Below are 99782 nucleotides of genomic sequence, written 5' to 3'. Positions count from 1 at the left end.
AAACAACCCATCAAGCCCTGCCAGGCTCATCCCCCACAGCCAACCACATTCCAATGTGGGAGCGAGCCTGCTCGCGATGAGGCCAGCAAGATCACCCCATCAACCCCTGCCAAGCACACGCGCCAAAAACTGCGCAGTCTTGCTCTTCTTGCTTTTAGCCACGGTCTGCGGCGCACCGGCCACGACGATTTTCCCGCCCTGACCCCCCGCCCCCGGTCCGATGTCGATCACCCAGTCACTCTGCGCCACCACGCGCATTTCATGCTCGACCACGATCACCGTGTGCCCCGCCACCACCAGCGTATTCAACTGCTCCAGCAACCGATCCACATCTCGTGGATGCAAACCGGTCGTGGGCTCATCAAGCACATACAACGTCGCCCCACGCTGATTGCGTTGCAGCTCCGTCGCCAATTTGATCCGCTGCGCTTCACCACCCGACAACTCCGTCGCCGGCTGCCCCAGGCGCAAATAACCCAACCCGATATCCCGCAACACCTCCAGTGAACGACGAATTCCCGGCTGCTCGGCGAACACCTCGACCGCTTCATCCACCGTCAGCTGCAACACCTGCGCGATGTTCAATCCTTGCCAGGTGATCGCCAGTGTCTCGGGGTTGTAGCGGGCGCCGTGACACGTCGGGCATGGCGCATAGACGCTGGGCATGAACAACAATTCGACGCTGACGAAGCCTTCACCTTCACAGGTCGCGCAGCGGCCCTTGGCGACGTTAAAGGAAAACTGCCCGGCGTCGTAGCCTTCGGCCTGCGCCTGCGGCGTGGCGGCGTACAACTTGCGCACGTTGTCGAACAGCCCGGTGTAGGTCGCCAGATTGGAACGCGGTGTGCGGCCGATGGGTTTCTGGTCGACTTGCACCAAACGCTTGATCGACTCCAGCCCCGCCGTGACCTGGCCCCCACTGACCTGCGGCGCATCGTCCTCAAGGCTCAACGCCTCAGCTTCGTTTTCGCTGGCAGACCGTCCTAAATGCGCGCCAACCAGTTCCAGCAAAGCCTGACTGACCAGGCTCGACTTACCGGAACCGGACACGCCCGTCACGGCGGTAAAACAGCCCAGCGGAAACTCGACGCTGAGGTTGTTCAGGTTGTTGCGGGTGATGCCCTCCAGTCTTAGCCAATCCGTAGCCTTGCGGCTGGCACGGGTTTCGGCGACCTGTTCGGCAAACAGGTAGGCGCGGGTCTGTGAGTTCGTCACTGCGGCCAACCCTGGCGGTGGGCCGCTGTAGAGGATCTGGCCACCGTTTTCGCCCGCCGCCGGGCCGACATCGATCAACCAGTCGGCGCGACGCATGGTTTCCAGATCATGCTCAACCACAAACAGCGTATTGCCGGCGGCCTTCAGGCGTTGCAGCGCTTCAAACAACGCCTCGCCATCTGCTGGATGCAGGCCGGCCGAAGGCTCATCCAGCACGTAGATCACACCGAACAGTTGCGAACCCAATTGCGTCGCCAGCCGCAGGCGCTGCAACTCGCCGGAGGACAGCGTCGGCGTGCTGCGTTCCAGTGCCAGGTAACCGAGGCCCAGGTCCGTCAGGGTGCTGACCCGTTCCAGCAGATCCTGGGCGATGCGTTGCGCGGCCAGGCGTTTCTCTACCGACAGATTTGGCGTGTGACGCACGTCCGGTGCGTTGGCATGCCCGCTGGCACCGTGGGCAACTCGCGCTTCCCGGGCCTCGCGGGTTTGCCGGTGGGTCAACACCTCGCCCGCCTCATCGGCCTGTTCCAGGTAACTGTGCGCTGCCACCGGTTTCAGCACGGCGGCCACTTGCAGCAACGGCATCTGCGATAGCTCACCTATGTCGTACCCCGCGAACGTCACCGACAACGCCTCGCGCTTGAGCCGTTTGCCGTCACACAGTGGGCACGGGCTGCCGAGCATGAATTGCGAAACGCGCTTCTTCATCAGCGCACTTTGCGAGTGGGTGAAGGTGTGCAGGATGTAGCGGCGGGCGCCAGTGAACGTGCCCTGATAACTCGGTTCCATTTTGCGCTTGAGCGCGACGCGGGTTTCTTCCGGGGTAAGCCCGGCATACACCGGCACCGTCGGTGTTTCTTCGGTGAAGAGGATCCAGTCGCGCTGTTTTTTCGGCAGCTCACGCCACGGGACATCGACGTCGTAGCCCATGGTCACGAGGATGTCGCGCAGGTTCTGCCCTTGCCAGGCCGTGGGCCAGGAAGCGACCGCGCGTTGGCGGATGGTCAGGCTCGGGTCGGGGACCATCAGTGCTTCGGTGACGTCATAAACCCGGCCCAGCCCATGACACTCAGGGCATGCGCCCTGTGGGGTGTTGGGCGAGAAGTCTTCGGCGTACAGCATCGCCTGTCCCGGCGGATAACTGCCGGCCCGCGAATAGAGCATGCGGATCAGGCTCGACAGCGTCGTCACACTGCCCACCGAAGACCGCGTGCTCGGCGTGCCCCGCTGTTGTTGCAAGGCCACGGCCGGCGGCAGGCCTTCGATGGAATCGACATCCGGTACGCCGACCTGGTCGATCAGCCGCCGCGCATAAGGCGCCACGGATTCGAAATAGCGGCGCTGTGCTTCGGCGTAGAGGGTCGAGAACGCCAACGAAGACTTGCCCGAACCGGAGACACCGGTAAACACCACCAGCGCATCGCGGGGAATGTCGACGTCGATGTTCTTGAGGTTGTGTTCCCGGGCGCCGCGCACCCTGACCATGCCGGAGGGAGGGTTGGAGGTGCGCTTGGATGTCATCGGAAGCCCTTAATGAAATAACTGAAAACACACATCCCCTTGTGGGAGCGTGGTGTGTCAACCATTGAGCACCGTACGCACCATGCGGGTCAGTGACTCAGGCCCGTAAGGCTTGCTCAGCAAATGCGTGTCAGGGCTGAGTTGGTGGTTGCGCGAGATAATGTCACGGGTATGCCCCGAGGTGAACAACACCGCCACCGGCGGATTCTGCACTTTGGCCCATGCGGCCAGGTCCGCACTCTTGATCAGGCCGGGCATGACCACGTCGGTGAAAATCAGCTCCACCGCCGCGCCCTCCAGCAGCATCTGCATCGCCTGGTCGCCGTTGGCCGCCGTCAGCACCTGATAGCCTTCTTCGCGCAGCAACTCCACCGCCGAAGCGCGGACCGCATCGTTGTCTTCGACCACCAAAATCGATTCATGACCACCGCGCTGCTGCGGATCATGCTGCGTGATTTCACTGGCCGCTGCTCGCAGGCTACGCGGAAAGTACAACTTCACCCGAGTGCCCTGCCCCTCGGTACTGGAAATCTCGATGTGCCCGCCGCTCTGTTTGACGAAACCGAACACCATGCTCAACCCCAGCCCCGTGCCCTGGCCGTCGGCCTTGGTGGTGAAAAACGGTTCGAAGGCTTGCGCGAGCACCTGTGGCGGCATGCCGATACCGGTGTCAGCCACCGCGACACACACGTAGTCGCCGGCCACGATGCCCTTGCCTGCGCAAAACTTCTGGTCGAGGGCGATGTGTTCGGCACTCAGGCCGATGGTCCCCTCGCCTTTCATCGCATCACGGGCATTGATCGCCAGGTTGAGAATGGCGTTTTCCAGCTGATTGCGATCGACGAAGATGTGCCAGGGTTCTACCGGCGCACGCACCTTGATCTGCAGGGTTTCGCCCAGCGCTCGTTGCAACAATTCCGCCAGGCCGTCGAACACCTGCCGCGGATTGCACACCGCTGGCGACAGTGGCTGGCGGCGGGCAAACGCGAGCAATTGCGAAGACAATTTGGCGCCACGCTCAACCGCGGCAATCGAGGCTTTGACCCGGCGCTGCACGTTGGCGTTGTCCGGCTCATGCCGCGCCAGCAAATGCAGGTTGCCGGCGATCACTTGCAACAGGTTATTGAAGTCGTGTGCCACGCCACCGGTGAGGCCGCCAATGGCTTCGAGCTTCTGCGATTGGCGCAGTTGTTCTTCAGCGGCCAGCCGCGCTTCCACTTCATCGGCGACGCGCTGTTCCAGATTGCGGGTGAACCTGAGCAAGGATTCTTCGGCGGACTTGCGTTCATGGATGTCAATCAATACGCCGGGAAAGCGGAACGGCTCGCCCTGTTCATTGAACTCGCAGCAACCGCTCGCCTGCACCCACAGGTAAGTGCCGTCCGGGCGCAAAACGCGGTATTCGGCATTGAAAGACTCGCCGGTTTCGACCGACTGATTGACCTGCTCCTGCACCCAACTGAGGTCGTCGGGGTGGATCTTGGCTTCAGCGACATCTGTCGGCAAATCGGCCAGGTCCTGATTGGCGGGATAGGAGAAGGTGCGGGCGAAACGCTCGTCACCGGAGAGCCGGTTGGCCTTGATGTCCCAGACGAACGAGCCGAGCAAGGCGCCGGCATTGAGTGCCAGGCGCACCCGTTCATTGTCGGCGCGGTAGGCGTCTTCGGCAGCCTGGCGGCGGCGTTCGGAAATCACGTGTTCGGTGGTCTCGACCACCATCGCCATGACGCCGGCGGGCTTGCCTTCGTCATTGGCGACCGGGCTGTAATAGAGGTCGAGCCAGACGTCTTCGGGGATGCCGTCGCGCAGCAACACCAGCTCTTTATTGCGGTAGGACAAGGTGCCGCCCGCCAGGCAGGTGTCGACCACATTGCGATTGAATTCGGCGACTTCCGGCCAGCCCAGTTCCACCGGCGAGCCCAATAGGTAAGGATGGCGGCCACCGGCGAATTCGGAGTAGGCATCGTTGTAGATCATGTACCCGGCGTGGCCCCAGAGCATCACCATCGGCAGTGGCGAGGCCAGCATCAATTGCACCGCGCTGCACAGGCTTGCAGGCCAGGTGTCGAGGCTGCCCAGTTCGGTCTGGCCCCAGTCGAACGCACGTATACGCCCGGCCATTTCGCCGTTCCAGCCGGCACACCCGTGGCTTTCGTCTAAAAACTGCATTGACTGGCTCTTAGTCCCTGTAGATGAACTGCCTCAAGGGATCGCGACGGTGTGAAGACGACGCGGCCCGTTTGTTTCGAGCATCGCCGAGGTCAAATGGTTTCATAGAGGTTAGCTGATTCAAACCATCCGGGCTTTTGTGGCGAGTGTCAAACGCTAGCCATCACCCAAAAGGTGGGAGCGAGCCTGCTCGCGAAAGCGGTCCTCCAGTCGACATCAATGTCAGATGACAGGGCCTCTTCGCGAGCAGGCTCGCTCCCACAGGGGGATCTGTGGGAGCCACACATTTCGCATTCAACGGAAATCCCGGCTGCGCACGCTGATGCCGTCGAGCAATGAGCTCAGGTCGCTCAGGCGCCCGGCAATCAGGTGGCGAACCTCGCCTACCTTTTCCCAGCGACCATCGACCTTGAGCAATTGCGAGCCGACCAGCACCTGGCGTTGCCGCTCGGCCAGGTCGCGCCAGACCACCACGTTGACGTTGCCAAACTCGTCTTCCAGGGTCACGAAGGTCACGCCACTGGCGGTGCCCGGCCGTTGCCGCCCCGTCACCAGCCCCGCGACACTGACCGGTCGCCCGTGTTCGACCGTCATCAGTTCTTGCGAACTGCGGCAGCGCCGGGCTTTCAGTTCACCGCGCAGCAACGCCAGCGGATGCGGGCCGAGGGTGGTGCCGACACTGGCGTAATCGGCTTGCAGGTCTTCGCCGACGCTGGGTTTGGGCAACGACACGACGTCCTCTTCCTGACGCGGCAGGCCGGCAAACAAACCGAGTTGCTTTTGTACCCCCGCAACCTCCCAGCGCGCCCAATGCCGGTCACCGGCCAGGCCCCGCAACGCACCGGCATCAGCCAGTTGTTCCTGGGCGCGGGCATCCAGTCGCGCACGCTCGCCGAGGTCGGCGATGTCGACAAACACCCCCCGCGCGCGCGACGCTTCGATGCGCCGGGCATCGTCTTCGCGAAAGCCCTTGATCATCCGCAACCCCATGCGGATCGCCGGTTGCCCGACGGTGACCGGTTCGAGGCTGCAATCCCAGTCACTGGCGCGCACATCCACCGGGCGGATCTGCAAATGATGCCGGCGCGCGTCCTGGAGAATCTGGTCCGGGCTGTAGAAACCCATCGGCCAGCTGTTGATCAGCGCACAGGCAAAAGCCGCCGGCTCGTGGCATTTCAGCCAGCAACTGGCGTACGTCAGCAAGGCGAAACTGGCGGCGTGGGACTCGGGGAAACCGTAGCTGCCGAAGCCTTTGATCTGCTCGAAGATCTGCGCGGCGAACTCGGCCGTGTAGCCGTTTTTCTTCATCCCTGCGGCCAATCGATCCTTGTGCGGCTCCAGCCCGCCATGACGCTTCCAGGCCGCCATGGAGCGCCGCAACTGGTCGGCCTCGCCGGGGCTGTAGTCGGCGGCGACGATGGCGATCTGCATGACCTGTTCCTGAAACAGCGGCACGCCCAGGGTGCGCTTGAGCACCGCTTCAAGTTCCGGCGAGGGATAGGTTTCCGGCTCTTCCTTGTTTCGACGGCGCAGGTACGGATGGACCATCCCCCCCTGAATCGGGCCCGGACGGACGATGGCCACCTCGATCACCAGGTCATAGAACTTGCGCGGCTTGAGCCTGGGCAGCATCGACATCTGTGCCCGGGACTCGATCTGGAACACGCCGATGGTGTCGGCATGGCCAATCATGTCGTAGGTGGCCGAATCTTCGGGCGGGATCGTCGCCAGGCTCAGGTCAAGGTTGCGGTGGCGGCGCAGCAGATCGAAACAGCGGCGGATGGCGCTGAGCATGCCCAAGGCCAGAATATCGACTTTGAGCAAGCCGACCGCATCGAGGTCGTCCTTGTCCCACTGAATGATCGTGCGCTCGGCCATGGCGGCGTTTTCCACCGGCACCAGGCTGTCCAGCGGCTGCTCGGAAATCACGAAACCACCGGGGTGCTGCGACAAGTGTCGAGGGAAGCCGATCAACTGTTGGGTCAGGCTCAAGACCCGGCGCAATACCGGACTTTCGGGGTCGAAGCCGCCTTCCAGCAGGCGTTCCACGGGCGGCGCGGTATCACTCCAGTGGCCGCAGCAATCGGCCAGCGCATTGATCTGGTCCGGCGGCAAACCCAACGCCTTGGCCACGTCACGCACCGCGCCCGCCGCGTGATACGTGCTGACCACCGCCGTCAACGCCGCGCGCGTGCGGCCATAACGCTGGAACACGTACTGCAAGACTTCTTCGCGACGCTCGTGTTCGAAATCGACGTCGATGTCCGGCGGCTCGTTGCGCTCCTTGGAGAGAAACCGTTCGAACAGCAACGTGGTGCGGTCCGGGTCGATTTCCGTGATGCCCAAGGCAAAACACACCGCCGAGTTGGCCGCCGACCCCCGGCCCTGACACAGAATATGCTGGCCACGGGCAAACCGCACAATGTCGTGCACCGTCAGGAAATAGCTCTCGTAGCCCAGTTCGGCGATCAGCTGCAGTTCCTTGTCGATCTGCCTCAGCACCGCCGTTTTCGGGCCTTTTGGCCAGCGCCATGCAATGCCCTCATCCGTCAAATGACGTAGCCAGGACGTGGCTGTCTGGCCTTGCGGCACCAACTCCCGTGGGTACTGATAACGCAGCTGCCCAAGGTCGAAGGTGCAGCGCCGGGCAATGGCCAGCGTTTCATCGAGCAAGGCTTGTGGGTAGATGGTTTGCAAAACCTCCAGGCTGCGCACATGCCGCTCGCCATTGGGGTGAAGGCGCAGCCCGGCTTCGGCCACCGGCAGGTGATGACGGATCGCGGTCATGGTGTCCTGCAAGGCGCGCCGGCCACGGGTGTGCATGTGCACATCGCCGCTGGCCACCGCGGGAATTCGCAGTTCCCGGGCCAGGGTCAGCAGCGCCTCCAGGCGCCGGGTATCGTCCTGGCCGCAATGCAACTGGACGCTCAGCCACAGGCGTTCGGCGAAGGTCTGTTGCAGCCAGTGGCCCTGTTCGAAGTCATCGACAGCGTCCGGCACCCACAACACCAACAGCCCCGGCGTCGGTTCGCTGAAGTCTTCACGCAGCACCTGATACTGGCCTTTTTGCGTGCGGCGCCGCGCCCGGGTAATCAGCCGGCACAGGGTCTGGTAGCCCTCAAGGTTCTCCACCAGCAGCACCAGTTTCGGGCCGTTCTCGATGCGAATTTCGCTGCCGATGATCAGTGGCAGCTCCACCGATTTGGCCGCTTGCCAGGCGCGGACGATGCCGGCCAAGGTGCATTCATCGGTGATCGCCAGCGCCTGATAGCCGTGTTTTTTTGCCCGTTGAAAGAGTTCGAGGGCGCTGGAGGCCCCGCGCTGGAAGCTGAAGTTCGACAGGCAGTGCAACTCGGCGTAGTCGATGCTCATGCGAACCAGCCTTGCAGCCACAACGGCCCGCCCTCACCCACCGCCCGATACGCCCAACCCTGCTGGCCGGAGCGGGTTTCGACCAGGTAGTAATCACGGCGTACGTCGGCGCCGTCCCACCAGCCGGATTCGATGCGCTCCGGGCCCATGAGGATGCGCGTCGAGCTTTCGTGGATCGCCTGCGGTTCCGTCAGCAACCAGCCTGGACGTTGCACACCCGGCAACCCCGCGCACAGTTGACTGTCGACCCGCGCCTGCCACGCGCACTCCGGGCGGTGATCGGCCTGGAAGCGCAAGCCGTGCACGGCGTCATCGCCGAGCCGCGCGCGCAAGCGTTCGCGCAGTTGCTCCCACGGCAAGGATTGCTGCGGGCGATCGTCGAATAGCTCCTGATACTGCGGGACGAAGCTCGGCAAGTCTTCGGCACGCAGCCGAAAACCGCGCACCGGGGCTTCGACCTGAACCTGTTCCAGTCGTCCCCGGGCCAGTTCGAAGAGCATCGCCGGATCGCGCTCGGCGCTGAGCAAGCCGACCTTGATCACCGAGTCCGGCAGACCGGCGTGTTCCAGGTGCAGGTCGAAACGCTGCACGCCGCTGTCCCGACCGCAGAGAAAGGCCGACAGGTCGCCAGTCAACCGGCGCAACGGAAACAGCAACGCCTGATGCGACTGCACGTCGAAATTGAGCTCGATGCGTACGTCGAAACGGTCTGGTGGCAGGTAGAACGCCAGGGCCAGTCGGCGCGCCCCCGTCAACGCGTCCAGGTGCTTGAGCACCTGGGCTTCGAAACGCCGGGCCAGGCTCTGTCGTGGCAGCGCCTGCACCTGACTCAAGGTGCGCAAACCCATGCGCGATAACGCCGTGGCCACCACGGGCTCCAACGCGATGCGGTCGACGGGCAATTGCCCGAGATGGTGCTGCAAGGCATCGTTGTCCGGCACCACCAGCCCGTCATACACGTTGGCCAGCACCCGCGCGGCCACCGGGTTGGGCGCCGCGACGATCCGATGGCGAAAGCCCAGCTCGCCGAGTTCAGCGCGCAACCGTGCCTCGAAGGTTGGCCACGGCCCGAACAAGCCCAGGCTGGACTCGATTTCAAACACCACGGCACGCGGGTAATGCACGCTGACCTGAGAGCTGAAGCGATAGGCCCAGGCGGCCAGAAACTGCTGCCAGTGTTCGATCTCGGCGGCGTCGTATTCGGCCGTGGCAAAGCCTTTGCTCAAGGCCTGCGCGGCGGTCATCGACTGCCCCGGACGCAAGCCCAGTGCGCGCGCCGATGCATTGACCGCTTGCAACACCCGGCGCTGCGCCGGGCCGGTCAGCAGCGCCAGCGGCTCATCGGGATCGGGGCGCTGACGCAGCACCGCGTCCAGCGCCAATTGCGGGAAAAGAATACAGACCCAGCGCATGGCAACCTCAATGCCCCACGGGGAAGGCAATCGGCGCCGAACGCGCGAGCCCGCCCCGGCACTTGAGCACACGCAATTGCGCAGGTCTGGCATCGATGGCAATGCGCAGCGCGGCGGGCGAAGGGTTGACGGCTTCATGGATCGAGCGGTAGGCGAACGCCAGGGTCGAGCCGGTTTCCGCCGCCACCTGCAAGCGGCGCAACGCCCGGTCATCGACCTTGTGCGGCCAGCACAGCACGGCGCCGCAACTGCCCGAGCGCAGGCATTGTTCCGCGGCCCACAAGGCATCGCGCTCGCTGGCCTGGATGATCGACAATTGGCGCAGATCGACCCCGGCGTTCTGCCACGCCTGGGGGTACGGCACGTAAGGCGGCGCCACCAACACGATGCGCTCGCCCGCCGCCGACAACCGCGCCAGTGCCGGCCACACCAGTTGCAACTCGCCGACGCCCTGCCCGGCCAGGAGGATTTCGGTCAGCGCCGCTTCCGGCCAGCCCCCGATGGGCAATGCCGCATCCAGCGCGGCATGCCCGGTGGGTTGTGGGCTGACGGCCGGTGGCGCAGGCCGGCCCTTCCAGACCTGGCCGCCATTGAACAGCGTATCCAGCGCAACGACGGCGCCCATCACCCTTGCCTCACCAGGCCGCAGAACACCCCTTCGATGGCGAGGTCCTGCCCGGGCTGCACGATGATTGGCTGATACGCCGGGTTGCGCGGCAGCAGGCGAACCGTGTCACCGGCCCGCTCGAAACGCTTGATGGTGACTTCGCCGTCCAGCCGCGCCACCACGATCTGGCCATTGACCGCTTCCGGGTTGCGCCGCACGCCCACCAGGTCGCCGTCGAGAATGCCGTCCCCGATCATCGAGTCGCCCTGAACCCGCAGCATGTAATCCGGCACCCGCGAGAAGATCGACGGGTCCAGCAGCAAACGGCTGTGCACTTCGGCATCGGCCCCGATCGGCGCACCCGCCGCGACCCGGCCGAGTACCGGGATGTCCAGCAACTCGGGCCGCGCCGGTTGCCCGAGCAGACGAATGCCACGGGCCTGATGCGGGTTGACCTCGATGAAACCGGCTTCGGTCAGCGCCAGCACGTGCTTGCGCGCCACGCTGCGGGAGGCAAAACCAAAGGCCTCGCTGATTTCAGCGAGGCTCGGAGACTGGCCGTGCTCCGCGATTCGGTCGCGGATAAAGGTCAGGATGGCGGTACGGCGGGGAGTTAAAGTCGTCATGGAGTACATTTGTACTCTTTTGGCATTTTCCTGGCAAGGACCGTCAATCAGCTCAAACCACGGGACGCCAGAAACCCTGCGATGTAATCAATAAACGCCAACACCTTCGCCGTCGCCCGTCGATGGCTCGGGTACACCGCCAGAATGTGCGGGCCAAAGCTGTCCGGGTCGATGTCGTAGTCGGCCATCAGCTGCACCAACCGGCCATCGGCGATGTACGGCGCGGCGCTCCACAACGGGGTGTGCAACAAGCCGCGCCCGGCCAGGGCGTTGGCCAGCAGCAGGTCGTAATTGTCGCTGCGCAACCGCGGATTGGGCGGCTGCGGCAGGCTCAGGCGTTGCCCGTCGCGCTCGACCCACCAGAATTCGCGGCTGAGCAACGGATGGCGATACAGCAGCCATTCGTGGTCATCGAGGGTCTGCGGCGTTACCGGCAAAGTCTTGCGCGCCAGATAGGCCGGGCTGCCGCACAGCGCCAGGCGATTACTGCCGACCACGCGGGCGATCAACCCCGGCAAATCGTCATGGCCTTCGCGCAGGGCCAGGTCGTAACCGCTTTCCAGCAGGTTGACGAATTCATCGCACAGGTCCACCTGCAGATTGATCTGCGGGTATTGCTCGAGAAAACCGCCACACACCTGATCGAGAAACGCCTGCCCATAAGCCAGTGGCGCGGTGATTTTCAGATTGCCACGCAAGCCATGCTGCAGCTGTTCAATTTCCTCACCGGCCTCCTCCAGCCGCTGCAACACCTGGCGCGCGGTTTCCAGATAGAGCCGCCCGGATTCGGTCAGCAGAATCCGTCGGGTGCTGCGCTCGAACAAGCGCGCACCCAGCTCGGCTTCCAAGTGGTTAACCGCTTTGGTCAGGGCCGACGGGGTCTTGCCCAGTTGCTCGGCGGCGCGGCTGAAGCTGCCCAGTTGCGCCGTGACCACGAACATTTTCAACGCACCCAACTTGTCCATACTTTTTCCATTCCGGCAAAAACGTTTTTCGTGAGGAAGGCGTTCTGCTGCGCACCAGCAGCCACTAATCTGGCCATCAGACGCAATAACAAGGAAACATTCAATGAAAAGATTCATCCCGAATCTATTGATGGCCGCAGTGAGTTTTGCCTCGATGGAAGCCATGGCAGGCACCGATCTGGTGCTGATCAATGGCAAGATTTTCACCGCCGACCGTGCCCAACCGAAGGCACAGGCGCTGGCGGTACAGGATGGCAAGGTGCTGCAAGTGGGCAGCGATGCGCAGATCAAAGCCTTGATCACGCCCGACACTAAAGTGGTCGACCTCGGCGGCAAAACCTTGATGCCGGGCCTGATCGACACCCATTCCCACGCGATTTTCGGCGGTCTGGAAATGGTCTCGGCCAACATGGAAGACGAGGTGGTCGAGCTCGACGAATTGGAAAAACGCCTGCGCGGCTGGCGTGACGACGGCAAGGCCAAACACGGCGATGTGTTGACCATCGCCGGCATGAGTTCGGTGTATTGGGCCAAGGCCGACGCACTGGGCAAGAAATTCAACCACGGTGAATGGGCCAACGTGCCCGTGGTATTCACCGGCAGCGACCACCACACGGCCTGGGCCAACGACTTCATGCTCAAGCGCGCCGGGATTGATGCCGCGTTGCTCAAGACCTTGCCCGCCGCCGAAGCGGACACCATCGGCAAACGCGCCGATGGCACCCCCAACGGTTTCCTGGTGGACGCCGGTTGGGACCGGGTGTCCTCGAAAATCCCCGTGCCGAGCACCGCCGACATGCTCAAGGCCGCCCAATCGGCCGTGCGCTACAACAACAGCTTCGGTATCACGGCATGGATGGACCCCGCCGCCAACGCCGCACCCGGCGAACCACTGTTCGCGCTCAAGCCCACTGAAAAAACCGTCGGCGTGCTGCCGGCCTATAAGGCCCTGGCCGAAACCGGCGGCATGAGTGTCCACGTAGCCGCCTTGCTGGTGGCCAACCCGAAAAGCGTACCGGCCGATCTCGATACGCTGGACAAGGTTCGCCAGCAGTTCCAGGGCATCCCCAACCTGACCCTGCCCGGCGTCAAGATCTTCGCTGACGGCGTGATCGAATTCCCGGCCCAGAGCGCGGCGATGATCGACCCTTACAACAACTCACACAAACAGGGCGAATTGCTGATCGATCCGAAGCATTTCGGCGAACTGGTCAGCGCCATCGACCAGCGCGGCTGGCTGGTGCATATCCATGCCATCGGCGATCGCGCGGTGCGTGAGTCGCTGAACGGCATCGAACAGGCGCGCAAGGATCGCCAGAGCGGCGTGACGCACTCGATCACCCACCTGCAGATCGTCAACCCGAAAGAGTTTGCGCGGTTCAAACCGCTGAACGTCATCGCCTCGATGCAACTGCTGTGGGCTTCGGCCGACGACTACACCACGGACATGATCAAGCCTTACGTCAGCGCCCTCGCCTTCCGCTATCAATACCCGGCGCACTCGCTGCTCAAGCAAGGCGCGACCATCGCGGGCGCCAGTGACTGGCCGGTGTCATCGCCCAATCCATGGAACGCCATGGCCCAGGCCATCACCCGCGTCGGCCCGCTGGGCGTGCTGAACATCAAGGAAGCCGTGGATCGCGAAACGATGTTCTACGCCTACACGCTGAACGCCGCGCGCACCATTGGGCTGGAAAAGCAGATCGGTTCGCTGACCCCAGGCAAGCAAGCTGACTTCATCGTGCTGGACCGCGACGTCTTCACCGTCGACAACAAGGCCCTGAGCGACACTCAAGTGCTGCAAACCTGGTTCGCCGGGCGCGAAGTCTACGCACCTACTCTCTAATAAAAACCCGCTGTAACCCGCTGCCCGTCCCCGCGTTCAACGCCGGGGTCGGCGCAGCCTTGCCACAAAAAAACTGCCCATAACAATCACAATATCGGGACTGCATTCATGAAAGCTTTCACCCTGTTCGCCCTTGGTTCCTTGAGTCTGCTGCCGTTGAGCAGCCAGGCCATCGTCTTGAATGACGACTTCTCCGTACTGGTGGACCTGACCCTGGCGAGCGATTACCGCACCCGTGGCATTTCGCAGACACTCAATGACCCCGCCGTGCAGGCCAGTGCCACCCTGAACCACAGCTCGGGTTTGTACGTGGGTGCCTGGACCTCGAACGTCGATTTCGGTGGCGGCTTGAACACCCGACAGGAACTCGATTACTACGCCGGTTGGTTCTGGGAAGCCACCGACGCGGTCAATCTGGACATCGGTTACCTCAGGTACACGTACCCGAAAGATAGCGAGTTCAACCAGAGTGAGGTCTACGGCATTCTCAGCGTCTACGGGGTGAAGTTCGGCGCCTATTACTCCGACGATGCGCCGGGCATCGACAGCAAGCAGAACTCGCTGTACAGCTATGTCGGGTACGAAACCCAATTGCCTTATGACACCGGCCTGAAACTGCGCTACGGCAACATGGACTTCAAGGACCCGCGCATGTTCACAAGCTCCGGTCATGGCGAAGAGTCGTACCGCGAATGGGAAGTCAAACTGACCCACGAACTGGCCGGGGTGATGCTGGGCCTGAGCTACATCGACACCGACCTGTCGAAAAGCCAATGCACCAGCAACTGGGGCTACGACGACCTGTGCAGCGCCACCGTGGTGGCGAGCGTCAGCAAATCCTTCTGACCACCACAATTCAAATGTGGGAGCGGGCTTGCTCGCGAACTCGGTTTAACATTCAACTTCAATGTTGACTGACCCACCGCTTTCGCGAGCAAGCCCGCTCCCACATTGATTTTCGGGGTGTCAGAAATCTCTCTGAACCACACCGCCCCCCTGTGGGAGCGAGCCTGCTCGCGATGGCGGGCTGACATTCAACATCGATGTCGACTGACCCGCCGCTTTCGCGAGCAGGCTCGCTCCTACATTAGATATGTGTAGATTCAGAAGTGAGCTGTGCCAGGTAGGGCCACGGGTAGATGCCGCGTTCGTGGCCGTCGCTGAAGATCAGTTGCAGGCCATAACCCTGGGAATTCAACTCCACCACGCGGATGCGCGGGTCAACCTTCACCGTCAGCCCTTGCAGGCGAAACGCCCGGCATTGCGAGCACGGGCACTGACGCCGCAGTTCAGCATGATCCAGCCGCTGCTCACGCCCATCCGGCCAGTTCAATCGCAGCTGCTGTTTACCCTGGGAATTACCCACGGCCACCGGGTTCATTGCAGCTGACTCAAGGCAATGCGTACGGCTTTGCGCACTTCCGGGTCGCCGTCGTCTTGCGCGGCCTGCAAGGGGGCAATCGCGCCTTTGTCGTTCAATTCGCCGAGGGCCAGCGCAGCTTCCTTGCGCAGGTTGCTGATGCGGTGGCCGAGGGTTTCGATCAACGCGTTGAGGGCCGGCACGTAACGCAAGCGACCGAGGCTGCGGGTAGCGCGCAGGCGCACCTGCCAGTAATCGTCGCTCAAGGCTTCGATCAGTGCGCTGCCGGCATCACTGTGGCCGACTTTGCCCAACGTGGTCGCGGCTTCTTCGCGCACCTGCCAGGCGTTATCTTGCAGCGCCTGGCGCAGCGCCGGCAGCACGTGAGCATCGGAGGCCAGACCGAGGGCGCCAGTGGCGGCACGGCGGACTTCCGTGTCGGGATCGGCGCTGGCCAATCTCGCCAACGCCGGCAACGCATCGAGCTGTTTGAGCCAGCCGAGTACGCCCACCGCCTCGCGACGGACGCTGGCGTCGGCATCCTTCAACGCGGCTAAAGCGGCAGCAGCGGCATCGGGGTAACGCAACTCACGCAACGCCCTGAACGCGGCAATGCGCACGCTGGCTTCGGCATGCCCGGTCCACGGCAGAATCACTCGCCCCGCGGCTTCGCTTTTGAGCAAACTGAGACTTTGTGCGGCAGCCGATTGCACGGCCGACGAGGGATCGGTCAGCGCCTGGCACAGCGCTTCGACCACGGGTTCGTCCTCCCAGGCTTCGAGCAAGCGGGCAGCTTCGGCGCGGACTTCTTCGGTGGGGTCTTCGACCAGTCGATTGACCAGCCACAACAAGCCGTCCGGTTCCTCAAGGTCGGCCAGTTCAATCAGCGCGATGCGGCGCACACCGGGATCGTCATCGATCAGGCGTGGTTGCAGGGCAAGAATGTCGTCGTTATCGGTTACATCAAATAGAGAGGTCATAGGGCAAATCGCGGCAGTTTGTTTTCAGGGGGCAGTCCGAGAGGGTTCAGGCGCGGTAGCTGCCGACCGTCTTCGTGACGCAGTAATTCGAGGCAATGGCGCTTCAGGCGGGAAAACTCATGGCTCGTCACCAGCTCGGTGGTGCGTGGCCTCGGGAAGTCGAGACGCAGGTCTTCGATGATCCGGCCGGGGCGCGAACTCATCACCAGCAGGCGATCCGCGAGGAACAACGCTTCGTCGATGTCATGGGTGACAAACACCACGGTGGTGCGAATCCGTGTCCAGATGTCCAGCAACAGTTCCTGCATGTTCAACCGGGTCAGCGCGTCGAGGGCGCCGAAGGGTTCGTCCATCAGCAACAGGCGTGGACGGTTGATCAGCACCCGGGCGATTTCCACCCGTTGTTGCATGCCGCCGGAGAGCTGGTCCGGCCAACGCTCGGCAAAACCTTCTAGGCCCACCAAGGCAAGGATTTCATCGGCGGCTTTGTGGCGTTCAGCCTTGCCGATGCCGCGCATCTTCAGGCCAAAGGCAACGTTGTCGCGCACGGTTCGCCACGGAAACAGCGTGTGATGCTGGAACACCATGCCGCGCTGCGGCGACGGCCCCGAGACATTCGCACCATCGACTTTCAGGCTGCCGGAACGCGGTTGCAGGTGCCCCGCCAGCGCACCGAGCAAGGTCGATTTACCGCAACCGGATGGCCCGAGAATGCACACGAACTGGCCCGCTTCAATCTGACAATCCAGACCTTGCACGGCTTCGAAGGCTTGCGGGCCTTCACCGAGGACGATGGACAATTGGCGAATATCGATCCGCCCTTCCGGGGTTTGCATCACGCTCATCAGGCTTTTCCTCGTGGTCGGTGCCACGGCGTGAACAGCCCGCCGAGACGTTTGATCAGCAGGCTGCTGCCCATCCCGAGCACACCGATCAGCAACATGCCGACCACGATGTCGGCGTAGTTCTGGATGGTGTAGGACTCCCAGGTGTAATAGCCGATGCCGTACTGGCCGGAGATCATTTCCGCCGTCACCAGGCAGAACCACGAGGTGCCCATGCCGATGGCAAGGCCAGTGATGATGCTCGGCGCGGCGCCCGGCAGGATCACCTCCAGCAAAATCGCCAGGCGCCTTGCCCCGAGGCTTTTGGCCGAGGCGATCAGGCGTGGGTCGACACCTTCGACACCGTGCACGGTGTTCAACAGAATCGGGAACAGCGCGCCGGTGAAGGTGATGAAGACCATCGACAATTCCGAGGACGGGAACATCAGGATCGCCAGCGGAATCCAGGCCACGGCGGGAATTGGACGCAGGACTTCCAAGGGCGGCAACAGCAAGTCTTCGGCCCATTTTGAACGGCCGATGGCCAGACCGAGGGCGATGCCAATGATCAGCGCGGCGAGGTAACCGGCGAAGACCCGGCTGAGGCTGCTGCTCAGGTGCTGGGCGAGTTTGCCGGAATCGCCGAGGCCCAATGCGGCGTGGATGACGGCCACTGGCGTCGGGACGTTGGCGAAGGTGACCAGGCCGAGGTTCCAGTGACCACTGGCGGCGAGTTGCCAGAACAGCAGGCAGAGCAGCAGTGAAGCGGCCCTTGGAATCCAGCGTGCGTAGGATCGGTACACAATTCTTCCTCTCAACTCAAAATCCTGTGGGAGCGAGCCTGCTCGCGAAAGCGGTGGGTCAGTCGACAACTGTGTTGAATGTCAGATCGCATTCGCGAGCAGGCTCGCTCCCACAGGGGAAACGCGGTGTGTTTGGGGTTAGCGGATAGCGACGGCCTGGGTGGTGGCTTCGCTGAAGTCGAAGACTTTTCCGCCCTGGGCCGTGGCGAATTGTTGGGCCTGGCCTTTGAGCAGGAACGCGCTGAGCTGTCCTTTTGCATCACTGGCAAACCACGCCTGATCCGCCAGCAGCTTGATCCCGCTGTCGCTAGCCTGGGCATACACCGCGCGGATGTTTTTGCCTTCCGACTTCAAACCGGCCAACGCGGTGAACGCTGCTTGTGCCGAGGCGTACTGGCGAACTTTCGGTTCGCCACGCACCCAGATTTCCGCGACATGGCTGAAGTCGGTGATGGCCTGGCCACTCGACGCATCCACCGCTTTCAACGGCGTTTGCCCGTAGTTGGCCAGTTGCGCCGTGTAGTCCAGATTCGATGCCTTGAACGCGGCGCGGATGTACTGATCGTCGATAAAGGTATTGAGATCGAGACCACGATCCGCCTTCTTCAACAGCTTGAGCGTATCGATGGCGGTGCCGACCGCCTGACGGTATTCCGGTTTCCAGCTCAGGTCGCGGGTTTGCACGCCCAGCGGGCCGTGGAACAGGTAATTGACCTCGGCATCGACCCCGGTGACTTTGGCGATCAGCTCGCTGTACTTCTCTGGTTCAGCCGCGAGCAACTGATTGGCCTCGATGCTCGCTCGAAGATAAGCGACGACGATTTCCGGGTACTTCTTCGCGTACGCCTGATCCACCAATGCCCCGTGGAAGGTCGGCGCGCCGGCCTGGGCGCCGTCGTAAATCTTGCGCGCGAAACCACGGCTCGGGAACAGTTCGGCGAACGGCACGAAGTCGGCGTGCGCGTCGATTTTCCCGGCCTGCAACGCCGAGCCTGCGACTTCTGGCGGCTGGGCGATGATGTTGACGTCTTTGAGCGGGTCCCAACCCTGGGCCGCCACGGCGCGCAGCAACATGCCATGGGCGGTCGAGGCGAACGGTACGGAAATGGTCTTGCCCTTCAACTCCGACAACGACTGCACACCCGAAGCACTCGGTACCACAATGCCGTTGCCGCTGCCCTTGATGCTGCCCGAGAGCACGCTGATGAACAGGCTGTGCTTGCCGGCGGTTTCGAAAGCCACGCCGTTGAACGCGCCGGGGAAATCGGCCATGGCGCCAAAGTCGAGTTTGCCGGCGACCATTTCGTTGGTCAGCGGTGCGCCGCTGGTGAAGTTTTTCCACTCCACGTCATATTTGGCGTCTTTGTATTGGCCGTCGTGGGGCAGGTATTTGTCGAGCAGGCCGAGTTCACGAATCAGCAATCCGCCGGCAGCGCAATTGATGGTGGTGTCCTGGGTGCCGATGGCAATGCGGATGGTTTCGGCGGAGGCCGACAGGGTGAATGAGGCCAGTACCAGACCGGCGAATGCTGCACGCAACATGGGTGTATCCCCTCGAATCGTTTATTGGATGTTCGTCTCCGCCACGATCAGGGCGTGGTGGGAAACGAGGGGTGGTTTGAAGCTTGCGTCCGGTGTTGCCGGATAGCTTTTGTGTTGTCTGGGCTGGCCTCTTCGCGAGCAGGCTCGCTCCCACATTTAGATTTCATTTCCCTGTTGGAATGCATTTCCCTGTGGGAGCGAGCCTGCTCGCGAAGGCGTCCTGTCAGTCAGCGCAACAGGTAAGGGATTTCTACTTTCACCGCCCCGGTCGGGCAGTCCTTTTCACAGGGCATGCAGTACCAGCATTCGTCGAACGCCATGTAGGCTTTTTGCGTGGCCGGGTTGATCGCCAGCAAGTCCATCGGGCAGACGTCGACGCACACGGTGCAGCCTTTATGGGCGATGCAAAGATCCTCGTCGACCGTGACCGGCGCGTTGGAGCGGAAGAAGATTTCCTGGGGTTGATAAGCCATCGGGCAGTCTCTCTGTTAGTGATGCTCAGGCGGCAAAGGCACCGACCCGCAACCGGTCGTAGGCCTGCATTTCTTCGGCATCGAGCGGGATGATGTAAGGCTCGACGGCTTTCTTGAAACTGGTCATCTGCCCGTCGTCCCCCTTCTTCAGGTGGCAATGGCAGAACCAGTCGCTGTCGTTGCGTTGCGGGTGATCGACCCGATAGTGGTAAAGCCCCCAGCGGCTTTCGGCGCGGAACAGTGAGGCGCGGGCGGCCATTTCGGCGCAGTCGCGGATCATGCTGACTTCCATGGCGCGCATCAGTTCGTGGGCGTTGTGGGCCTTGATCTGATCGAGATCACGCTGGATGTCGCTGAAGCGCTGCAGGCCGATTTGCATCTTCTTGGTCACTTTCGGCGGTTGCAGGTAGTCGTTCACAAAACGCCGCAGCTTGTACTCGACTTGCGCAGGTGGCAGGCCGTGTTCGCGGTCCAGCGGTGCGTAAACCCGGGCCTTTTCCGTTTCGATCTGTTTGGTATCGACCGCCGAGAACTCGCGCCCGGCGACGAAATCCGCCGCGTTGGTGCCGGCAAACCAGCCATAAGTAAACGCGCCGAGCATGTAGTTGTGCGGCACCGCCGCCATGTCACCGGCCGAATACAAGCCCTTGATCGAGGTTTCCGCCCGCTCGTTGACCCACACCCCCGACGCCGAATGCCCGCTGCAAAAGCCGATCTCGGAAATGTGCATCTCGACCATTTGCGTGCGGTAGTCGGTGCCGCGATTGGCGTGAAACTGGCCGCGACTGGGGCGTTCGTTGCTGTGCAGGATCTCTTCGATGTTCTGGATGGTTTCCTCGGCCAGGTGATCGAGCTTGAGGAACACCGGGCCGTTGCCGCTTTCGAGTTCCTGGTGGAACTCCCACATCATCTGGCCGCTCCAGTAGTCGCACTCGATGAAGCGTTCGCCCTTGTTGTTGGCGGTGTAGCCGCCCAAGGGTCCGGTGACGTAGGCGCAGGCCGGGCCGTTGTAATCCTTGATCAACGGGTTGATCTGGAAGCATTCCAGATTCGCCAGTTCGGCCCCGGCGTGATACGCCATGGCGTAACCGTCGCCGGCATTGGTCGGGTTTTCGTAGGTGCCCATCAGGTAACCCGAAGACGGCAATCCCAGGCGCCCGGCGGCGCCGCAGCACAGGATGACCGCTTTGGCCTTGATCACATGGAAGTCGGCGGTGCGGCAATCGAAACCCATCACACCGTTGACCGCGCCCTCTTCGTCCGTCAGCAATCGAGTGCACACCAGCCGATTGGTGATGCTCACCCGCGCCCGTTTCAACTGGCGATACAGGACTTTTTTGATGTCGTGCCCTTCCGGCATCGGCAGCACGTAGGCGCCCATGTGGTGGACCTTTTTCACCGCGTAGTCGCCGGTTTCGTCCTTCTCGAACTTCACGCCCCAGCGGTCCAGTTGCTCGATGGTTTCGAAGCTATGAGTGGCGTAGGCGTACACCGCGGCCTGATTGACGATGCCGTCGTTGGCGATGGTGATTTCCTTGGTGTACTGCTCCGGCGTCGAGTGGCCGGGGATGATCGCGTTGTTCAGGCCATCCATGCCCATGCTGATCGCGCCGCTGCGCTTGACGTTGGCCTTGTCGATCAACAACACGCGCAGATCGCGATTGCGCTCCTTGGCCTTGATCGCCGCCATCGGTCCTGCGGTGCCGCCGCCGATCACGACGATGTCGTATTCCTGCTCAATAGTGTTTCGGCTCATGCCTGCGCCCCTTTTTGCCGGTCGATCCGCAGGCGGTACTGGAAGGCATCGCCACGGTAGTAAAGGTGTTCGAAGTCCACCGGTTGGCCGCTGGCGTCGTGGGTCAGGCGCTCGATGCGCATGATCGGCGAACCCGGTTCGACATTGAGTGCCTGGGTCAGGTCGCTGTCAGCCAGCACCGCGTCGATGGCCAGGTCGGCGTGACCGAGGGCGATGCCGCAGTCGTTTTCGAGGATCAGGAAGATGTCGCGAGTGACCAGATCAGCCTTCTCCAGCCGTTCGCCGATGGCTTTGGGCAGGTAGGTGATTTCCAGCGAAATCGGCTCGCGATTGATCAGCCGCACCCGTTTGATCTGGGCCACGGTTTCACCTTCAGCAACCTGCAAGCGTTCGGCGACGAGCTTGTCGGCGGCTATGAATTTGAAGCTGCGCAGGCGGTTGATCACCTCGTAGCCGCGACCGGTCATGGACTCGGCCAAGCCTTGCAGGGTGCTGACGTTCTGGAAGGTTTTCGGCTTGGCAACGAAGGTGCCCTTGCCGTGAATCTTGAAGATCAGCCCTTCTTTCTGCAGATCGCCCAGGGCTTGGCGCACGGTGATGCGGCTGACTTTGAACAGCGCGCCGAGTTCGCTTTCGGAAGGCATCTGGCTGTCTTGCGGGTATTCACCGTCGAGGATGCGGGCGCGTAGTACGTCGCGCAATTGGGTGTGCAGCGGGATACTGCTGTTGGAAAGCGGGCTGAGGGATAGAACGTTATCAGTCATTGGAGATCACTTGTTATAACGAGTTATGACGTGATCTTAGAGAGACAGTGTGATGATTGAGAAATACTGTTTGAGCATAAGGTTAGAGCTGAGTGAGGATGCACACATTGCTGAGAGGCTGCGACAGCTTTTGTGGCGAGGGAGCTGTGAACTCAGGTGCGCTTGAGGATCTGGTCCATCACCCAGTCGGTTTTCAGCGCCTCCCCGGCCACCGCCGGATGCTGCGCTTGACCGCGAATGTGCGCGTTCATGCCCAGCACGTGATGCCACTGGATGTGCTCGTGATGGTCGATGTCCAGGCTGAGCTGTTCATCCGCTTGAAGCTGCACCGGGTGTTCATCGAACACCGAAAAGCTGATTCGTCCTTGGCTGCCAATCACCTCGACCCGATCCTCGCGGCGATCCGCCACGAAGTTCCAGCAGCCCATGCCCGTCGCCCCCGAAGCAAAGCGCCAGGTGGCACTGACCGCATCTTCGGCGGCATACAGCCCGGCCTGTCGCGCGGTAAAACCGGCGACTTCAGTGATGTCGCCGAGCAGGTACTGGAACAGGTCAAACCCGTGGCTGGCAAGGTCGGCGAAGTAGCCGCCACCGGCAATGCCAGGGTCCGTGCGCCAGTTGTGCGCGCCGCCCAGATCGACGGGCGATGGGGCTTTGGTGAGGGTCCAGGTCAGGTGCCGAACCTCGCCGATCCGCCCCGCTTCCAGCCACTGTCGCACTTGCTGGAAGCGCGGCAGCGAGCGTCGATAGTAGGAAACGAACAGGTGCAATCCGGCGTCGGCAAAGACCTGTTGCATCTCGCGGCTTTGCCCGGCATTCAGCGACATCGGTTTTTCGACGCAGCAATGTTTGCCGGCGGCGGCCACCATCAGGCTGTAGGCGTGGTGACTGTCGGGCGGCGTGGCGATGTACACCGCGTCCACTTCTGGGTCATTGATCAGGGATTGCGCGTCGGTGTAGACCCGGGCGATGCCATGGCGCGTGGCGTAATCCGTCACCGCCTCCAGACGCCGTCCCATCACCGCCACCAATGCCGAACCGGGCGCCTTGTAAAAGGCTGGCCCGCTCTTGCGCTCGGCGACGCTGCCACAACCGATCATGCCCCACCGCACTACGTCCATGTTCATCTCCTGCTGGTTAGCCGATGTGCAAGGCGCGCAGGTCCAGATGACCGTCCTTGAGCGGCGGGCACCAGTAGTAGCCACCGGTGATCGGACGGCTGATGCGGTACAAACCGTCGGTGATGCCGTCTTCCAGACCGCTCATGCGCCGCAGTTGCGCTTCGTAAGCGTCGAGGGAAAAACCGAACGCGAGGAACATCAGGCCGGCGCGATCACCTTCGATCCACGGCATCGAACGACGGACCACGAACGCCTCGGGCGCGAAGCTTTCCTGAGCGGTGCGCTTGACGTGGGCCGAAACCGGCGCGTCGTCGAGTTCTTCGTTGTCGCTCAAACGACGGCCCATGATGTTGTCCTTCTCATGGGGCGGCATCGCGTGGAAGCCCTTGAGGTCGTGCTGCCACTGCTGGATCGCAGCAAAGCTGCCACCGACCAGGCCGTCCGCGCCTTCGCTCAACAGTGCGGCGGCGACAGCAGCGTCGTCGTGCGGGTTTTCGGTGCCGTCTTCGTAGCCGGTCAGGTCGTGGCCGGTCATGTGGCGGAAGGTTTCGTTCATCTGTACCAGGCGCAGGGCCGGTGCCAGTGCGGCTTCGATGGCCTGGCTGCGATTGAGCAATTCACCGCGGTCGACGCCGTGCAACCAACACCAGAGTGCGTGTTGCGTCGACGGGTTGTCGACGCCCACACCGGTCAGTGCCGGAAAGGCACGCAGGCCATCGATCTGGGCGTGCAACGCCTTGACCAGCGACTCCCCGAAACCGACGACAGCCGACTTCCCGTCCACCAGCTGCATCAAGTTATCGAGCGCAACCGGCAAGGCTTCGGCGGATTCGAGGGCGAAGAACATATGGCGGGCTTGAGGCGGAACAGGGGTGGCGAGAATGCCCGGCTGGTAATAACTCATATGAACTCCTTGAAAAAGAGCACCGAGTTTAACCGGAGGATGATGTTTTGTGTGGCTTCAAAGGCCTGCTCACCATAAGCAACCAGGTCAGGCCGGGGTTTCATTGCGGAATGCGCTCGGGCTCATGCCGGTCCAGCGTTTGAAGGCGCGGCGGAAGCTGCGTACGTCGCTGTAGCCGACTTCTTCGGTGATGCGCTCGATAGACATGTCCGGGTTGGCCAGCAGGCTCATGGTGCGGGCCTGGCGCACTTGTTCCAGCAGGGTTTCGAAGGTCAGCGCATGTTCGGTGAGGCGGCGGCGCAAGGTGCGGCTGCTCATGTTCAGGTCGCCGGCAATTTTCTCGATGTGGCTGCCCTCGGTCAGGTCCCGGGCAATCGCCCGTTCCACCGCCTGGATCAAGTCCATTTTCTGGTGCACTTGCGCGGCTTCCAGCTCCAGCAGTTTCACTGCCTGACGCAAGGCCAGGGAATGGTGATTGGGCAAATGAACATCCAGCCAATGCGCCGCGATCACCATGCGATTCTGCAAGCATCCAAAGCGTACGTCCGGCCCCAGCACCCGCGAATATTCGCCGAGATAATCCGGCGCCGCGTGCATGAACTCCACCGCCATCGGCTTGAAGTCCGCCCCGACCAACGCCCGGCCATACACCAGCAGACTGGCGAAAAACTCCTCGACCGCAAACAGTTGCACATCGGCGAACGGCAAGCGGCATTCGACGTCGACGAACACCCGATCCCCCACCTCCTCCACGCTCGACACCACGATCCCGCCGGAGGTGTGCTGATGCCGAATGCCCAGCTCGAAAGCATCACGCAGGGTCTTGCACAGCGACAACACATGACCCAGCAACCCCAGCGTGCCGAGCACATTCTGCGCCCCGACCCACAAACCCAGGCCCTGATTGGGCAAGGCTTTGAGCGCGCGCTGAATCATCGCCACGGCCTGCCGATAGGAAATACGCTGCGCCGGGTCCTGAAGATCTTCAAAGGTGAAGCCCAGCCCTCGGCACAGGCTGTCAGGGTTGACGCCTTTTTGCTCGGCGACTTCGGCGAGGGTTTGCAGGAGAAACGGCGACACCAGCGCCAGTTCAAAGGTGGGATCAATCACTTTCATTTGCATGGGGCTATACATTCCGGGGCGAACTGCATTCTTATTTTTGTTACCGGTTATGTCGAAAGAAGTTAGCACAGGGTTCAAAGGCTGTCCGCAGAAGTCCCCCTAAATGGCCGCCAATACCCTGCCTTGCACGGCGCAGACAGCTTATTTCTATGTGGCGGCCCTCGTATGGACGCTGGAAAGCCCGCTAACAATAATAATGAGTACACCCATGATCCCGACCCGCACGAGATTCCCCCTACTGGTCATCAGCCTGGCCGGCGTCTGCGCCACTCATTCGGCGCTGGCCACCGAGGCTGGCGTGGACAACATCGGCACCGGCACCGACGGCTTTTTCATGTTGCCGCTGTCACCCGACAGCCTTCCGGACAACATGGTTGCGTTCAACCTCTACTACAACCACTACAAGGCCACGGAGCTGAACATCAGCTCACTCGGCGGCAAGGTGCCGAATGTCGAGATCGAATCCACGGCCGTGATTCCACGCCTGGATTACCTCAGCCCCCTGCGGGTTTTCGGTGGCCGGTTGGCGGGCTACATCGCGCAGCCGTGGCTCAAGCAGGAAGTCTCGGTGTTCGGCCTGCCACAGGACACCCGCGAAGGCATGGGTGACACAACGTTCGCGCCGATCATTCTCTGGGACATGGGCCCCAACCTGACCCTCGGTGCCGCCATTGAAGTCACCGTTCCCACCGGCGAATACAGCGTTGATCGCCTGGCCAACACCAGCAACAACTTCTACACCTACAAACCGCTGTTCTCCTTCACCTGGCTGCCAACGGATAAAACCGAGGTGTCGATGAAGACCACGTACAGCTTCAACGAGAAGAACAAAGACACCGATTACAAGTCGGGGCAGATTTTCCACTTCGACTATTCGGCCAGTTACAAAATCACCGACAACCTGATGCTCGGGTTGAACGGCTACTACCTCAAGCAAACCACCGACGACAAACAGTTCGGCCATACCGTGCAGTTCAATGGTCAGGACGTGAACGACGGGGTGCGCGGCCAGGTGTTTGCGATTGGTCCGGCGTTGCACCTGACCTTTTTGCAGTACGCCACGGCGGAGATTCGCTGGGCCAAGGAGTTTGACGTGGAGAATAGGCCTGAAGGGGAAATGCTGTGGGCCAAGGTCAGTATCCCGTATGCATTTTGACTGAACAGACGCCTTCGTCGGAACGCCGCCCGGAGCAAGCCCGCTCCCACATTTGGAATGCATTCCCCTGTGGGAGCGAGCCCGCTCGCGAAGGCGATATACCAGACACCAGAAACCTTCAGGAATACACCGGCCAGGTCTCAACAATCCTCCCACCCCGCACCGCCAGCAAATCCCCAAACTGCAACAACACCGACTCCGTCTGGGTCGGCCGCAAAAACACCTGATCCTCAACCCCCAGCCCCACCGCCGCCGAACCATTGACCATTTCCTGATTCGAGCTGCGGCCATACACCCCGTTACTCTGCAACCCCGATGGCGATTCAAACTCCGCCATCCAGTTACCGCCATAGATGAAAAACGTCTCGCGCTGATTGGTGTCCCACCACGAAAACAACCGGGACTTGTCATCCAGCGCCGGAATGTTCACCGCCCCGGTACTTTTCAACACCGGTGTAGCGATGTAAGCCGCCGGCACATGGTCCACCAACGACGGCAAATCATAGTGCGTCGGCTTGAGCATCGCGGTCCCCACCGAGACTTCACTGCTGAGCTGTTCATGCTCATGCATGCGATAACTCGGGCTGCCAGCGGTGTTGAGGGTCAGCCCTTCATGCCACAGGCCGGGGAATTGCTGGCGGGTGAAATCGACGCAACGGTTGTAAATCACCATCACCTTGGCGAACAGTTCTTCGGGTGAACCCAGTATCCCCGGCACGCCCATGCCCACGAACGGGTCGTAGCCCATGAACCCGGCGAACTCCAGGTGCTGAGGGTTTTTGCTGATCAGCGCCAGCATCGGCCCGAGCGCAGCTGCATCGCTGACACCACCACGATGCAACCCGACATCCAGTTCGATATTCACCCGCAATCGCGTGCCCAATCCCTGCGCCAGCGCGAGGTATTGTTGAAGTCGCTCAGGCGTATCCAGCAGCCATTGCAATTGCTTCGAAGGGTCAAAAGGCCCTTTATGCGACTGATAAAACAACTCGGCCGAACGCACCGGCAGCGGCTTGCCCAACAGGATGTCGGATTCGGGAAACTGCACGGCATCATGATTGAGAAACGGCTGATGAAACGACATCAAGCGCTGCGTGCCCGCGCGCTTGGCGATGTAGGTCAACAGCCCCGGAGCCGGCAGTGATTTCTCCACCAGGCGCAGATGCTTGCCGCCGCGCTTTACCGACAGCATGACCACATCGATGTTGTGATCCAGTCGATCAAGATCAATCAGCATCACCGGCCGCATCGGCCCGTGTTCCTTGAGTTCGCGGTTCAGCGCCTGGAAATAATCGCTGTACGGCGCACCTCGATCACCCGGCCGCAACCACGCCCCGACACCCGCCATCAACACGCCGACGCCGGCGGCGCCCATCAGGAAATTACGTCGATTGACCGCCATCAGCTCACCCCCAGAATCGATGACAAATGCGCATTGAGGAACTTGCCGCTGGGGTCCAGCGCCTGCCGCACCTCAATGAACTCCTGCCAGCGCGGGTACAGCGGCTGCAGGTTTTTCGCGTTGAGTGTGTGCAACTTGCCCCAGTGCGGCCGGCCGTTGTACTTCCAGAAAATCGGCTCGACGGCGGCGAAGAAGTTGTGATGGTCCATCTGATAATGCTGGTGGACCGAGATCGAGCAACTGTCGCGGCCTTCGAACATGCTCAGGGGGATGTCGTCGGCTTTGACGTAGCGGTATTCAATCGGAAACCAGGTACGCAGGTCTTTGTCCTGAATCAGCTTGAGGATTTCGCGCAGGCACGCCGGGCCGTGCTCGGCCGGCACTGAATATTCCATTTCGTTGAAACGCACCGTGCGCACGTTGGCATAGATGTCGAACGAGTCACCCACCCGGTCATCGAAACTGGCGAGGTGGCGCAGACTGTTGAGCATGGTGCGGCGCAGGTCCGGGAAGTCGCTGCCGTACTTGTCGATCTTCTCGATCAAGGTGACGAATTCGTTGCCGCCCTCCTCATCCGCCGGAATCGGCGGTGTCGCCGGGTCGCTGGTTTCGTTGAGGGCGATCGACAGGGCGTAGTCGGAATGGGTCACCACGAGCATTTCCCAGTGCTGGTTTTCCCGGGTGTTCTTGTCGAGGTCTTCCAGCAATTCTTCGGTCTTGGCGATCCACTGCCGTTCCCTCAAGCGATACGCCGGGCGGTTTTGCAGACGGATTTTCGTCGCCACCCCAAGCGCGCCGAGGGACACTCGCGCCGCGCTGAACACTTCAGGATGACGTGTGCTGTCGCAGTCCAGCACCTCGCCCGTGGCGGTCACTAATTGCAGGCCGCAGACGTGGGCCGAATAGGACTGGAAGTTCTTGCCGGTGCCGTGGGTCGAGGTGGAGATAGCGCCAGCGAGGGTCTGGTAATCGATGTCGGCCATGTTTTGCAGGGCCTGGCCGACGTCCTTGAGCGGTGTGCCCATGCGCGACATCGGCGTGCCGGCGGCGAACTCGGCTTGCAGGGTTTTCCCGTCGTGATCGAGCAATCCGGTGAAATAGCTCAGCGACAGCAACGTGCCGTCGGTGGGCACCAGCGCGCTGAAGGAATGCGCCGAACCCACCGGGCGAATCTTGCCCGGGGCCTGGCGCACAACCTGGGTCAATTCATCCAGATTCTTCGGTGCCAGCCGCGCCGCCGGCAGGCAACTCTGGCCCCCCGACCAGTTACGCCATGGTATCAACCGTGGCGCGCGCAGCAGTTCGGCCAGCGCCGGTGTGGAGCCGAGCGCGGTAAAGGCGCCAATGACACTCACCCGTTGCAACAACTGACGCCGTGTTAAGTCCATCGTCATGAATCGCACCCTGTCGTTCTTATTGTGGGATGTGCTGGCCGGACATGAAGCTGATCAGCGCCAGGAACTGCTCCTCTGAACACTGCACGCACTGGCCCATCGGCGGCATGCCGTTGTAGCCGTTGATCGCGTGATCGAGCAGCGTGTCGGCGCCCTGCATCACCCGAGGTTCCCAGGCTTTGCTGTCACCGGTCAGCGGCGCCCCGGCCGCCGGATTGGCGTGGCAGAGCTTGCAACTGTTGTCGTAGACCTGCGCCAGCTCGGTGTCGGCGGGCCTGGCGGTGGCCGCATCAATGTGCGTCGCCGGGCTTTTCGGCTCTTCGCCACACCCTGCGAGTAACACCGCTAATCCCACCAGGGCAAAACAAAGGCTAGGCTTTTCACTGAATCGGCGTGCCCGCATGGCGTTCCTCTCATGGGGTGCCCGGTCAGCCGGGTGCACCGTTTATTGTTGTGATCAAGGAGAACTCCACACTAAGGCACGCGCCGTGGGCGGGTTGAGGGCATTGGGGGCCAACAAGGGGGGCTTCTGAGGCCATGACCGATGCGCCGTGAAATCCGCGCGCCATCACCCACCGGCACAAAACGCTGAGATGAGTCATGACAAGCGAGGCCGAGGTCTGCTAAAACGATTCATCAGTGCATGACCCAATCCAGAGGGGGTAGCGACATGACCACAGCCAACATTCTCGACAACCTGTTTCCGAGCCTCGCCGACATTCCGGAAAAATACCGCCTCGACGGCCAGACCGAGCAGCGTGAGTACCTGGTCGATGGCGAACTGAAAACCTGGTCCGGGCCGCTCGCCCAAGTCCGCAGCCCGGTGTACCTGACCGGCGCCAATGGCGACGAGCAAGTGATCCTCGGCAGCACACCGCTGCTCGATGCCGAGACGGCTTTGACCGCGCTGGACGCCGCCGTCCGCGCTTACGACCGTGGCCAAGGCTTGTGGCCGACCATGCGCGTGGCCGAACGCATCCAGCACGTCGAAGCCTTTCTGGGGCGCATGCGTCAACAGCGTGAGGCCGTGGTCAAGCTGCTGATGTGGGAGATCGGCAAGAACCTCAAGGACTCGGAAAAAGAGTTCGACCGCACCTGCGATTACATCGTCGACACCATCAATGCCTTGAAGGAACTCGACCGCCGCTCCAGCCGCTTCGAGCTGGAACAGGACACTCTCGGCCAGATCCGCCGCGTTCCGCTTGGTGTTGCCCTGTGCATGGGTCCCTACAACTACCCGTTGAACGAAACCTTCACCACGCTGATTCCGGCGCTGATCATGGGCAACACCGTGGTGTTCAAACCGGCCAAGCTCGGCGTGCTGTTGATTCGCCCGCTGCTGGAAGCGTTCCGCGACAGCTTCCCGGCCGGGGTGATCAACGTGATCTACGGCAGCGGCCGCGAGACCGTCAGCGCGTTGATGGCCAGCGGCAAGATCGACATCTTTGCGTTTATCGGCACCAACAAAGCCGCCAGCGACCTGAAAAAACTGCACCCAAAACCTCACCGCTTGCGTGCGGCGCTGGGTCTTGATGCGAAGAACCCCGGCATCGTCTTGCCGGAGGTTGATCTGGACAATGCGGTGAGCGAAGCGGTGACCGGCTCGCTGTCGTTCAACGGCCAGCGCTGCACCGCGCTGAAGATCCTCTTCGTGCATGAAGACGTGGTCGAAGCGTTCATCGAGAAATTCAACGCCAAACTCGCCACCCTCAAACCCGGCATGCCGTGGGACAGCGGCGTGGCACTGACGCCGCTGCCGGAGTCGGGCAAGGTCGATTACCTGCATTCGCTGGTGGCCGATGCCGAAAGCAAAGGCGCCAAGGTGGTCAACCCCAACGGCGGCGTGGCCCGCGCCTCGTTCTTCTACCCGGCGGTGCTGTACCCGGTGACCACGCAAATGCGTGTCTATCAGGAAGAACAGTTCGGCCCGGTCATCCCGATCGTGCCGTACCGCCATCTGGACACGGTGATCGATTACGTCCTGGAATCGGACTTCGGCCAGCAATTGAGTATTTTCGGCACCAACCCGGTGGCGGTCGGCCGGCTGGTGGATACGTTCGCCAATCAGGTCGGGCGCATCAACCTCAACGCCCAATGCCAGCGCGGCCCGGACACCTTCCCGTTCAACGGGCGCAAGAACTCGGCCGAGGGCACGTTGTCGGTGCATGATGCGTTGCGGGTGTTTTCGATCCGCACGTTGGTCGCCACCAAGTTCCAGGAAACCAACAAGGACCTTATCAGCGAGATCATCAGTGGGCGCAGTTCGAGCTTCCTGACCACCGATTACATTTTCTGAGGACACCGAGCCTGAGTACCTTCAGCCATCGACTGCCACCCTTGCTGCGCCGGCTACTGCGTCCGTTGCTGGACCCGTACCGGCGCTATCGCCACGCCAAGCTGATCCACGCGGTGCGGGTCTCGCTTGGGTTGCTGGCGACGATCCTGCTGACTACCGGCATCCATTTGCCGCACGGTGAATGGGCCTCGGTGACGATGCTGGTGGTGATTGGTGGCTTGCAGCACCACGGCAACATCGGCAAAAAGGCTGCCGAGCGGGCCATTGGCACGTTGATCGGGGCCGGCGTCGGTCTGCTGCTGGTCGCGCAACAGGCCTGGCTGGGGATGCCTTGGCTGACCTATTTCGCCATGTCGGTGGTGTGCGGGTTTTTCTCGTATCACGCCATTGGCAAGGGTGGCTACACGGCACTGCTCGCGGCAATCACCGTGTTTATTGTCGCGGGGCACGGTGACAATCCGGTCACGGACGGCTTGTGGCGCGGGGTCGACATTCTGATCGGCATCGCCCTGGCGCTGGCGTTTTCCTTCGCACTGCCGCTGTACGCGGTGTTTTCCTGGCGCTACAACCTGGCCGATGCGCTGCGCGATTGCGCGACGATCTACGGGCGCATCATCAATGGCCAGCCGGTCAGCGATGACGAACACCTCAAGCTCATGGGGCGCCTGAACACCGTGATGGTGCAATTGCGTTCACTGATGCCGTCGGTGTCCAAGGAAGTGAAAATCTCCATGACCGAACTGGATGCCATTCAGCGCAATTTGCGCATGTGTGTCAGCACCCTGGAAATCCTCGCCAACACTCGCCCGGATGCCAGCGATCCGAAGGCCATGGCGCAACTTCAGTCCGCAATGACCGCAGAGCATCGGCTGATCCGCGTGCAACTGATCGGGATGGCGCGGGCGCTGAAAACCGGTGCGTCGCAACGGCTGAGCCGACCTGTCGACCTGCCGCCCGCCTCAAGTCTTGAAACGCCGGTCTACAGCCCGCTGGATGGTTATCGGCTGTTGACCCGTCAATTCGCCGCCAACATCGGTGAGATGCGCCAGCGACTGGCCAAGACGGCTCCGCGCTGGAACATCTGACGTTACTGAGCCGCCAGCTTGCGCGATTTGAAACCCCAGCCCTGTTGCATACCGGCGGCAGCCAGCAGAATCGCCGCGACGCCAAGCCATTGCAGCGGCTCCAGGCGATGGCCGAAGGCAAACCAGTCGACAAAAATCGCCGCAATCGGGTAGATGAACGACAACGCCCCGGTCAGCGCCGTCGGCAGTTTTTGAATTGCGCCGTACAACAACACATACATCACGCCGGTGTGGACAATGCCGAGCGTCACCAGGCTGGCCCACGCACTCGGCGCTTGCGGCAGCGCCGAAAAGTGCGCGAACGGCGCGAGCAACAGCACACCCGTGCAGACCTGGATCAAGGCGATCAGATGCGGTGGTGTACCGGTCAGGCGCTTGATGATCAGCGCGGCAATCGCGTATAGAAAGGCCGCACCCAGCGCCAGACCGATCCCCATCAAGTAATCATTGCCGCTCTCGCCCTGCCCGCCATGGGCACTGACAATGGCGAGCATCCCGAGAAAGGAAATGCCCAGCCAGAACAGTTTCTGCAGGGTGATCTTTTCATTGAGGAACAACGCGGCCAGGCCCACCAGCATGAACGGCTGCACGTTATAGACCGCCGTGCCAATGGCAATCGAGGCGCGCGAATAGGACGCAAACAACAGCACCCAGTTGCCGACAATCGCCATGCCGCTGAGCACCGCCAGCAGGAAGGTGGTACGGGTCAGAATGCCGGGACGGAGGAAGCCGAACGCCGCGCAAATCAGCAGCAAGGTGCCAGCCCCGAACAAGCAGCGCCAGAACACCACGTCCAGCACCGGTTGCCCGGACACCAGCACAAACCAGCCGATGGTCCCGGAGATCAGCATGGCGGCGCTCATCTCGAATGAGCCGCGACGTATTGATGTGTCCATCTTCAGACTCCTGTGTTTGAGCGCAAAGTATGCCAATCCACCCGGGGGCTTCTCCAGCGCAAAAAGCAGGCTAAACTCGGTTTCTGCCTTTTTTATCAAGGCAATTTCGATTTATTGCCTTACAGGGGTTTCGCCATGACCGACGACATCGACCAAGTGCTGATCAGCGCGTTGATGGAAGACTCACGACGCTCGCTCAAGGCGCTGGCGCACCTCAGCGGCCTGTCCTCGCCCAGTGTTGCCGAGCGCCTGCGTCGCCTTGAAGAACGCGGTGTGCTCAAGGGCTACACGGTGGAAATCGACCCGAAGTGCTTTGGCTATCAACTCCAGGCCATCGTGCGGATTCGTCCGTTGCCGGGTCAGTTGCAGGAAGTGGAGCGGCAGATTCAGGCGATCCCCGAATTCACCGAGTGCGACAAAGTCACGGGCGACGACTGCTTCATCGCGCGTCTGCACGTGCGCTCCATGGAACAACTGGACACCCTGCTCGACCGCCTCAATACCCACGCCGAAACCAACACGGCAATCGTCAAGAAGACCCCGGTCAAACGCCGCTTGCCACCCATGGCGTGAGTGATGTTTGCAACCGACTGGCGTAGATTTAGGTTTTCCGGCGAAGGATTGGCGGTATGAAAACTCAGGCAATGCTACTGGCGACGCTGATGCTGGCGGGCTGCGGCACGATACAAACGGCCGTGCGCGGTGACGAAGTAGCGTCCAAAAGTCTCAAGGATCAGAAATCCTATTGCGGCGCCATTCCGCGCATCTACAGCGGGGTGACCTATGATATTTGCAGTTTGAATGCACCGCTGCAAAATGGACTGGATGCACAAACCCACACCGATGCACCAGCCATTGTGCTGATTGACGTGATGATGTCCGGCGCGCTCGACACCTTGCTGCTGCCCTACACCCTTTACCGCCAGCAGGCCGACGGCAACATCGTCATCTCTGAGTAACCCTGAATTTCAGGCAATAAAAAACCCGCCTAAGCGGGTTTTTTACTCAAGGCCTTCGATCAATCATCGCGGCTCATTATGCCAAACAGCTGCAACAAGCTGATGAACAGGTTGTAGATCGATACATACAGGCTGATGGTCGCCATGATGTAGTTGCGCTCGCCGCCGTGAATAATGGCGCTGGTCTGGAACAGAATGCAGACCGAGGAAAACAGCACGAAACCTGCGCTGATCGCCAGTTGCAGGCCGCTGATCTGGAAGAAGAAGCTCGCCAGCGTCGCACCCAGCAGCACGAAGAAGCCTGCAGTGATGAAGCCGCCGAGGAAGCTCATGTCCTTGCGGGTAATCAGCACGTAGGCCGACAGACCACCAAACACCAGCGCCGTCATCGCGAACGCCGAACTGACCACTTCAGCACCGCCCTGCATTCCCAGGTAACGGTTGAGGATCGGGCCGAGCAGGAAACCCATGAAACCGGTCAGGGCAAAAGCAGACACCAGGCCCCAGGCCGAATCACGAAGTTTGTTGGTGAGGAAGAAAAGGCCATAGAAGCCGATCAGCACCACGAACACGTTCGGGTACCCGACACGCATCTGCTGAGCGACAAACGCCATCACGCCGCTGAATGCGAGGGTGAGAGCGAGTAAGCCGTAAGTGTTGCGCAGGACGCGGCTAACCTCTAGCTGCTCAGCCTGCACGCTGTTATTAACTGCGTAATCCTGTTCGCGCATGGCGACACTCCTGTTGGTTTGAAACGTTCAGTCGCAAAGATCATAACAGACGCTCTGTAACAAGCTATGCAGAGAGTTTGACAGTGTGTTTCATTCAGGTATTATGGCGCCCGCAACGCAAACGGAGGTGTGGCCGAGTGGTTTAAGGCAACGGTCTTGAAAACCGTCGACTGTAACAGGTCCATGAGTTCGAATCCCATCGCCTCCGCCATCTTTATACGACAAAGCCCTGATTTTTCAGGGCTTTGTCGTTTCTGGCTTTTGACAAAACGTCGCAGCCCATACTTCAGCCCATTCCTTGGAAAAAGTAGCTACGCGAGCGAGCGCGTTGGTGTACACAAAAATCCAGGAATAAAGTCTGCATATTTGGCTTCGAACTGAACGATCCGATTCAGGCAACCATCTGATACTGACGAACAGCTTGTTTTTCGTGAGCAAAACCAGTGTCAGGAGGTTTTATGAGCGCTCAGCAGATTGAGTACTATTTCGAAGTCTACAAAGAGTCTTTCACGAATGCCCCCGTTTGGAGCATTGAAGCAATCACGCCCTTCCCGGCTGTGTCGATAGGTGACCGTTTCAATCATCAAGGCCTTGACGCTGCATGGGGAGAAACGGCCTCCGAAGAAGAGGAATATCGAGTCGTAGACATCGACCACGTTTTTTCGGATACCGAGGGCAAGATTGCTTACAAAACCAGAGTGAAACTGATGCTGACGCACCGCAACCAGGTTTATTGAATAACCTGATCAAACGGGTGGCAGGATGATCGCGCTGACCAGTCGGGATTTTGGTCAAAGCCTCATGGTGGGATTTGCCACTAGTCGACATGCGCTTCAAACGAGGTGCTGCTCGTTGCACGTTCTATCAGCTGGATGGGTCGACGACCTTGATCTGCGTCAGCCCTACCCGCTCAGCCTGCTCTAAAATCTTCTCTGGCGTCGCATCCGCAGGGGGCATGATCAAGCCGTTCTCTGCGTCCCCAAAATGAAGCTGTAGCAAATGCATCGCCGCTTCATGCTATTTACTCGAGCCTTCCCGCTAAAGACATCGCGAACATCAAAATAATTTGAACCGCTTTTGGGCGCGCTCGCCTAATGATCAGCTTGTGAATAATCGCGCAGGCAGTGCCAATACCGGCATACCCGAGAGGTGATCAACGTGGCTAAAGACGAGAAAAAAAGCAAAGGTGAAGCTTCTAACGCCAGCAAGGAATTGAAAGGCAAAAAGTCATCACCGGCGAAGAAATCAGCGACGGCCTCGGCTCTTTCGAAACCTTCCGAAAAGAAAGGCAAGAAAAAGGACGCCGAGCCAAAGAAATCTGCAAAAAAAGCTGATAGCAAGCCAGTAACGGCCAAGAAATCAGAGAAGTCAGACAAGCCAGCGAAAAAGAAAAAGTGACATCTGCGATTTGCTAGGGCTTTACGCCCTAGCTGTCTCAGGGCGTTTAACCTTACATTCCATGCAATTTGCCACGCTTGGTTTGGCTCACTGCCCCCGGCTATGTTCTAGCGGCGCTCTTCATGACGTTGGGCCTGGCTACTTCCGGAGACGCGCTAATGGTCAAGTCAGAAACTGTGCATTCTCCAATACAACCCCTCCTGCTCGAACGCAACGGTTGGGTGCCGAACAACGCTCGCCTGCCAGTGCTCATTTACATCAAAGCAATAGCAATTAAAGGCAGCGATCCTGCAGTTTTATTCGAGCAAACCTTCAGCGCCAATGGTTGGCCGCCTCAATGGCGGTATGGGGTTTATGACTTTCACCACTACCATACCGAAGGCCATGAGGTGCTTGGCGTTGCCAGCGGCTTTGCTCGTTTGATGCTTGGCGGCCCGGACAGTCGGGTGCTGGAAGTTAGCGCTGGCGACGTCTTGCTCTTACCCGCCGGCACCGGCCACTGCAATATAGGCTCCAGTGACGACTTTATGGTTGTAGGTGCTTACCCTCCAGGGCAGAACGGCAACATTTGTCGCGAAGCGCCGAGTCCGCAGCAGCTGGTGAGCATTGCGACTTTGCCGTTTCCCAATCTAGACCCAGTACTTGGCGTTAATGGCGCTCTACATCGGTATTGGAGCTATCAGGTCTAAGCCCCTGATTGGGAATGTAGCCACTCATAAAACTGTCCTTGTTCGCCGACAGGGCCGCGCGCTTAAAACAACTGCTTACACAATAGAAATACATAAAGTCCGATCTTGTACTACCGAGTGTTAGCTTGTGCGCCTTTCGGGCCATGAGATGCCAACGCCTTCATCATGCACATAAAGCTCCCCAGCATTCCTGCCTTAGGTGTTTACCTCGCCCTCACTGTTCTCTTTACGGGCGCATGGCTCACCCACCCTACCCCCACGCATTCTCCCTTTGCCCGCACAAGTCCGGCTTTACCTGTGGCGGACGACGTGGCCAAGCCCGTTTATACCAGCCGTTTCGCCTCCTCCGGGCTGGTGGACTTCGTGCATTCTTCGGCAGTAACAGCCCTGCCTGACGGTAGCTTGATGGCGGTCTGGTTCGCCGGCACCCGCGAAGGCGCCGCCGATGTGCAGGTGCGCTCCGCTCGTTTCAACGTGAGCACTGGCGAGTGGGGTGAAGAACAGGTCATGGCGACCCGGGAATCGACCCAGCAAAGCACTCGAAAATACATTCGAAAACTGGGCAACCCGGTCATTGCACTGGCGCCGGACAATCGCCTGTGGCTGTTCTTCGTCTCCGTGTCCATGGGCGGCTGGGCCGGCAGCGCGGTCAATGTGATGGTTTCAGACGACTTGGGTATGAATTGGTCGGCACCGCGCCAATTGATCACTTCCCCCTTTCTGAACATCAGCACCCTGGTCCGCTCGGCACCGGTGTTCCATGCCGACGGCTCCATCGGCTTGCCGGTCTACCACGAATTCCTGGGCAAGTTTGCCGAGTACCTGTACTTGAGCGCAGACGGTGAAGTGATCGATAAATACCGCATCAGCCACGGCAATAACTCATTGCAACCCGCGGTCGTTCCGCTGGACGGTCAGCGTGGCATCGCCTTGTTGCGCTATGCCGGCGACACGCACCACCGGGTCCTGGCTAGCCGCACCGAGGATGCCGGCCAAACCTGGAGCGAACCTTATCCGCTCGATCCATCGAACCCCAATTCCTCGTTGGCGGCCGTTGCGACGCCCGAGCACGGATTGCTGGTAGCGCTCAATGACCTGCAAGAGGGGCGCTTCAAGCTGAGCCTTTATCTCACCGATGCGAAAATGGACGACTGGCGCCTGGTGCGCGATCTGGATAAATCGCCGGATCCCGAGGGCGATCCGTATTCGCCCCTCGCCTACAAGGCAATCATCGGGAAAGAGTTTCGAGATTCCAGTGGCAAGCTCCGCCAACCGCTGGAGGCGCAATTCCTCGACAACCTCGACAAACGCGTCTGTAAAAGCGAAGGGTGTGAGTTTGAATACGAATACCCGTACTTCATCCGCAGCCCCGACGGGACGTATCACTTGGTTTATACCTGGAACAACACCTTCATCAAACACGTGTCTTTCAACGATGCCTGGCTGTCCGAGCGTCTCAAATGATTAGCCTGTGGCAAGCCCATCTCAGCTTCGCGATGATCATCTTCCTGGTAATGCCGTCTTTTGGCCTGAACAGGGTCTGGCGCATCGCGCTGTTGTTTGCATTGCTGGCCGGCAGCTTCATACCACTGGACGGGATTTCGCTGGCCGCTTACCTGCGCAGCCACATGGATGACCTCGCGATCACCTCATTGGTGTTCATGGGCTGGGGCTGTCTGCGTCGACTGGGTGTGTTGCCGCCCGCGCAGCGTGATCAAACCGGCGTACTGATCCTCTTCGCCGTAATGGCCCTGGTGTTATACCCGGCCACTTTGGGCTTGAGTGATCTGGATCCTTACCGTCGGGGTTTCAGCCCACGCCCCCTGTTGTTTGTCGTTGCACTGCTGACGCTAGGCCTGTTTTACCTGCGCAATTACCTGGCCGTCGTGCTCTTGACCAGCGCGACCCTGGCCTTTATCGCCGGGATCAAACCTTCCCATAACTATTGGGACTACCTGATTGATCCGCTGTTGGGACTGTATTGCTGCCTGACGCTGCTGGTGCTGGGGACGCGCTGGACGTATCGCCGGTTCATCACGCTGCGCGGCCCAATACGAAACAGATCCGTTTGAAATTCAACGAAATTTTTAATAGGGAAACATCGATGGGCTGGCTGAAATCGAGACGTTTGCATTACTGGCTGGGCGCAACAGCGATCGCGTTTGTGCTGTTTGCACTGCTGCGGGTGGTGTTCTTTTTCGGCTTTTCCGGTTTCGACGCCAAAGCCCTGAGCGACGACAATGCCGTCCTGGAAACCCTGGGCATCGGCTTTCGTTTCGACTTGCGCCTGGCCATTCTGGTCATGCTGCCGTTGGCGTTATTGGCCTGGATTCCTCGCTGGAACCTGATCAGTAGCCGTCTCGTTCGCCGCATCGCCCGCGTGTATCTGGTCCTTATCCTCAGCGCCATTCTGCTGATCTACATCATCGATTTTGGCCATTACGCGTACCTTGGCGTGAGGATCAACGCCACGGTGTTGCGCTTCATCGAGGATGCGCAAATATCCCGGGATATGGTCTGGCAAACCTACCCGGTTATCTGGATTTCATTGGGTTGGCTGGCAACCGTCGCGTTCGTGACATTGGCGTTGGTGCGCCTGGAGCGCGTCACGCTGGACCGCCCCCGCAACGTCATTCATCGGCTCTCCGCAACATGGGGCAGCGCGTTGATGGTCGTGCTGGTGCTGCTGGGTATTTTGGGTCGTGTCGAACACTTGAACCTTGAAAACCCGGTGCCGTTGCGCTGGAGTGATGCGTTCTTCTCGGGCAATAACCAGATCGCTGCCTTGGGCCTGAACCCGGTGATTTTCCTCTACGACACACTCAAGGTCGGCCAGTCGCGTTATGACGAAGCGAAAGTGCGCGAACTTTACGCGGTCATGGCCAACTATCTGGGCGTCGACCAACCCGACCCGCAGGCCCTTGATTTCGTCCGCCACCAATCGCCACAACCCTACAAAGTGCCGGGCTCGCGGCCACCGAACGTGGTGTTCGTGATGCTTGAGTCGCTGGGCACCAGCGCCGTCGGGGCCTATGGCAACCCGATTAATCCAACACCCAATATCGATCGCCTGGCCACGCAGAGCTGGTTCTTCAAGCACTTCTATGTGCCGGTGACGGGGACCGCAAAAACCGTCTGGGCCAGCATCAGCGGGGTACCTGACGTTACTCGCCAGGATACCGCGACGCGTAATCCACTGATCACCAACCAAAACACGCTGGTCAATGCCTTCACCGGCTACGAGAAGTTCTACACCATTGGTGGCAACTCTGGTTGGGCCAATATGAACGCCTTGATCAAGCAAAGTATCGACGGCGTTCGCCTGTTCGACGAGCGCGACTGGAAATCCCCGGTGGTGGATGTCTGGGGCATTTCGGATCTGGACCTGTTCAAAGAGACCGACCAAATCCTGCAAACGCTGCCCAAGGACAAACCGTTCTTCGCCTATATACAAACGGCCGGCAACCATCGCCCCTTCACAATTCCAAAGAGCAACGACGGTTTCGAGGTCAAGCACCCTACCCTGGAGCAAGTCCAGGCCGCAGGTTCGCGCAGTGTCGAACAATACAACGCCGTGCGTTTGCTGGACTACAACATCGGCCGCTTGATGGAAATTGCCAAGGCCGGCGGCTGGTACGAAAACACTATTTTCGTGCTGTTTGGCGACCACAACACCCGTATCGCCCAGATCCCTTTCCTGGCACCGGCCTATGAGCAACTGGGTCTGGAAAGCAACGCGGTACCGATGATCATCCACGCGCCAGCCCTGATCGGCACGCGCAAGGTCGAGGAAGCCGTCGGTCTGGTGGACTTGCTGCCGACCGTGGTGGGCATGGCCGGCCTTGAGTTTCGTAACAGCGGCATGGGCCGTGATATCCAGCAGCCCGCGCCCGAAGGCGAACGCGTGGTGCCATTGGTGTTGCGTGAAGGCACGTTCCCGCTGATTGCCGGCGTGACTCAGCATTACTTGTTACAGATGGAACACGACGGCAGCTCGCCAAGTCTCCATGACCTCGCCTCACCGACACCGCTGGACAACGTCGCCGAGCAACACCCCGAAGAGTTCAAGCGACTGTCAGAGTTGACCCGCGCCATGCATGAAACCTCACGGTTGATGCTGTACCAGAACGTGCGGAAATAACGCCGGGATTTTTGCCAACCATGGGAAGGAAAAGAGCTAGATTGTTAGCTCTTTGTTGAGGTTGCCCATCACAAATGTATAAGCGTCTGGTGATGTGAAAAAAGAGTGCCACGCATAGGGTGCTCTGAAGTAAGTGCGATCCTCCGAGCGCCAGATAACGACGACATGCCCCGCGAGACCTGCGCCGGCAGCCGCTAAATGAAACGTCCTCATAAGTGCTTCTTGCGCATGGTTTGACCGACCGCCGAATGAAGCGTCCAGCGGGAAAATGATCATGTTTTGCCCACCCTGACGCACATGAGCAATGAGGTACTTCGCCATCTCCTTCTCCTTGAATTGCTACCGCTACTGTTAGTTGACCCTGGGCGCGCAGAAAAATGATTGAACTTGCAATCCGAGACCGAGAGGCAGGCCATGGCCCTATTATTAAAACCGCACGTTGTATTTATTGCTGGCGACATTCAGTGTTGCCATAACCCTTACAGGGTTATCACCGAAAAACTTCTGAATAACGCCGTCATAGACACAGAGTACAGCCCCTTCACCCGACACATATGAACTACCGTTACTCACCAGCTCCAAGTTGTGCACGCCGTAACTTCGGGTGATATCTGGCTTTAGCCCATTGCAAATGACAAGGTGATCAGGTTCGCCAGCGCTCGCCATAACGGGTGCAAACAGGGCTAGCAGGATGAATGACTTTTTCACTTTGGCTCGCCTTTAACGCACATTTAGTTTCAGCCTGATATGTTCGAATTCAGTAATACTGCAAACACAAAACACACATAAATATATGCTTCCATACTGTCGATGCAAACTCTGAGCACCGGTAATCGAACACCTTAAAGACCAATGGCGCCGGATGGTAATTTGGGCTTGATTACCTGTCAATATGCGATATCTGCTAGCTTTTTTTGCCGCACTAGATCTCATAAAATACAAAAATTGATTACTTAACCATTGGACAATCAATAGTAAGTCCGACAAACCAGCTAGGTTAATACAGCGTTTCAATCGTCAGAATCAGTGGAGTCTCTAAACAACGCGAGGGAATAAATGGCAGTCCCTCATATAATTAAGCCCAACAGGTCCAAGAGTTAGAAACCCCATCGTCTCCGCCATCTTATGTACGACAAAGCCCTGATTAGTCAGGGCTTTGTCGTTTCTGGGGTTTGGCGGATTCTTCGCCGTTTGGCATCAACCAGTCATTTCAACGGGCCACCTATGACCAACGTCTTCGGCTCCAGAAACGCGCTCATTCCCCACTTGCCCATTTCGCGCCCAAGGCCTGAATGCTTGAACCCACCAAAGGGCGCACGCGGTTCGTGGGCCAGGGTGTTGATGAGCACGCGTCCCGAATCGATCTGACGAGCGATGTTCATACAGCGTTCGGCACTCTTTCCCAGCACCAGGGCGCTTAGCCCATAGTCCGTATCGTTGGCAATGCTGATCGCATCGGCATCATCCTCGTAGGGGATAATCGTCAGCACGGGGCCGAAGATTTCCTCACGCGCGATGCGCATCCGGTTGTTGGCATCCGTGAAGAGCGTGGGCCTCACGAACCATCCGGCGTGCAAGCCTTCCGGCCGACCTTCGCCACCCGCCAGCAACCTCGCGCCTTCTTCCTGGCCGATACGGATATAGCGCTGCACCCGTTCCCATTGTTTCTGGCTCACCATCGGGCCGATGTCGGTGTTGGCGTTGCGTGGATCGCCCGATTGAATCTGTGAGACGCCCTCCTTCGCAATCTGCTCGAACTCTGCCAACCGACTGCGCGGCACAAGGATGCGAGTGCCCGCGATGCAAGCCTGGCCGCTGTTGAGAAATCCGGCTTGCAGCACCAACGGCATGACCGCCTGGAAATCCGCATCGTCAAGCACCACGGTGGGCGACTTGCCGCCGAGTTCGAGCGTTACGCGCTTCATGGTGTCGGCACCGGTTCTTACCAGATGTTGGCCGACAGCGGATGAACCCGTGAACGAGATCTTGGCAACGTCGGGATGACGGACGATTTCCTCGCCCACCACATCGCCCCGTCCGTTGACGATATTGAATACACCCGGTGGCAGCCCCGCTTCGTGCAACGCACTGACCACGACCTGCGTCTGCAACGCGCTCATCTCGCTGGGCTTGATGACGGCGGTGCAGCCTGCCGCCAGCGCGGTGGCCAGTTTGTTGCAGATGAAGCCCGCATTGCTGTTCCAGGGTGTGATCAGACCGGTAACGCCCACGGGCGTCAGAATCACCTTGGCCACGCCGACCTGCTCCTCGAAATCGAACGCCTCCAGTGCATCGATTGCTTGCGCAATTACGTCAGCCGGATAAGTCGCCATCCAGCGCCCACGGACCGCAGGGGCGCCGTATTCCACGAGGATCGCTTCCAGCAACTCGTCCTCCCGGGCCGCCACGGCCCGGTGCATGCGTTGCAGTGCTGCAATACGTTCCTCCCGGCTGGTACGAGACCAGGCCGGGAACGCAGCCTTGGCGGCGGCGATGGCACGTTGTGCGTCCAGCGCATCGCCCAGCCGAACCTGACCGATGACTTCCTCGGTGCTCGGGTTATGGAGGTCGAACCATTCCTGACCATGCGGAACGACGAACTCGCCGTTGATATAGATGTGTTCAATGCGGTGCATGGCGTCTCCTCGCTCAAAATGACTCGCCTGAATCGAGCCTCTGTGAAGCGAAGTCTAAGAGGGGTTCATTGTTCCGATAAGCTATGCTTTGGCTTATGAAGCATCCGCATTTTCAGGACAATCCATGCACAGAACAGGAATGACCGAACTGGAAGTGGTTCTGGCCGTTGCGCGCCGCTGCAGTTTTCGAGGCGCTGCACGGGAGTTGGGCATGTCCACCACCGCCGTGAGCAGCGCGGTGGCAGGCCTGGAAGCGCGTCTGAAAGTTCGCCTGTTCAATCGCTCCACGCGCAGCGTTGCCCTTACCGACATCGGGCAACGCTATGTGGAACGCATCGCCCCGGCGTTGGCACAAATCAAAAGTGCCGATGAAGAGGTCAGCGTCGGCCCCGATGAACCCAGCGGCACACTGCGCATCAATGCCCCACACGGCGCGGCTTACCTGCTGCTGGATCCGCTGCTCAAGCAGTACGCTGAGCGCTATCCCGAAGTGCGCATCGACATCCTCAGCGAATCCAGCATGGTCGACATCGTCGCGGGGGGCTTTGACGCCGGGATTCGCCTGGCAGAGTCCGTGCCGCAAGACATGATTGCCGTGGCACTGTCAGGTGATATCCGGATGCTCGTGGTGGCAACGCCCGAGTACCTCGAGCGCCACGGCGTGCCCGAGCACCCGCGAGACCTGCTCACCCACCAGAGCATCGGCATGCGCATGGCCCATGGTGGCCTCTATCATTGGGAACTGGAGCGCGACGGCCAGAAACTACAGATGGACCTGCCGGTGCGCTTCGCCTCCAACGAGTTGCTGGCCATCAAACAGGCCGTGTTGTCGGGCCTTGGCATCGGTTTCATTTCCGAGTGGTTCATCCAGGAAGAACTGGCCAGCGGCGCCCTGGTGCCGGTGCTGATCCCGTGGTGTCCGTCGTTTGGCGGGTTGAGGCTTTATTACTCGGGCCATCGCTTCGTGCCAGCGCGATTGCGCGCGCTGATTGAACTGGTGCAGGAGTTGCGGCCCGGTTAATTCTCCCCGCTCAGTCCCCGCTAAGTTTCCTCCCGTACCTTCTCCCCTGCGAACTTTCAGCCCCGTTCAGGAGAGACCCCACACATGAATTCCCCCATAGCCGGTTGGCTCAACAAAGTGCCCGAGGTGACGCTGTCGTTCTGGGTGATCAAGATTCTGTCCACCACCGTCGGTGAAACCGGCGCGGACTTCCTGGCCGTGGACGCCGGTTTCGGCGCCGGCTGGACCAGTGTCGGCATGGCGACGTTGTTGGCGATTGCGCTGTTCTGCCAGATGCGCACTAAAACCTACACACCCTGGATCTACTGGCTCACCGTCGTACTGGTGAGCATCGTCGGCACGCAGATCACCGACATCCTGACCGACATCCTCGACGTCAGCCTCTACACCAGCACGGCGGTTTTTTCCGTACTGCTCGCGGTCAATTTCCTGGTCTGGTACCGGATGGAGCACAGCCTGTCGATTCGTGAAATCGTCACGCCACGGCGGGAGTTGTTCTATTGGGCGACGGTGCTCTGCACGTTTGCCCTGGGAACGGCGGCCGGCGACCTCGCCACCGAAGCGTTGGGTCTGGGCTTCACCCTCGGCATTGTAATCTTTGGTGCCTTGATCATCGCCACACTGGCGGCCTGGCGTATGGGCGGCAACGTGGTGTTGACCTTCTGGATCGCCTACATCCTGACCCGGCCTTTCGGTGCATCACTGGGCGATTTGTTGACTCAAGCCAAAACCTACGGCGGCCTCGGCATGGGCGCCGCGTGGACCAGTGCGATTTTCCTCAGCGTCATTCTCCTGTTGGTAGTCGTCGCGCAAATCAGCGTCGGCACCCGTAAATCCGTGACTCAGTAACCGTTAAAACGCCCATCAAGGAATTTACATGCGCCACTTTCACAGCCTTATTCGTCACGCGGCCATAGTCTCGTCCATTTGCCTGCTGGGCATGGTCGGCGGCTGCTCCAAGCCTGCCGACAAACCCGCGACAGGCGCCACCTCCAGTTCGGTGAGCGTCCCAAGTCAGTCGGGCACCAAACTGGGTGACCTGTCCGAGTTCCGCAACATCGCCGCCGACGTAGCCGCCCTTGTCGACAAGAATGACCTGCCCAGCGCCAAAACCCGGATCAAGGACCTGGAAACCTCGTGGGACTCCGCCGAAGCCGGCATCAAGCCACGGGCCGCCAGCGACTGGCATGTCGTGGATAAAGCCATCGACCGTGCGCTCGATGCCTTGCGTGCCGGCAGTCCGAAACAGGCTGAATGCAAAGCCGCGATGGATGACTTGCTCAAAGCCTTCGACTCGATGAAAGGCAAGTCCTGAGCCGACGGCGGACAAACCCCGGCACAGGTGCTTCAATACAGGCGCGACGGTCATGACCGCCGCGCCTTTTTTTGCGGAGCGGGACATGCGGATATTGCTGGTCGAAGACGACCCGATGATTGGTGATGCCATTGAGGGCGCCCTGAACGATGCGAGCTACGCCGTCGACTGGGTGAAGAACGGCCTCACCGCCCTCTCGGCGCTGGACACTCAACACTATGACCTCGTACTGCTCGACCTCGGTTTGCCGGGCAAGGATGGGCTCGATGTCCTCGACAACATCCGCGCACGCAACAACCCGGTGCCCTTGCTGATCATCACCGCACGCGACAACCTCGATGACCGCCTGCGTGGCCTCGACGGCGGTGCTGACGATTACCTGGTCAAACCCTTCGAACTGGCCGAATTACTGGCCCGGATACGCGCGGTGTTACGCCGCAAAGGGGGCAGCGCCCTGTCCGTGCTGGACAACGGCGTGGTGGCGCTGGACCTTGTTTCGAAACTGGCCAGCACGGCGGACAGCCGCGATGTACAGCTCTCCAGCCGCGAGTTCGCCCTGCTGCAGGCGCTGTTGATTCGGCCCGGCGCGATTCTTTCGCGCAGCGAACTCGAAGACCGCCTCTACGGCTGGGGCAATGAAGTGGAAAGCAATGCGGTGGAATTTCTGATTCACGGGTTGCGGCGCAAGCTCGGCAGCCATGTCATCAAGAACGTCAGGGGAATGGGATGGATGGTTTCAAAAAGCGCTTGAGTGACTCGGTACAACTGCGGCTGTCCGTCACGCTGTCGCTGGCCATCCTGATCGTTGCCGTGGTGGCGGGGATTTTTGCCTTCGTCTCAGCGTTCGACGAAGCCCACGAAATGCAGGACGACACCTTGCGCCAGGTGGCGGTGTTGTTTGATCGCCAGCACATGAGCCTGCGCTATCCCGTGGGCAATGAAGTCGCCGACGACAACGAAGAATCCAGAGTGATCGTGCAATACCTGGCCGATGGCAGCACCGCACTCGGCAACGACGACGCGCTGTTGCCGCTGCCCTTCCCCCCGACATTGGCCGATGGCTTGTCGACGTTAAACGTCGCCGGCGAAGATTTTCGCGTGCTGGTCAGGACCAGCAGCCGTGGCGAACGGATTGTCGTCGCCCAGGAAACCGGGATTCGCGACAAGGAGGCTCGCGAGAGTGCCTGGCGCAGCCTGCTGCCATTTCTGATTCTGTTTCCGGTGCTGTTGCTGGTGGTCAGCGATCTGGTGCGCAAACTGTTCCGCCCGATTGCGACCCTTTCGGCTGACATCGACCGGCGCGACGAACAGGCACTGCACCCCATCGACGAGCACCACGTGCCGACCGAAGTGCGTCCGTTCGTGATGGCGATCAATCGCTTGCTTGAGCGCGTCGCGCAGTCCATGGACGCCCAGCGCCGCTTCGTCGCCGACGCTGCCCACGAACTGCGCTCGCCCATGACCGCCCTGTCCTTGCAAGCCGAGCGCCTGGCCGCCACAGACATGCCGGCGCCTGCCCGTGAGCGTTTGCAGCCCTTGACGCTGGGTATCGAGCGCAGCCGAAAACTGATCGATCAACTGCTGGCCCTGGCCACCGCGCAATCGGGCTCGAATCGACCGCAGGCAGCCGTTTCAGTCCATGAAGTCTTTCGGCGGGTGCTGGAGGATCTGTTGCCGCTGGCCGAGCGCAAGCACCTCGATATCGGCGTCGAGAGCACCGAGGACGTGCACGTCTTCATCAACGAAATGGATCTGGTCGTGCTGGTGAAGAATCTGCTGGATAACGCCATCCGATATACACCCGACGGCGGGCGCATCGACCTTTGCGTTAAGCAGACGCAGGAGGGGGTGATGTTGCAGATCAAGGATTCGGGGCCGGGTATTACTCTGGAGGAACAACCGCGCGTGTTCGATCCTTTTTACCGCAGCCTGGGAACCGAAGTGGCCGGCTCAGGATTGGGGTTATCGATCGTCAAGGCGATAGCGGACCGTACGGGCGCGAAGATTCGGCTCGGCTTTACCGATGAAAAAAACAACAGTGGTTTGTGTGTATCGGTGTGGTTGAACACTGCGAAGGATTGAAACCAACACAACTTCTTTTTGACGTTTTTTTCCCAAACGGCCTCGTAAGGTGCGTTATCCGGCCAAACAGGTAGCAGTCAATGAATCAACCCAGTTCTTGCGACATGGACGAAGCAATCCTCAGCCAAGCCGCTCATTGGTGTATGCGTCTACAGGAAAACACCTGCACTCAGGCGGAAAAGCTGGCCTTCAAGGAGTGGATTCAAATGGATCCTCGCCACGCCTTTGAATACGCAAAAATGCTGGAAATCTGGGACATCAGCGACCAGTTGCCAAACCATAAAAACACTTCGAAAAAGCTGCTGACTGACCTGTCGACGCGGCAACACGCCGAGCAAAAAATATGATGCGCTGAAACTGGCGCACCATTGCAGTGCAATCCGTTGGCGAAAACCGAATTCCTCAACTAGGGTCTCTACGCAATCAAATGCCCTCGCTCTTGGGTGGGGGGCGCCTGATCAAGGAGAGATAAATGCCGTCCGTTCGCACTGTCGAAAAAACCTATCGCGCCTGGTCGAGCCCGATCCTGCTGGAGCTCAAGGAGCGAGAACACCAACTGGACCCCGTCGCGCGCCAGGCGCTCGAAAACATCCTGGTAGAAAGACGTCTGATCAATCTGGGCAATCCTTCAGGCAGTGAGCGGCGCAACGCCGGGCAAGACAAACATCGGTAACCCGCATGCCGATGACCGGGGTAAAGATCTGCCTTTTGCTCATGCATACAGAAGTCCGAAATCCAAAGGAACTGGCACTACGCCATTAATGTCGTAGCGGTAGCACCTGGAGAATCGGATGACTCGCACTCGCTATTTTCAAATCACCTATCGTTTTAATGACCAGCGACACGTTTTTGTACAGCCAGACACGCACATGAATCACGCGGACGCATGGTATTACGCCTGCCTGCATTCAGGGTTGGGCCTTTCATATGGACACGATCACGATCAACAAAACGACGAGGCACTTCGAAGTCACGCGCAAGCTGGCGGCCTGAACGACGTCAGCTGGGAAGAATTACCCAGTTGAAATGGCCGGCCCGCTTCTTTACAGACAATCCTTCACGGCTTTGCGCATGGCGCCGGACTTGGCCCACGGCGGCCCCTGATACAACGAAACCCGGCTGCCGTCCTTGTATTTGACGATATCGAGAATTTCATCCGCCGTGATGATGCTCGGCGCATTCAGCCGGTAGCCGTTGGAAATGCCGACCTGAGTGGTTTTCGGAATCTCTTTCTGCCATGCCGGCAAAATGCACGCAGCCAGCTCTTTGGGTGGCTTGTTGCTGTATTTACTGACGTTGGGTTCACCCGGCACCACAGACGCCGGCAACGAACATCCCGCCAGCATCGCCAGCGTTACTCCCCCAATCCACATCCGCATGATGCATCCTTATCCCGTAAAAACGCGAAATGTAACGCTTCGCCGGCCGGACATCCATCTATTGAATACAACTCAATGTGGAGCATTGTTTCCAGGAGGCTCTGGATAAGTTCTTTCGTTGAGATAAGCCATCCACCGTTCATAGGCTTCATGCTGCCATTGCGTGACCCGCTCCCACTCCGGGCCGCTCAGTTGATGCGCTGAAATCAGCTTCATCATCTCTGTGGTGGCGGCATCCAGGTCAACAATCAACTCATGGGCATGAAATCTGAAGTCATCGGTATTGCTCATGGGGGTGGCCTCGCCCTGACGAAATTGATTGACCTTCGTACGACATCCACGAAGGCCACTCACCCTCAACTTCCCGACCAACGGAAGCACCTTCTATCCCCCAGGGATCTGACGAACAAACGTTCCGCCGTTCTAAATGGAACTACTCTTTCTAATCGAGACATTGCCGGAGGTCGACATGTGGCTTAACGAAGATGAAAACGAACTTCGCCGTGACCTGCAAAGCGTTGCGTCAGATTTGAGATGGTCGGCGGTCGAGTTGCTGCGCATTGAGCAACAGCTACGTCAGGCGGGTAATGAGGCGGATGCACAGGCCGTGCGCAGGTTGTGCGAGTTGTTCCAAGGCGATGAAGCGAGACTGGCGGGTTATTCAGAGGAAGTGAAAGCCAAGGTGATCACTCGGACGAAAGCTCACTAACGGGAGCACTGTCATGAACAAGTCGCTGTTCACGCTGGCTATCGTGCTGGCGGTGGGTGGCTGCAGCACCGAGGAACACATTTACGGTACCCAGCCCCTGGTCGCCAAAGTCCAGACCGGGATGAACAAGGATCAAGTGCAGCAGATCGGCGGTCAACCGGTGTCGATCACCGACCGTACGGTGCAGCCTGGCAGTTGTTTTGACTACAAATTGACGCAGGCGGACCAGCATCAGTCGTACAACATCAGCTTCGATGGCAACGGCAAGGTCGACCATAAAAGCTTCATGACCTGCGCCGAATGGAGCCATGTACAAGAGAAAGCCCGGGAACCCTCACGTACAAGCGGTGGTGGAGGCTACTGAGCGGGCTAGCCGGAAACAGGCGTATTGCAGGTATCCCGCCATTTATCGGCGAACGTATTGATCGCCTGGCTTTTCTGCTCCTGGGAATCGCGTACGGGCTGGTTGTACGCTTCGTTGATCAGCATTGCCCCCAACTTGTCGTGGTCGGGATTGCCCGACTTTATGGCTAGCAAACTGGCTTTCGATTCACCATTTTGACGAGACTGCATGATCGACCCGGCCAGTACACGGAACGCTTCGCAGACCTGCGGGTTGGTTTGAATTTCGCCCAACACCTGAGCTTGAGCCGGGCTTGCGCAAGCCCAGCTTATTGCAGACACCACGGCCAGTGACATCCAGCGCCCTTTCAACATGGGTTCTTCCTTGAATTAAAAACGGCCACCCTATCACTCCAATGTCACGTTTAAAATCCTCCGCCCCCCGCTTCTGCAACAAAAAAACCCCGGCATACCGGGGCTTCAAGCGTACTGTCATTCTGACTTCTGCGCGGACGGGCGAACCGTCCTCGCTCTATAGGCAGGAAGCGATGCGGCATAGGCCAGTGCTTCCTCTCTGCTGCTGAAAGACCCCAACCGGTCACCTTGGGTGCAAACCCGCCAGGGGCCGTTGTTTACGCTCAGTACGTCATAACCGTTCATGTGCATTTTATTCAGCATCGGAACACTCATGGTCACCTCCTGCTCGGTAGTGGGACCGACGATTGACTTCAATACCTTACACCCGACCTTTGCCCAGGTGCCGACCAGACGTCGCGTCAGTAATCCAGCGTTCAATTGCACTTTTCGCTGAGCGCATCGCTCTAACCCCTGAAATAGAGGTCACGGCCCGAATGTTGCATTTTTATTTCGTTTTTGTAACAAGCGATTGTCAGGTAACCAATGAAAGTACGTGCAACGGTCATTTGTGAACTGGACCGACATGTTCTCCTGGTGCGCAAGCCCAGGTGTCGCTGGAGCTTGCCCGGCGGAAAAGTCGAGCCCGGTGAAACCACGGCGGGCGCTGCGTTGCGTGAGCTTCAAGAAGAAACCGGTCTGGGCGCCGACAGCCTGCTGTACCTCATGGAGCTGGAATCGGGCGGCACCCGCCACCATGTGTACGAAGCGTCGGTGCCGAACCTTGAGCAGGCCCGGCCACAAAACGAAATCATCGACTGCATCTGGCATCCACTGGAGACGGTCGACAACCTGAGTACCAGCGACGCCACGCGCCAGATCGTCAAGGCGTTTCGGCGGCGCCTGTAAGCGTCAGCCCTGGTCGCCGCCGCCCACCGGCATGATCATGCCGGTGATGTAAGACGCTTCGTCGCTGGCCAGAAATAGAATAGCGCCTGCCTGCTCATCCAGCGTGCCGTAGCGCTTCATCAAACTGCTGTCGAGTGTCTGGTCGACGATCTGCTGATACCAGACTTTTTCCTCAGGACTTTGCTCGGCACTGTTGCGCGCAATGACCCGGGGCGGTGCTTCGGTGCCACCGGGCGCGGTGGCATTGACCCGCACCCCGCGGCCGGCAGTTTCGAAGGCCAGGCAGGCGGTCAGTGCGTTCACCCCGCCCTTCGCCGCGCCATACGGCACCCGATTGATACTGCGTGTGGCGATGGACGAGACATTGACGATGGCGCCACTGCCCTGCTCCAGCATAAACGGCAGCGCCGCATGACAGCACCACAACGTCGGGAACAGCGAGCGGCGGACTTCAGCTTCGATCTGCTCCTCGGCATAGTGCTCGAACGGCTTGGTCCAGATCGTGCCGCCGACGTTGTTGACCAACACGTCGAGACGCCCGAAGCGTTCAATGGCGGTACGCATCACGCGACTGCATTCGCTGTATTGCTCAAGGTCGGCGGTCAGGGCCAGTACTTGACTACTTTGGCCCAACTGCTCCTGCACCTCGAACACATGCTCGGAACGGTCCACCAGAATCAACCGCGCGCCCTCAGCGGCCATACGCTCAGCCACCCGCCGTCCGATGCCTTGCGCAGCCCCGGTAATCAGCACCACTTTTTCCTGGAATCTGTTCATACCCACCTCGTGAAAAAACACTGACCTGTAGGAGTGAGCCTGCTCACGATAGCGATCTCACAGGCGGCATCAGCGTTGAATGTCTCGCCCTCTTCGCGAGCAGGCTCGCTCCCACACTGGATCGTTGCCGAGCACACCTTTATGTATGTCTTCGATTAACTGTGGGAGCGAGCCTGCTCGCGATAGCGGTCTCACAAGCAACATCTCCGTTGAATGTTCCGCCCTCTTCGCGAGCAGGCTCGCTCCCACACTGGATCGTTGCCGAGCACACATTTTGCGTACGCTCCCACAGGGATTGCGTATCCGACTCAGGCCGCGCTGGCGGCGAATTTCTCGTAGTAGAAATTCGCAGGCTGGACGCCTTGCTCGCGAATGAACTGGCTGACCGCCTCGACCATCGGCGGCGGGCCGCACAGGTAGACGTCGACGTCGCCCTCGTTCAGATGCCGGGGCTCGATGTGCTGGGTCACGTAGCCCTTGAGCGGATGTTGACTGTCGGGGTTGGCCACGCAGGCGCTGAAGCTGAAATTGGGGATGCGCGCGGCGAGGATTTCGAGGCGATCGAGTTCCACCAGGTCGAAATCGTTGGTCACGCCGTAGATCAAATGCAGCGGATGTTCGCTGCCCTGCTCGGCGATTTTTTCCAGCATCGCGGTGAACGGCGCCAGCCCCGTGCCACCGGCCAGCAGCAACAACGGACGGCGAATATCGCGCAGATAGAAACTGCCCAACGGACCGGCCAGATTCATGCGATCACCCGCCTTCGCCATGCCGGTCAAAAAGCTGCTCATCAAGCCGCCAGGCACATTGCGAATCAGGAAACTGACCTCGCCATCGCGCTGCAACGAGCTGAACGAATACGCGCGGGTCTGCTCGCTACCCGGAACTCCGAGGTTCACATATTGCCCCGGCAAAAACGCCAGCGAGCTCAACGCTTCACCCTTGATCGACAGCGCAATGGTGCTGTCGGACAACTGCTGCACCGCGCTGATCGTGGCGTCGTAACTGGCCTGCCGCGTGCGGCAAACATCAGAAGACACCGGCACCCGCACGACGCAATCGCTCTGGGCGCGCATCTGGCACGTCAGGACAAAACCCTGCTCGGCTTCTTGTGCGCTGAGCGCGTCTTCGATGTACTCCTCGCCCAAATCATAACGACCGGCCTCGGCGAAGCATTTGCAGGTGCCGCATGCGCCGTCGCGGCAGTCCAGCGGGATGTTGATGCCCTGGCGATACGCGGCATCGGCCACAGTCTCACCGACATTCGCATCGATGAACCGGGTAACGCCATCTTCAAAATTAAATGCAATGGAATGGGTCATGACGGCCGCCTTACAAGTGGTAGACATCGATGACCTGACGAACGTAATCGTTCTTCAGGATCACTTTCTTGGCCTTGATCAGCGGGTTTTCGCCGCGCACATCCAGGGTGTAGAAACTGCTGCCGAAATAGCTGTCGACGGTCTTGTAGCGAAAGCTCAGCGTGTGCCAGTTGAAGCGCACCTTGCACAGACCGTCCGCCTGTTCGAGCAGCTCGATGTTGCTGAGGTTGTGCGAGGTTCGCGTGTCCGGAATGCTCGCGCTGGAACGCTCGGTCTTGATGCGGAAGATGCGGTCTTCCAGCCCCGTGCGGTTGCCGTACCAGATCAGCGAGATTTCCCGCTGCGGGTCCTCGGTCAATTCGTCGTTGTCGTCCCAGGACGGCATCCAGAAAGACGCATCGGCGGCGTACAGCTCCAGCCAGTCGTCCCACTGCTTGTCGTCGAGGTAGCGTGCTTCGCGGTACAGAAAATCGCGCACGGCCTCGTAGGTGATGGTCATTGCACGGCCTCCACGGCAATCAATTCGGACTGCTCGGCGGCCAGCGCCTTGAGCATCGTCTGTTGCCAATACTTGTGTTGCAGCACGAACAGGCCTTCGTCCTCGGTGCGCACGCCACTGAGCAGCGGGTGCAGGTCGATCTCCTTGGCCGCCTCGTCCGCACCTTCGATCCAGTGCTCGGCGCCCCGGGACATGTCATTCCAGGTGGTGACGCTGCCCTGATAGCTGGTCTGGCACGAGCGAAATTCTTCCAGATCATCCGGGGTGGCCATGCCGCTGACGTTGAAGAAATCCTCGTACTGGCGAATCCGGCTGGAACGGGCGTGGTCGCTTTCGCCTTTGGGGGCGATGCAATAAATGGTGATTTCCGTGCGATTGACCGAGATCGGCCGGGCGATACGGATTTGCGAGCTGAACTGATCCATCAGGTACACGTTCGGGTACAGGCACAGGTTGCGCGAGTTCTCGATCATCCAGTCGGCGCGGGCCTGACCGAAATCCTGGGCCAACTCGTCGCGACGTTCATACAACGGGCGATCTTCGGGGTTGGACCAGCGCGTCCAGAGCAGCATGTGGCCCTTGTCGAAGGAGTAAAAACCACCGCCCTGCTTGGCCCAGGTGCCGGCACTCATGGTCGGGTTGCTGTCACCGGCGTCGCGTTGCTTGCGCTGGTTCTGGGTGGCGGCGTAGTTCCAGTGCACCGAGCTGACGTGGTAACCGTCGGCGCCGTTTTCGGCAGTGAGTTTCCAGTTGCCTTCGTAGATATAACTCGAAGAACCGCGCAACACTTCCAGGCCATCGGCGGACTGGTCGACGATCATGTCGATGATCTTTGCCGACTCGCCGAGGTGTTCAACCAAAGGCACCACGTCGGCCTTGAGGCTGCCGAACAGGAAGCCGCGATAGGACTCGAATCGCGCGACTTTGGTCAGGTCATGGGAGCCTTCGCAGTTGAAGCTCGCCGGGTAACCGGCCGCGGCCGGATCCTTGACCTTGAGCAGCTTGCCGGAGTTGTTGAACGTCCAGCCGTGGAAGGGACAGGTGTAGGAGCTTTTGTTGCCGGTCTTGTGCCGGCACAGCGTCGCGCCGCGATGGCTGCAGGCGTTGATGAAGGCGTTGAGCACACCGTCCTTGTTGCGCGCGATGAAGATCGACTGGCGCCCCATGGTGGTGGTGTAGAAATCGTTGACGTTGGGGATCTGGCTTTCGTGGGCCAGGTACAGCCAGTTGCCTTCGAAGATGTGTTGCATCTCCAGATCGAACAACCGTGGATCGGTGAACATCTCGCGCTTGCAGCGGTAGATGCCGGTTTCCTTGTCATCTTCAAGCAGGGAGTGAAGGTATTCGGGTCGCAGGGACATGGCCGCCGCCTCCATTGTTTTTATTCAGGCAGGGCCATGCTAGGACGGGGGGACGGGGCGAACTATCCGCTGGGTGCAGATGTGTATCCGTTTACTGCAACCGAAAATGCGACGACGACTTTGTGGCGAGGGAGCTTGCTCCCTCGCCACAGGAGGAATCGCCCGCGCTCAGTGCCGGCGCTTGAGGGTGTCGGAGGGCAGTTCGCCGAACTGTTTGCGGTAGTTGTCGGAGAACCGTCCAAGGTGCAGGAAGCCGTAATCCATGGCCACTTCCGTGACGTTGCGCACGTTGCACGTCGGGTCGCTGAGGCACTGGTTGATGCGTTCGAGTTTCTTCTGCCGGATGTAGTGTTGTGGCGACGTTCCCGCGTTGCGCTCGAACAACCCGTACAGCGAACGCAGGCTCATCCGCGCCTGGCGTGCCAGTTCCTCACTGTCGATGTCGTGCTTGAGGTTGCGTGCGATGTAATCGGTAATCACCTCGAAAGCAGGCGAACCCAGGCTGCCACGAATCACATTGGTTTTCATCAGGCTGAGCATCTTGCTGACGATGATCTGCGCGTAGTGTTCCTGCACTCGTGGAATCTGTTCAGTGGCCTCCGCTTCCTGACAAATCATCGCCAGCAAGCCAACGAAACCCTCCAGTTCATCGAGCTGATAACGGTTCTCCAGGAACCGCACGCCCTGCCCCGGATACCGCCAGCGCTGTTCGTCGCACACCGACTCAAACAAACGGACAGGAATCTTGAGAATGAATTTTTCGCAATCGTCGGAATAGGTCAGGTCGACCGGTTCATCGGGGTTGATCAGCAGCAACTCACCGGGCGCGAAGTAATGTTCCTGACCCCGCCCACGCGACAGGCAGTTGCCCCGCAGCAGCACTTGCAGGTGATAGATGCTGTCGAGTGCGCCGGAGGTCACCCGCACACTGGCGCCGTAGCTGATGCGGCACAGGTCCAGGCTGGCGAATTTGCGGTGATCGAGGCTGGCCAGCGGCCGGCCGACATTGGGCATCAGGATGCAATGGTTGCCGACATGCTGATTGACGTAACCCGATACCGCATAAGGGTCGGCATGGTCGAATACTCTGCTGCGCTGACTCAACAGTTGCGCGTGCATCATCGGGTCACTCTCGTTGTTGTTATCGGCGGTGTCAGGTCAAGTCTAGAACATTGACTGAAAACCTCTGTGGGAGCGAGCCTGCTCGCGAAGGCGGCGTCAGCTTCAACTTCAACGTTGACTGACACTGCGCTTTCGCGAGCAGGCTCGCTCCTACAGGGTTGATCGCGCTATCAATCTTCCAGTGCGCGAACCCGCTCGTGGCGTTGTTGCTCTTCGGGCTGGGCAGTTGACTGCAGCGTGAAATCAAATTCAATTTCGGCAAACCGCCCGCTCACACCGTGCGCCGCGGCGCGTTGTTGGTCGTCGCTGAAGCTGATGTGGGCGATCAATTCGTCGCGGGTGGCGTAGGCGAAATCGTCGTGCAGGTACTGATCGCCATCGAGGTTGATCTGGGTGGTCAGGTGACGATGATCCGGTGCCGAGATAAAGAAATGCACGTGCGCCGGGCGCTGGCCGTGACGGCCCAGTTGATCGAGCAATTGCTGGGTCGGACCGTCCGGCGGGCAGCCGTAACCCGACGGCACGATGCTGCGGAAACGGTAGCGACCTTCGGCATCGGTGACGATGCGACGACGCAGGTTGAACTCCGACTGCGTGGCATCGAAGTACGAGTAAGTGCCTCCGGTGTTGGCGTGCCACACATCTACCACGGCGCCGGCCAGCGGTTCGCCGGCAGTGTTGAACACGCGCCCTTGCATGAACAGCGTGACACCCGGATCGAGGCCATCATCGAGTCGCGCTTCGCCTTCGGACAGCGGTGCGCCGGCTACGTACAGCGGTCCTTCAATGGTACGTGGCGTGCCGCCGGATTTGCCGGCCTGCTCGTCTTCAGCGTCCATCAACAGATCGAGGTAATGCTCCAGACCCAACCCGGCCACCAGCAATCCGGCTTCCTGACGCGCGCCCAGCACGTTGAGGTAGTTGACGGCTTTCCAGAATTCTTCCGGGGTCACGGCCAGGTCTTCGATGATGTTCACCGAATCACGCAGAATGCGGTAGATCAGGGTTTTGACGCGCGGGTTGCCGGCATCATTGAGCAGGCCGCTGGCGTCTTCGAGAAACTTTTGTGCGCTGGCAGTGTGGGAAATCTTGACGTTCATGGTGGTTCCTCATCTTGTAATTATTAGCGTAGCGAACTGAACAGGCTGGGTTCAGCGGTCATCCGCGCGGATGGAAGACGGATGCCGGCACATCGCGTCGATCTCGATCGCCATGTAGGGAAACAGCGGCAGTTGCATCAGCAGGTCGTGCAATTCCTGAACGCTGTCGACATCGAAAACGCTGTAGTTGGCATAGTGCCCGGCGATGCGCCACAGGTGGCGCCACTTGCCCTGCTCTTGCAGGCGCTGGGCCAGGGCTTTCTCGTCAGCCTTCAGCTTGGTGGCGGCTTCGGGGTTCATGTCGACCGGTAGATTCACGGTCATTTTTACGTGGAATAGCATGATCTCTCCTCAGGCTTGATGAACGGAAGTGGATGTTTTGTCGCGACGGAAAAACGCCAGGCGCTCTTCATCCAGGCTCAGGCCCAGGCCCGGTGTTTGCGGGACATGCAACTCGAAATCGCGATACACCAGCGGCTCGCTGAGAATGTCTTCGGTCAGCAGCAACGGGCCGAACAGTTCAGTGTCCCAGGCCAGTTTGTTCAAGGTGATAAAGGCATGGGCCGAGGCCATCGTGCCGAGCCCGCCTTCGAGCATGGTGCCGCCGTACAAGGCGATGCCGGCCGCTTCGGCAATCGCGGCAGTACGCAACACGGCGCGCGGGCCACCGTTCTTGGCGATCTTCAAGGCAAACACCGACGCTGCACCTTCGCGCGCCAAGTTGAAGGCGTCTTCCACGCATTCGATGGATTCGTCGGCCATGATCGGCGCCGGGCTCATCGCGTTCAGGCGCGCCATGCCGGCGCGGTTGTTGCGCGAGATCGGCTGTTCGATCAGGTCGATGCCGTTGGTGCCGAGGATCCGGCACGCGCGCAATGCGACTGCTTCATCCCAGGCCTGATTGACGTCGACCCGCACGCTCGCGCGGTCACCCAGGGCTTTTTTGATGGCGATGACGTGGGCCAGGTCGCGGTTGACTTCACCGGCACCGATTTTCAGTTTGAAGATGCGATGGCGGCGCAGGTCGAGCATTTTTTCCGCCTCGGCGATGTCTTTGTCGGTGTCGCCGCTGGCCAGGGTCCAGGCCACCGGCAAGGCATCACGCACACGTCCGCCGAGCAACTCGCTGACCGGCAGGCCGAGACGCTTGCCCTGGGCGTCGAGCAAGGCGGTTTCGATCCCGGATTTGGCAAAGGTATTGCCGCGAATGCTGCGTTCCAGGCGCAACATGGCGGCGTTCACATTGCCGCTGTCCTGGCCGATCAGCAGCGGCGCAAAGTGTTTGTCGATGTTGGTCTTGATGCTGTCCGGGCTTTCGTTGCCATAGGCCAGGCCACCGATGGTGGTGGATTCCCCGATCCCTTCGATGCCGTCGGTGCAGCGCACGCGGATGATCACCAGGGTCTGATTCTGCATGGTGTGCATCGCCAGCTTGTGCGGGCGAATGGTCGGCAGATCGACGATGATCGTCTCGATGGATTCAATGGCTGTTGCACGCATGTCGATACCCGTCAGGTTCTTAAAGTTCTGGAACCGATTCTCGTACGGCTTTTTTCACGATGCCAATATAGAATTGGTCTGACTTGATACCTTTAAGGTATGCAAACGACTGACGTTCGGAGGCTCCATGGAACTGCGTCACCTGCGGTATTTTCAGGTGTTGGCTCAAACCCTCAACTTCACCCGCGCCGCCGAGCTGCTGCACATCGCTCAACCGCCCCTGAGCCGGCAGATCCAGCAATTGGAAGACGAACTGGGCGTGTTGTTGATAGAGCGTGGCCGACCGCTGAAACTGACGGAAGCCGGGCGGTTTTTCCATGAGCATTCCACTGCCCTGCTAGAACAACTGAACAAGGTCTGCGACAACACACGGCGGATCGGCCTGGGGGAAAAGACCTGGCTGGGCATTGGTTTCGCGCCTTCGACCCTGTACGGCGTGCTGCCGGAATTGATCCGCCGCCTGCGCAGCGGCGAGCCGTTGGAGCTTGAACTGGGGTTGTCGGAAATGACCACGCTGCAACAAGTGCAGGCGCTCAAGGCCGGGCGGATCGATATTGGCTTCGGGCGTATTCGCATCGACGATCCGGCGATCGTCCAGACGGTGCTCACCGAAGATCGCCTGGTCGCCGCCCTGCCCGCCGGCCATCCACTGCTGGCCAGGCCGATCAGCCTGCGCGAATTGGCCAAGGAACCCTTTGTCCTGTACCCCGGCAATCCGCGCCCGAGCTACGCCGACCATGTGATTGCACTGTTCGAGTCCTATGGCGTGAGCATTCACGTGGCGCAATGGACCAACGAACTGCAAACGGCCATAGGGCTGGTGGGGGCCGGGATCGGCGTTACGCTGGTGCCGGCGTCGGTGCAATTGCTGCACCGCGACGACATTGGCTTTACCCCGTTGCTGGAAGACAACGCCACTTCGCCGATCATTCTCAGTCGGCGCGTGGGTGATGTGTCACCGGGGTTGAATCATTGCTTGAAGATGATCGAAGAGCTGCAACCGCAGAACACTTGAAGAGCACGCACACCCCTGTGGCGAGGGAGCTTGCTCCCGCTGGGTTGCGCAGCAGCCCCAAACAGGCACTGTGGTACTTCAGAAAAAACTCGGTCAGCTTTCTAGGGCCGCTTCGCAGCCCAGCGGGAGCAAGCTCCCTCGCCACAGATCAGTGTTAGTTAGGTGGATCAGCCGGCAAAGGCTCGGCGGCCGGCGCTCATCTCGACGCGCAACTCGCCCACCAAGTCGGAGATCGCGCGGATCGTGGTCAACTCGGCGGGCGATACGCCGTTGAGCAACAGATCAATTCGCCCCGTGGCGCGGTCGAATACTTTGATGCGCAGTAACCCGTCGGCACTCACCGTGCAATCGCAAGAAAGTGGCTCGAAGCCAGATTCCACAATGCTGCAAAGGACTGAAATGGGAACCATCGCTGTCGCCTCCGTGGCGGTTGGTCGAAATCATCCTGATCAGAATAGATGGCCTTTTTACTTTCCGCCCCAGCCAATGCTCACTAAAAGTGATACCTGCCTCGCATCTTGGCGAGGTTTTAATGGGCATTGTGGTCCCAGAACCAGTTCCAGAACCCCGGCAGTTCCACTGGCTGCGAACTGTCCTTGACGGTGCGCGCCATGGCTGCGCGCAGCACGGCGTCGTGATCGTCGTAAAACGCTTTTTGCGCCAGCGGCACACCCGTGGCCTTGGCGCTGTCGATCAGGATTTGCAGGTATTCGCGGGCGTGCCGGGCGGTGTAGCGGTTGAGGTCGTGGAAGGTCACCACCACCGGAATCACCCCGTCCACGGTTGGAAACTCGCCCTGGGCGATGCGCTCACGCACTTCAGACATTGAACGCAGCATATGCGAGCGACGCCGGGGGCTGGCGTTGAAACCCCAGATCTTGCCGTCATTGGCGCTCAAATCGGTCAGCAGCACATGCATGCCGTGCTGCTGATACGCCGCGAAAACCCGTTTGTCGTAGTTCCAGAATGGCGGACGAACCAGGGTTGGCGGCGCGCCGGTAATGGCTGCGATGTCGGCACTGCCCTTGCTCAGCGACTGTTCCAGTTCTTCCGGGCTCAGCGAGCGGTGATTGGTGTGCCAGTGAGTGGCGGTGTGAAAACCCAGCACCTGCCCTTCTGCATGTTCGCGATGCATGAGTTCGCGCCCGATATCACTGTTGCCGGCGCGTGGCGCACCGGTCTGCACGAAAAACACCGCTTTGATGTCGGGCTGCAGCGGGTTGTCTTTCAGGCTGTCGAGCACCGTCGCGGTGGGGTTCCAGAAACTCGAAGCACTGGGGCCGTCGTCGAAAGTCAGCAAAAAACGAATCGGTGCCTGGGCCTGTAGACGTTGTTCAGTCTGTGGGGTCAGTTCGATGGGTGCCGAAATGCACCCTGCCAGCCCGAAGGCAATGACGAGTGCAGAGAGAACCTTGAACAGCTGTTTCATGTTTTGCCTTGGGCCAGACCATGACGGTCAACACTTAGAATGGCAAAAATCCTTCGCCCGCTCTTCCTTCGCCGACCCGCCAGTTACGCGGGCCGAGCTTGGAACAGCGTACACAGTGTTTGGTTCCTCCGCCCCCCTCCTCGTTTACTGCGCCAGGGCCTGCTGGAACGAGTGGTCGATGATCGGTGCGGTCGCCAGTTCGGTTGGCAGCGCCTTGACCTTGAACAGGAAGTCCGCGGTGCTTTGCAGATCCGCTGCGGCTTGCTGATCCACCGGGCCGACGGTCATGTGGGCCTGACGCAACCAGTGGCGCGACACGTCCTGATCGAGGTTGGCCTTCTTCGCCCACAGATCGGCGTATTCATCGGTGTGGCTGTCGACCCAGGCCCGAGCCTTTTTCAGGCGCCCCAGGAAGTCGGCGATGGCTTCGCGTTTGGTGTCGATGGCCGGTGTCGACGCGGCGATGGCGCTAAGGCCCGGCATCAGGTTTTTAGCGGTGAGAATCGGTCGCGCACCGGAAAACAGAATCTGTTGGGAAATGTACGGTTCCCACACCGGGAACGCGTCGATGCTGCCTTGAGGCAATGCCGCAGCAGCATCGATCGGCATCAGTTTGATGAAGTCGACGTAGTCTTCCGGCAGGTCGGCTTTCTCCAGTGCGCGCAGGGTCAATTGCTGGCTCCAGGCGCCGGGCCAGTAAGCGACTTTCTTGCCTTTGAGATCGGCAATGCTGTGCACTGGTGAATCCTTGGGCACGAGCAAGGCGATGGTGTCGGGGTTCTGCCGCGACACACCGATCAGCTTCACCGGCGCCTGCTTGGCCGCCAGGAACAGGAACCCGGAATCCCCGAGAAAGCCCACGTCCAGCGCGCCGGTGTTCAGCGCTTCGGCCAGCGGTGCTGCGGCCTGGAAGTGTTTCCAGTCGACGGTATAGGACGCGCCTTCCAGCACCCCCGACGCCTCCACCGAGGCGCGCACGTTGTAGTAATTCTGATCGCCGACATGCAGGACCACGGGGTCGGCAGCGTAGGTCATCGGGGTGGCGAACAGGGCACTGGTCAACAGACCGCGCATGAGTCGGGACAGGTTCATCGGAGGCTCCGGGGCGTTATTTATATAGACCCTAACGCTCTTACAAAACGCTTTGTAAATTCTATTTATGCATAAGCTCATGACCTGAAACAGGCAGTGTTGCCCCGGCAACAGCGACCCAACACTGTGTCCGCCCCGGAACAGCTCAAACGTCCCTGATCAGCGAAAACGTTCGATAAACCGGCGAATTCCGAACATGGCACAGAGCCTGCAATATTCCATTTATGCAGGAAGCAATCAGACAAAATAATTTTTCGGATATAAAAATATCGCCGCCTTGCCCGGAGCCCGCCCATGAAATCCACCTTCCGCTTTTCCAACGTCAGGTACCTGCTCAGTGCATGCGCACTGGCCCTGAGTCTGCAACCGCTGGCCCAAGCAGCCGAAGCGCCACCGGCCGAAGTGCATCTGGACTACGCCTATTACTCGCCGGTGAGCCTGGTGCTCAAGCACTTCGGTTTTCTCGAAAAGGCCCTGCCACAGACCAAGGTCAGTTGGGTCCTGAGCCAGGGCAGTAACCGTTCGCTGGAATACCTCAACAGCGGCGGCGTCGATTTCGCTTCATCCGCCAGCCTGGCCGCCGTGCTCAGCCGCGCCAACGGCAGCCCGATCAAATCGGTTTACGTGTACAGCCGTGCCGAATGGACTGCGCTGGTGGTACGCAAGGATTCGCCGTACAAAACCGTAGCCGATCTGAAAGGCAAGAAAATCGCCGCCACCAAAGGCACCGATCCCTATCTGTTCACCTTGCGCAGCCTGCAACAGGCCGGCTTGAGCAAAGACGATGTCGAGCTGGTGCATCTGCAGCACCCGGACGGGCGCATCGCCCTGGAAAAAGGTGATGTAGACGCGTGGGCCGGGCTTGATCCGCACATGGCGGCCAGTCAGGTTCAGGCCGGTTCGCGTCTGCTGTATCGCAACACTCAGTTCAACAGTTATGGCGTGGTCAGCGTGACGGACACCTACGCCAAAGAGCATCCGCAAGCCGTCGAGACTGTATTGAAGGCCTATGAACAGGCCCGTGAATGGGCGGTGAAAAACCCTGATGAACTGGCGAAGTTGCTCGCCAGCGAATCCGGCCTGCCGCTTGAAGTGGCCACGCTGCAATTGTCACGCACCGACCTGAGCAGCCCGCAGTTAACCGCCAAGGATGTGATCGCCTCGAAAGCCGCCGCCCCGATCCTCGTGTCCGAGGAGTTGGTTCGTCGCGGGGTGAATGTCGATCAGGTCATCGATCAACTGCTCGATACCGGCTTCAAAGAAACCGTGGCCCGTCAGTAACGGGGGACTCATGACCAGCAAAAGCAAAAACCTGCCACTCGAATTGCCCGCACCGCGCCGCGCCAGCGTGTCCTTGCACAACGCCTGGCGCCTGCGCCTCAAGGGCCTGGTATTGCCGGTGCTGATTGTTCTGTTGCTGGAGTTCGTCGTGCGTATCGGCTGGCTGCCTTCCTACCAGATGCCGGCCCCGAGCGAAGTGGCGCTGACCCTCAGGGACCTGGCCGAAGGGGCGCTGTGGAAGCACATCAGCGCCAGCCTGCTGCGGGTGCTGATCGGTTTCGCCATCGGCGCCAGCCTCGCGCTTGCCTTCGCCGCGTGGGTGGGGTTGAGCCGTGAAGCCGAGGCGTATCTGGAACCGACGTTTGCCGGTTTGCGCTCGATCCCGAGCCTGGCCTGGGTGCCACTGTTGTTGCTGTGGCTGGGCATCGACGAGACCTCGAAAATCGTCCTGATCGTCATCGGCGCGTTCTTTCCGGTGTACCTCAACGGCGTCGCGGCGATCCGTGACATTGACCGCAAGCTGGTCGAAGTCGGGCAAATGTACGGCTTCAGTCGACGTCGACTGGTCCGGCGGATTCTGCTGCCCGCCGCCCTGCCCGGCCTGTTCACCGGGTTGCGCAGCGGCATGAGCCTGGCCTGGATGTTTCTGGTGGCCGCTGAACTGATCGCCGCGACCAAAGGCCTTGGCTATCTGCTGAGTGACGGTCGCGAGACGTCGCGTCCGGACATCGTGCTGGCCGCCATCATCGTCTTGGCGCTGCTGGGCAAGCTCAGCGACGGCCTCCTCGCCGGCCTGGAGAAACGCTTCCTGGCGTGGCGCGACACCTTTAACGGCCAGAGTGCCGAAGATATAGCGCCGAGGACTGAGCCATGACCGCACACCTGCTGGACATCCGCGTCGAGCGCAAAACCTTTGCCGCCACCACGGTCCTGAAAAACATTCACCTGCAATTGCAGCCGAGGGAAACCGTCAGCCTGCTCGGCCCCAGCGGTTGCGGTAAAAGCACCTTGCTGCGCATCGTCGCCGGGCTGGAAAAGGACTTCCAGGGCGAACTGCGCAACACCGCCGGGGAAGTGGCCTTCGTCTTTCAGGAACCGCGGCTGATGCCCTGGCTGACGGTCGAACAAAACATCGGTTTCAGTGCCGACAACCACTACGACAAAGCCTGGGTCACGCAACTCATTGAGGAAGTCGGCCTTGGCGGTTTCGCCCAGGCACTGCCCAAAGCCCTGTCCGGCGGCATGGCGCAGCGCGTCGCGATAGCGCGGGGGCTGTACTCGCGGCCGCAGGTTTTGCTGTTGGACGAACCTTTCAGTGCGGTGGACGCCTTTACCCGCATGAAGCTGCAGGATCTGCTGCTGCAACTCGCGGAGCGTCACGCCATCGCCCTGTTGCTGGTGACCCACGATGTCGATGAAGCGCTGTACCTCAGCGACCGGGTGCTGGTGATGGACAACCGGCCCAGCAGCATCCGTCAGGAACTGGCCGTGGAGCTGCCGCATCCACGGGATCGGCGCGATCCACGGCTGGCCAGTTTGAAGGCGTTGTCGTTGACCGAACTGCAGCGTGCCCATGTGATCTGAAGGCTAAGCTGAAGATTCTCGTCAGCGCTTTCCAACCGCAGGGTCAGCCGATGTGTGGACGTCTGTCGCAGTACCGTGGCATTCACGATTTCGTTGCCGTGCTGAGCATTCCCGACGCGATGATCAATCACGTCGGGGATGAACCCCTGGCCCGCTATAACGCGGCGCCCACCACTCAACTCGCCCTGTTGCATCTTGAGCTGGACGGGCTGCACGCCGATCCGGTGCGCTGGGGTTGGCGCCCGCACTGGGCGAAGGATCGCGCAGCGCCGATCAACGCGCGGGTTGAAAAAGTCGCGCACGGCCCGTTCTTCCGGGGGATCTGGCCGCACCGGGCGATTGTGCCGATCGACAACTGGTTCGAATGGGTTGATGCGGGCGATTCGACGCGAGCACCATGGCTGATTCGCCGACAGGATGGCGCGCCGAGTTACTGCGCCGCCATTGGCCAGTTCCCGAGCGCTGGCAATGAACCGCGCAGCGACGACGGTTTTGTCATCATCACGGCGGACAGCGCCGGCGGCATGCTCGACATTCATGACCGGCGACCGGTGGTGTTGTCGCCGGAACTGGCGCGGGAATGGCTCGATCCGGCCACGCCTAAAGAACGTGCCGAACAGATGGTGCTGCTGCAGGGGGAAACCAGTGACAGGTTCGAGTGGTACAGGGTCGACAAAGCGGTCGGCAACGTCAGAAACCAGTCTTGTACCTTGATTAATAAGCTTATTCAGGACTGACCAGTTGGACGGTTCTGTATATACAAGAAAGTTATCGCTCAAAAACTTCAACGCATAAGCGTTACACAGACTGTTTCATCTCAGAAACACATGCCGCGTGTATTTGAGATCGGGCCTCAACCGCTTGTCTGACAATGTCTTTATCGTACATACATTCAGTAACACTAAAGTTAGGATGCGCGCCGCATTTCCGTGGCATCGCCCAGTTGACCAAAGAGTCAACAAAGAAGGAAATCCTTATAAATCAACAAGCCTTGCAGAGAACTAAGTTGCGCGACGATCTTGTAATTAATCAAGTCAGCAGCCTGGAGTGTGTGTACCTGTCTATGACAGAACGCTATCAACTTGACTGCTTTATCGGGCAATACATAAAGACCCGAAACCTGCGCTCTATCCCCAATATCAACGAAATCCTGCGTTCGACCCTCGCCACCTACGCCGGCACCCCGCCGGTCATGGTCAACGAGCTGAATGCATGGATCGACAGGAAATTGGGCTATCGGGCTTCCCACCCGGATTTTCCGTCGTTGGAAGACCTTTGAAATGAGGCCCGGTGCCGTTCAGCACAAGAACTGAACGAACCGGACTTCGTTGCACTCTCAGTAGTAGAGGCCTGCGGGCCTCGTTCTTTTCAGCCTTCTCATTTCTGCGCACTTATTTCTGCACACTGCCTGCACCGCAGATCTGCCTGAATTCCCCATTCCACTGCTGAGCCCAAGCCCAAGGCTGACCTCAGGAGCAAGACATGAGCGAACTCGTCCCCTACGCCGTGCACTATTTGTTCGAAGGCGTTCGTCAGCACTTTTTCAAACTGGCCGAACAGTTTTCGGATGTCGACGCGATTCATTCGGCGTCCGCCCATGCCTATCCGCAGTCCGGGCGAAAGATCGCCGCACACGCCACACTCGACGCCGCGCGGTTGACCGCCACGCAACTGGGCATCACCCAGATACGCTGGAACGAGGCTATCTGACTTATCCCGACGTTTACTCAAGAAAATCTCGAGACAAACGAAAACTTGTGGCGAGGGAGCAAGCTCCCTCGCCACAGGTACAGTGTCGCGTTTAAGTGGTCAGGGCTTCAGCGGACGCTCTTCGTCGCGGTCTGACAGTTCCCGACTGTCGTCATGTTTCCAGTCCTGCCGCGAACTTTCCTGCCGCTTGATCTCTTCCTTCGTGGGTTCATCCTCCGTGGGTTCATCCTCATCTTCAAAATCCGGATGTTTTTGATCGTTGGCCATGCGCACCTCTCTTCCAGTGAAGGGACCCATTAAGCGTAGATCACATTCGAGCGCTCGACTCAGAGCCACCAACGCAGCAAAAAGAAAAACCCCATGCTCAGGAGCATGCTCAGCAAGGTGTTGCGGGTGTAGAGCACCAGCCCCACCGCCACCAGCGAACTGATCAGGTACGGGTTGTCCCAGTGCAAATTCAGCTGTTTGTCGGGCATGAACACAATCGGCCCGCAGATCGCGGTCAACATGCCCGGCACGGCGAAACCGAGGAACTGCCGGGCATTGCTGCTCAAGCGCACCGGCAACCGCGGTTCGAGAAACACGTAGCGGTTGAGAAACACCAACACACCCATTCCGAAAATCACCGCCCACACCATCATGCTGTACGCCCCAGGTAGAGTTTGTTGCAGATAAAACCGGCGGTCATGCCCGCCAACCCGGACAGCACCAGCGCCGAGCCCCATTGCCAGTAGCTGAACAGCACCGAACAGAACAGCGACACCGCGACGCACACCACCGTGGGCACGTTGCGCACCACCGGCGTAATCAAGGCGATGAAGGTGGCGGCGATGGAGAAGTCCAGGCCCAGATGCTCCAGCCCCGGAATGCTGCTGCCCAGCACGATGCCCGCCAGCGTGAACAGGTTCCAGGCGATGTAAAACGTCAGCCCGACGCCCAGCGCGTACCAGCGATTGAATTGCTGTTTGTCGTGCTGGCTGGTCAAGGCAAACAACTCGTCGGTGAGCAAAAAGCCCAACCCCACCCGCCAGCGCCCCGGCAATGGCGAAATCACCGAACGCATGCTCATGCCATACAGCAGATGCTGCGAAGTCAGTAACAAAGTGGTCAGCAGAATCGAAAAGACCCCGGCGCCGCCCTTGAGCATGCCGATGGCAACCAACTGTGCGGCCCCGGCAAACACGATGCTCGACAAGCCCTGCCCTTGCAGTGGCGTGAGGTTGGCCTCGATGGCCATGGATCCGGCCAGCAAGCCCCAAGGCGCGGTGGCCAGGGACAGCGGCATGATCGCCGCGGCGCCGCGCAGAAAGGCACTGCGCGGCATGATTGAATTCGTCATAACGCCCTACAACCGGTGAAAGACCCGAGACTGTGCCAGCAGTCGCGGCGGATGGCTTGAACAATCTTGCGCACTTTTGCCGTGAGCGAGTCTAGTGAAGGTGCTCCGTTCATCGGCCGGGCGCTTGATTCGCCTCGATAGTAGCAACATGATGGCGCTGCATATTTCCTTGAGGCCAGGCCCTGCATGAGCTCAGTCGAACCCGATAGCGATGTCTATAAAACCCTGCTTGAGTCAACCAATGCGATTCCCTGGCGGATCGACTGGAAAACCATGACCTTCAGCTACATCGGCCCGCAGATCGAGGCGTTACTGGGCTGGAAGCAGGACAGTTGGGTCACGGTCAACGACTGGGTCGAGCGCATGCACCCGGACGATCGGGATTACGTGGTGGAATTCTGCGTCTCGCAATCGCGCGCCGGGGTCGATCATGAGGCGGATTATCGGGCACTGACCCAACAGGGCGACTACGTGTGGATTCGCGACGTGGTGCACGTGGTGCGCAAGGACGATGAAGTGGAAGCCCTGGTGGGCTTCATGTTCGACATCAGCGAACGCAAGAAAACCGAAGAACACCTGAGCCGGCTGCAGAAGCAACTCGAAGAGTATTCGTTCCAGGACGGCCTCACCGGTATCGCCAACCGACGCATGTTCGACACCGTCATGGAGCGCGAATGGGGCAATGCCCAACGCACCGGTTTGCCGTTGTCGTTGCTGATCCTCGACATCGACTACTTCAAGCAATTCAACGACCACTACGGCCACATCAAGGGTGACGAATGCCTGCGCCAGGTGGCCCAGACGTTGTCACTGGCGGCCAATCGACCGCGTGATTTCATCGCCCGGATCGGCGGCGAAGAATTCGTCTGGCTGCTCCCGGACACCGACGCCGAGTCCGCACGGCTGGTGGCGCGCAAATGCCTGCACCTGATTCGTCAGCAGCAGATTGTCCATGAGTTTTCCCCGGTATCGCCGCTGTTGAGCGTGAGCCTGGGCGTCGGCACCACGGTCGCGCCGCTGCAAGCGACGGCCGTCGACTTCATCGAGCAGGTCGACAAGTTGCTCTATCGCGCCAAACACAACGGGCGGATGCGCGCCGAGTTCGCAGATTTGCGCTGAACACCGGGAGGCGTCCGAGTACCATGAGGCGATCCACCTAATCAGGTCAGGGAGTCGACATGCTTTACCGGATCGCCGCCGACGGGCTGGTGCTGTTTCATCTGCTGTTCATTCTGTTCGTGCTGTTCGGCGGGCTGCTGGTGCTCAAATGGCGGCCGCTGATCTGGGCGCACCTGCCCGCCGCTGCGTGGGGCGTGATGGTCGAAGTCTTGCACCTGACCTGCCCGCTGACCCAGTGGGAAAACCTCATGCGCCAGGCCGCCGGGCAAACCGGCTACGGCGGCGGCTTTATCGAACACTACGTCTGGCCGGTGATTTACCCCGCCGGTTTGACGCCCGCGATTCAATGGGCGCTGGGCAGCGTGGTGCTGGCGATCAACGTGCTGGTCTATCTTCGGTTGTTCAGGCAGTGGAAACTGCGCCGGGCCGCCTGAAACAAACGCCGAGGATGAACCCATGCTGTCGATTGAAGACCTGTCATTGCTCCAGGCCATCCGCGAAACCGGCAGCCTGTCGCGTGCCGCTGCGCACTTGGGCAAGGCGCCGTCAACCGTGTCCTACGCCGCGCGGCAACTGGAAGAGCGCTTCGACGCGCTGCTCTTCGACCGTCGTCGCTACCGCTTGCAGCTCACCCCGGCCGGTGAGTTGCTGGTGAACGAGGCGGCGCGGTTGATGCAGGACGTGTCCCGCCTGACCCAGCGGGTGCAGCAAGTGGCCAACGGCTGGGAAAGCCGACTCTGGATTGTCACCGACGAACTGCTCGAATTCGAAGCCTTGATTCCGGTGATCCACGAGTTCGATGCCCTGGAATCCGGCGTGCCGCTGCGCATCACTCAAGAGGTCCTCAAAGGCGTTTGGGAAGCCCTGCGTGAAGGCCGTGCGGACCTGATCATCGGCGCCACCAACGAACCACCGGCAATCCCGACCCTGCGCTGGATGCAGTTGGGGGAAATGGAGTGGGTGTTCGCAGTTTCACCGAAACACCCGCTGGCCAAGGCCAAAGAACCGATTTCCCGGGCCATGGTTGCGCAGCATCGGGCGATTGTCGTGGCAGATTCATCGCGGGTCACCGAGGGCAGCACTTACGGTGTGTCGGGTGGCCAACCGGTGCTTGCCGTGCCGACCATGCGCGCCAAAGTGCTCGCCCAATGCGATGGCCTCGGCGTTGGCTGGCTGCCCCGGCACCGGGTGAGCTCATTGCTGAAAAACGGCACGCTGGTCGAAAAACAAATGGCTGACCCACGCGAGCCGAACATTCTCTACGCCGGCTGGCGCGGCGATCATGACGGCCGCGCTTTGGGCTGGTGGCTGGAAAAACTCAAGCAATCGTACCTGTCCACCAAACTGGTGCAGGGCAGCGACCGGTTTGTCTGACCTCAGTTGGCAATCACGCTCATGTTGCGCCCGCTGGACTTGGCCACATATAAGGCTTTGTCCGCTGCGGTGACCACGTCGTCAGGCTGGTCCTGCGAGGCGGTGTTGTAGGCGCAAACGCCGACGCTGACCGTCACCCTGCCCTCCGCGCTGTCGAGGTGTTCGATGTCATCCAGCAGGACGGCGTGACGAATTTTTTCCGCCACCAGGAACGCGCCGACATAGTCCGTGCCGGGCAGCACCACCGTGAACTCTTCGCCGCCATAACGGGCGGCAAGGTCGCCGGGGCGATTGATGTTGTCCTTGATGATCGCGCTGATCCGGCGCAAACACTCGTCACCGGCGACATGACCGTAGCGGTCGTTGAAGCTCTTGAAGTGATCGACATCGATCATCAGCATCGCGAGGTGGGTCTGGGTGCGCCGGGCGCGACCCATTTCCGCGAGGATAAACAGGTCGAACTGACGCCGGTTGGACAGGCCGGTCAACGCGTCCTCCAGGGCCAGCAGCTCTAGGCTGCGATTGACCTCGATGAGTTTTTCCTGACCATCGAGCAACACGCGCTGGAAGTGATGTTGCTGCTTCATGAAGTGAATGAGGCGGTAACCGAGCGCGCCCAGAAACAGCAGCAGCGACAACACGATCCCCGCGCTCAGCGCCGTCTCTTTGCGCCAACTGGCCAGGACTTCCTCCTTGTCCAGCGCGGCAAAGATGATCAGCGGATAGCCGCTGACCCGCCGAAACCCGACCACCCGCTCCACACCGTCGACAAACGACTTGACGGTGGCCGTGCCGGAATCGCCTTTGGGCAACAGTTGGGTAAACAACGGCCCCTTGGCCACGCTGCTGCCAATGTCCGCCTCTTTGAACGGCCGACGCACAACAATGCTGGCGTCATCGGCAATCAGGTTGATCACCCCGTTCTGGCCCATGTCGATGCTGTCGTACAGCTCAAGGAAATGACTGAGATAGATCGTGGCCAGCGCCACCCCGGCAAACCGGCCATCCGGATAATTGATCCGGCGTGACACGGTCATGATCCATTCACCGCTCGAGCGACTTTTTATCGAGCGACCGATATGCGGACCACGGTCGGGATGGTCACGATGGAAGATGAAATATTCACGGTCGGAATTGTTGGCGTTGGGCACCTCTGCGCCATTGGAGTTGGCGATCCAGCGCCCTTGTTCGTCGTAGACAAACAAACCATGCAGTTGCTTGAGCTCGTCGCGTTCAGTGCGGAGCAAACGCTGCAACCGCGGCAGTTGCTGCGGGCCGGCACCCTCGTTTTCGAGGCGGTCCACCAGGGCAAACAGCAGCGTGTCGGCCTGTTTGATCGACGCCTGCGCCTGCGAGGCCAGGGTCTGCGCCAGGTTGGACATCGCTACTTCTTTGTCCTGCAGATGGTACTGGCGCGAGTTCCAGGCTTCCCAGAACACGATCGCCGTCATCGACAGGCACACTGCGACGAGCAGCACCACCGCATAGCGAACCTTGAGCCTTGACTCGATCTGGCCGGGCACCCAAGGCGTGGCAGGACGCGGGTTTGCAATCGGATCTTTGATGGACGGATTCCCCATGACAGTCCCTGATTCGTTATGACAGGGCGATTTTTCCTGTTCGCCCTTTAGATGTCGCATCAGAAACACAATAGGTGATTTGCCGGTCCCGTGACGGGTTTGTGTCGGGAAACCTTACTTCGACGCCTGTTTCACCACTTCAAGCCAGGCCGGGTCCAGGCGGGTCTGGTCGGTGTCGATGCCCAGTTCCTCCATTCGCGCCTTGTGCTGATCCATCTCGCGAACCAGTTGACTGTGGTCGCTGGAGTTGGCGTCCAGCTCGTGCATCTGGTGCAGGCCCAGGTGGTAGAAACGCAGCAGTTTCATGGCCACTGGATCACCGGTCGCCACCGCTGCGGTGACCTGATGCATGATGTTGGTGACGCTCATCAGGCTGCGTTTGAGCTGCCAGCCGTAGACTGCCGCAGCCATCCAGGGCTGGTTCCAGAACTTGCCGCGCATCAGCGCCACCATCAGCAACACCGCAATAAACACGCCGCCGACGTTATAGCGCAGGTTGTCGCCGCCGGGCTCACCGAACAACGCCACCGCCGCCGTGGACAGCACCATCGCCAGCGCGAGGAACATCAGGGCAATAATCACCGTACTGCGGCGCGTCTGTTGTCGATAGGTTTGAGCGTTCTGCGGCTGGATTTCGAACATCGCGACAGGTTTCCTTGGGAGCAGAGACAAAAAGAAAGCCAGGCATTATCGCCTCTGCGAGGGATTTAGCTATGCTGGGGCTCCTTTTCATCTTTTCATCGTCAAACGGGGGACATGGCGGTATAGCCCAGTTCGTGCCATCTTCATCCATGGATACACACTATTCGGATGCCCTTCGCGCGGTTCGGCGAGTGACATCGTTTTAAGGATCATTGAATGACCCAACGACAAGTAATCAACGCCTCGGTCAGCCCAAAAGGCAGCCTGGAAACCCTTTCCCAACGCGAAGTCCAACAACTGAGCGAAGCCGGTTCCGGCAGCACCTACAACATCTTCCGCCAGTGCGCCCTGGCCATCCTCAACACCGGCGCGCATGTCGATAACGCCAAGACCATCCTCGAAGCCTACAAAGATTTTGAAATCCGCATCCACCAGCAAGACCGCGGCGTGCGCCTGGAACTGCTGAACGCCCCGGCCGACGCCTTCGTCGACGGCGAAATGATCGCCAGCACCCGTGAAATGCTGTTCAGCGCCCTGCGTGACATCGTCTACACCGAAAACGAACTCGACAGCCAGCGCATCGACCTGAGCACCTCCCAGGGCATCAGCGACTACGTGTTCCACCTGCTGCGCAACGCCCGCACCCTGCGCCCCGGCGTCGAGCCGAAGATCGTGGTCTGCTGGGGCGGTCACTCGATCAACACCGAAGAATACAAATACACCAAGAAAGTCGGCCACGAACTGGGCCTGCGCAGCCTCGACATCTGCACCGGTTGCGGCCCCGGCGTGATGAAAGGCCCGATGAAAGGCGCGACCATCGCCCACGCCAAGCAGCGTATCCATGGCGGTCGTTACCTCGGTTTGACCGAACCCGGGATCATCGCCGCCGAAGCGCCGAACCCGATCGTCAATGAGCTGGTGATCCTGCCGGACATCGAGAAACGCCTGGAAGCGTTCGTGCGCGTCGGCCACGGCATCATCATTTTCCCCGGTGGCGCGGGCACGGCTGAAGAGTTCCTGTACCTGCTCGGCATCCTGATGCACCCGGACAATGCCGGCCTGCCCTTCCCGGTCGTCCTCACCGGGCCCAAGCATGCCGCACCGTATCTGGAACAACTGGACGCATTTGTCGGCGCCACGCTGGGCGACGCAGCGAAGAAACATTACGAGATCATCATCGATGATCCGGCGGAAGTGGCACGGCAGATGACCCAAGGGCTGAAAGCGGTCAAACAGTTCCGCCGCGAACGCAATGACGCGTTCCACTTCAACTGGCTGCTGAAGATCGACGAAGGCTTCCAGCGCCCGTTCGACCCGACCCACGAAAACATGGCCAACCTGAAGCTGAGCCGGACACTGCCAGCCCACGAACTGGCGGCCAACCTGCGCCGTGCGTTCTCCGGCATTGTCGCCGGCAACGTCAAGGACAAGGGCATTCGCCTGATTGAGCAGCACGGGCCGTATCAGATCCGCGGCGATGCCGAGATCATGCGACCACTGGATCAACTGCTCAAAGCGTTCGTCGCCCAGCACCGGATGAAACTGCCGGGTGGCGCGGCGTATGTGCCGTGTTATCAGGTTGTGGCATAACCCACGACCCGACTAACACCAAAAATCCCTGTGGGAGCGAGCCTGCTCGCGAAGGCGGTGTGTCATTCAACATCTATGTTGACTGACATGGCCTCTTCGCGAGCAGGCTCGCTCCCACATGGGCTAGTTTGGGTTATTACAGGTGATCAGCATCGATCACTGCCTTGGCAAACGCCTGCGGATCTTCCTGCGGCAGGTTGTGGCCGATGCCGCCATTGATCAGCCGGTATTCATACTTACCGGTAAAACGCTTGGCATAATCCTCGGCCGCCGGATGCGGTGCACCGTTGGCGTCCCCTTCCATCGTGATGGTCGGCACCGTAATCGACGGCGCCGTGGCCAGTTTCTGTTCCAGCGCTTCGTATTGCGGTTCGCCCTGCACCATGCCCAACCGCCAGCGGTAGTTGAAAACGGTGATCGCAACATGGTCCGGGTTGTTCAGCGCGACAGCGCTGCGATCATAGGTCGCATCGTCGAAAGTCCATTTTGGCGATGCGGTCTGCCAGATCAACTTGGCGAAGTCGTGACGGTTTTTTTCGTAGCCGGCCTGGCCACGATCGGTCGCGAAATAGAACTGATACCACCACTGTAATTCAGCCTTGGGCGGCAACGGGTTCTTGCCTGCGGCCTGGTTGCCGATCAGGTAACCACTCACCGACACCAGCGCCTTGACCCGCTCCGGCCACAACGCCGAGACGATGTCCGCCGAACGCGCGCCCCAGTCATAACCGCCGAGTACGGCCTGTTTGATTTTCAGCGCATCCATGAAGTCGATCACGTCACTGGCCAGTGCGGCAGGCTGGCCGTTGCGCAGGGTCTTGTCCGACAGGAACTGCGTGTCACCGTAACCCCGTGCATACGGAATCAGCACCCGGTAACCCTTGGCCGCCAGCAACGGCGCGACTTCGCTGTAGCTGTGAATGTCGTAGGGCCAACCGTGCAGGAGAATCACCACGGGGCCGTCGGCGGGCCCCACCTCGGCGTAAGCCACATTCAGCAAACCAGCCTTGACGTGCTTCAGTGGACCGAACGAGTCGTGCGACTCAACTTTCGCCACCACCGGCTCCTCAGTCGGGGTCGCGACTTGCGCAGTGGCAGCGCCCAAGGCACCGAACTGCAGCAACGCAACAGCGAGCATCGTTGGCGCCATGAAGCGGCGGCGTGATTCGGTTTTACGGCTCAACACATTCATCTTCATAGTGATTTCCCTACCAGTCATTTGTCTGTTGTTTTGCCCGACGTAGTGGATGGATCAACTACCCTGATTGCCGCAATCCGCGAACTTGCTGTAGTCGAGCACTTTGTGCGAACCGCTGGAATCAAGGTAGCTCAGGCGGGCATTGACGAGGCCGCAACCACTGCCGGTGTCTTCGATGGAAATCACTTTCTTGATATCCAGATGAGTGCCGTGAGCAAAGACCGGCTGTGTGGTTTGATCAGCGGCATGGGCCGAGAACGCGGCAACGTTCAGGACGGCGAAGAAGCTGGCGGCAATGAGTGTGTTCCAGTTCATGATCAGTTCCTCAGGGTGGCGATAGTCAGTGGCGGTGAGGCAAGTTGTCTTGTCTCGATGGAAGCCATTTAATCGCCCGGAGGTATCTGCCATGTGTCGTCAACACCGCGTTATTAAGGCGTAAGGTGTCAAACAGCGCCTGCGATACACTGCGATACAATTCCCACAGCGAATAACAAGAGGGTTGAGCAATGGATCACGTGAACCACATCCTGATCGTCGATGACGATCGCGAGATCCGCGAGCTGGTGGGTAATTACCTGAAGAAGAATGGCCTGCGCACCACGGTGGTTGCGGATGGCCGGCAGATGCGCCATTTCCTGGAAACCAATCAAGTCGACCTGATCGTGCTGGACCTGATGATGCCCGGCGATGACGGCCTGGTGCTGTGCCGGGAATTGCGCGCCGGCAAACACAAAGCCACGCCGATCCTGATGCTCACCGCCCGCAACGACGAAACCGATCGCATCCTCGGCCTGGAAATGGGCGCCGACGACTACCTGACCAAACCCTTCGCCGCCCGCGAGTTGCTCGCGCGGATCAACGCGGTATTGCGTCGCACGCGGATGCTGCCACCGAACCTGCTGATCACCGAAACCGGTCGCCTGCTCGGATTCGGCCGCTGGCGCCTCGACACCACCGCTCGCCACTTATTGGATGACGAAGGCACCATGGTCGCCCTCAGTGGCGCGGAATACCGTTTGCTGCGCGTGTTTCTCGATCACCCGCAACGGGTGCTCAGCCGCGATCAGTTGCTCAACCTGACCCAGGGCCGCGATGCCGACCTGTTCGACCGCTCCATCGATTTGCTGGTGAGCCGCTTGCGCCAACGCTTGCTCGATGACTCACGCGAGCCGACCTATATAAAGACCGTGCGCAGCGAAGGCTACGTGTTCTCCTACCCGGTGGAGCTGCTTGGCGCCGAATCCTGATCGGGTTTTGTATCCGTCTGTATAAGAACCCGCGACAGATACGCAAACCCCGATTTCGACGGGTTCGCGCACACATCACCGATACACCCGAGCGTTTAACTGTGTTCACCGGATAGCAGCTGCTACCGACCCACTCAAACTAAACGCACGGAGTATCACCCATGTTCAACTTCTCGAAAGTCTCGTCCCTGGCACTCGGTCTGGCACTGGTCGGTGGTCTCGGTCTGTCTAACCTGGCATCGGCGAACACCGCCAGCGCCGTGTCCCACAGCCAACATCAGCAACTGCTCGTGGAAGGTGGTTCGGATCGCCTGATCCAGAATCGTGTCGCTGAAGGTGGCGCGGATCGTCTGCAAGAACTGCGTGAACGTGTGGCGCTGATCAGCCCGAGCAACGCCGTGCGCGGTGGTGTGGTGGTGGCAGAGAACCGCCCTGAGTTCGGTTCGAAATATCAGCGGTACTGATCACAATCGACACCACAACGAAGATCCCCTGTGGGAGCGAGCCTGCTCGCGAAGGCGGTGTATCAGTCAGCATTGATGTTGATTGACACACCGCCTTCGCGAGCAGGCTCGCTCCCACAGTTTGATTAGGGGGTGTCCAATAACGAGATCAGGCGCGGTTCTATCGAAGTTTCCAGCACCTCGATCAACGCCAGCGTCACCGGCAGCTTGAAGCGCCGCCGCCCCGCGCTGCCGGGATTGAGGAACAGACGCTCACCGCGCCATTCAATGTGCGGCTTATGCGAATGACCGGTGATCACCAGTTTGATGTCAGCATCGAGCAACGCCGGAACATCGGCGATGTCATGCACCAGCAGCGTGCTCCATCCGCTCAGATCGAAACGCAGCAGATCCTCGATATCTGCCGCCCACGGCTCGGCGAGGTCATTGTTCCCGCGCACCGCATGCAGCGGAGCGATGGACGCCAGTTGATCGAGTATGTCGCGACTGCCGATGTCACCCGCGTGGATGATCCGCTCACAGCCCTGCAACGCCGCAACCGCTTCGGCGCGGAGCAAACCATGGGTATCGGAAATCACCCCAACCTTCATGCACAGCTCCAGACGACGCTTGGGACTCAGGCGATCAAGGATCTACTTGCGCCATCAGTTCGGCAACCGATTCCTGGCGTTTGGCGTAGCGCTGGGCCAGCACCGCACAGACCATCAACTGAATCTGATGGAACAGCATCAACGGCAGGATCAACACGCCGATGGTGCTGCCGGCGAACAGCACCTGGGCCATCGGCACGCCGGTGGCCAGGCTTTTCTTCGAACCGCAAAAGAGGATGGTGATGCGGTCTTCCACATTGAAACCGAAGGCTTTACCCAGCACCGTCGAGGCCACCAACACCAGCCCCAGCAACACGCAGCACGCCACCACCAGCCCGGCCAGTTCCCACAGCGGGATCTGCTGCCAGATGCCTTCGTTCACCGCTTCGCTGAACGCGCCGAACACCACCAGCAGAATCGAACCCTGATCGACGAACTTCAGCCAACTCTTGTTGCGCCCAACCCATTCACCGATCCAGCGCCGCGCGATCTGCCCGGCAATGAACGGCAGCAGCAGTTGCACGCTGATCTTCACAATCGCATCGAGCGTCGAGCCGCCGTCGCCATGCACATTCAGCAGCAGCGTCACCAGCAACGGCGTGATAAAGATCCCGAACAGGCTGGACGCCGCCGCACTGCAAATCGCCGCCGGAATATTCCCCCGCGCCAGGGACGTAAACGCAATGGCCGACTGCACCGTGGCCGGCAGTGCGCAGAGGTAGAGCATGCCCATGTACAGATTGTCACCGATCAGGGGTGACAGCACCGGTTTAAGCGCCAGGCCGAGCAGCGGAAACAGCACAAAGGTCAGGCTGAACACCAGCAAATGCAGGCGCCAGTGGCCGGCGCCAGCGATGATCGACTCGCGTGACAGTTTGGCGCCATGCAGGAAAAACAGCAGCGCGATGGCGATGTTGGTCAGCCAGCCAAAACCCACCGCGACCTGACCGCTGGCGGGCAAAAAGCTGGCGAGCAGCACGACGCCGATCAGGGTGAGGGTGAAGTTGTCGGGCAGGAAACGAGGGCGCGTCATGGTGGGGCATCCGGGTTTGCCAGGAACGTGAGGACGACTCTAACGCTTCTGCGGATTACCGACTAACGCTAGTAAGCCAGGAGATGTCGCCTAACGGACATGACCAGCGAGTCGATCATCGTTCTTGACGCTTGATGCCATTCAGTGGGAAAACAGGGCGGCCCGGATGGAAGCGTCGGCCATTCACGAATCAAGGAAGACTCATGAAAACCCTGTTGTGTTTACTGATCGCCACCGGCGTCGGCGCCACCTTGCAATACGCCGGCGTTCCCCATGGCCTGTTGCTCGGGTCGATCCTGGCGTCGGCATTGATCGCCAGTCGTCTGCACTTCTCCCCTACCCTGCGTTTCGGCCTCGGCTACGTGCAAATCGTACTGGGGATCGCGACCGGCCTGATGTTTACCGCGTGGGACAGCCACACCGTCGCGGCCATGCTCCCCAGCCTGGGTTTGATGCTGTTTTGCCTGATGGTGCAAAGCTCGGTGGCCGGCCTCGCGCTGCTGAAAATCGCCGGATGGAACCGCAAGGATTCGCTGCTGGCGGTCTACCCCGGCGCACTCGCGGCAATATTTGACTTGCTCGAATCCGAACGCGCGTCCAGCAAAGTGATTGTCGTGCATCTGGTTCGACTGCTCGCCATCACCCTCCTCGTCAGCTTCTGCATTCCCGGCCAGACCAACGTGGCGGTGGCCGACAACAGCCTGCTGGACATGAGCATGGCGCTGCCCCTGCTGTCGCTGATCGCCTTTTGCCTGCTGCTCGGTCGTTTGTTGCTGAACGTCGGCGTGCCGGCACCGTTCATGCTCACCGCCATCGTGCTCACGGGCGTCTACCTCAAGTCCGGCTACTTGCAGGGCTTTCACATGCCGTCATGGAGTGTCGACTTCGCGACTGTGTTGCTCGGCGCGTTGATTGGCTCGAAATTCAAGGACATCTCTTTCGGCGAGCTCCTGCATCACGGCCGTGCCGCCGTGATGTCGGTCGGCCTGATGCTGCTGATCGCCGCCGCATTTGCCGGCATCGCCGGGCAGTTTCTGGGCAGCAATCCGTTGTCGCTATGGCTGGCCTACATGCCGGGCGCCATCGAGACCATCGCCCTCGTCGCCTTCAGTGGCGGGCTGAATGTTGTGTTCATCCTCACCCATCACCTGGTGCGCATGGTAGTGCTGCACTTTGCGCCGGCACTGGTCGTGCAGGCGCGGCGCTGGAGGGAGGATGTTTGAGGAAAGGATTAAGTCGGAGAGATGGTGGCCAGTGCGCCAATCAGAATGGTCAGCACCAGAAATCCACCGAGGAAAATTGCCATCTTGCCCATTTGAGGCCTCCTACATTTTGAGTTCGCGGTAGGCCGTCATTGTGAGCCTGCAACTGAGTGCATTACAGAGGCAGATAACCCGGAAAAATACGGATCAGATACCAGAAACGAAAAAGCCCCGCCCCACTGATGTGGGACGGGGCTTTCTACTGCACGGACTGCCGTTTTACAGGTCAGTGATTTCCTTGTGACGTGGCACCAACATTTTCATCACGCTCCATGCCACCAGATAGGCCAGCGAACAGATGGCGAACATGATCATGTAGCCGGTGTGAATGTCGTTGATCGATTTGTAGTAGTCGAACACGTAACCACCGATCTTGGTCATCACCACACCGCCCAAACCACCGGCCATGCCGCCAATACCGACCACCGAAGCGATGGTTTTTTGCGGGAACATGTCAGACACGGTGGTGAAGATGTTGCACGACCACGCCTGGTGCGCCGAGGCGCCCACACCAATCAGCAACACCGGCACCCAGAAACTGATGTAGCCGAGTGGCTGCGCCAGCAGGACCACCAGCGGGAACAGCGCGATCACCAGCATGGCTTTCATGCGACCGTCATACGGCTTGTCGCCACGCGCCATGAAGTAGCTCGGGAACCAGCCGCCGCCGATACTGCCGATCATGGTCATGCTGTACAACACGGCCAGTGGTGCAACGATGGCCGCGCCCTTCATCTCGTATTGCGCCGACAGATAGGTTGGCAGCCAGAACAGGAAGAACCACCACACGCCGTCCGTCATGAATTTGCCGAAGGCAAACGCCCAGGTCTGGCGGTAGGTCAGCAGTTTGAACCACGATACTTTTTTGGCAGCGACACCCGAGACTTCCGGGGTGACCACTTGCACAGGCTCATCGGCACGGATGTAGGCCAGTTCCTCGGCCGACAGACGTTTCTGTTGATCTGGCTTCTCGTAGAGCGCGATCCAGACCGCGACCCAGACGAAGCCCAACAGACCAATCACGATAAACGCGGCTTCCCAACCCCAGATGCCGGCAATCAGCGGCACGCAGATCGGCGCCAGGATCGCACCGACGTTGGCGCCGGAGTTGAAGATGCCAGTCGCGAACGAGCGCTCTTTCTTCGGGAAGTATTCCGCAGTGGCCTTGATCGCAATCGGGAAGTTACCCGCTTCACCAATCGCCAGCACGGCCCGCGACAGCATGAAACCGGCAATCGAAACCGGGATCACGGCGAGGCCGAGCGCACTGCTCAGGAAGCCGATGCCCTCACCCATCGGCACTGCAAAGGCGTGCATCACCGCACCGGTGGACCAGATGCCGATCGCAAACATGTACGCTTTCTTGGTGCCGATCTTGTCGACGAAGCGGCCGGCGAACAACATGGAAATCGCATACACAAACTGGAAAACCGAGGCGATGTTGGCGTAGTCGGTGTTGCTCCAGCCAAATTGCGTCGACAGCTGCGGCGCCAACAGACTCAGTACCTGACGGTCGAGGTAGTTGACGGTGGTAGCGAAAAACAACAGTGCACAGATCGTCCAGCGGTATTTGCCGACCGTCTGGCCGACACGTTGCGCATTGATGGGCTCGTTCAGATTCATGGCATCACTTTATTATTGGATTATGGTGATGATCTCTCGGTTTCAAGCGAGATCAATTGTGTCGTAGAGCATCGCCAAAACGCGAGAATTCCGCGCCAAGGCTGGTCGGGTTCAGCCGTGTCTTGCGTTCAACAAAATGCTGTTGGACGAGTGCTAGTAACGCTTTGACGGGACAATGGACTGCGACGACGCTGATCGCGCGGGCACGCGAGCAGACAACATCAAGCCAGAGGGAGCGACGCTGGGGGGAATGAGTACGCAAGATGGATTCATGATGGGGCCGACACTCTTTTTATTTTTAGGCTTCAACAGCCGATGTCTCGTCTGTCGTCGTACAACTGTGCCTTTTATATCGAGGTAAGGGTTGGGGTGTCAATCGGAAAGTTGGCCGTTTGTCTGGGGATTTAGCGCGGATTGAGATTTGATATTCGTAGAGAAGCTGCTAGCTGTGGGAGCGCTAGCCGTGTGAATGGGCGGGTGGTGTCGACAGGATGTCTGGGAATTGAATCATCGCCGCGTTGTACGATGACGCGTTGCTCAGTGCTCCCAATGCGAACAGAGAATGACGCTGCAGAGGTTTGTTCGTTTAAAACCCGGATCCTTGAACGCCAGGAAATCATCGTTAAACGTACCGAATGTGCTGCCAGGACGATGTTTCATCCCCTGATAAAACTCGTCGATCATCTTATGAGCGAAATCGGTTCCGCGGGGATAGCGGGCGATGACCGCCCCACGTTGTTCGTCTGTGAACTGCTCAAAGCCACGACCAGCCACATCCATTCCCGCCCCTGCCTGCAACAGGGCAATTTCTGAATGCATGTGTTCCGGTATACCCGGCGTCGTATGAAGTGCGACGGCGTTCCAGACCTTCTCTATGTCCCCTTCGAAAATATGATGGCTGCGCAGGAAGTCGCGCGCGGCGTTCGCACTGTCCACTTCAAAGCGCAACTGGCTCTCTTGATAGACAGATGTCAGGCCAAGATCGTGGAACATTGCGGCGACGTACAGCAGCTCTGGGTCGAAGGTCAGGCCCTTTTGTTGACCGAGCAAAGCGCCCCAGAAATAGACGCGCGTGGAGTGTGAAAACAGAAACTCGCTTTCGGTGTCACGAATGAGCTGAGTCACTTCGCGAGCCATTTTGCTGTCCGGGATTTTTACGCTGAGAAGGTCGTTCGTTGCCACGGTTTCATCCACCTGTGTCTAGCGTCGGGATCACTGAAAGTAAAAAAATACACGCCGCTCGGGGTGGAACACAGTGCCAATATTGAGAATTTTGAGTTGGCCAATGAGCGCGTGAGGATCACGCTTTGCGGCCGGCTGAAATGCATAAAGCCCCGCCCCCTCAATGGGGACGGGGCTTTGTTCTACGCAGTGCTCAACCGCGAATAAACGCCAACAAATCAGCATTGATCTGATCCGCGTTGGTCGTCGGCATTCCGTGAGGAAAGCCCGGGTACGTCTTGAGCGTGGGGTGCTTCAAGAGTTTGGCCGACAGCGGCGCAGAGTCTGCAAACGGCACGATCTGATCATCCTCGCCATGCATCACCAGCGTCGGCACCTCAATCGCCTTCAGATCCTCGGTGAAGTCAGTCTCGGAAAACGCCTTGATGCAGTCGTAATGAGCTTTTGCGCCGCCCATCATGCCTTGACGCCACCAGTTATCGATGACGCCTTGCGAGACCTTGGCCCCAGGTCGATTGAAGCCGTAGAACGGCCCTGCCGGCACATCCACGTAAAACTGCGCGCGGCTGGCGACCAATGCCGAGCGGAACCCGTCGAACACTTCCAGTGGTAAGCCACCGGGGTTCTTTTCCGATTGGACCATGATGGGCGGGACCGCGCTGATCAGTACGGCCTTGGCAACGCGTCCCGGTTTGGCCCGTGCGGTGTAGCGTGCGACTTCACCACCCCCGGTCGAATGGCCGACATGGATCGCACCCTTGAGGTCGAGCGCATCGGTCAGCTCGATGACATCGGCGGCATAGGTGTCCATTTCGTTGCCCTCCCACGTCTGGGTCGAGCGCCCGTGCCCACGGCGGTCGTGAGCGATCACCCGATAGCCTTGGAGCAGGAAGAACATCATCTGGTTGTCCCAGTCATCCGCGCTCAATGGCCAACCGTGGTGAAACACAATGGGCGTCGCGTCTTTCGGCCCCCAATCCTTATAGAAAATCTGCGTGCCGTCTTTGGTCGTTATTGCGTTCATGGCGTGTTCCCCCTCGTGATCCGGATTGTGTGGGATTGCAGGGTGCTCATTAGTGCTTGAGTCAACTCGCAAAAGCTGGAAGGCGTTACCAACAAACGTGCAACAGGCTGCTGACCTGCGGTCGTGAACAATGGGTCACGAACAGGCTTGGTCAGTGTAGAAGACGTTTAGAAAGCAACACTTTCAAACGATAGATGGAGCTGGCGGGTGGCAACGGCAGGATGTGGGATTTCGAAGATCAAACGCGCTGTAAGATGACAGCCGTCGGTTTGAAGCAGGTCACGCATAAACTTTGCTTTCGCATTTCATTTAAGGATAACTGTGGCCCTGCCCTGCCTTGAGGTGAACCGCGATGTTTGACCTGGCTTCTATCGTGACCTACGTAGCCGTTGTTATCGGACTCTTTTTAATCCCTGGCCCCGCCGTACTGCTGGTGATCACACGCACTGTTCAGGGTGGACGTAAAGTCGGTATTGCCACTGGGCTGGGCATTGCGTCGGGCGACTTGGTTCACACGCTGAGCGCTGCGATCTATACCAGCCTGATTTCCATCAGCATTCGTCCGTTGAGCCAGTTGATCAAAGGGCTCTCAAGGCTGCGTCGGTGGGAAGGGAAAATTATCGGCACGTTGTTTGTTGGGCTTGGGGTGAAGGTTGCTTTTCAGCAGCAATGAGATGGGTATTACGAGTGAACCACTGAAATGCATAAAGCCCCGTCCCCTCAAAAGGGGACGGGCTTTTTACTTCACACCCTGTAGAAACAACGCCCTCGCCTACCCTTGTGGGTCTGCTTGATCCAACACTCGATTGATCGATAGCTCTGCTAGGGAAATCATTTGCTGGATAGCTAGCGGTGGCAGCGGACAGTCACGGCACAAACTTCGATTCGGCATCAGAGCTATCGATGGCAAGGCCATAGTGAGCACCAATTTTGGCAGCCACTTCGCGATGTACTTCTGTTGACGGATGAAAATGGATTTCGGTCTGGAATAAAGGCCACTGTCCTGCTTTGCGAATCAAATAAACCAGTTCGGCCTCAACAGTCTCGACGTCAATGCAATCATTCATTGCAGTGGGATTGGTGTGGCACCAAACATCAAGCGTGGCAGTTGTGAAACTCCTACGCCATGCGTAGCCGTGATATCCGTTCTCACCATTCGCGTTCCATCCTAATCGAAGACGATTACGAATTGGCTGCTTGGTCATGCCGATATAGATTGGGTTGGGGTGATCGTCAACACAGACGACATACAGTTTCGGGAGATTGGATGTTGCCAATCCCGAAAACTTAGCGGTTCCCAGGGGGCACTCGATATTAAAGCTGATGGCATCGAAATTAAGCTTATAACGACCGACGTTAGTGATATCCATGATCGTCCTTTTAATATGGAGGTTGGGGTTGGACTAAGTATGCGGTCAATGACTCAATCATACAGACAACACCAGCATAGAGACGAGACGCCTAGCGTCCCGCTTTTATGAACATAGATAGATCGAACAATGAATAACCTGTGGCGAGGGAGCTTGCTCCCGCTGGACTGCGCAGCAGGCCTGTTTTGTTTTTGCCGCTACGCTGCCCAACAGCAAAGCGCTACGATCCGACAAACTCCTCCGCCACAAAACAACGGTTACACGCCTGGCTCAATCTTATCCAGCACCCCATTCGCCGTGATCTCCGCCACCATGATGCTGTTTGAAATACCCAGCAACGCGTAGCGCGCCTCCCCCTCCAAATGATCCACCAAGTGATGGACCATCACATCAAGCGAAGCCAACGTCTCGACCAAAAAAACCGCCAGGGTTTCGGCTGTGGCTTTCGGGTCCACGGAAAATAGTGTGCTGCGGGTTCGAGGTTTGGCTTTGATGTCGGCGTTCGACGGGAAGTGGAAGTCGAGGGCGCGTTCGGCGGCCTCATTGAGCTTTTTTGACTCGGGTTCGTACGGGGACACTGGATCGGTGTCTGGTGGATTGGGTGTTACCTTGAACATATTTAAGTCTCCAAATATGGAGCCATCACCCAATCGCTGCTAAACGAATGCAGGGTGGCAGCTGTGCGCAGGTTAGCAGACCGGCGGAGACGAAATCCGGCGCGCCCGAGGGCCCCCTGCGCACAGCTACCATAACGTGCAGGCATGAAATGACCTGACTATATGAATGCAAATGCGCTTCGTCTGACGGGCTGCTAAACCCGATCACTGAAGGTCAGTGACACGAATCAAGTTACCGAGTGAACCTAAAGCGCACAAGCCGGCGGATTCTGGCGTACCCGTAGGCAAAGGCACAAGGTTTTGTAGCTTTCAGGACGTAACGCTGAGGGTGTTTAAACATGTGCTTTCAAGTGTTGTTGAATAGGCTGACACGTGCGTCCTACGGAGGGTGATAGCGGTAGCAATCTGATCTCTTGAATCAGTCGCTAATTCGCCAGGAGTTGCCTTTCACCTGTCCACAGAAATTCACACAACGTATCCTGCGGAAAGACAACATTGAAAAGGAGTTCGGATGAAAACTGATTGGCAACAAATTCGAGAAATGATGAACACTGTCATCGATAGCTGTGAGCAGATCGAAACGGCAGGATTCAATGAAGAACATCGCTCCGCGACCGTAGAAATAAAAGGAGTCGATTACTCCGTTCAGGAGTTTTTAATCAGCGCCTGGACGCTTCCGGAAAACATTCGCTACCAGATCATTCGTGAGCGTCATGAAGCTGGAAATGACCTCCCCTACGTTCCCGAAGCAGCCCGCATTCTTGTCTCAATGGCGCAGGCTTGTGCGGAACTGGTCGGAGCAGCCGACACGGCACCCGCTCAGAAAGCTATTTCAGGAATGAATCATTGGTACAAGGCCTACGCTGTACCGCATATGACTACAGCCATCAGGCTGGCAAAAAAAGAATCTGACGCTTAGGGGCACGGGTGATCAACCGGTAGTGACGGGTCTGTCATATCTGGTATGAACCTCTCTTATGGGTCGATTGCTGGACCTCGTGACGGGCAGTAATCGACCAATTCGGACGATCTACAGGCCTACCAGACCAAGGGTGATTTGGTCGTTGTTTCGTGTCCAGCCCTGACTCGTCTGTAGGAGATAAAGAAATACCACCCGAGCCGATTGAGAAGCAGTTGACCAAAAAGTACGAAATATCCTAAATCAGTCTGCAATCACGCTTTGCATTTAGAAGGGCAAAAAGAAATGATATGCAATTGGACTTGCTTGATAACTCGGAGGAGCTGTTGAATGGAAAACGTTCCTGAGTTTTTTGCGGCGCAGAAGTTTCAGACTGCAATCGCCAACTTGGCACTACGCCTAAGCGATGATGCATTACCGACCGAAACAAACAAACAATTCATACAGCTTGTACTTTCTGCGCTGGCGTTATTTAAAACCAATGCCCGTGATTTCGATAGCGCTTGCCAGTTTAATATAAATATTATTGGCGACCGATTTTATAATGAAATTGCAGAGTCAAGGATAGATGAGAGCAGTATCGAGAGCATCTTTACCAGTTGCTATAGATTTCTATCCGAACTTGCCTTCCACAAGGATAGTAATTTTCCGGGCGATGCAGGTTACGAAGCGCGGAGAGCATTGGAAAAAATTCAATATGAAGCTAGTGAAATACCATCCAGAGTAAAAAACCAACTGGTTTATGCGGATAACTTCATGCCTGTTGCTTTAGCTAAAAGCTTTCTTAATAAGGCGGACTTTGGGCTTATAAGAAACTTTGACGAAAAACATGCTGGCCTTGGTGCGATAGTCGAAGACTTGGATACGAAATTGGAAGGTAGCAAAAAAGAAGTTGGTGCCCTCCATGACGCTTTAAAAAGCTATAAAGATGCTTTCAATTTTGTAGGGCTTCACAAGGGCTTTAATGACATTGCGCGCTCTAAAAGACGTTCGTCTTACCTAAGCATTTTTACAATGGTGGTACTAGCCTGCCTGATGGTTGCGCCTTTTTTGTGGAAAATTTGGCATGTCCTGAATGATGAGCCTTCTTCTACCTTCAACACAGAGTTATTCGTAGCCTTCCTAGGCTATGATCTCCTCTTGTTATATTTTTTTAGAGTTGTCTTCCAAGGTTATAAATCAGTGAAAGGACAACTTGCACAGTTAGATCTGAGAAAAGCTGTATGCCAGTTTATTCAGAGTTATGCGGATTATGCTGTAAAAATCAAAGGCAGCAACCCTGCACTCTTGGAGAAGTTTGAATCTTTGGTGTTTAGTGGGATTGTTGCAAACGAGGAAAACATCCCATCTACATTTGATGGTGTAGAACAGCTGGTTAAATTATTTGACAAAGTTAGAACACCTTGAGTGAAACCGAACTAATTATGTGACGAGCCCTCGCAGGCTCCATAATTTTTCCAATTTTCCAAAAAAGGAAGCGCGACGATGTTTTGTGAAGGGGGGGATTTATTTCCGAAAAATAAATCCCCCCCCCTTTCACATCTTTTCCGAAAACCATAGCTGGGAATTTTCACGCCACTGACGACATATCGATACGTCGAACAAGGGTCATAACTCAAGCAACGCTGTGCAATCCCCGATTAACGGTCATGGATTGTCATCAATTGAAAAAGCGCTGTCGCCAAATGAAAGGCCGCCCCCCCTTCCGACTATAAACTGGTCCTCAAAATCTGCACGGCACTTTCTGCTCTTAACCAGCTTGACTGGCAATGACGTGATTCCGTCCGCAGTTCATTCATGACATGAAGGTCGACATGCGCACTCTTTATTTACCTCTCATCCTGACCGCAACTTTTTTGGCATCTGGTTGCACCATCAAGCAAACCGTGACACCCGTTCAGTTGTCTTCCGAGATGATGCCAGAGATTTGTCTGATTCCCGCTGAAGGACTGCGAGAGGGATTCAACACTACCTATGAAAACCTGCTCAAAAATAAAGGATTCCACACGCGTCAGATCACACCAGGCAGCAGCCCGTCTAGCTGCCCTCTTTCGACGACTTATATCGGTACCTGGTCGTGGGACATGGCTATTTACATGAGTTATGCAGATATCCGTGTTTATCAATACGGCCAGCAGGTTGGCCACGCTGAATATGACTCGCGAAGCGGTAGCTGGCGGGCAATCGATAAATTCATTATTGCTGAGAAAAAAATCACAGAGCTGACTAATCAGCTGTTTCCAAATGGTGCCGCTGGTTTAAAGGGAGTTAAGGAGTCAAATTCAGGGATCAGTGCTGCGCTGCTGACAAAAGACGCTTACCAACAGCAACAGCTCAAACAGCTGGAACAACAGGGCCTCCCCTATGAGGAGTATAAGCAGCGCTACAAGCGGATCATGTCTAACTAGACGACGCCGTTGTAGCAGCATTTACTGAAAAGCCATTAACGTAAAAAGGGAAATGGAAAAAAAGCGGTGGATTTATTTTCCATTCACGGCCGAACGAGCGTACATCCGTTTTATGTTTGTCTTTCAGTTTGGCGACTTCTGGCCATAAACCGTGGACAGAGTAGTGGCGAATCGGCAGCGTCGAGTTGTTACGCTTGATCTAGACCACCGTTTGCTTACCATCATCCATATCGTTCTTTCGCTAGGCAACGCCGCCTCGTATATAAGATGAGAATTAAGGGTAATACCGCATGAAGTTAAATATAGCAACATTCGCCAGCTCCATATATTTGGCTATATTGTCGACGAACGTAGCTGCTCAAGAATGCTTTCAATCATCAGTACTTAGCCCATCACCATTTATGGGAAATGACGGAGAAATATTCAAACTCGCAGACGGATCGTTGTGGCAGGTTAAATATGAATATGAGTACTTGTATGAGTACAACCCTGACGTCCTAGTATGCCCACATCAAGGTAGATTAATAATAAATGATAAATCCTTAAACATTGAAATCATCTCCTCCTCTGACTCAAAGGAAAATAAATCACCCTCAAACAATAGAGCAATTGAAAGCCAAATAGACGGGGATTTTGAAGGATTCGAAGGAGAGACAATTATCAAATTGGTTAACGGGCAGATTTGGGAGCAGTCTGAATATTTGTATCACTACCATTATTCTTTCATGCCCAAAGTAATCATTTACAAACAAGGCGACACTTACAAAATAAAAGTTGACGGAGTTGACAAGTCAGTTGGAGTAACCCGCCTGCGTTGATTTACAACTATGACTCCAGTTATTCACTTCGCTTACTAGGAGCGGAAACGAAAAACGGGCAGAACAAAACTTCCACTCTGCTATAACACCATAGCGTTCGAAAGGAACAAAAAGGCACTTGAACCGACTACGACAGAGAACAAATATCAACTGCCCAAGCAGCAGCATTCCACATGAGGGTCATCCTACAGCGTTCCACGAAAGCGCTAACCGTACGGAAGTGGATGAAAACACTCCTGAGTGATAGCGCACAGACAAACTATTGTGGGGCTGCTGCGCAACCCAGCGGGAGCAAGCTCCCTCGCCACAAGACCGGTGTATGCCTTCAACGATGCGCAATCAGCCAGTGTTGAATTCCGAGCACAGAAAAGCCCACTGACCGTCACCGATCCAGTGGGCTTTCGACAAAGCCTCTACTTACAAAGCCATATCACTAGCAGCATTAGCCTTCGGAGCCTTTCCAGCATCAGCCGGAGCAACAACCGGAGCCCCCACCTGCGGGATCACCGGCGGCGGAGTCAACTCCAACACCTTCGCAGTATAAGCCCACTCCTGCGCAACCTTCTCAGGACTGCCGTTCAACTGAGTGCCATAACTCGGCACGATCTGGTGCAGCTTTTCCTGCCACGCCGGCGAAGCCACCTTGTCCTTGAACACTTTCTGCAGCACGGTCAGCATGATCGGTGCAGCGGTCGATGCACCCGGCGATGCGCCCAGCAGGCCAGCAATCGAGCCGTCAGCCGACGAAACAATCTCAGTACCCAACTTCAACACGCCACCCGCCGCTTCATCACGCTTGATGATTTGCACGCGCTGGCCGGCTTGCCACAGGCGCCAGTCTTCGGCTTTGGCGTTCGGGAAGTATTCTTTCAGGGCGTTCATGCGGTCTTCGTCAGACAGCATCAGTTGGCCTGCAAGGTACTCAACCAGTGGGTATTCCTTGATGCCGACCTTGGTCATTGGCCACACGTTATGTGTAGTCGTGGTGGTCAGCAGGTCCAGGTACGAACCTTCCTTCAGGAACTTGGTGCTGAAGGTCGCGAATGGGCCAAACAGGATGACGCGCTTGCCGTCCAGGACGCGGGTGTCCAGGTGCGGAACCGACATTGGCGGTGCGCCGACGGAGGCTTTGCCGTAGGCCTTGGCCAGGTGTTGTTCGGCGATGGTCGGGTTTTCGGTCACGAGGAACGAGCCGCCGACCGGGAAGCCTGCGTATTCCTGGGCTTCAGGAATGCCGGACTTCTGCAGCAGGTGCAGTGCACCGCCGCCGGCGCCGATGAACACGAACTTGGCGTCGGTTTCGGATTTGGTGCCGTCTTTCAGGTTTTTGTAGCTGACGCGCCAGGTGCCGTCTTCGTTCTTGGTGATGTCTTGCACTTCGCTAGACAACTTCAAGTCGAACTTTGGCGTGGTTTGCAGGTGCGCGACGAACTGGCGGGTGATCTCGCCGAAGTTCACGTCGGTGCCGATCGGGGTCCAGGTGGCCGCGACTTTCTGGTTCGGGTCGCGCCCTTCCATCATCAGCGGAACCCACTTCTTTATCACAGCCGGGTCTTCGGAGTACTGCATGCCGGCGAACAGCGGGCTCGCTTGCAGGGCTTCGTAGCGTTTCTTCAGGAACTTGATGTTGTCATCGCCCCACACAAAGCTCATGTGCGGAGTGGAGTTGATGAACGAACGCGGGTTTTTCAACACGCCTTGCTGAACTTGCCAGGACCAGAACTGACGGGAGATCTGGAACGCTTCGTTGATTTCAACGGCTTTCGGGATCTGTACGTTGCCTTTGTCGTCTTCCGGTGTGTAGTTCAACTCGGCCAGGGCGGAGTGACCGGTACCGGCGTTGTTCCAGCCGTTGGAGCTTTCCAGGGCGACGCCGTCGAGACGCTCGATCATTTCCATCGAGGTGCCGGGTTCCAGCTCATTGAGCCACACACCCAGGGTTGCGCTCATGATGCCGCCGCCAATCAGCAGCACATCGACTTTCTTTGCCTCTTCCGCGTGAGCGGACGTGATCCCCATCGACAAAGCCAGCCCCAGCAGGGCCGTGTTCATTTTTTTAAACATCTGTAGCACCTATGATAAAACGCCATCCGCCCATCCATCTTCATGTCAAAAACCCCTGGTTCACGGCATACAGGCAGGATGTCGTGGGTGTTCATGCATGCTGATTGGAGGGTGGGCACACAAGGCCGATGTGTCTCCATCGACCTCAGTTATATGTCCCTACTGAACTGACTTTTTATCATTATTGGCTTCAGCTACTTGAGCGACATTGATCCTGTCGGCACGTCTGCGAGACGGGCCAACTGAACAGGTCAAACCAAGTTGGCGCGCAGAATATCACGGTCGGGCGACCGTGCGCTCCCGAAAGGACTTGTGAGTCTAGTCCAGACGAGGCTCGTTCGCGGCGTTCTGGCCCAAACGATTCAGCACAAACACCTTGGCGTTGCGGGTCATCTGGTCCAGATGCCGGTCGCGCTGCTTCTCGGCATCGATCATTGCGCGCTTGCCGTGCTTCTGCAGCAAGTAGTGATGGATCTGCCGAACTTCCAGCGAACTGTAGATCGAGGCCACATCCAGCAGCCCCATCAAGCCTTCGCTGCTGTGGTCGCGAGTGTTCATCAGCACTTGCGTAGCGCGCACGCCCAGCACTTGAAAGCCCATCGATTCGAACCATGGCACCTTGGCCACGGCGCACGTTAGTTCGGCGTGTGGGTAACGGCTGATCATGTCTTTCAACATGTTGCGCGCGACACCTTGGCGACGATGGCCAACGTCGACCGCCATGTAGGCGACGCCGCAGGCTTGCGGATCGTCCTTGATTGGCAGGTACAGCAAAAAGCCGATGACCTTCGTCGGGTCTTCGTCGTCGGTGACGACGATCAACTCGACCGCAATCCCCTTGGAGCCGTCGAGCGCTTCCAGGTACAGGTGCACTTCGAAGCCGACCGTGTATTGGTAGACGTTGTACAGCGGGTTGCTCGGGCCGATGCCGACCATGCTGATGTCGGTCAGGTTATCGACGACCAGTTGCAGGATCTGGCTGTTGATGTGCTCCGGGCACGGGGCTGCGAAGTGGGTGAGTTGCGGCATTGAAATTCTGACTCCGGGAAAAGACTTACTGGGCATCGGCCGGGCTATTGTCACAGATTGAGCGCCACGCGGCTTGCGCCAGCAGATCGCGATAGGCCTTGGGACTGCCCTTCACCCTCCCCGACAACCACGCGCGGCAGTAACTGTCGGCCTGGCCGATGATCAGTGACAGCAACAGTTCGCCAGGCACCGCGCGCAATTCATCGCGCCGGCCGGGTTCTGCCAGCCACGCTCCGAGTGTGTGATTACGGGTTTTGTTGCGGCTCGCGAGCTCGTCCTTGAACGGGCCTTTGGTGATGGCGAACCGTGCGTGGTACTGGAAGCGCGCCCATTCCGGTTGGCTGTCGACCCAGTCGACGTAACTGTGCACCAGCGCGTGCGCGCCTTCCTCGGTCGTCTGCGCTTCGGCCAGATAGCGGTCACGCAGCTGCGCCTGATCGTCCAGCGCGGTGAAAAACAGCGCCGCCACCAAGCCTTCCTTGTTGCCAAAGTGGTGATAGATCGCGCCGACGCTGGTGTCGCATTCGGCGCGGATCATCTCGATGGTCGTGGCTTCGACTCCCAGCTCGTTGAACAGGGCCAAGGCCTTTCTGAAGATATCGCGCTTGAGTTCGGCTCTTCTGCCGGGGTAGCAGCGTTCGAGTAAATCTGAGGTTTCCATGCGGGACACTGGCCAAGAAAATCCATGACAAGGCAGAGCACTGCCCATGAGTAAGCCGCGCTAGGTTGACAGATTTCATTGCGACAGAATACTGTTCCGTCACAGAACATTATTCTGTTACGGAATATCATTCTGCCAAATCAACCGTCAGTGAGGCTTCAATATGAGTCAGTTTCTCAGCATGTTTAACAGCGCAGGCCCGGAAGCGTTCAGCAAAATGGCCTGTCAGGTGGCACCCTACTTCAGCACCATCAACCCGCTGATCTCGGAATTGCGCCCCGGTTATGCCGCGGTCCAGGTGCCGTTCAAACGGGAGATCACCAACCATCTGGGCAGCGTGCATGCGATTGCGATGTGCAACGCTGCCGAACTGGCCGCCGGGACGATGACTGACGTGTCCATCCCTGCCGGTGCGCGCTGGATTCCGAAAGGCATGACCGTGGAGTATCTGGCCAAGGCCAAAAGCGATGTGTCGGCAGTGGCCAACGGTGAAGCGGTGGACTGGCAGACGGAAGGCGACAAGATCGTGCCGGTGGATATTCATGACGCCGACGGCAAGAAGGTGTTCACGGCGCGGATCACCATGAATGTGAAACTGGCCTGATTTCCACCACAGGGGGTTGTCGCGAAAAGATAACCCCATTCCCCCGAGAATGAGGATTTTCCCCGGGTCCGGTGCTCTTCCCCCACGGTTAAAACTCTCAAATACACTGCACAATCCAATGATTTAAAACAGCTTTTCAGGCCACTACGGTAATGGCGCGACTTTTGCGTTAGCCGAAGGGCACGTGCCCTCACACCGGCATGCCCCACGAGAACCATCATGAAAAGCTCAATCCCTGCGAACAAATCGCCCGGCGTTTCCCTGGCGCAGGGCATCACTACGGTGGTGCTCATGACGGCCAGCCTGGCCACACTGAATGCCGCCCCGATTGACGATGTCAGTCAACCGCCGCCGACCGATCCCTCGGCCTATTACAACCCACCGGCGGATCCAGTCGTGGCGCTCGAAGCATTGAAGACAATGCCCGAGGCGAATCAGGGTTCACTGGCCTTGCCCAACGGTGTGTACGGCGACAAGGAAACGCCCCGCGCCGATAACGTGCTGCCGCCCGCTGCGCAAACGTCGTTCAACTTCCCCACCAACGGCAAACCAAGTCCCTTGTTTGGGGCCGAGCCGTTTACTCAGCAACTGCTGCTGTTCGAAGAGTTCGGTACGGAAAAACTCGACCCTACCCTGCCGCAGCCGCCGCTGAGCTTCCCCGTGCCCACCACCGGCCCGGCGCCGCAGCAGGACCCGAACCTCGTCGCTCGCAGTGGCCCGTCTAGCGCCGCGCTGGACGCGTTCATGCGTCAACCGGGGTTGTTTCCGTTCCCGTCGCAGTTCTCCAATGTGCTCGACCGCAACCCCTGGCAGGCGCAGATCGAATCGTTCCTCAACCGTCATCCGGTCGGTTCGCCCGCTGAAGGTCGGCCACCGGGAAAAGGCTGGTCGCATCAGCGCTGGAACGAGTTCTACCCGCAGGCTGATTTCAAGACCGTACAAGCCGGCGCGCGGACCAACCTGGGCCTGCGTGACCGCAAGCAATTGCACAACTACGCCAAGGGTGAATTTGCCCCCGGCGGGCTCTACTACCAAACCTCGGACATCCCGGCCACCGCCGGTACCACCAAGGGCATCGACGTGCGTTTCCACTCGAAAATGCCAATCCAGAATCACAATGCGCTGTGGACTTTCGACGGCACCGTGCCGCCCAAATTGCTCATGGTGCGCTACGGCCAACCTCTGGTGATGCGTCACTACAACGCCCTGCCGATCGACCCGGCGGCCAACATGGGCTTCGGCCTGCACACCATCAGCACCCACGAACACAACGGGCACTCCCCGGCGGAAAGCGACGGCTATGCCAACGCGTTTTTCTTTCCGGGGCAGTACTACGACTATCGCTGGCCCGTGCAATTGGCCGGCTACGACACCATCAACACCACCGCGCAGGATCCGCGCGCCGCCTTCCCTTGCGCGCCCGGTGAAACCCTGTACGTCAACGACGCCAGTCCCGGCCTGAAAACCTGCGACAACGGCACCATCAAGATCCGTGGCGACTGGCGCGAAACCATGAGCACCCACTGGTTCCACGACCACATGCTCGATTTCACCGCGCAGAACGTCTACAAGGGCAACGCGGTGATGATGAATTACTACAGCGCGCTGGATCGCGGTAACGAGGCGATCGAGGACGGCGTCAACTTGCGCTTCCCCAGCGGTTCGGCCATGCCGTGGGGCAACCGTGATTACGATGTGAACCTGGTGGTCGCCGACAAGGCCTGGGACGCGAACGGCCAGTTGTGGTTCAACCCGTTCAACACCGACGGCTTTCTCGGCGACCAGATTCTGGTCAACTGGCAGTACCAACCGGTGCTGAAAGTGCGGGCGCGCAGCTATCGCTTCCGCATCCTCAACGGCTCGGTGTCGCGCTACTTCAAAATGGCGCTGGTGCGTCAGGTCAGCGGCAATGGTGGCGAGTTTCCGGGCCCGGCGGGTTCCGGGGTGTCCTATAACCGCGTGCCGTTCCACTTGATCGGCAACGACGGCAACATCATGGCCCACAGCATTCCGTTCGACGGCACCATGGACCTCGATGGCGACGGTAACTTCCAGGATCACAACGCGATCCTGCCGACCCAGGGCATCGCCGAACGCTACGACATCATTGTCAACTTCGCGAAAAACGGGATTAGCGTTGGCGACAAGCTGTTCTTCATCAATCTGATGGCACACCAGACCGGCAAGGGCCCGGAGAAAGACGAACTGTCCCTGGCCGATGTGCTGTCGGAAAAATACAAAGCCGTGATCAAGCAAGGCAGCAAAGGTCCGGAATGGGACAAGGGCGACCCGACCGTGGGTAAATTCCTCGAGTTGCTGGTACAGCCCTACTCTGGCCAGGACCTGAGCATGGACCCGGTCGCCTATGAACCGGCCAAGCCTGGCAAAGCCGCCGGCAAGGTCATGATCCCGCTGACTATCGACCGCGATAACCCGACCGACCAGGCCAAACTCACCGCCGCACGGCACCGCGAGTTTGTTTTCGGGCGTTCCGACGGTACCGACGCCGCACCGTGGACGGTCAAGACCGATGGCGGTTTCGGCTACAACATGGACCCACGCCGGCTCAGCGCCGCACCGCAATTGGCCAACGGCCCGACCGATGGCGGGTACTCCGGCGACGGCACCCTCGAAGTATGGAAAATCAAAAATGGCGGCAACGGCTGGAACCATCCGGTGCACGTGCATTTCGAGGAAGGCGTGATCCTCAGTCGCGACGGCAAGGCGCCGCCGGATTGGGAAAAATGGGCGCGCAAGGACGTCTATCGCATTGGCGAAGGCATCGACAGTTCCGTGGATGTGGAAATGGCCATTCACTTCCGCGAGTTCGCCGGCACTTACATGGAGCACTGCCACAACACCCAGCACGAGGACAACTCAATGCTCTTGCGTTGGGATATCGAGCATCCCGGTCAGTTCCAGTTGATGCCAACACCGCTGCCGGGTTGGGACGGTGTGACGTACGTGGCCTCCGTGGCGCTGCCAACCTTCCGCACCGGCGGTAACGGTGATGACGACGACAATGAAGGCGAGAACAAAAAACCCTTGGCCAACCCGGACGTCGCGACCAGCAGCAATGGTCAGCCGCTGACCATCAACGTGCTGGCCAACGACACCGACCCGGACGGCAATGTGCCGCTCAAAGTGGTGGGCCTGAGTCAGCCGGATTCCGGTAAGGGCACGGTCACCACCGATGGTACGCGGGTGATCTATACGCCTCCGGCGATTGTCCCCGCGCCGTTCACTGCGACGTTCACCTATCAGGCCAGCGACGCCAAGGACGCGGTCTCTGCCCCGGCGACGGTGTCCGTGGCCGTCAGCGGCGCCGCGGCAGTCAACGAGGACCTGGTGGTGACCAGCGCTTCCGTCACCGGTCGCAGCAACAGTCGCTACACCTGGGACATTGCCGGGACTACTTCGAAGGCGGCGGGCAACACGGTGACAGTGACCGCGACCACCACCGCCGGGCCGCTTAACCTGGGGGCCGCCACGCTCACGCCGATTGGCACCGGTGCGCGGTGGCGGGTGTCCGTGACGACGACCGGTAGCGGGCCGACACCGAGTCCGACCATCACGGTCACCTCAGCGTTCGGCAAGTCGGTCACGGCACCGATAGCCGCGCACTAAAGCGTTATCGATGGCGCCCGGTCTGCTCATTACAGACCGGGTGCCCGTCGGAATGTTGCGCTGAATGTAAAGCCGCCATCGCGAGCAGGCTCGCTCCCACAGTGGATCTGTGTCAGACACAAAATTTGTGTTCACCGAAGATCAAATGTGGGAGCGAGCCTGCTCGCGAATGGCGCCCCCGGTCCCCGAGACTTCCCTTCCCAATTCCCCCGCCCGCCTCTACTCTGCCTTAACCCTCTCCCAGCACCTAGCACACCTCAAATGATGGACAGCCTCAGCGGCATCACGGCCTTCATTCATGTGGCCGAAACCCGCAGCTTTACCGAAGCC

The 99782-nt window shown here is 59.0% G+C and carries 103 protein-coding genes, 1 tRNA gene and 1 pseudogene; 46 read left to right on the top strand and 59 right to left on the bottom strand.

Annotated features, from left to right (window positions below):
- Window positions 1-99: 99 nt before the first annotated feature.
- The 7 genes from ACWKV5_RS26565 to ACWKV5_RS26535 all read right to left on the bottom strand — a co-directional run bounded on the left by ACWKV5_RS26565 (window position 100) and on the right by ACWKV5_RS26535 (window position 11887).
- Window positions 100-2736, bottom strand: a complete 2637-nt coding sequence (locus ACWKV5_RS26565) for an excinuclease ABC subunit UvrA (RefSeq protein ID WP_483843664.1) — start codon at window positions 2734-2736, stop codon at window positions 100-102.
- 57 nt (window positions 2737-2793) lie between these two features.
- On the bottom strand, window positions 2794-4905 hold the full coding sequence (locus tag ACWKV5_RS26560; protein WP_483843663.1) for a hybrid sensor histidine kinase/response regulator: 2112 nt from the start codon (window positions 4903-4905) through the stop codon (window positions 2794-2796).
- Between the two features lie 294 nt (window positions 4906-5199).
- Window positions 5200-8298 (bottom strand): error-prone DNA polymerase, encoded by a 3099-nt coding sequence (locus tag ACWKV5_RS26555; RefSeq protein ID WP_483843662.1) that lies wholly within the window; start codon window positions 8296-8298, stop codon window positions 5200-5202.
- The gene (locus ACWKV5_RS26550) at window positions 8274-9689 is read right to left on the bottom strand and encodes a Y-family DNA polymerase (protein ID WP_483843661.1); all 1416 of its coding nucleotides are present in this window, start codon (window positions 9687-9689) and stop codon (window positions 8274-8276) included. The genes ACWKV5_RS26555 and ACWKV5_RS26550 overlap by 25 nt, the downstream gene beginning before the upstream one ends.
- Window positions 9690-9696: 7 nt before the next feature.
- Window positions 9697-10314: a translesion DNA synthesis-associated protein ImuA gene (gene imuA / locus ACWKV5_RS26545; protein WP_483843660.1), complete on the bottom strand. Its 618-nt coding sequence runs from the start codon at window positions 10312-10314 to the stop codon at window positions 9697-9699.
- Window positions 10314-10931, bottom strand: a complete 618-nt coding sequence (gene lexA / locus ACWKV5_RS26540) for a transcriptional repressor LexA (protein ID WP_123431881.1) — start codon at window positions 10929-10931, stop codon at window positions 10314-10316. The genes imuA and lexA overlap by 1 nt, the downstream gene beginning before the upstream one ends.
- Before the next feature lie 38 nt (window positions 10932-10969).
- A complete protein-coding gene (locus ACWKV5_RS26535; protein WP_483843659.1) occupies window positions 10970-11887 on the bottom strand; it encodes a LysR family transcriptional regulator in 918 nt (305 codons plus the stop codon).
- A 103-nt stretch (window positions 11888-11990) separates the two neighbouring features.
- Here ACWKV5_RS26535 and ACWKV5_RS26530 point away from each other — a divergent pair, with 103 nt between their 5' ends.
- The gene (locus ACWKV5_RS26530) at window positions 11991-13733 is read left to right on the top strand and encodes an amidohydrolase (protein ID WP_483843658.1); all 1743 of its coding nucleotides are present in this window, start codon (window positions 11991-11993) and stop codon (window positions 13731-13733) included.
- A gap of 108 nt (window positions 13734-13841) precedes the next feature.
- Window positions 13842-14579, top strand: a complete 738-nt coding sequence (locus ACWKV5_RS26525; RefSeq protein ID WP_483843657.1) for a TorF family putative porin — start codon at window positions 13842-13844, stop codon at window positions 14577-14579.
- A gap of 241 nt (window positions 14580-14820) precedes the next feature.
- Here ACWKV5_RS26525 and ACWKV5_RS26520 read toward each other — a convergent pair whose 3' ends face one another.
- The 11 genes from ACWKV5_RS26520 to ACWKV5_RS26470 form a co-directional block, all read right to left on the bottom strand.
- On the bottom strand, window positions 14821-15114 hold the full coding sequence (locus ACWKV5_RS26520; RefSeq protein ID WP_483843656.1) for a DUF971 domain-containing protein: 294 nt from the start codon (window positions 15112-15114) through the stop codon (window positions 14821-14823).
- Window positions 15111-16073, bottom strand: a complete 963-nt coding sequence (locus ACWKV5_RS26515; RefSeq protein ID WP_483843655.1) for a HEAT repeat domain-containing protein — start codon at window positions 16071-16073, stop codon at window positions 15111-15113. Before ACWKV5_RS26515 ends, ACWKV5_RS26520 begins: the two co-directional genes overlap by 4 nt.
- A complete protein-coding gene (locus ACWKV5_RS26510) occupies window positions 16070-16918 on the bottom strand; it encodes an ABC transporter ATP-binding protein (RefSeq protein ID WP_483843654.1) in 849 nt (282 codons plus the stop codon). The genes ACWKV5_RS26515 and ACWKV5_RS26510 overlap by 4 nt, the downstream gene beginning before the upstream one ends.
- A complete protein-coding gene (locus tag ACWKV5_RS26505) occupies window positions 16918-17700 on the bottom strand; it encodes an ABC transporter permease (protein ID WP_483843653.1) in 783 nt (260 codons plus the stop codon). The genes ACWKV5_RS26510 and ACWKV5_RS26505 overlap by 1 nt, the downstream gene beginning before the upstream one ends.
- 138 nt (window positions 17701-17838) lie before the next feature.
- Entirely contained in the window at window positions 17839-19242 is a 1404-nt protein-coding gene (locus tag ACWKV5_RS26500) for an ABC transporter substrate-binding protein (RefSeq protein ID WP_483843652.1), read from the bottom strand.
- 227 nt (window positions 19243-19469) lie between these two features.
- The gene (locus ACWKV5_RS26495) at window positions 19470-19715 is read right to left on the bottom strand and encodes a 4Fe-4S dicluster domain-containing protein (RefSeq protein ID WP_007946457.1); all 246 of its coding nucleotides are present in this window, start codon (window positions 19713-19715) and stop codon (window positions 19470-19472) included.
- 25 nt (window positions 19716-19740) lie between these two features.
- On the bottom strand, window positions 19741-21471 hold the full coding sequence (locus ACWKV5_RS26490) for a fumarate reductase/succinate dehydrogenase flavoprotein subunit (RefSeq protein WP_483843651.1): 1731 nt from the start codon (window positions 21469-21471) through the stop codon (window positions 19741-19743).
- Complete coding sequence (locus ACWKV5_RS26485) at window positions 21468-22235, bottom strand: GntR family transcriptional regulator (protein WP_483843650.1); 768 nt, start codon at window positions 22233-22235, stop codon at window positions 21468-21470. The genes ACWKV5_RS26490 and ACWKV5_RS26485 overlap by 4 nt, the downstream gene beginning before the upstream one ends.
- A 152-nt stretch (window positions 22236-22387) precedes the next feature.
- Window positions 22388-23356 carry a Gfo/Idh/MocA family protein gene (locus ACWKV5_RS26480; protein ID WP_483843649.1) on the bottom strand — a complete coding sequence of 323 codons (969 nt, stop codon included), beginning with the start codon at window positions 23354-23356 and terminating at the stop codon, window positions 22388-22390.
- Window positions 23357-23372: 16 nt separating this feature from the next.
- The gene (locus ACWKV5_RS26475; protein WP_483843648.1) at window positions 23373-24260 is read right to left on the bottom strand and encodes a Dyp-type peroxidase; all 888 of its coding nucleotides are present in this window, start codon (window positions 24258-24260) and stop codon (window positions 23373-23375) included.
- 87 nt (window positions 24261-24347) lie between these two features.
- On the bottom strand, window positions 24348-25382 hold the full coding sequence (locus ACWKV5_RS26470) for an AraC family transcriptional regulator (RefSeq protein WP_483843647.1): 1035 nt from the start codon (window positions 25380-25382) through the stop codon (window positions 24348-24350).
- Window positions 25383-25590: 208 nt separating this feature from the next.
- Here ACWKV5_RS26470 and ACWKV5_RS26465 point away from each other — a divergent pair, with 208 nt between their 5' ends.
- Entirely contained in the window at window positions 25591-26538 is a 948-nt protein-coding gene (locus ACWKV5_RS26465) for a SphA family protein (protein WP_483843646.1), read from the top strand.
- 118 nt (window positions 26539-26656) lie between these two features.
- On the opposite strand, the gene ACWKV5_RS26460 is transcribed toward ACWKV5_RS26465, so the two are convergent.
- The 3 genes from ACWKV5_RS26460 to ACWKV5_RS26450 form a co-directional block, all read right to left on the bottom strand.
- A complete protein-coding gene (locus ACWKV5_RS26460; protein ID WP_483843666.1) occupies window positions 26657-27865 on the bottom strand; it encodes a DSD1 family PLP-dependent enzyme in 1209 nt (402 codons plus the stop codon).
- Window positions 27866-27939: 74 nt separating this feature from the next.
- Window positions 27940-29334, bottom strand: a complete 1395-nt coding sequence (locus ACWKV5_RS26455) for a D-arabinono-1,4-lactone oxidase (protein WP_483843645.1) — start codon at window positions 29332-29334, stop codon at window positions 27940-27942.
- A 19-nt stretch (window positions 29335-29353) separates the two neighbouring features.
- Window positions 29354-29737 (bottom strand): c-type cytochrome, encoded by a 384-nt coding sequence (locus ACWKV5_RS26450; RefSeq protein ID WP_483843644.1) that lies wholly within the window; start codon window positions 29735-29737, stop codon window positions 29354-29356.
- Window positions 29738-30004: 267 nt separating this feature from the next.
- On the opposite strand from ACWKV5_RS26450, the gene ACWKV5_RS26445 reads away from it, so the two are divergent.
- On the top strand, window positions 30005-31630 hold the full coding sequence (locus tag ACWKV5_RS26445; RefSeq protein ID WP_483843643.1) for an NADP-dependent glyceraldehyde-3-phosphate dehydrogenase: 1626 nt from the start codon (window positions 30005-30007) through the stop codon (window positions 31628-31630).
- A gap of 65 nt (window positions 31631-31695) precedes the next feature.
- Window positions 31696-32715: an FUSC family protein gene (locus ACWKV5_RS26440; RefSeq protein WP_483843665.1), complete on the top strand. Its 1020-nt coding sequence runs from the start codon at window positions 31696-31698 to the stop codon at window positions 32713-32715.
- Between the two features lie 2 nt (window positions 32716-32717).
- Here the strand turns inward: ACWKV5_RS26440 and ACWKV5_RS26435 are convergent, their stop codons facing one another.
- Window positions 32718-33611 carry a DMT family transporter gene (locus tag ACWKV5_RS26435; protein ID WP_483843642.1) on the bottom strand — a complete coding sequence of 298 codons (894 nt, stop codon included), beginning with the start codon at window positions 33609-33611 and terminating at the stop codon, window positions 32718-32720.
- Window positions 33612-33746: 135 nt separating this feature from the next.
- Between ACWKV5_RS26435 and ACWKV5_RS26430 the strand changes: the two genes are divergently transcribed.
- Window positions 33747-34184 (top strand): Lrp/AsnC family transcriptional regulator, encoded by a 438-nt coding sequence (locus tag ACWKV5_RS26430; RefSeq protein ID WP_059182827.1) that lies wholly within the window; start codon window positions 33747-33749, stop codon window positions 34182-34184.
- 56 nt (window positions 34185-34240) lie between these two features.
- Window positions 34241-34570 (top strand): YceK/YidQ family lipoprotein, encoded by a 330-nt coding sequence (locus ACWKV5_RS26425; protein ID WP_483843641.1) that lies wholly within the window; start codon window positions 34241-34243, stop codon window positions 34568-34570.
- Window positions 34571-34629: 59 nt separating this feature from the next.
- On the opposite strand, the gene ACWKV5_RS26420 is transcribed toward ACWKV5_RS26425, so the two are convergent.
- Window positions 34630-35301, bottom strand: a complete 672-nt coding sequence (locus ACWKV5_RS26420; RefSeq protein ID WP_027923729.1) for a Bax inhibitor-1/YccA family protein — start codon at window positions 35299-35301, stop codon at window positions 34630-34632.
- Between the two features lie 123 nt (window positions 35302-35424).
- Here ACWKV5_RS26420 and ACWKV5_RS26415 point away from each other — a divergent pair.
- From ACWKV5_RS26415 to ACWKV5_RS26385, 7 genes are all read left to right on the top strand, one after another.
- A tRNA-Ser gene (locus ACWKV5_RS26415) sits at window positions 35425-35512 on the top strand.
- A gap of 247 nt (window positions 35513-35759) precedes the next feature.
- Entirely contained in the window at window positions 35760-36038 is a 279-nt protein-coding gene (locus tag ACWKV5_RS26410) for a hypothetical protein (protein WP_483843640.1), read from the top strand.
- 412 nt (window positions 36039-36450) lie between these two features.
- Complete coding sequence (locus ACWKV5_RS26405) at window positions 36451-36699, top strand: hypothetical protein (RefSeq protein ID WP_483843639.1); 249 nt, start codon at window positions 36451-36453, stop codon at window positions 36697-36699.
- 158 nt (window positions 36700-36857) lie between these two features.
- Window positions 36858-37388: a cupin gene (locus ACWKV5_RS26400; protein ID WP_483843638.1), complete on the top strand. Its 531-nt coding sequence runs from the start codon at window positions 36858-36860 to the stop codon at window positions 37386-37388.
- A gap of 165 nt (window positions 37389-37553) precedes the next feature.
- Entirely contained in the window at window positions 37554-38852 is a 1299-nt protein-coding gene (locus tag ACWKV5_RS26395) for a sialidase family protein (RefSeq protein ID WP_483843637.1), read from the top strand.
- Window positions 38849-39460 carry a hypothetical protein gene (locus ACWKV5_RS26390; protein ID WP_483843636.1) on the top strand — a complete coding sequence of 204 codons (612 nt, stop codon included), beginning with the start codon at window positions 38849-38851 and terminating at the stop codon, window positions 39458-39460. Before ACWKV5_RS26395 ends, ACWKV5_RS26390 begins: the two co-directional genes overlap by 4 nt.
- A gap of 32 nt (window positions 39461-39492) precedes the next feature.
- Window positions 39493-41529, top strand: coding sequence for an LTA synthase family protein (locus ACWKV5_RS26385; RefSeq protein WP_483843635.1), 2037 nt, complete (start codon window positions 39493-39495; stop codon window positions 41527-41529).
- Between the two features lie 36 nt (window positions 41530-41565).
- Here the strand turns inward: ACWKV5_RS26385 and ACWKV5_RS26380 are convergent, their stop codons facing one another.
- The 3 genes from ACWKV5_RS26380 to ACWKV5_RS26370 all read right to left on the bottom strand — a co-directional run bounded on the left by ACWKV5_RS26380 (window position 41566) and on the right by ACWKV5_RS26370 (window position 44165).
- On the bottom strand, window positions 41566-41850 hold the full coding sequence (locus tag ACWKV5_RS26380; protein WP_483843634.1) for a hypothetical protein: 285 nt from the start codon (window positions 41848-41850) through the stop codon (window positions 41566-41568).
- A gap of 105 nt (window positions 41851-41955) precedes the next feature.
- Window positions 41956-42237: a hypothetical protein gene (locus ACWKV5_RS26375; RefSeq protein WP_483843633.1), complete on the bottom strand. Its 282-nt coding sequence runs from the start codon at window positions 42235-42237 to the stop codon at window positions 41956-41958.
- 497 nt (window positions 42238-42734) lie between these two features.
- A complete protein-coding gene (locus ACWKV5_RS26370) occupies window positions 42735-44165 on the bottom strand; it encodes an aldehyde dehydrogenase family protein (protein ID WP_483843632.1) in 1431 nt (476 codons plus the stop codon).
- A gap of 124 nt (window positions 44166-44289) precedes the next feature.
- Here ACWKV5_RS26370 and ACWKV5_RS26365 point away from each other — a divergent pair, with 124 nt between their 5' ends.
- The 8 genes from ACWKV5_RS26365 to ACWKV5_RS26330 all read left to right on the top strand — a co-directional run bounded on the left by ACWKV5_RS26365 (window position 44290) and on the right by ACWKV5_RS26330 (window position 49608).
- Window positions 44290-45186: a LysR family transcriptional regulator gene (locus ACWKV5_RS26365; protein ID WP_483843631.1), complete on the top strand. Its 897-nt coding sequence runs from the start codon at window positions 44290-44292 to the stop codon at window positions 45184-45186.
- Between the two features lie 84 nt (window positions 45187-45270).
- Window positions 45271-46035 carry a COG4705 family protein gene (locus tag ACWKV5_RS26360; protein WP_483843630.1) on the top strand — a complete coding sequence of 255 codons (765 nt, stop codon included), beginning with the start codon at window positions 45271-45273 and terminating at the stop codon, window positions 46033-46035.
- A gap of 28 nt (window positions 46036-46063) precedes the next feature.
- A complete protein-coding gene (locus ACWKV5_RS26355) occupies window positions 46064-46501 on the top strand; it encodes a hypothetical protein (RefSeq protein WP_483843629.1) in 438 nt (145 codons plus the stop codon).
- An 85-nt stretch (window positions 46502-46586) separates the two neighbouring features.
- A complete protein-coding gene (locus ACWKV5_RS26350; RefSeq protein WP_483843628.1) occupies window positions 46587-47252 on the top strand; it encodes a response regulator in 666 nt (221 codons plus the stop codon).
- Complete coding sequence (locus ACWKV5_RS26345) at window positions 47228-48583, top strand: ATP-binding protein (protein WP_483843627.1); 1356 nt, start codon at window positions 47228-47230, stop codon at window positions 48581-48583. The genes ACWKV5_RS26350 and ACWKV5_RS26345 overlap by 25 nt, the downstream gene beginning before the upstream one ends.
- An 80-nt stretch (window positions 48584-48663) precedes the next feature.
- Window positions 48664-48930 (top strand): FecR/PupR family sigma factor regulator, encoded by a 267-nt coding sequence (locus ACWKV5_RS26340; RefSeq protein WP_483843626.1) that lies wholly within the window; start codon window positions 48664-48666, stop codon window positions 48928-48930.
- A 125-nt stretch (window positions 48931-49055) separates the two neighbouring features.
- Complete coding sequence (locus tag ACWKV5_RS26335; RefSeq protein ID WP_483843625.1) at window positions 49056-49256, top strand: hypothetical protein; 201 nt, start codon at window positions 49056-49058, stop codon at window positions 49254-49256.
- Window positions 49257-49374: 118 nt separating this feature from the next.
- Entirely contained in the window at window positions 49375-49608 is a 234-nt protein-coding gene (locus ACWKV5_RS26330) for a DUF6555 family protein (RefSeq protein ID WP_483843624.1), read from the top strand.
- Window positions 49609-49626: 18 nt separating this feature from the next.
- Here ACWKV5_RS26330 and ACWKV5_RS26325 read toward each other — a convergent pair whose 3' ends face one another.
- A complete protein-coding gene (locus tag ACWKV5_RS26325) occupies window positions 49627-49962 on the bottom strand; it encodes a hypothetical protein (protein ID WP_123431916.1) in 336 nt (111 codons plus the stop codon).
- Between the two features lie 72 nt (window positions 49963-50034).
- Window positions 50035-50253 carry a hypothetical protein gene (locus ACWKV5_RS26320; RefSeq protein ID WP_483843623.1) on the bottom strand — a complete coding sequence of 73 codons (219 nt, stop codon included), beginning with the start codon at window positions 50251-50253 and terminating at the stop codon, window positions 50035-50037.
- 178 nt (window positions 50254-50431) lie between these two features.
- Here ACWKV5_RS26320 and ACWKV5_RS26315 point away from each other — a divergent pair, with 178 nt between their 5' ends.
- Both ACWKV5_RS26315 and osmE read left to right on the top strand, forming a co-directional pair.
- Window positions 50432-50671 (top strand): hypothetical protein, encoded by a 240-nt coding sequence (locus tag ACWKV5_RS26315; protein ID WP_483843622.1) that lies wholly within the window; start codon window positions 50432-50434, stop codon window positions 50669-50671.
- A gap of 13 nt (window positions 50672-50684) precedes the next feature.
- On the top strand, window positions 50685-51035 hold the full coding sequence (gene osmE, locus ACWKV5_RS26310) for an osmotically-inducible lipoprotein OsmE (RefSeq protein WP_483843621.1): 351 nt from the start codon (window positions 50685-50687) through the stop codon (window positions 51033-51035).
- 5 nt (window positions 51036-51040) lie between these two features.
- Here osmE and ACWKV5_RS26305 read toward each other — a convergent pair whose 3' ends face one another.
- Window positions 51041-51388 carry a hypothetical protein gene (locus tag ACWKV5_RS26305; RefSeq protein WP_483843620.1) on the bottom strand — a complete coding sequence of 116 codons (348 nt, stop codon included), beginning with the start codon at window positions 51386-51388 and terminating at the stop codon, window positions 51041-51043.
- 117 nt (window positions 51389-51505) lie between these two features.
- On the bottom strand, window positions 51506-51703 hold the full coding sequence (locus ACWKV5_RS26300; RefSeq protein ID WP_140670212.1) for an SPOR domain-containing protein: 198 nt from the start codon (window positions 51701-51703) through the stop codon (window positions 51506-51508).
- A 210-nt stretch (window positions 51704-51913) separates the two neighbouring features.
- Between ACWKV5_RS26300 and ACWKV5_RS26295 the strand changes: the two genes are divergently transcribed.
- Complete coding sequence (locus tag ACWKV5_RS26295) at window positions 51914-52276, top strand: NUDIX hydrolase (RefSeq protein ID WP_483843619.1); 363 nt, start codon at window positions 51914-51916, stop codon at window positions 52274-52276.
- Between the two features lie 3 nt (window positions 52277-52279).
- On the opposite strand, the gene ACWKV5_RS26290 is transcribed toward ACWKV5_RS26295, so the two are convergent.
- From ACWKV5_RS26290 to ACWKV5_RS26255, 8 genes are all read right to left on the bottom strand, one after another.
- Window positions 52280-53053: a 1,6-dihydroxycyclohexa-2,4-diene-1-carboxylate dehydrogenase gene (locus ACWKV5_RS26290; RefSeq protein ID WP_483843618.1), complete on the bottom strand. Its 774-nt coding sequence runs from the start codon at window positions 53051-53053 to the stop codon at window positions 52280-52282.
- A gap of 308 nt (window positions 53054-53361) precedes the next feature.
- Window positions 53362-54375 (bottom strand): benzoate 1,2-dioxygenase electron transfer component BenC, encoded by a 1014-nt coding sequence (gene benC / locus ACWKV5_RS26285; protein ID WP_483843617.1) that lies wholly within the window; start codon window positions 54373-54375, stop codon window positions 53362-53364.
- A gap of 10 nt (window positions 54376-54385) precedes the next feature.
- A complete protein-coding gene (gene benB, locus ACWKV5_RS26280; protein ID WP_483843616.1) occupies window positions 54386-54874 on the bottom strand; it encodes a benzoate 1,2-dioxygenase small subunit in 489 nt (162 codons plus the stop codon).
- Window positions 54871-56235 (bottom strand): benzoate 1,2-dioxygenase large subunit, encoded by a 1365-nt coding sequence (gene benA, locus ACWKV5_RS26275; protein ID WP_483843615.1) that lies wholly within the window; start codon window positions 56233-56235, stop codon window positions 54871-54873. Before benA ends, benB begins: the two co-directional genes overlap by 4 nt.
- A gap of 168 nt (window positions 56236-56403) precedes the next feature.
- Window positions 56404-57357 carry an AraC family transcriptional regulator gene (locus ACWKV5_RS26270; RefSeq protein WP_483843614.1) on the bottom strand — a complete coding sequence of 318 codons (954 nt, stop codon included), beginning with the start codon at window positions 57355-57357 and terminating at the stop codon, window positions 56404-56406.
- Between the two features lie 170 nt (window positions 57358-57527).
- Window positions 57528-58457, bottom strand: a complete 930-nt coding sequence (gene catA / locus ACWKV5_RS26265) for a catechol 1,2-dioxygenase (protein WP_123431927.1) — start codon at window positions 58455-58457, stop codon at window positions 57528-57530.
- A 51-nt stretch (window positions 58458-58508) separates the two neighbouring features.
- Window positions 58509-58799 (bottom strand): muconolactone Delta-isomerase, encoded by a 291-nt coding sequence (gene catC / locus ACWKV5_RS26260; protein ID WP_483843613.1) that lies wholly within the window; start codon window positions 58797-58799, stop codon window positions 58509-58511.
- Between the two features lie 9 nt (window positions 58800-58808).
- Window positions 58809-59957, bottom strand: coding sequence for a muconate cycloisomerase family protein (locus ACWKV5_RS26255; protein ID WP_483843612.1), 1149 nt, complete (start codon window positions 59955-59957; stop codon window positions 58809-58811).
- A gap of 127 nt (window positions 59958-60084) precedes the next feature.
- Here ACWKV5_RS26255 and ACWKV5_RS26250 point away from each other — a divergent pair, with 127 nt between their 5' ends.
- Window positions 60085-60972, top strand: coding sequence for a LysR family transcriptional regulator (locus ACWKV5_RS26250; protein ID WP_483843611.1), 888 nt, complete (start codon window positions 60085-60087; stop codon window positions 60970-60972).
- Window positions 60973-61139: 167 nt separating this feature from the next.
- Here ACWKV5_RS26250 and ACWKV5_RS26245 read toward each other — a convergent pair whose 3' ends face one another.
- From ACWKV5_RS26245 to ACWKV5_RS26235, 3 genes are all read right to left on the bottom strand, one after another.
- Window positions 61140-61382 (bottom strand): DUF1652 domain-containing protein, encoded by a 243-nt coding sequence (locus ACWKV5_RS26245; protein ID WP_483843610.1) that lies wholly within the window; start codon window positions 61380-61382, stop codon window positions 61140-61142.
- A gap of 119 nt (window positions 61383-61501) precedes the next feature.
- Window positions 61502-62401, bottom strand: a complete 900-nt coding sequence (locus ACWKV5_RS26240) for a polysaccharide deacetylase family protein (RefSeq protein ID WP_483843609.1) — start codon at window positions 62399-62401, stop codon at window positions 61502-61504.
- Window positions 62402-62545: 144 nt separating this feature from the next.
- On the bottom strand, window positions 62546-63493 hold the full coding sequence (locus ACWKV5_RS26235) for an ABC transporter substrate-binding protein (protein ID WP_483843608.1): 948 nt from the start codon (window positions 63491-63493) through the stop codon (window positions 62546-62548).
- Window positions 63494-63787: 294 nt separating this feature from the next.
- On the opposite strand from ACWKV5_RS26235, the gene ACWKV5_RS26230 reads away from it, so the two are divergent.
- The 6 genes from ACWKV5_RS26230 (at window position 63788) to ACWKV5_RS26205 (ending at window position 68068) form a co-directional block, all read left to right on the top strand.
- Entirely contained in the window at window positions 63788-64774 is a 987-nt protein-coding gene (locus ACWKV5_RS26230; RefSeq protein WP_483843607.1) for an aliphatic sulfonate ABC transporter substrate-binding protein, read from the top strand.
- A 10-nt stretch (window positions 64775-64784) separates the two neighbouring features.
- Window positions 64785-65648: an ABC transporter permease gene (locus tag ACWKV5_RS26225; RefSeq protein WP_483843606.1), complete on the top strand. Its 864-nt coding sequence runs from the start codon at window positions 64785-64787 to the stop codon at window positions 65646-65648.
- On the top strand, window positions 65645-66358 hold the full coding sequence (locus tag ACWKV5_RS26220; protein ID WP_483843605.1) for an ABC transporter ATP-binding protein: 714 nt from the start codon (window positions 65645-65647) through the stop codon (window positions 66356-66358). The genes ACWKV5_RS26225 and ACWKV5_RS26220 overlap by 4 nt, the downstream gene beginning before the upstream one ends.
- Window positions 66359-66408: 50 nt before the next feature.
- Entirely contained in the window at window positions 66409-67095 is a 687-nt protein-coding gene (locus tag ACWKV5_RS26215; RefSeq protein WP_483843604.1) for an SOS response-associated peptidase, read from the top strand.
- 269 nt (window positions 67096-67364) lie between these two features.
- Complete coding sequence (locus ACWKV5_RS26210) at window positions 67365-67637, top strand: hypothetical protein (protein ID WP_483843603.1); 273 nt, start codon at window positions 67365-67367, stop codon at window positions 67635-67637.
- Between the two features lie 203 nt (window positions 67638-67840).
- Window positions 67841-68068: a DUF6555 family protein gene (locus ACWKV5_RS26205; protein WP_483843602.1), complete on the top strand. Its 228-nt coding sequence runs from the start codon at window positions 67841-67843 to the stop codon at window positions 68066-68068.
- Between the two features lie 99 nt (window positions 68069-68167).
- Here the strand turns inward: ACWKV5_RS26205 and ACWKV5_RS26200 are convergent, their stop codons facing one another.
- Genes ACWKV5_RS26200 through ACWKV5_RS26190 form a run of 3 tightly spaced genes read right to left on the bottom strand, consistent with a single transcriptional unit; the run spans window position 68168 to window position 69407 of the window.
- Complete coding sequence (locus ACWKV5_RS26200; RefSeq protein ID WP_483843601.1) at window positions 68168-68335, bottom strand: hypothetical protein; 168 nt, start codon at window positions 68333-68335, stop codon at window positions 68168-68170.
- 59 nt (window positions 68336-68394) lie between these two features.
- Window positions 68395-68706 carry an AzlD domain-containing protein gene (locus tag ACWKV5_RS26195; protein ID WP_185044989.1) on the bottom strand — a complete coding sequence of 104 codons (312 nt, stop codon included), beginning with the start codon at window positions 68704-68706 and terminating at the stop codon, window positions 68395-68397.
- Window positions 68706-69407 (bottom strand): AzlC family ABC transporter permease, encoded by a 702-nt coding sequence (locus ACWKV5_RS26190; protein WP_310267520.1) that lies wholly within the window; start codon window positions 69405-69407, stop codon window positions 68706-68708. Before ACWKV5_RS26190 ends, ACWKV5_RS26195 begins: the two co-directional genes overlap by 1 nt.
- 186 nt (window positions 69408-69593) lie before the next feature.
- Between ACWKV5_RS26190 and ACWKV5_RS26185 the strand changes: the two genes are divergently transcribed.
- Genes ACWKV5_RS26185 through ACWKV5_RS26175 form a run of 3 tightly spaced genes read left to right on the top strand, consistent with a single transcriptional unit; the run spans window position 69594 to window position 71900 of the window.
- Window positions 69594-70526 carry a GGDEF domain-containing protein gene (locus ACWKV5_RS26185; protein WP_483843600.1) on the top strand — a complete coding sequence of 311 codons (933 nt, stop codon included), beginning with the start codon at window positions 69594-69596 and terminating at the stop codon, window positions 70524-70526.
- A gap of 59 nt (window positions 70527-70585) precedes the next feature.
- On the top strand, window positions 70586-70960 hold the full coding sequence (locus ACWKV5_RS26180; RefSeq protein ID WP_483843599.1) for a DUF2784 domain-containing protein: 375 nt from the start codon (window positions 70586-70588) through the stop codon (window positions 70958-70960).
- Between the two features lie 22 nt (window positions 70961-70982).
- Window positions 70983-71900 (top strand): LysR family transcriptional regulator, encoded by a 918-nt coding sequence (locus tag ACWKV5_RS26175; protein WP_483843598.1) that lies wholly within the window; start codon window positions 70983-70985, stop codon window positions 71898-71900.
- A 2-nt stretch (window positions 71901-71902) separates the two neighbouring features.
- Here ACWKV5_RS26175 and ACWKV5_RS26170 read toward each other — a convergent pair whose 3' ends face one another.
- Together ACWKV5_RS26170 and ACWKV5_RS26165 are read right to left on the bottom strand one after the other, a co-directional pair.
- On the bottom strand, window positions 71903-73480 hold the full coding sequence (locus tag ACWKV5_RS26170; protein WP_483843597.1) for a sensor domain-containing diguanylate cyclase: 1578 nt from the start codon (window positions 73478-73480) through the stop codon (window positions 71903-71905).
- Between the two features lie 114 nt (window positions 73481-73594).
- On the bottom strand, window positions 73595-74122 hold the full coding sequence (locus ACWKV5_RS26165) for a DUF3087 domain-containing protein (protein ID WP_483843596.1): 528 nt from the start codon (window positions 74120-74122) through the stop codon (window positions 73595-73597).
- Window positions 74123-74338: 216 nt separating this feature from the next.
- Here ACWKV5_RS26165 and ppnN point away from each other — a divergent pair, with 216 nt between their 5' ends.
- Window positions 74339-75712: a nucleotide 5'-monophosphate nucleosidase PpnN gene (ppnN, locus tag ACWKV5_RS26160; protein ID WP_483843595.1), complete on the top strand. Its 1374-nt coding sequence runs from the start codon at window positions 74339-74341 to the stop codon at window positions 75710-75712.
- Window positions 75713-75848: 136 nt separating this feature from the next.
- On the opposite strand, the gene ACWKV5_RS26155 is transcribed toward ppnN, so the two are convergent.
- Both ACWKV5_RS26155 and ACWKV5_RS26150 read right to left on the bottom strand, forming a co-directional pair.
- Complete coding sequence (locus ACWKV5_RS26155; protein WP_483843594.1) at window positions 75849-76910, bottom strand: alpha/beta fold hydrolase; 1062 nt, start codon at window positions 76908-76910, stop codon at window positions 75849-75851.
- A gap of 54 nt (window positions 76911-76964) precedes the next feature.
- The gene (locus ACWKV5_RS26150) at window positions 76965-77225 is read right to left on the bottom strand and encodes a DUF2790 domain-containing protein (protein WP_483843593.1); all 261 of its coding nucleotides are present in this window, start codon (window positions 77223-77225) and stop codon (window positions 76965-76967) included.
- A gap of 191 nt (window positions 77226-77416) precedes the next feature.
- Between ACWKV5_RS26150 and ACWKV5_RS26145 the strand changes: the two genes are divergently transcribed.
- Window positions 77417-78157 (top strand): response regulator, encoded by a 741-nt coding sequence (locus ACWKV5_RS26145; RefSeq protein WP_483843592.1) that lies wholly within the window; start codon window positions 77417-77419, stop codon window positions 78155-78157.
- A 161-nt stretch (window positions 78158-78318) separates the two neighbouring features.
- Window positions 78319-78621, top strand: a complete 303-nt coding sequence (locus ACWKV5_RS26140; RefSeq protein WP_483843591.1) for a phage infection protein — start codon at window positions 78319-78321, stop codon at window positions 78619-78621.
- Window positions 78622-78746: 125 nt separating this feature from the next.
- Here ACWKV5_RS26140 and ACWKV5_RS26135 read toward each other — a convergent pair whose 3' ends face one another.
- Window positions 78747-79211, bottom strand: a complete 465-nt coding sequence (locus ACWKV5_RS26135; RefSeq protein ID WP_483843590.1) for a metallophosphoesterase family protein — start codon at window positions 79209-79211, stop codon at window positions 78747-78749.
- Window positions 79212-79245: 34 nt separating this feature from the next.
- Window positions 79246-80244, bottom strand: a complete 999-nt coding sequence (locus tag ACWKV5_RS26130) for a bile acid:sodium symporter family protein (RefSeq protein ID WP_483843589.1) — start codon at window positions 80242-80244, stop codon at window positions 79246-79248.
- A 203-nt stretch (window positions 80245-80447) separates the two neighbouring features.
- On the opposite strand from ACWKV5_RS26130, the gene ACWKV5_RS26125 reads away from it, so the two are divergent.
- The gene (locus ACWKV5_RS26125; RefSeq protein ID WP_483843588.1) at window positions 80448-81467 is read left to right on the top strand and encodes an AbrB family transcriptional regulator; all 1020 of its coding nucleotides are present in this window, start codon (window positions 80448-80450) and stop codon (window positions 81465-81467) included.
- Window positions 81468-81725: 258 nt separating this feature from the next.
- Here the strand turns inward: ACWKV5_RS26125 and ACWKV5_RS26120 are convergent, their stop codons facing one another.
- The 3 genes from ACWKV5_RS26120 to ACWKV5_RS26110 form a co-directional block, all read right to left on the bottom strand.
- Window positions 81726-83129: an MFS transporter gene (locus tag ACWKV5_RS26120; protein ID WP_483843587.1), complete on the bottom strand. Its 1404-nt coding sequence runs from the start codon at window positions 83127-83129 to the stop codon at window positions 81726-81728.
- Window positions 83130-83666: 537 nt separating this feature from the next.
- Window positions 83667-84311 (bottom strand): HD domain-containing protein, encoded by a 645-nt coding sequence (locus ACWKV5_RS26115; protein ID WP_483843586.1) that lies wholly within the window; start codon window positions 84309-84311, stop codon window positions 83667-83669.
- 193 nt (window positions 84312-84504) lie between these two features.
- Window positions 84505-85335: an alpha/beta fold hydrolase gene (locus ACWKV5_RS26110; RefSeq protein ID WP_483843585.1), complete on the bottom strand. Its 831-nt coding sequence runs from the start codon at window positions 85333-85335 to the stop codon at window positions 84505-84507.
- A 352-nt stretch (window positions 85336-85687) separates the two neighbouring features.
- Between ACWKV5_RS26110 and ACWKV5_RS26105 the strand changes: the two genes are divergently transcribed.
- Window positions 85688-86008, top strand: a complete 321-nt coding sequence (locus tag ACWKV5_RS26105) for a hypothetical protein (RefSeq protein WP_483843584.1) — start codon at window positions 85688-85690, stop codon at window positions 86006-86008.
- Window positions 86009-86107: 99 nt separating this feature from the next.
- Here ACWKV5_RS26105 and ACWKV5_RS26100 read toward each other — a convergent pair.
- The 3 genes and pseudogenes from ACWKV5_RS26100 to ACWKV5_RS26090 all read right to left on the bottom strand — a co-directional run.
- Window positions 86108-86185, bottom strand: a pseudogene (locus ACWKV5_RS26100) (DUF6124 family protein); the annotation flags it as partial.
- A 16-nt stretch (window positions 86186-86201) separates the two neighbouring features.
- Window positions 86202-86705, bottom strand: coding sequence for a hypothetical protein (locus ACWKV5_RS26095; RefSeq protein ID WP_483843583.1), 504 nt, complete (start codon window positions 86703-86705; stop codon window positions 86202-86204).
- Between the two features lie 257 nt (window positions 86706-86962).
- Window positions 86963-87322: a DUF6124 family protein gene (locus tag ACWKV5_RS26090; protein WP_483843582.1), complete on the bottom strand. Its 360-nt coding sequence runs from the start codon at window positions 87320-87322 to the stop codon at window positions 86963-86965.
- 511 nt (window positions 87323-87833) lie between these two features.
- Between ACWKV5_RS26090 and ACWKV5_RS26085 the strand changes: the two genes are divergently transcribed.
- The 4 genes from ACWKV5_RS26085 (at window position 87834) to ACWKV5_RS26070 (ending at window position 91467) form a co-directional block, all read left to right on the top strand.
- Window positions 87834-88241, top strand: coding sequence for a hypothetical protein (locus tag ACWKV5_RS26085; protein WP_483843581.1), 408 nt, complete (start codon window positions 87834-87836; stop codon window positions 88239-88241).
- Between the two features lie 330 nt (window positions 88242-88571).
- Window positions 88572-89648 carry a hypothetical protein gene (locus ACWKV5_RS26080; protein WP_483843580.1) on the top strand — a complete coding sequence of 359 codons (1077 nt, stop codon included), beginning with the start codon at window positions 88572-88574 and terminating at the stop codon, window positions 89646-89648.
- A 407-nt stretch (window positions 89649-90055) separates the two neighbouring features.
- On the top strand, window positions 90056-90649 hold the full coding sequence (locus tag ACWKV5_RS26075) for an Sbal_3080 family lipoprotein (RefSeq protein ID WP_483843579.1): 594 nt from the start codon (window positions 90056-90058) through the stop codon (window positions 90647-90649).
- A gap of 290 nt (window positions 90650-90939) precedes the next feature.
- Window positions 90940-91467, top strand: coding sequence for a hypothetical protein (locus ACWKV5_RS26070; protein ID WP_483843578.1), 528 nt, complete (start codon window positions 90940-90942; stop codon window positions 91465-91467).
- 417 nt (window positions 91468-91884) lie between these two features.
- On the opposite strand, the gene mqo is transcribed toward ACWKV5_RS26070, so the two are convergent.
- From mqo to ACWKV5_RS26055, 3 genes are all read right to left on the bottom strand, one after another.
- Entirely contained in the window at window positions 91885-93531 is a 1647-nt protein-coding gene (gene mqo, locus ACWKV5_RS26065; RefSeq protein WP_483843577.1) for a malate dehydrogenase (quinone), read from the bottom strand.
- Window positions 93532-93849: 318 nt separating this feature from the next.
- On the bottom strand, window positions 93850-94560 hold the full coding sequence (locus ACWKV5_RS26060; RefSeq protein WP_483843576.1) for a GNAT family N-acetyltransferase: 711 nt from the start codon (window positions 94558-94560) through the stop codon (window positions 93850-93852).
- A 25-nt stretch (window positions 94561-94585) separates the two neighbouring features.
- On the bottom strand, window positions 94586-95221 hold the full coding sequence (locus tag ACWKV5_RS26055) for a TetR/AcrR family transcriptional regulator (protein WP_483843575.1): 636 nt from the start codon (window positions 95219-95221) through the stop codon (window positions 94586-94588).
- Between the two features lie 163 nt (window positions 95222-95384).
- On the opposite strand from ACWKV5_RS26055, the gene ACWKV5_RS26050 reads away from it, so the two are divergent.
- Both ACWKV5_RS26050 and ACWKV5_RS26045 read left to right on the top strand, forming a co-directional pair.
- Window positions 95385-95825, top strand: coding sequence for a hotdog fold domain-containing protein (locus ACWKV5_RS26050; RefSeq protein ID WP_483843574.1), 441 nt, complete (start codon window positions 95385-95387; stop codon window positions 95823-95825).
- A gap of 219 nt (window positions 95826-96044) precedes the next feature.
- Window positions 96045-99452, top strand: a complete 3408-nt coding sequence (locus ACWKV5_RS26045) for an Ig-like domain-containing protein (RefSeq protein ID WP_483843573.1) — start codon at window positions 96045-96047, stop codon at window positions 99450-99452.
- The last annotated feature ends 330 nt before the right edge of the window (window positions 99453-99782 follow it).

This window comes from Pseudomonas oplopanacis, from assembly GCF_057128725.1.
The sequence above is the reverse complement of the archived record's forward strand: the minus strand, read 5'-3'. Positions and strand labels throughout refer to the sequence as shown.

What these genes read in the sequence shown, in the direction of transcription:
- ACWKV5_RS26135 (WP_483843590.1), bottom strand. Translation starts at nt 79,211, where the DNA reads ATGAAGGTTGGGGTGATTTCCGATACCCATGGTTTGCTCCGCGCCGAA.
- ACWKV5_RS26410 (WP_483843640.1), top strand. Translation starts at nt 35,760, where the DNA reads ATGAGCGCTCAGCAGATTGAGTACTATTTCGAAGTCTACAAAGAGTCT.
- ACWKV5_RS26515 (WP_483843655.1), bottom strand. Translation starts at nt 16,073, where the DNA reads ATGACCTCTCTATTTGATGTAACCGATAACGACGACATTCTTGCCCTG.
- ACWKV5_RS26225 (WP_483843606.1), top strand. Translation starts at nt 64,785, where the DNA reads ATGACCAGCAAAAGCAAAAACCTGCCACTCGAATTGCCCGCACCGCGC.
- ACWKV5_RS26500 (WP_483843652.1), bottom strand. Translation starts at nt 19,242, where the DNA reads ATGTTGCGTGCAGCATTCGCCGGTCTGGTACTGGCCTCATTCACCCTG.
- ACWKV5_RS26180 (WP_483843599.1), top strand. Translation starts at nt 70,586, where the DNA reads ATGCTTTACCGGATCGCCGCCGACGGGCTGGTGCTGTTTCATCTGCTG.
- ACWKV5_RS26125 (WP_483843588.1), top strand. Translation starts at nt 80,448, where the DNA reads ATGAAAACCCTGTTGTGTTTACTGATCGCCACCGGCGTCGGCGCCACC.
- ACWKV5_RS26060 (WP_483843576.1), bottom strand. Translation starts at nt 94,560, where the DNA reads ATGCCGCAACTCACCCACTTCGCAGCCCCGTGCCCGGAGCACATCAAC.
- ACWKV5_RS26175 (WP_483843598.1), top strand. Translation starts at nt 70,983, where the DNA reads ATGCTGTCGATTGAAGACCTGTCATTGCTCCAGGCCATCCGCGAAACC.
- ACWKV5_RS26490 (WP_483843651.1), bottom strand. Translation starts at nt 21,471, where the DNA reads ATGAGCCGAAACACTATTGAGCAGGAATACGACATCGTCGTGATCGGC.
- ACWKV5_RS26220 (WP_483843605.1), top strand. Translation starts at nt 65,645, where the DNA reads ATGACCGCACACCTGCTGGACATCCGCGTCGAGCGCAAAACCTTTGCC.
- ACWKV5_RS26090 (WP_483843582.1), bottom strand. Translation starts at nt 87,322, where the DNA reads ATGTTCAAGGTAACACCCAATCCACCAGACACCGATCCAGTGTCCCCG.
- ACWKV5_RS26350 (WP_483843628.1), top strand. Translation starts at nt 46,587, where the DNA reads ATGCGGATATTGCTGGTCGAAGACGACCCGATGATTGGTGATGCCATT.
- ACWKV5_RS26355 (WP_483843629.1), top strand. Translation starts at nt 46,064, where the DNA reads ATGCGCCACTTTCACAGCCTTATTCGTCACGCGGCCATAGTCTCGTCC.
- ACWKV5_RS26085 (WP_483843581.1), top strand. Translation starts at nt 87,834, where the DNA reads ATGAAAACTGATTGGCAACAAATTCGAGAAATGATGAACACTGTCATC.
- ACWKV5_RS26235 (WP_483843608.1), bottom strand. Translation starts at nt 63,493, where the DNA reads ATGAACCTGTCCCGACTCATGCGCGGTCTGTTGACCAGTGCCCTGTTC.
- ACWKV5_RS26520 (WP_483843656.1), bottom strand. Translation starts at nt 15,114, where the DNA reads ATGAACCCGGTGGCCGTGGGTAATTCCCAGGGTAAACAGCAGCTGCGA.
- ACWKV5_RS26430 (WP_059182827.1), top strand. Translation starts at nt 33,747, where the DNA reads ATGACCGACGACATCGACCAAGTGCTGATCAGCGCGTTGATGGAAGAC.
- ACWKV5_RS26535 (WP_483843659.1), bottom strand. Translation starts at nt 11,887, where the DNA reads ATGGACAAGTTGGGTGCGTTGAAAATGTTCGTGGTCACGGCGCAACTG.
- ACWKV5_RS26130 (WP_483843589.1), bottom strand. Translation starts at nt 80,244, where the DNA reads ATGACGCGCCCTCGTTTCCTGCCCGACAACTTCACCCTCACCCTGATC.
- ACWKV5_RS26215 (WP_483843604.1), top strand. Translation starts at nt 66,409, where the DNA reads ATGTGTGGACGTCTGTCGCAGTACCGTGGCATTCACGATTTCGTTGCC.
- ACWKV5_RS26485 (WP_483843650.1), bottom strand. Translation starts at nt 22,235, where the DNA reads ATGACTGATAACGTTCTATCCCTCAGCCCGCTTTCCAACAGCAGTATC.
- ACWKV5_RS26270 (WP_483843614.1), bottom strand. Translation starts at nt 57,357, where the DNA reads ATGATGCACGCGCAACTGTTGAGTCAGCGCAGCAGAGTATTCGACCAT.
- ACWKV5_RS26390 (WP_483843636.1), top strand. Translation starts at nt 38,849, where the DNA reads ATGATTAGCCTGTGGCAAGCCCATCTCAGCTTCGCGATGATCATCTTC.
- ACWKV5_RS26120 (WP_483843587.1), bottom strand. Translation starts at nt 83,129, where the DNA reads ATGAATCTGAACGAGCCCATCAATGCGCAACGTGTCGGCCAGACGGTC.
- benB (WP_483843616.1), bottom strand. Translation starts at nt 54,874, where the DNA reads ATGACCATCACCTACGAGGCCGTGCGCGATTTTCTGTACCGCGAAGCA.
- benA (WP_483843615.1), bottom strand. Translation starts at nt 56,235, where the DNA reads ATGTCCCTGCGACCCGAATACCTTCACTCCCTGCTTGAAGATGACAAG.
- ACWKV5_RS26480 (WP_483843649.1), bottom strand. Translation starts at nt 23,356, where the DNA reads ATGGACGTAGTGCGGTGGGGCATGATCGGTTGTGGCAGCGTCGCCGAG.
- ACWKV5_RS26470 (WP_483843647.1), bottom strand. Translation starts at nt 25,382, where the DNA reads ATGCAAATGAAAGTGATTGATCCCACCTTTGAACTGGCGCTGGTGTCG.
- ACWKV5_RS26195 (WP_185044989.1), bottom strand. Translation starts at nt 68,706, where the DNA reads ATGGTGTGGGCGGTGATTTTCGGAATGGGTGTGTTGGTGTTTCTCAAC.
- benC (WP_483843617.1), bottom strand. Translation starts at nt 54,375, where the DNA reads ATGACCCATTCCATTGCATTTAATTTTGAAGATGGCGTTACCCGGTTC.
- ACWKV5_RS26185 (WP_483843600.1), top strand. Translation starts at nt 69,594, where the DNA reads ATGAGCTCAGTCGAACCCGATAGCGATGTCTATAAAACCCTGCTTGAG.
- ACWKV5_RS26250 (WP_483843611.1), top strand. Translation starts at nt 60,085, where the DNA reads ATGGAACTGCGTCACCTGCGGTATTTTCAGGTGTTGGCTCAAACCCTC.
- catA (WP_123431927.1), bottom strand. Translation starts at nt 58,457, where the DNA reads ATGAACGTCAAGATTTCCCACACTGCCAGCGCACAAAAGTTTCTCGAA.
- ACWKV5_RS26360 (WP_483843630.1), top strand. Translation starts at nt 45,271, where the DNA reads ATGAATTCCCCCATAGCCGGTTGGCTCAACAAAGTGCCCGAGGTGACG.
- ACWKV5_RS26150 (WP_483843593.1), bottom strand. Translation starts at nt 77,225, where the DNA reads ATGAACTGGAACACACTCATTGCCGCCAGCTTCTTCGCCGTCCTGAAC.
- ACWKV5_RS26295 (WP_483843619.1), top strand. Translation starts at nt 51,914, where the DNA reads ATGAAAGTACGTGCAACGGTCATTTGTGAACTGGACCGACATGTTCTC.
- ACWKV5_RS26050 (WP_483843574.1), top strand. Translation starts at nt 95,385, where the DNA reads ATGAGTCAGTTTCTCAGCATGTTTAACAGCGCAGGCCCGGAAGCGTTC.
- ACWKV5_RS26345 (WP_483843627.1), top strand. Translation starts at nt 47,228, where the DNA reads ATGGATGGTTTCAAAAAGCGCTTGAGTGACTCGGTACAACTGCGGCTG.
- ACWKV5_RS26110 (WP_483843585.1), bottom strand. Translation starts at nt 85,335, where the DNA reads ATGAACGCAATAACGACCAAAGACGGCACGCAGATTTTCTATAAGGAT.
- ACWKV5_RS26315 (WP_483843622.1), top strand. Translation starts at nt 50,432, where the DNA reads ATGTGGCTTAACGAAGATGAAAACGAACTTCGCCGTGACCTGCAAAGC.
- ACWKV5_RS26395 (WP_483843637.1), top strand. Translation starts at nt 37,554, where the DNA reads ATGCACATAAAGCTCCCCAGCATTCCTGCCTTAGGTGTTTACCTCGCC.
- lexA (WP_123431881.1), bottom strand. Translation starts at nt 10,931, where the DNA reads ATGTACTCCATGACGACTTTAACTCCCCGCCGTACCGCCATCCTGACC.
- ACWKV5_RS26335 (WP_483843625.1), top strand. Translation starts at nt 49,056, where the DNA reads ATGCCGTCCGTTCGCACTGTCGAAAAAACCTATCGCGCCTGGTCGAGC.
- ACWKV5_RS26305 (WP_483843620.1), bottom strand. Translation starts at nt 51,388, where the DNA reads ATGTTGAAAGGGCGCTGGATGTCACTGGCCGTGGTGTCTGCAATAAGC.
- ppnN (WP_483843595.1), top strand. Translation starts at nt 74,339, where the DNA reads ATGACCCAACGACAAGTAATCAACGCCTCGGTCAGCCCAAAAGGCAGC.
- ACWKV5_RS26550 (WP_483843661.1), bottom strand. Translation starts at nt 9,689, where the DNA reads ATGCGCTGGGTCTGTATTCTTTTCCCGCAATTGGCGCTGGACGCGGTG.
- ACWKV5_RS26255 (WP_483843612.1), bottom strand. Translation starts at nt 59,957, where the DNA reads ATGCGTGCAACAGCCATTGAATCCATCGAGACGATCATCGTCGATCTG.
- osmE (WP_483843621.1), top strand. Translation starts at nt 50,685, where the DNA reads ATGAACAAGTCGCTGTTCACGCTGGCTATCGTGCTGGCGGTGGGTGGC.
- ACWKV5_RS26495 (WP_007946457.1), bottom strand. Translation starts at nt 19,715, where the DNA reads ATGGCTTATCAACCCCAGGAAATCTTCTTCCGCTCCAACGCGCCGGTC.
- ACWKV5_RS26400 (WP_483843638.1), top strand. Translation starts at nt 36,858, where the DNA reads ATGGTCAAGTCAGAAACTGTGCATTCTCCAATACAACCCCTCCTGCTC.
- ACWKV5_RS26080 (WP_483843580.1), top strand. Translation starts at nt 88,572, where the DNA reads ATGGAAAACGTTCCTGAGTTTTTTGCGGCGCAGAAGTTTCAGACTGCA.
- ACWKV5_RS26560 (WP_483843663.1), bottom strand. Translation starts at nt 4,905, where the DNA reads ATGCAGTTTTTAGACGAAAGCCACGGGTGTGCCGGCTGGAACGGCGAA.
- ACWKV5_RS26165 (WP_483843596.1), bottom strand. Translation starts at nt 74,122, where the DNA reads ATGTTCGAAATCCAGCCGCAGAACGCTCAAACCTATCGACAACAGACG.
- ACWKV5_RS26245 (WP_483843610.1), bottom strand. Translation starts at nt 61,382, where the DNA reads ATGGTTCCCATTTCAGTCCTTTGCAGCATTGTGGAATCTGGCTTCGAG.
- ACWKV5_RS26155 (WP_483843594.1), bottom strand. Translation starts at nt 76,910, where the DNA reads ATGAAGATGAATGTGTTGAGCCGTAAAACCGAATCACGCCGCCGCTTC.
- ACWKV5_RS26320 (WP_483843623.1), bottom strand. Translation starts at nt 50,253, where the DNA reads ATGAGCAATACCGATGACTTCAGATTTCATGCCCATGAGTTGATTGTT.
- ACWKV5_RS26370 (WP_483843632.1), bottom strand. Translation starts at nt 44,165, where the DNA reads ATGCACCGCATTGAACACATCTATATCAACGGCGAGTTCGTCGTTCCG.
- ACWKV5_RS26045 (WP_483843573.1), top strand. Translation starts at nt 96,045, where the DNA reads ATGAAAAGCTCAATCCCTGCGAACAAATCGCCCGGCGTTTCCCTGGCG.
- ACWKV5_RS26365 (WP_483843631.1), top strand. Translation starts at nt 44,290, where the DNA reads ATGCACAGAACAGGAATGACCGAACTGGAAGTGGTTCTGGCCGTTGCG.
- ACWKV5_RS26140 (WP_483843591.1), top strand. Translation starts at nt 78,319, where the DNA reads ATGTTCAACTTCTCGAAAGTCTCGTCCCTGGCACTCGGTCTGGCACTG.
- imuA (WP_483843660.1), bottom strand. Translation starts at nt 10,314, where the DNA reads ATGGGCGCCGTCGTTGCGCTGGATACGCTGTTCAATGGCGGCCAGGTC.
- ACWKV5_RS26055 (WP_483843575.1), bottom strand. Translation starts at nt 95,221, where the DNA reads ATGGAAACCTCAGATTTACTCGAACGCTGCTACCCCGGCAGAAGAGCC.
- ACWKV5_RS26095 (WP_483843583.1), bottom strand. Translation starts at nt 86,705, where the DNA reads ATGGATATCACTAACGTCGGTCGTTATAAGCTTAATTTCGATGCCATC.
- ACWKV5_RS26530 (WP_483843658.1), top strand. Translation starts at nt 11,991, where the DNA reads ATGAAAAGATTCATCCCGAATCTATTGATGGCCGCAGTGAGTTTTGCC.
- ACWKV5_RS26145 (WP_483843592.1), top strand. Translation starts at nt 77,417, where the DNA reads ATGGATCACGTGAACCACATCCTGATCGTCGATGACGATCGCGAGATC.
- ACWKV5_RS26565 (WP_483843664.1), bottom strand. Translation starts at nt 2,736, where the DNA reads ATGACATCCAAGCGCACCTCCAACCCTCCCTCCGGCATGGTCAGGGTG.
- ACWKV5_RS26425 (WP_483843641.1), top strand. Translation starts at nt 34,241, where the DNA reads ATGAAAACTCAGGCAATGCTACTGGCGACGCTGATGCTGGCGGGCTGC.
- ACWKV5_RS26190 (WP_310267520.1), bottom strand. Translation starts at nt 69,407, where the DNA reads ATGACGAATTCAATCATGCCGCGCAGTGCCTTTCTGCGCGGCGCCGCG.
- ACWKV5_RS26325 (WP_123431916.1), bottom strand. Translation starts at nt 49,962, where the DNA reads ATGCGGATGTGGATTGGGGGAGTAACGCTGGCGATGCTGGCGGGATGT.
- ACWKV5_RS26105 (WP_483843584.1), top strand. Translation starts at nt 85,688, where the DNA reads ATGTTTGACCTGGCTTCTATCGTGACCTACGTAGCCGTTGTTATCGGA.
- ACWKV5_RS26300 (WP_140670212.1), bottom strand. Translation starts at nt 51,703, where the DNA reads ATGAGTGTTCCGATGCTGAATAAAATGCACATGAACGGTTATGACGTA.
- ACWKV5_RS26170 (WP_483843597.1), bottom strand. Translation starts at nt 73,480, where the DNA reads ATGGGGAATCCGTCCATCAAAGATCCGATTGCAAACCCGCGTCCTGCC.
- ACWKV5_RS26070 (WP_483843578.1), top strand. Translation starts at nt 90,940, where the DNA reads ATGAAGTTAAATATAGCAACATTCGCCAGCTCCATATATTTGGCTATA.
- ACWKV5_RS26230 (WP_483843607.1), top strand. Translation starts at nt 63,788, where the DNA reads ATGAAATCCACCTTCCGCTTTTCCAACGTCAGGTACCTGCTCAGTGCA.
- ACWKV5_RS26475 (WP_483843648.1), bottom strand. Translation starts at nt 24,260, where the DNA reads ATGAGTTATTACCAGCCGGGCATTCTCGCCACCCCTGTTCCGCCTCAA.
- ACWKV5_RS26455 (WP_483843645.1), bottom strand. Translation starts at nt 29,334, where the DNA reads ATGACGATGGACTTAACACGGCGTCAGTTGTTGCAACGGGTGAGTGTC.
- ACWKV5_RS26240 (WP_483843609.1), bottom strand. Translation starts at nt 62,401, where the DNA reads ATGAAACAGCTGTTCAAGGTTCTCTCTGCACTCGTCATTGCCTTCGGG.
- mqo (WP_483843577.1), bottom strand. Translation starts at nt 93,531, where the DNA reads ATGTTTAAAAAAATGAACACGGCCCTGCTGGGGCTGGCTTTGTCGATG.
- ACWKV5_RS26525 (WP_483843657.1), top strand. Translation starts at nt 13,842, where the DNA reads ATGAAAGCTTTCACCCTGTTCGCCCTTGGTTCCTTGAGTCTGCTGCCG.
- ACWKV5_RS26340 (WP_483843626.1), top strand. Translation starts at nt 48,664, where the DNA reads ATGAATCAACCCAGTTCTTGCGACATGGACGAAGCAATCCTCAGCCAA.
- ACWKV5_RS26420 (WP_027923729.1), bottom strand. Translation starts at nt 35,301, where the DNA reads ATGCGCGAACAGGATTACGCAGTTAATAACAGCGTGCAGGCTGAGCAG.
- ACWKV5_RS26385 (WP_483843635.1), top strand. Translation starts at nt 39,493, where the DNA reads ATGGGCTGGCTGAAATCGAGACGTTTGCATTACTGGCTGGGCGCAACA.
- ACWKV5_RS26290 (WP_483843618.1), bottom strand. Translation starts at nt 53,053, where the DNA reads ATGAACAGATTCCAGGAAAAAGTGGTGCTGATTACCGGGGCTGCGCAA.
- ACWKV5_RS26445 (WP_483843643.1), top strand. Translation starts at nt 30,005, where the DNA reads ATGACCACAGCCAACATTCTCGACAACCTGTTTCCGAGCCTCGCCGAC.
- ACWKV5_RS26435 (WP_483843642.1), bottom strand. Translation starts at nt 33,611, where the DNA reads ATGGACACATCAATACGTCGCGGCTCATTCGAGATGAGCGCCGCCATG.
- ACWKV5_RS26330 (WP_483843624.1), top strand. Translation starts at nt 49,375, where the DNA reads ATGACTCGCACTCGCTATTTTCAAATCACCTATCGTTTTAATGACCAG.
- ACWKV5_RS26205 (WP_483843602.1), top strand. Translation starts at nt 67,841, where the DNA reads ATGAGCGAACTCGTCCCCTACGCCGTGCACTATTTGTTCGAAGGCGTT.
- ACWKV5_RS26450 (WP_483843644.1), bottom strand. Translation starts at nt 29,737, where the DNA reads ATGCGGGCACGCCGATTCAGTGAAAAGCCTAGCCTTTGTTTTGCCCTG.
- ACWKV5_RS26380 (WP_483843634.1), bottom strand. Translation starts at nt 41,850, where the DNA reads ATGGCGAAGTACCTCATTGCTCATGTGCGTCAGGGTGGGCAAAACATG.
- ACWKV5_RS26200 (WP_483843601.1), bottom strand. Translation starts at nt 68,335, where the DNA reads ATGGCCAACGATCAAAAACATCCGGATTTTGAAGATGAGGATGAACCC.
- ACWKV5_RS26465 (WP_483843646.1), top strand. Translation starts at nt 25,591, where the DNA reads ATGATCCCGACCCGCACGAGATTCCCCCTACTGGTCATCAGCCTGGCC.
- catC (WP_483843613.1), bottom strand. Translation starts at nt 58,799, where the DNA reads ATGCTATTCCACGTAAAAATGACCGTGAATCTACCGGTCGACATGAAC.
- ACWKV5_RS26075 (WP_483843579.1), top strand. Translation starts at nt 90,056, where the DNA reads ATGCGCACTCTTTATTTACCTCTCATCCTGACCGCAACTTTTTTGGCA.
- ACWKV5_RS26510 (WP_483843654.1), bottom strand. Translation starts at nt 16,918, where the DNA reads ATGAGCGTGATGCAAACCCCGGAAGGGCGGATCGATATTCGCCAATTG.